At 71.2% G+C, this 115,343-nt stretch carries 100 protein-coding genes and 1 tRNA gene (1 of these 101 running past the window's edge); 63 read left to right on the top strand and 38 right to left on the bottom strand.

Translation table 11 applies throughout. The annotated features are described in order from the left end of the window. From AB0C03_RS14275 to AB0C03_RS14220, 12 genes are all read left to right on the top strand, one after another. A protein-coding gene (locus AB0C03_RS14275) for an NADH-quinone oxidoreductase subunit D (protein ID WP_030334127.1) crosses the window boundary here: on the top strand, positions 1–1,114 show its 3' portion. The gene continues 212 nt to the left of window position 1, outside the view; the window shows 1,114 of its 1,326 coding nt (coding positions 213–1,326); its start codon lies beyond the left edge, outside the window; it ends in the stop codon at positions 1,112–1,114. 52 nt (positions 1,115–1,166) lie between these two features. After that, positions 1,167–2,318 carry an NADH-quinone oxidoreductase subunit NuoE gene (gene nuoE / locus AB0C03_RS14270; protein ID WP_210864997.1) on the top strand — a complete coding sequence of 384 codons (1,152 nt, stop codon included), beginning with the start codon at positions 1,167–1,169 and terminating at the stop codon, positions 2,316–2,318. Then, positions 2,315–3,631: an NADH-quinone oxidoreductase subunit NuoF gene (gene nuoF, locus AB0C03_RS14265; protein WP_210858518.1), complete on the top strand. Its 1,317-nt coding sequence runs from the start codon at positions 2,315–2,317 to the stop codon at positions 3,629–3,631. Before nuoE ends, nuoF begins: the two co-directional genes overlap by 4 nt. Before the next feature lie 55 nt (positions 3,632–3,686). Next, the gene (locus AB0C03_RS14260; protein ID WP_030334135.1) at positions 3,687–6,200 is read left to right on the top strand and encodes an NADH-quinone oxidoreductase subunit G; all 2,514 of its coding nucleotides are present in this window, start codon (positions 3,687–3,689) and stop codon (positions 6,198–6,200) included. Continuing rightward, positions 6,197–7,549 carry an NADH-quinone oxidoreductase subunit NuoH gene (gene nuoH / locus AB0C03_RS14255; RefSeq protein WP_030334136.1) on the top strand — a complete coding sequence of 451 codons (1,353 nt, stop codon included), beginning with the start codon at positions 6,197–6,199 and terminating at the stop codon, positions 7,547–7,549. Before AB0C03_RS14260 ends, nuoH begins: the two co-directional genes overlap by 4 nt. A 1-nt stretch (position 7,550) precedes the next feature. Then, positions 7,551–8,192, top strand: a complete 642-nt coding sequence (gene nuoI / locus AB0C03_RS14250; RefSeq protein WP_030334137.1) for an NADH-quinone oxidoreductase subunit NuoI — start codon at positions 7,551–7,553, stop codon at positions 8,190–8,192. Next, positions 8,189–8,959 (top strand): NADH-quinone oxidoreductase subunit J, encoded by a 771-nt coding sequence (locus tag AB0C03_RS14245; protein WP_357636968.1) that lies wholly within the window; start codon positions 8,189–8,191, stop codon positions 8,957–8,959. Before nuoI ends, AB0C03_RS14245 begins: the two co-directional genes overlap by 4 nt. After that, positions 8,956–9,255 carry an NADH-quinone oxidoreductase subunit NuoK gene (nuoK, locus tag AB0C03_RS14240; protein ID WP_030334139.1) on the top strand — a complete coding sequence of 100 codons (300 nt, stop codon included), beginning with the start codon at positions 8,956–8,958 and terminating at the stop codon, positions 9,253–9,255. The genes AB0C03_RS14245 and nuoK overlap by 4 nt, the downstream gene beginning before the upstream one ends. A gap of 12 nt (positions 9,256–9,267) precedes the next feature. After that, positions 9,268–11,193, top strand: coding sequence for an NADH-quinone oxidoreductase subunit L (gene nuoL, locus AB0C03_RS14235; RefSeq protein WP_030334141.1), 1,926 nt, complete (start codon positions 9,268–9,270; stop codon positions 11,191–11,193). 64 nt (positions 11,194–11,257) lie between these two features. Further along, positions 11,258–12,793: an NADH-quinone oxidoreductase subunit M gene (locus tag AB0C03_RS14230; RefSeq protein ID WP_030334143.1), complete on the top strand. Its 1,536-nt coding sequence runs from the start codon at positions 11,258–11,260 to the stop codon at positions 12,791–12,793. Between the two features lie 109 nt (positions 12,794–12,902). After that, on the top strand, positions 12,903–14,456 hold the full coding sequence (nuoN, locus tag AB0C03_RS14225; RefSeq protein ID WP_030334145.1) for an NADH-quinone oxidoreductase subunit NuoN: 1,554 nt from the start codon (positions 12,903–12,905) through the stop codon (positions 14,454–14,456). 90 nt (positions 14,457–14,546) lie between these two features. Beyond that, positions 14,547–15,632 (top strand): polyprenyl synthetase family protein, encoded by a 1,086-nt coding sequence (locus tag AB0C03_RS14220; RefSeq protein ID WP_030334147.1) that lies wholly within the window; start codon positions 14,547–14,549, stop codon positions 15,630–15,632. Here AB0C03_RS14220 and AB0C03_RS14215 read toward each other — a convergent pair. Then, entirely contained in the window at positions 15,608–16,837 is a 1,230-nt protein-coding gene (locus tag AB0C03_RS14215; RefSeq protein ID WP_210864996.1) for an MFS transporter, read from the bottom strand. The genes AB0C03_RS14220 and AB0C03_RS14215 overlap by 25 nt on opposite strands. A 154-nt stretch (positions 16,838–16,991) precedes the next feature. On the opposite strand from AB0C03_RS14215, the gene AB0C03_RS14210 reads away from it, so the two are divergent. After that, positions 16,992–17,774: an IclR family transcriptional regulator gene (locus AB0C03_RS14210; RefSeq protein WP_030334152.1), complete on the top strand. Its 783-nt coding sequence runs from the start codon at positions 16,992–16,994 to the stop codon at positions 17,772–17,774. A 103-nt stretch (positions 17,775–17,877) separates the two neighbouring features. Here the strand turns inward: AB0C03_RS14210 and AB0C03_RS14205 are convergent, their stop codons facing one another. Beyond that, on the bottom strand, positions 17,878–20,007 hold the full coding sequence (locus AB0C03_RS14205; RefSeq protein ID WP_357636961.1) for a PhoX family protein: 2,130 nt from the start codon (positions 20,005–20,007) through the stop codon (positions 17,878–17,880). A gap of 249 nt (positions 20,008–20,256) precedes the next feature. Here AB0C03_RS14205 and AB0C03_RS14200 point away from each other — a divergent pair, with 249 nt between their 5' ends. Both AB0C03_RS14200 and AB0C03_RS14195 read left to right on the top strand, forming a co-directional pair. Then, positions 20,257–20,751 carry a sigma-70 family RNA polymerase sigma factor gene (locus tag AB0C03_RS14200; protein ID WP_030334158.1) on the top strand — a complete coding sequence of 165 codons (495 nt, stop codon included), beginning with the start codon at positions 20,257–20,259 and terminating at the stop codon, positions 20,749–20,751. Next, on the top strand, positions 20,748–21,455 hold the full coding sequence (locus AB0C03_RS14195) for an anti-sigma factor family protein (protein WP_030334160.1): 708 nt from the start codon (positions 20,748–20,750) through the stop codon (positions 21,453–21,455). Before AB0C03_RS14200 ends, AB0C03_RS14195 begins: the two co-directional genes overlap by 4 nt. A 106-nt stretch (positions 21,456–21,561) precedes the next feature. On the opposite strand, the gene rarD is transcribed toward AB0C03_RS14195, so the two are convergent. The 4 genes from rarD to eccE form a co-directional block, all read right to left on the bottom strand. Further along, on the bottom strand, positions 21,562–22,479 hold the full coding sequence (gene rarD, locus AB0C03_RS14190; protein WP_030334162.1) for an EamA family transporter RarD: 918 nt from the start codon (positions 22,477–22,479) through the stop codon (positions 21,562–21,564). After that, the gene (locus AB0C03_RS14185; protein WP_357636957.1) at positions 22,476–22,973 is read right to left on the bottom strand and encodes a GNAT family N-acetyltransferase; all 498 of its coding nucleotides are present in this window, start codon (positions 22,971–22,973) and stop codon (positions 22,476–22,478) included. The genes rarD and AB0C03_RS14185 overlap by 4 nt, the downstream gene beginning before the upstream one ends. 127 nt (positions 22,974–23,100) lie before the next feature. Then, positions 23,101–23,487 carry a phage holin family protein gene (locus AB0C03_RS14180; protein WP_030334166.1) on the bottom strand — a complete coding sequence of 129 codons (387 nt, stop codon included), beginning with the start codon at positions 23,485–23,487 and terminating at the stop codon, positions 23,101–23,103. A gap of 87 nt (positions 23,488–23,574) precedes the next feature. After that, the gene (eccE, locus tag AB0C03_RS14175) at positions 23,575–25,515 is read right to left on the bottom strand and encodes a type VII secretion protein EccE (protein WP_435823371.1); all 1,941 of its coding nucleotides are present in this window, start codon (positions 25,513–25,515) and stop codon (positions 23,575–23,577) included. Between the two features lie 288 nt (positions 25,516–25,803). Here eccE and AB0C03_RS14170 point away from each other — a divergent pair, with 288 nt between their 5' ends. Then, positions 25,804–26,124: a WXG100 family type VII secretion target gene (locus tag AB0C03_RS14170; RefSeq protein WP_030334170.1), complete on the top strand. Its 321-nt coding sequence runs from the start codon at positions 25,804–25,806 to the stop codon at positions 26,122–26,124. A gap of 21 nt (positions 26,125–26,145) precedes the next feature. Further along, positions 26,146–26,439 (top strand): WXG100 family type VII secretion target, encoded by a 294-nt coding sequence (locus AB0C03_RS14165; protein ID WP_030334171.1) that lies wholly within the window; start codon positions 26,146–26,148, stop codon positions 26,437–26,439. An 85-nt stretch (positions 26,440–26,524) separates the two neighbouring features. Here AB0C03_RS14165 and mycP read toward each other — a convergent pair whose 3' ends face one another. Beyond that, a complete protein-coding gene (gene mycP, locus AB0C03_RS14160; RefSeq protein ID WP_357636953.1) occupies positions 26,525–27,748 on the bottom strand; it encodes a type VII secretion-associated serine protease mycosin in 1,224 nt (407 codons plus the stop codon). 152 nt (positions 27,749–27,900) lie between these two features. Between mycP and AB0C03_RS14155 the strand changes: the two genes are divergently transcribed. Together AB0C03_RS14155 and AB0C03_RS14150 are read left to right on the top strand one after the other, a co-directional pair. After that, on the top strand, positions 27,901–30,774 hold the full coding sequence (locus AB0C03_RS14155; protein WP_357636951.1) for an SseB family protein: 2,874 nt from the start codon (positions 27,901–27,903) through the stop codon (positions 30,772–30,774). Beyond that, positions 30,771–31,136 carry a UCP033725 family protein gene (locus AB0C03_RS14150; protein WP_030334177.1) on the top strand — a complete coding sequence of 122 codons (366 nt, stop codon included), beginning with the start codon at positions 30,771–30,773 and terminating at the stop codon, positions 31,134–31,136. The genes AB0C03_RS14155 and AB0C03_RS14150 overlap by 4 nt, the downstream gene beginning before the upstream one ends. Before the next feature lie 4 nt (positions 31,137–31,140). Here AB0C03_RS14150 and AB0C03_RS14145 read toward each other — a convergent pair whose 3' ends face one another. The 4 genes from AB0C03_RS14145 to acs all read right to left on the bottom strand — a co-directional run bounded on the left by AB0C03_RS14145 (position 31,141) and on the right by acs (position 40,049). After that, on the bottom strand, positions 31,141–32,073 hold the full coding sequence (locus tag AB0C03_RS14145) for an alpha/beta fold hydrolase (protein WP_030334178.1): 933 nt from the start codon (positions 32,071–32,073) through the stop codon (positions 31,141–31,143). Between the two features lie 211 nt (positions 32,074–32,284). Beyond that, the gene (locus tag AB0C03_RS14140; RefSeq protein ID WP_357637402.1) at positions 32,285–34,720 is read right to left on the bottom strand and encodes an immune inhibitor A domain-containing protein; all 2,436 of its coding nucleotides are present in this window, start codon (positions 34,718–34,720) and stop codon (positions 32,285–32,287) included. 335 nt (positions 34,721–35,055) lie between these two features. After that, the gene (locus AB0C03_RS14135; protein WP_357636946.1) at positions 35,056–37,851 is read right to left on the bottom strand and encodes an immune inhibitor A domain-containing protein; all 2,796 of its coding nucleotides are present in this window, start codon (positions 37,849–37,851) and stop codon (positions 35,056–35,058) included. A gap of 233 nt (positions 37,852–38,084) precedes the next feature. Then, a complete protein-coding gene (gene acs / locus AB0C03_RS14130) occupies positions 38,085–40,049 on the bottom strand; it encodes an acetate--CoA ligase (protein WP_030334184.1) in 1,965 nt (654 codons plus the stop codon). Between the two features lie 365 nt (positions 40,050–40,414). On the opposite strand from acs, the gene AB0C03_RS14125 reads away from it, so the two are divergent. Next, a complete protein-coding gene (locus AB0C03_RS14125) occupies positions 40,415–41,161 on the top strand; it encodes a Fic family protein (protein WP_210858057.1) in 747 nt (248 codons plus the stop codon). 67 nt (positions 41,162–41,228) lie between these two features. Here AB0C03_RS14125 and AB0C03_RS14120 read toward each other — a convergent pair whose 3' ends face one another. Further along, on the bottom strand, positions 41,229–42,032 hold the full coding sequence (locus AB0C03_RS14120) for an HAD family hydrolase (RefSeq protein ID WP_030334188.1): 804 nt from the start codon (positions 42,030–42,032) through the stop codon (positions 41,229–41,231). Between the two features lie 387 nt (positions 42,033–42,419). Between AB0C03_RS14120 and AB0C03_RS14115 the strand changes: the two genes are divergently transcribed. From AB0C03_RS14115 to AB0C03_RS14065, 11 genes are all read left to right on the top strand, one after another. Further along, complete coding sequence (locus AB0C03_RS14115) at positions 42,420–42,890, top strand: hypothetical protein (protein WP_247675164.1); 471 nt, start codon at positions 42,420–42,422, stop codon at positions 42,888–42,890. Between the two features lie 159 nt (positions 42,891–43,049). Next, entirely contained in the window at positions 43,050–44,240 is a 1,191-nt protein-coding gene (locus AB0C03_RS14110; RefSeq protein ID WP_357636940.1) for a serine hydrolase domain-containing protein, read from the top strand. 108 nt (positions 44,241–44,348) lie between these two features. Then, positions 44,349–44,903 (top strand): RNA polymerase sigma factor, encoded by a 555-nt coding sequence (locus AB0C03_RS14105; protein ID WP_245233678.1) that lies wholly within the window; start codon positions 44,349–44,351, stop codon positions 44,901–44,903. Beyond that, positions 44,903–45,910, top strand: a complete 1,008-nt coding sequence (locus AB0C03_RS14100) for a CU044_5270 family protein (RefSeq protein WP_030334205.1) — start codon at positions 44,903–44,905, stop codon at positions 45,908–45,910. Before AB0C03_RS14105 ends, AB0C03_RS14100 begins: the two co-directional genes overlap by 1 nt. A 220-nt stretch (positions 45,911–46,130) precedes the next feature. Continuing rightward, on the top strand, positions 46,131–47,234 hold the full coding sequence (gene ssd / locus AB0C03_RS14095; protein ID WP_030334207.1) for a septum site-determining protein Ssd: 1,104 nt from the start codon (positions 46,131–46,133) through the stop codon (positions 47,232–47,234). Next, complete coding sequence (locus tag AB0C03_RS14090; RefSeq protein ID WP_030334209.1) at positions 47,231–48,442, top strand: TadA family conjugal transfer-associated ATPase; 1,212 nt, start codon at positions 47,231–47,233, stop codon at positions 48,440–48,442. The genes ssd and AB0C03_RS14090 overlap by 4 nt, the downstream gene beginning before the upstream one ends. Further along, positions 48,439–49,734: a hypothetical protein gene (locus tag AB0C03_RS14085; RefSeq protein WP_357636935.1), complete on the top strand. Its 1,296-nt coding sequence runs from the start codon at positions 48,439–48,441 to the stop codon at positions 49,732–49,734. The genes AB0C03_RS14090 and AB0C03_RS14085 overlap by 4 nt, the downstream gene beginning before the upstream one ends. A 212-nt stretch (positions 49,735–49,946) precedes the next feature. Then, a complete protein-coding gene (locus tag AB0C03_RS14080; protein WP_051708656.1) occupies positions 49,947–50,528 on the top strand; it encodes a type II secretion system F family protein in 582 nt (193 codons plus the stop codon). A 23-nt stretch (positions 50,529–50,551) separates the two neighbouring features. Further along, positions 50,552–50,719, top strand: coding sequence for a DUF4244 domain-containing protein (locus AB0C03_RS14075; RefSeq protein ID WP_081883916.1), 168 nt, complete (start codon positions 50,552–50,554; stop codon positions 50,717–50,719). A gap of 47 nt (positions 50,720–50,766) precedes the next feature. Continuing rightward, positions 50,767–51,162, top strand: a complete 396-nt coding sequence (locus AB0C03_RS14070; protein WP_357637398.1) for a TadE family type IV pilus minor pilin — start codon at positions 50,767–50,769, stop codon at positions 51,160–51,162. Further along, positions 51,162–51,581 carry an Rv3654c family TadE-like protein gene (locus AB0C03_RS14065; RefSeq protein ID WP_357636932.1) on the top strand — a complete coding sequence of 140 codons (420 nt, stop codon included), beginning with the start codon at positions 51,162–51,164 and terminating at the stop codon, positions 51,579–51,581. The genes AB0C03_RS14070 and AB0C03_RS14065 overlap by 1 nt, the downstream gene beginning before the upstream one ends. A 559-nt stretch (positions 51,582–52,140) precedes the next feature. On the opposite strand, the gene AB0C03_RS14060 is transcribed toward AB0C03_RS14065, so the two are convergent. From AB0C03_RS14060 to AB0C03_RS14050, 3 genes are all read right to left on the bottom strand, one after another. After that, positions 52,141–52,719: an LURP-one-related family protein gene (locus tag AB0C03_RS14060; protein WP_357636929.1), complete on the bottom strand. Its 579-nt coding sequence runs from the start codon at positions 52,717–52,719 to the stop codon at positions 52,141–52,143. 164 nt (positions 52,720–52,883) lie between these two features. Further along, complete coding sequence (locus AB0C03_RS14055) at positions 52,884–53,093, bottom strand: hypothetical protein (protein WP_030334221.1); 210 nt, start codon at positions 53,091–53,093, stop codon at positions 52,884–52,886. 99 nt (positions 53,094–53,192) lie between these two features. After that, on the bottom strand, positions 53,193–55,628 hold the full coding sequence (locus AB0C03_RS14050; RefSeq protein WP_400448221.1) for a DEAD/DEAH box helicase: 2,436 nt from the start codon (positions 55,626–55,628) through the stop codon (positions 53,193–53,195). A gap of 188 nt (positions 55,629–55,816) precedes the next feature. On the opposite strand from AB0C03_RS14050, the gene AB0C03_RS14045 reads away from it, so the two are divergent. From AB0C03_RS14045 to topA, 6 genes are all read left to right on the top strand, one after another. Next, complete coding sequence (locus AB0C03_RS14045) at positions 55,817–56,173, top strand: STAS domain-containing protein (RefSeq protein WP_030334225.1); 357 nt, start codon at positions 55,817–55,819, stop codon at positions 56,171–56,173. Continuing rightward, positions 56,170–56,607 (top strand): ATP-binding protein, encoded by a 438-nt coding sequence (locus AB0C03_RS14040; RefSeq protein ID WP_030334228.1) that lies wholly within the window; start codon positions 56,170–56,172, stop codon positions 56,605–56,607. The genes AB0C03_RS14045 and AB0C03_RS14040 overlap by 4 nt, the downstream gene beginning before the upstream one ends. Before the next feature lie 316 nt (positions 56,608–56,923). Continuing rightward, on the top strand, positions 56,924–59,284 hold the full coding sequence (locus AB0C03_RS14035; protein WP_030334230.1) for a sodium-translocating pyrophosphatase: 2,361 nt from the start codon (positions 56,924–56,926) through the stop codon (positions 59,282–59,284). Positions 59,285–59,387: 103 nt separating this feature from the next. After that, positions 59,388–59,927 (top strand): nucleoside/nucleotide kinase family protein, encoded by a 540-nt coding sequence (locus AB0C03_RS14030; RefSeq protein WP_030334232.1) that lies wholly within the window; start codon positions 59,388–59,390, stop codon positions 59,925–59,927. Next, positions 59,918–60,670: a hypothetical protein gene (locus AB0C03_RS14025; RefSeq protein ID WP_030334233.1), complete on the top strand. Its 753-nt coding sequence runs from the start codon at positions 59,918–59,920 to the stop codon at positions 60,668–60,670. Before AB0C03_RS14030 ends, AB0C03_RS14025 begins: the two co-directional genes overlap by 10 nt. Before the next feature lie 349 nt (positions 60,671–61,019). After that, positions 61,020–63,857 carry a type I DNA topoisomerase gene (gene topA / locus AB0C03_RS14020; RefSeq protein WP_030334236.1) on the top strand — a complete coding sequence of 946 codons (2,838 nt, stop codon included), beginning with the start codon at positions 61,020–61,022 and terminating at the stop codon, positions 63,855–63,857. Positions 63,858–63,976: 119 nt separating this feature from the next. On the opposite strand, the gene AB0C03_RS14015 is transcribed toward topA, so the two are convergent. After that, complete coding sequence (locus tag AB0C03_RS14015; RefSeq protein WP_030334238.1) at positions 63,977–65,293, bottom strand: D-arabinono-1,4-lactone oxidase; 1,317 nt, start codon at positions 65,291–65,293, stop codon at positions 63,977–63,979. 226 nt (positions 65,294–65,519) lie between these two features. Here AB0C03_RS14015 and AB0C03_RS14010 point away from each other — a divergent pair, with 226 nt between their 5' ends. Further along, the gene (locus tag AB0C03_RS14010) at positions 65,520–66,125 is read left to right on the top strand and encodes a TetR/AcrR family transcriptional regulator (RefSeq protein WP_051708646.1); all 606 of its coding nucleotides are present in this window, start codon (positions 65,520–65,522) and stop codon (positions 66,123–66,125) included. Between the two features lie 49 nt (positions 66,126–66,174). Here AB0C03_RS14010 and AB0C03_RS14005 read toward each other — a convergent pair whose 3' ends face one another. Beyond that, positions 66,175–67,383 carry an amino acid deaminase/aldolase gene (locus tag AB0C03_RS14005; protein ID WP_030334243.1) on the bottom strand — a complete coding sequence of 403 codons (1,209 nt, stop codon included), beginning with the start codon at positions 67,381–67,383 and terminating at the stop codon, positions 66,175–66,177. 308 nt (positions 67,384–67,691) lie between these two features. Here AB0C03_RS14005 and tmk point away from each other — a divergent pair, with 308 nt between their 5' ends. From tmk to AB0C03_RS13975, 6 genes are all read left to right on the top strand, one after another. Beyond that, positions 67,692–69,791 (top strand): dTMP kinase, encoded by a 2,100-nt coding sequence (gene tmk, locus AB0C03_RS14000; RefSeq protein WP_081883918.1) that lies wholly within the window; start codon positions 67,692–67,694, stop codon positions 69,789–69,791. Next, on the top strand, positions 69,791–71,071 hold the full coding sequence (locus AB0C03_RS13995) for a DNA polymerase III subunit delta' (RefSeq protein ID WP_030334247.1): 1,281 nt from the start codon (positions 69,791–69,793) through the stop codon (positions 71,069–71,071). Before tmk ends, AB0C03_RS13995 begins: the two co-directional genes overlap by 1 nt. Before the next feature lie 121 nt (positions 71,072–71,192). Next, a complete protein-coding gene (locus AB0C03_RS13990) occupies positions 71,193–71,522 on the top strand; it encodes a YbaB/EbfC family nucleoid-associated protein (protein ID WP_007454690.1) in 330 nt (109 codons plus the stop codon). A 1-nt stretch (position 71,523) separates the two neighbouring features. After that, positions 71,524–71,829 carry a hypothetical protein gene (locus AB0C03_RS13985; protein WP_030334249.1) on the top strand — a complete coding sequence of 102 codons (306 nt, stop codon included), beginning with the start codon at positions 71,524–71,526 and terminating at the stop codon, positions 71,827–71,829. Beyond that, the gene (locus AB0C03_RS13980) at positions 71,829–72,509 is read left to right on the top strand and encodes a hypothetical protein (protein WP_357636916.1); all 681 of its coding nucleotides are present in this window, start codon (positions 71,829–71,831) and stop codon (positions 72,507–72,509) included. The genes AB0C03_RS13985 and AB0C03_RS13980 overlap by 1 nt, the downstream gene beginning before the upstream one ends. Positions 72,510–72,806: 297 nt before the next feature. Then, entirely contained in the window at positions 72,807–73,646 is an 840-nt protein-coding gene (locus AB0C03_RS13975; protein WP_030334252.1) for a PSP1 domain-containing protein, read from the top strand. A gap of 136 nt (positions 73,647–73,782) precedes the next feature. On the opposite strand, the gene AB0C03_RS13970 is transcribed toward AB0C03_RS13975, so the two are convergent. Next, entirely contained in the window at positions 73,783–75,555 is a 1,773-nt protein-coding gene (locus AB0C03_RS13970; RefSeq protein ID WP_210864982.1) for a metallophosphoesterase family protein, read from the bottom strand. Between the two features lie 113 nt (positions 75,556–75,668). Here AB0C03_RS13970 and AB0C03_RS13965 point away from each other — a divergent pair. Both AB0C03_RS13965 and AB0C03_RS13960 read left to right on the top strand, forming a co-directional pair. Continuing rightward, positions 75,669–75,742 (top strand) — tRNA-Thr (locus AB0C03_RS13965). Positions 75,743–76,806: 1,064 nt separating this feature from the next. Then, complete coding sequence (locus tag AB0C03_RS13960; protein ID WP_357636911.1) at positions 76,807–77,241, top strand: DUF6228 family protein; 435 nt, start codon at positions 76,807–76,809, stop codon at positions 77,239–77,241. Positions 77,242–77,393: 152 nt separating this feature from the next. Here AB0C03_RS13960 and AB0C03_RS13955 read toward each other — a convergent pair whose 3' ends face one another. From AB0C03_RS13955 to AB0C03_RS13935, 5 genes are all read right to left on the bottom strand, one after another. Next, the gene (locus AB0C03_RS13955; RefSeq protein ID WP_030334255.1) at positions 77,394–78,659 is read right to left on the bottom strand and encodes a glycosyltransferase; all 1,266 of its coding nucleotides are present in this window, start codon (positions 78,657–78,659) and stop codon (positions 77,394–77,396) included. An 8-nt stretch (positions 78,660–78,667) separates the two neighbouring features. Then, a complete protein-coding gene (locus AB0C03_RS13950; RefSeq protein ID WP_051708648.1) occupies positions 78,668–79,279 on the bottom strand; it encodes a tetratricopeptide repeat protein in 612 nt (203 codons plus the stop codon). 2 nt (positions 79,280–79,281) lie between these two features. After that, complete coding sequence (locus tag AB0C03_RS13945) at positions 79,282–80,940, bottom strand: hypothetical protein (protein ID WP_357636906.1); 1,659 nt, start codon at positions 80,938–80,940, stop codon at positions 79,282–79,284. Positions 80,941–81,657: 717 nt separating this feature from the next. Then, entirely contained in the window at positions 81,658–82,533 is an 876-nt protein-coding gene (locus tag AB0C03_RS13940; protein ID WP_030334257.1) for a patatin-like phospholipase family protein, read from the bottom strand. Positions 82,534–82,620: 87 nt separating this feature from the next. After that, complete coding sequence (locus AB0C03_RS13935; protein ID WP_036411936.1) at positions 82,621–83,265, bottom strand: class I SAM-dependent DNA methyltransferase; 645 nt, start codon at positions 83,263–83,265, stop codon at positions 82,621–82,623. Between the two features lie 67 nt (positions 83,266–83,332). On the opposite strand from AB0C03_RS13935, the gene AB0C03_RS13930 reads away from it, so the two are divergent. The 3 genes from AB0C03_RS13930 to AB0C03_RS13920 all read left to right on the top strand — a co-directional run bounded on the left by AB0C03_RS13930 (position 83,333) and on the right by AB0C03_RS13920 (position 85,029). Continuing rightward, a complete protein-coding gene (locus AB0C03_RS13930) occupies positions 83,333–83,740 on the top strand; it encodes a VOC family protein (protein WP_030334260.1) in 408 nt (135 codons plus the stop codon). Between the two features lie 31 nt (positions 83,741–83,771). Beyond that, positions 83,772–84,320, top strand: a complete 549-nt coding sequence (locus AB0C03_RS13925) for a DUF4240 domain-containing protein (protein ID WP_357636902.1) — start codon at positions 83,772–83,774, stop codon at positions 84,318–84,320. Positions 84,321–84,417: 97 nt separating this feature from the next. After that, a complete protein-coding gene (locus AB0C03_RS13920; protein WP_357636900.1) occupies positions 84,418–85,029 on the top strand; it encodes a hypothetical protein in 612 nt (203 codons plus the stop codon). Positions 85,030–85,042: 13 nt separating this feature from the next. Here AB0C03_RS13920 and AB0C03_RS13915 read toward each other — a convergent pair whose 3' ends face one another. Further along, positions 85,043–85,660 carry a pyridoxamine 5'-phosphate oxidase family protein gene (locus AB0C03_RS13915; protein ID WP_357636899.1) on the bottom strand — a complete coding sequence of 206 codons (618 nt, stop codon included), beginning with the start codon at positions 85,658–85,660 and terminating at the stop codon, positions 85,043–85,045. A 154-nt stretch (positions 85,661–85,814) separates the two neighbouring features. Between AB0C03_RS13915 and AB0C03_RS13910 the strand changes: the two genes are divergently transcribed. The 3 genes from AB0C03_RS13910 to AB0C03_RS13900 are packed head-to-tail and all read left to right on the top strand — an operon-like array spanning position 85,815 to position 87,984. After that, positions 85,815–86,318, top strand: coding sequence for a DUF2231 domain-containing protein (locus AB0C03_RS13910; protein WP_030334266.1), 504 nt, complete (start codon positions 85,815–85,817; stop codon positions 86,316–86,318). Beyond that, positions 86,318–86,869: an Hsp20/alpha crystallin family protein gene (locus AB0C03_RS13905; protein ID WP_030334267.1), complete on the top strand. Its 552-nt coding sequence runs from the start codon at positions 86,318–86,320 to the stop codon at positions 86,867–86,869. The genes AB0C03_RS13910 and AB0C03_RS13905 overlap by 1 nt, the downstream gene beginning before the upstream one ends. Before the next feature lie 8 nt (positions 86,870–86,877). Continuing rightward, the gene (locus AB0C03_RS13900) at positions 86,878–87,984 is read left to right on the top strand and encodes a glycosyltransferase family 9 protein (RefSeq protein WP_210864978.1); all 1,107 of its coding nucleotides are present in this window, start codon (positions 86,878–86,880) and stop codon (positions 87,982–87,984) included. A gap of 1 nt (position 87,985) precedes the next feature. Here AB0C03_RS13900 and AB0C03_RS13895 read toward each other — a convergent pair whose 3' ends face one another. Next, on the bottom strand, positions 87,986–88,864 hold the full coding sequence (locus tag AB0C03_RS13895) for a glycosyltransferase family A protein (protein WP_030334271.1): 879 nt from the start codon (positions 88,862–88,864) through the stop codon (positions 87,986–87,988). Further along, positions 88,861–90,696, bottom strand: a complete 1,836-nt coding sequence (rfaE2, locus tag AB0C03_RS13890) for a D-glycero-beta-D-manno-heptose 1-phosphate adenylyltransferase (protein ID WP_030334273.1) — start codon at positions 90,694–90,696, stop codon at positions 88,861–88,863. The genes AB0C03_RS13895 and rfaE2 overlap by 4 nt, the downstream gene beginning before the upstream one ends. 179 nt (positions 90,697–90,875) lie before the next feature. Between rfaE2 and AB0C03_RS13885 the strand changes: the two genes are divergently transcribed. Together AB0C03_RS13885 and AB0C03_RS13880 are read left to right on the top strand one after the other, a co-directional pair. Beyond that, positions 90,876–91,418, top strand: a complete 543-nt coding sequence (locus tag AB0C03_RS13885; protein ID WP_210860566.1) for a type 1 glutamine amidotransferase domain-containing protein — start codon at positions 90,876–90,878, stop codon at positions 91,416–91,418. Between the two features lie 129 nt (positions 91,419–91,547). Then, positions 91,548–93,224, top strand: coding sequence for an MDR family MFS transporter (locus AB0C03_RS13880; RefSeq protein WP_357636892.1), 1,677 nt, complete (start codon positions 91,548–91,550; stop codon positions 93,222–93,224). Between the two features lie 55 nt (positions 93,225–93,279). Here the strand turns inward: AB0C03_RS13880 and AB0C03_RS13875 are convergent, their stop codons facing one another. Continuing rightward, positions 93,280–93,912, bottom strand: coding sequence for a TetR/AcrR family transcriptional regulator (locus AB0C03_RS13875; protein WP_357636889.1), 633 nt, complete (start codon positions 93,910–93,912; stop codon positions 93,280–93,282). Between the two features lie 125 nt (positions 93,913–94,037). Here AB0C03_RS13875 and AB0C03_RS13870 point away from each other — a divergent pair, with 125 nt between their 5' ends. Continuing rightward, positions 94,038–95,072, top strand: a complete 1,035-nt coding sequence (locus AB0C03_RS13870) for an aldo/keto reductase (RefSeq protein ID WP_030334280.1) — start codon at positions 94,038–94,040, stop codon at positions 95,070–95,072. A gap of 36 nt (positions 95,073–95,108) precedes the next feature. Here the strand turns inward: AB0C03_RS13870 and AB0C03_RS13865 are convergent, their stop codons facing one another. Then, entirely contained in the window at positions 95,109–95,600 is a 492-nt protein-coding gene (locus AB0C03_RS13865) for an NUDIX domain-containing protein (protein WP_030334282.1), read from the bottom strand. Between the two features lie 71 nt (positions 95,601–95,671). Here AB0C03_RS13865 and AB0C03_RS13860 point away from each other — a divergent pair, with 71 nt between their 5' ends. Continuing rightward, positions 95,672–97,306, top strand: a complete 1,635-nt coding sequence (locus AB0C03_RS13860; protein WP_209444583.1) for a fatty acid--CoA ligase — start codon at positions 95,672–95,674, stop codon at positions 97,304–97,306. Positions 97,307–97,493: 187 nt separating this feature from the next. On the opposite strand, the gene AB0C03_RS13855 is transcribed toward AB0C03_RS13860, so the two are convergent. The 6 genes from AB0C03_RS13855 to ku form a co-directional block, all read right to left on the bottom strand. Further along, positions 97,494–98,504 carry an NADPH:quinone reductase gene (locus AB0C03_RS13855; RefSeq protein WP_030334287.1) on the bottom strand — a complete coding sequence of 337 codons (1,011 nt, stop codon included), beginning with the start codon at positions 98,502–98,504 and terminating at the stop codon, positions 97,494–97,496. Positions 98,505–98,532: 28 nt separating this feature from the next. Continuing rightward, a complete protein-coding gene (locus AB0C03_RS13850) occupies positions 98,533–99,186 on the bottom strand; it encodes an HAD family hydrolase (RefSeq protein WP_030334289.1) in 654 nt (217 codons plus the stop codon). 31 nt (positions 99,187–99,217) lie between these two features. Next, positions 99,218–100,045, bottom strand: a complete 828-nt coding sequence (locus tag AB0C03_RS13845; RefSeq protein ID WP_030334291.1) for an SCO6745 family protein — start codon at positions 100,043–100,045, stop codon at positions 99,218–99,220. A gap of 189 nt (positions 100,046–100,234) precedes the next feature. After that, a complete protein-coding gene (locus tag AB0C03_RS13840; protein ID WP_030334292.1) occupies positions 100,235–100,915 on the bottom strand; it encodes an FKBP-type peptidyl-prolyl cis-trans isomerase in 681 nt (226 codons plus the stop codon). A 148-nt stretch (positions 100,916–101,063) separates the two neighbouring features. Then, positions 101,064–101,702: a DUF4241 domain-containing protein gene (locus AB0C03_RS13835; RefSeq protein WP_030334294.1), complete on the bottom strand. Its 639-nt coding sequence runs from the start codon at positions 101,700–101,702 to the stop codon at positions 101,064–101,066. A gap of 73 nt (positions 101,703–101,775) precedes the next feature. After that, positions 101,776–102,804 (bottom strand): non-homologous end joining protein Ku, encoded by a 1,029-nt coding sequence (ku, locus tag AB0C03_RS13830; RefSeq protein WP_030334296.1) that lies wholly within the window; start codon positions 102,802–102,804, stop codon positions 101,776–101,778. Between the two features lie 85 nt (positions 102,805–102,889). On the opposite strand from ku, the gene ligD (AB0C03_RS13825) reads away from it, so the two are divergent. Both ligD (AB0C03_RS13825) and ligD (AB0C03_RS13820) read left to right on the top strand, forming a co-directional pair. Then, the gene (gene ligD, locus AB0C03_RS13825) at positions 102,890–103,831 is read left to right on the top strand and encodes a non-homologous end-joining DNA ligase (protein ID WP_210862853.1); all 942 of its coding nucleotides are present in this window, start codon (positions 102,890–102,892) and stop codon (positions 103,829–103,831) included. After that, the gene (gene ligD / locus AB0C03_RS13820; protein WP_030334300.1) at positions 103,821–104,738 is read left to right on the top strand and encodes a non-homologous end-joining DNA ligase; all 918 of its coding nucleotides are present in this window, start codon (positions 103,821–103,823) and stop codon (positions 104,736–104,738) included. Before ligD (AB0C03_RS13825) ends, ligD (AB0C03_RS13820) begins: the two co-directional genes overlap by 11 nt. A gap of 156 nt (positions 104,739–104,894) precedes the next feature. On the opposite strand, the gene AB0C03_RS13815 is transcribed toward ligD (AB0C03_RS13820), so the two are convergent. Continuing rightward, the gene (locus AB0C03_RS13815; RefSeq protein WP_357636880.1) at positions 104,895–107,201 is read right to left on the bottom strand and encodes an esterase-like activity of phytase family protein; all 2,307 of its coding nucleotides are present in this window, start codon (positions 107,199–107,201) and stop codon (positions 104,895–104,897) included. Positions 107,202–107,255: 54 nt separating this feature from the next. Continuing rightward, complete coding sequence (locus AB0C03_RS13810; protein WP_357636877.1) at positions 107,256–108,374, bottom strand: hypothetical protein; 1,119 nt, start codon at positions 108,372–108,374, stop codon at positions 107,256–107,258. A 144-nt stretch (positions 108,375–108,518) separates the two neighbouring features. Here AB0C03_RS13810 and AB0C03_RS13805 point away from each other — a divergent pair, with 144 nt between their 5' ends. Then, positions 108,519–109,271 carry a TIGR03089 family protein gene (locus AB0C03_RS13805; RefSeq protein WP_357636875.1) on the top strand — a complete coding sequence of 251 codons (753 nt, stop codon included), beginning with the start codon at positions 108,519–108,521 and terminating at the stop codon, positions 109,269–109,271. A 158-nt stretch (positions 109,272–109,429) separates the two neighbouring features. Then, on the top strand, positions 109,430–110,392 hold the full coding sequence (locus AB0C03_RS13800) for a zinc metalloprotease (protein ID WP_210864974.1): 963 nt from the start codon (positions 109,430–109,432) through the stop codon (positions 110,390–110,392). 125 nt (positions 110,393–110,517) lie between these two features. Here the strand turns inward: AB0C03_RS13800 and AB0C03_RS13795 are convergent, their stop codons facing one another. Both AB0C03_RS13795 and AB0C03_RS13790 read right to left on the bottom strand, forming a co-directional pair. After that, positions 110,518–110,799, bottom strand: coding sequence for a hypothetical protein (locus AB0C03_RS13795; RefSeq protein ID WP_357636871.1), 282 nt, complete (start codon positions 110,797–110,799; stop codon positions 110,518–110,520). Between the two features lie 122 nt (positions 110,800–110,921). Next, the gene (locus AB0C03_RS13790; protein ID WP_357636868.1) at positions 110,922–112,070 is read right to left on the bottom strand and encodes a hypothetical protein; all 1,149 of its coding nucleotides are present in this window, start codon (positions 112,068–112,070) and stop codon (positions 110,922–110,924) included. 258 nt (positions 112,071–112,328) lie between these two features. Between AB0C03_RS13790 and AB0C03_RS13785 the strand changes: the two genes are divergently transcribed. The 3 genes from AB0C03_RS13785 to AB0C03_RS13775 all read left to right on the top strand — a co-directional run bounded on the left by AB0C03_RS13785 (position 112,329) and on the right by AB0C03_RS13775 (position 115,152). Further along, entirely contained in the window at positions 112,329–112,913 is a 585-nt protein-coding gene (locus AB0C03_RS13785) for a tetratricopeptide repeat protein (protein WP_081883922.1), read from the top strand. A gap of 7 nt (positions 112,914–112,920) precedes the next feature. Then, entirely contained in the window at positions 112,921–114,183 is a 1,263-nt protein-coding gene (locus AB0C03_RS13780) for a glycosyltransferase (protein WP_357636864.1), read from the top strand. Positions 114,184–114,438: 255 nt separating this feature from the next. Beyond that, positions 114,439–115,152 (top strand): hypothetical protein, encoded by a 714-nt coding sequence (locus AB0C03_RS13775; protein WP_357636861.1) that lies wholly within the window; start codon positions 114,439–114,441, stop codon positions 115,150–115,152. Positions 115,153–115,343 lie beyond the last annotated feature (191 nt).

Below are 115,343 nucleotides of genomic sequence, written 5' to 3'. Positions count from 1 at the left end.
GGTCGTCGGCTACCTGCACACCGGCATCGAGAAGAACCTCGAATACCGCAACTGGGTCCAGGGCTCGACCTTCGTGACCCGGATGGACTACCTCGCCCCGATCTTCAACGAGACCGCGTACGCCCTCGCCGTCGAGAAGCTGCTCGGCATCACCGACGACATCACCGAGCGGGCCACCACCATCCGCGTGCTGATGATGGAGCTCAACCGGATCTCGTCGCACCTGGTCTGGCTGGCCACCACCGGCATGGAGCTGGGCGCGATCTCGATCATGCTGTACGGCTTCCGGGAGCGGGAGTACATCCTCGACATCTTCGAGACCATCACCGGTCTGCGGATGAACCACGCGTACGTGCGGCCCGGCGGTGTGGCGCAGGACGTGCCGGACGACGCGGTCGTCAAGATCCGCGAGTTCCTCAAGATGATGCCGAAGAAGCTCAAGGAGTACGAGGACCTTCTCTCCGGCCAGCCGATCTGGACCGAGCGGACGAAGAACGTCGCGGTGCTGGACGTCACCGGCTGCGTGGCGCTCGGCATCACCGGCCCGGTGCTGCGCTCCGCCGGCCTCGCCTGGGACCTGCGCAAGACCATGCCGTACTGCGGCTACGAGACGTACGAGTTCGACGTGCCGACCCACCCCGACGGTGACGTCTGGGGTCGCTACCAGGTCCGGCTCGCCGAGATCCGGGAGTCGCTGAAGCTTGTCGAGCAGGCGCTGGACCGGCTCCGCCCGGGCCCGGTGATGGTCGCCGACCGCAAGATCGCCTGGCCGGCGCAGCTGGCCATCGGCGTCGACGGCATGGGCAACTCGCTGGAGCACGTCGCGAAGATCATGGGTCAGTCGATGGAGTCGCTGATCCACCACTTCAAGCTGGTGACCGAGGGCTTCCGGGTCCCGCCCGGCCAGGTGTACGTCGCCATCGAGGCGCCCCGCGGCGAGCTGGGCGTCCACGCGGTCTCCGACGGTGGCACCCGGCCCTACCGGGTGCACTACCGGGAGCCGAGCTTCGTCAACCTGCAGGCCCTCCCGGCGATGGCCGAGGGCGGTCTGATCGCCGACGTGATCGCCGGCGGAGCCTCGTTGGACCCGGTCATGGGGGGTTGTGACCGGTGAGTGCGAGGAGTGAGCTTGCGAGCCCCGCAGTCGCGAACGGAAGGCGGCGCTGATGACGACTTTCACTGACGAGACCCGGGAGCGGGCGCGCGAGATCATCGCCCGTTACCCGGCGGACCGGTCCCGCTCGGCGCTGCTGCCGCTGCTGCACCTGGTGCAGGCCGAGGAGGGCTACGTCTCCCCGGCCGGTGTCGCGTTCTGCGCCGAGGTGCTGGGGCTGAACAAGGCCCAGGTCGGCGCGGTGGCCACCTTCTACACGATGTACAAGCGCAAGCCGACCGGTGACTTCCTGGTCAGCGTCTGCACCAACACCATGTGCAACGTGCTCGGTGGCCAGGAGGTCTACGACACCCTCTCCGAGCACCTGGGCGTCGGGCACGACGAGACCACCGCCGACGGCACGATCACGCTGGAGCACGCCGAGTGCCTGGCGGCGTGCGACTACGGCCCGGTGATGACAGTCAACTACGACTTCTTCGACGGCGTGGACCCCTCCACCGCTGTCGGTGTGGTCGACGAGCTGCGGGCCGGCGGCCGGCCGATGCCGACCCGGGGCGCCCGGCTCTGCACCCTCAAGGAGATGGCGGTGCAGCTCGCCGGTTTCGCCGACGACCGCGACGGTGCCGTCGCCGACGGCGGGCCGGGCGAGCCGACCCTGCGCGGGCTGCGGCTGGCCCAGCAGCACGGCGTCTCGGTGCCGAACTTCGACCCCAACACCCCGATCCGCAGCAAGGCCGAGGCCGACAAGGCCGCCGCCGAGGCGAAGGCGAAGGCGGAGGCCGCCAAGCCGGCGCCCGTCGAGGCCAGCGCCGCGCCGGTCAAGGGTGGCGACGGGGCGTCCGCCCCGACCGGGGTCGCCGAGCCGGCGGCCGCCGCCGGCAGCACCGCCCGGGACGTGAAGGCACCGGACGACAAGTCGCCGCAGGTGCGTACCGCCGAGACCCGGCAGCCGGACGCGGGCACCGCTGTGCCGGACGCGCCCGGCACGAAGGCCCCGGCGGACAGCAGCGGCACCGCGCCACAGGCCGGCGACGCGCGCTCGGCCGAGGCGGCCGGCGTGGCGGCCAACGCGCCGGCCGGCGACGGCAAGCCCGCCGGCGACGAGGCCGGGGCGCAGGAGCGCAACCTCACCGAAGCGAAGGCCGACACGGACGCCGACGGCGCCGGATCGGCTGACGCGAGCGAAACGGGGGCCCAGAAGTGACCACTCCCCGCCCGGAGACGCTGGCCAAGCTGACGCCGGTGCTGACCAAGCGCTGGCTGTCGCCGGACGCCTGGCGCATCGGCACGTACGAGCAGCTCGACGGCTACGCCGCGCTGCGCAAGGCGCTCAAGGCCCACCCGGACGACCTGATCCAGCTGATCAAGGACTCCGGGCTGCGCGGCCGGGGTGGCGCCGGCTTCCCGACCGGCCTCAAGTGGGGCTTCATCCCGCAGGGCGACGGTAAGCCGCACTACCTGGTGGTCAACGCCGACGAGGGTGAGCCGGGCACCTGCAAGGACCTGCCGCTGATGACCCACGACCCGCACGCGCTGGTCGAGGGCGTGATCATCGCGTCGTACGCGATCCGGGCCGCCCGCGCCTACATCTACATCCGGGGCGAGGCGGTGCACGCCGCGCGTCGGCTGCGCAACGCGGTCCAGGAGGCGTACGACAAGGGTTACCTCGGCCGGAACATCCTGCGCAGCGGCTACGACCTGGAGTTGGTGGTGCACTCCGGCGCCGGCGCGTACATCTGCGGCGAGGAGACGGCGCTGCTGGACTCGCTGGAGGGGTTCCGGGGCCAGCCCCGGCTGCGCCCGCCGTTCCCGGCCACCCACGGCCTGTACGCGAGCCCGACGGTGGTGAACAACGTCGGCACCATCGCCAGCGTGCCGCCGATCGTGCTCGGTGGGGCCGACTGGTGGAAGAGCATGGGCACCGAGAAGTCCTCCGGGCCGATGATCTACTCGCTCTCCGGGCGGGTCGCCAACCCGGGCCAGTACGAGTGCTCGATGGGTATCACGCTGCGCGAGCTGCTGGAGCTGGCCGGTGGCATGCAGCCCGGGCACAACCTGCGCTTCTGGACCCCGGGCGGCTCGTCCACCCCGCTGCTGGCCGCCGAGCACCTGGACGTGCCACTCGACTTCGAGGGGGTGGCGGCGGCCGGCTCGATCCTCGGCACCACTGCCACGCAGATCTTCTCGGACCAGGACTGCCCGGTCTACGCGACGTACCGGTGGTTGGAGTTCTACCACCACGAGTCGTGCGGCAAGTGCACCCCGTGCCGTGAGGGCAACTACTGGATGGTCCGGGTCTACCGGCGGATCCTCGCCGGTCAGGGCACCCACGAAGACCTGGACACCCTGCTGGACACCTGTGACAACATCCTCGGCCGGTCGTTCTGCGGCCTGGGTGACGGCGCGACCAGCCCGGTGACCTCCTCGCTGAAGTACTTCAAGCAGGACTACCTCGACTACATCGAGGGTCGTAAAGCTCCCAAGCTGTCGGAGAAGACCTTGGTGGGTGCGCACTGATGAGCGCGAGGAACGAGCTTGCGAGTCCCGCAGTCGCGAATGAAGGGCGACTCTGATGACCGACGTAGCCAAGCAGACCGAGACCGTCACCCTCACCATCGACGGCGTCCAGGTCACCGCCCCCAAGGGGGCACTGCTGATCCGGGTCGCCGAGCAGATGGGCACCGAGATCCCCCGGTTCTGCGACCACCCGCTGCTGGCCCCGGCCGGCGCGTGCCGGCAGTGCCTGGTCGAGGTGGAGGGGCAGCGCAAGCCGGTCGCCTCCTGCACCCAGACCGTCGCCGACGGCATGGTGGTCCGCACCCAGATCACCTCCCCGGTGGCCAAGAAGGCGCAGGAGGGGGTGATGGAGCTGCTGCTGCTCAACCACCCGCTGGACTGCCCGATGTGCGACAAGGGTGGTGAGTGCCCGCTGCAGAACCAGGCCATGTCCACCGGCCGCACCGACTCGCGTTTCCACGAGCACAAGCGGGAGTACGAGAAGCCGATGGCGATCAGCAGCCAGGTGCTGCTGGACCGCGAGCGGTGCGTGCTCTGCCAGCGCTGCACCCGGTTCTCCGAGGAGATCGCCGGCGACAAGTTCATCGACCTGATGGGCCGGTCGTCCGCTGAGGAGATCAACATCTACCGGGACGACGCGTACGGCGTGGAGTCCGGGGAGGACAGCGGGGACGTCCCGTTCAACTCCTACTTCTCCGGCAACACCGTGCAGATCTGCCCAGTGGGCGCGTTGACCGGTGCCCAGTACCGGTTCCGCGCCCGCCCGTTCGACCTGGTCTCCAGCCCGAGCGTCTGCGAGCACTGCTCGGCCGGCTGCGGGCAGCGCACCGACTGGCGGCGCGGCAAGGTGCTGCGCCGGCTGGCCGGCGACGAGCCGGAGGTCAACGAGGAGTGGAACTGCGACAAGGGCCGGTGGGGCTTCCAGTACACCCGGGCCGCCGACCGGCTGACCACGCCGCTGGTCCGCGACGAGCAGACCGGTGAGCTGCGCGAGGCGTCCTGGAGCGAGGCGCTCACGGTCGCTGCCGAGGGGCTGCACACGGCTCGGGAGAGCGGGCAGGGCACCGCGGTGCTCACCGGCGGTCGGCTGACCGTCGAGGACGCGTACGCGTACGCCAAGTTCGCCCGGGTCGCGTTGAACACCAACGACATCGACTTCCGGGCCCGACCGGTCTCCCGCGAGGAGGCCGACTTCCTGGCCAGCTCGGTCGCCGGGGTCACCGACGTCACCTACACCGACGTGGAGAACGCGCCGGCGGTGGTGCTGGTCGGCCTGGAGCCCGAGGAGGAGTGCCCGATCCTCTTCCTGCGGCTGCGCAAGGCGTACCTGAAGAAGACCCTGACGGTGTACGCGCTGGCGCCCTTCGCCACGCGCGGCCTGGAGAAGCTCGGTGCCAAGCTGGCCCGGGTGGTGCCGGGCGAGGAGGCCAGCGTGCTCGCCGAGCACGCCACGGTCAGCGAGGCGCTGAGCGCCCCGGGCGCGATCCTGATCGTCGGCGAGCGGTTGGCCACCGTGCCGGGTGGGCTCTCCGCCGCGGCCGACGTGGCCCGGCGTACCGGCGCGAAGCTGGCCTGGGTGCCGCGGCGCGCTGGTGACCGCGGCGCGGTCGACGCGGGCTGCCTGCCCAACCTGCTGCCCGGTGGACGCCTGGTGACCGAACCGGCCGCTCGGGCCGAACTGGGTGAGGCGTGGGACATCCCGGCCGGGGTGATCCCCAGTCAGGCCGGCCGGGACACCGACGGCATCCTGAGCGCGGCGGCCAACGGGCAGCTCGGCGCGCTGGTCGTCGGCGGTGTCGACCCGGCCGACCTGGCCGACCCGCGACTGGCCGAGTCCGCCCTGGACGCGGTGCCGTTCCTGGTCAGCCTTGAGCTGCGCGCCAGCGCGGTGACCCGGCGGGCGAACGTGGTGCTGCCGGTCGCCCCGGTGGCCGAGAAGGCCGGCAGCTTCCTGGACTGGGAGGGTCGGCTGCGCCCGTTCGAGGCGGTCCTGAACACCACCGCGATGACCGACGGCCGGGTGCTCGACGCGCTGGCCGCGCTGCTCGACGTGCGCCTCGGCACCGCCGACGTGCTGAGCGTGCGCCGCGAGCTGGGCACGCTGCCGGCGACGCGGATGTCGCGGCCGGCCGCGCCGTCGGTCGCGCCGGGCCGGGTGCCGGAGCCGAAGGCCGGGGAAGCCGTGCTGGCCACCTGGCACCAGCTGGTGGACCTCGGCACCCTGACCGAGGGCGACGAGAACCTCGCCGGCACCGCCCGTCCGCCGGTGGTCCGGCTGGGTAAGGGCACCGCCGAGGCGCTCGGTGTGGTCGACGGTGACGCCGTCACTGTCGGCACCGACCGGGGGGCGCTGACCCTGCCCGCGGAACTCACCGAGATGCCGGACGGCGTGGTCTGGCTGCCGACCAACTCACCCGGCTCGACAGTGCGGCGCAGCCTCGGGGCGACGTCCGGCGCGGTCGTCCGGATCTCCGTCCCCGCACCGAGTACGGCCATTCCGGCCGGGCGCGTGGCGGCCGACGAGACCGGTCTCCCGGGTCCGCTCCTTAACTCCGGGGGTAACCAGTGACTCCGTCAATCCTCGCCCAGGACCCCACGCTGGCCGACTTCGGCCGGGATCCGTGGTGGCTGGTTCTCGGCAAGATTGTCTTCGCGTTCGCCTTCGGGCTGCTGGCCACCCTGCTCGGTGTCTGGTTCGAGCGGCGCGTCGTGGGTTACATGCAGGTGCGGCCCGGCCCCAACCAGGTCGGCCCGTTCGGCCTGCTGCAGACCCTCGCCGACGGTCTGAAGATGGCCTTCAAGGAGGACATCCTGCCGAAGGCGGCCGACAAGGTCGTGTACTTCTTCGCCCCGACCATCTCGGTGATCTGCGCGGTCACCGCGCTGTCGGTGGTGCCGTTCGGCCCGATGGTGAGCATCTTCGGTCACCACACCCCGTTGCAGGTCACCGATGTGCCGGTGGCGGTGCTGCTGCTGCTCGCCTGCTCCTCGATGGGCGTCTACGGCGTCGTCCTGGGTGGTTGGGCGTCCGGTTCGACGTACCCGCTGCTCGGTGGTCTCCGGTCGAGCGCCCAGATGATCTCCTACGAGGTCGCGATGGGGCTGAGCATCGTGGCGGTCTTCATGACCGCCGGCACGATGAGCACCAGCGGGATCGTCGCCGCTCAGGGGGACGGCACCGAGCTGACCATCTTCGGCCAGACGGTTCCGGCCCCGGGCTGGTACGCGATCCTGCTGCTGCCGAGCTTCATCATCTTCTTCATCGCCACAGTGGGTGAGACCAACCGGGCACCGTTCGACCTTCCCGAGGCCGAGTCCGAGCTGGTCGCCGGCTTCATGACCGAGTACAGCTCGCTGAAGTTCGCGCTCTTCATGCTCAGCGAGTACGTCGCGATGGTGACCATGTCCGCTGTCACCACGACGCTGTTCCTGGGCGGGTGGCGGGCACCCTGGCCGATCACCATCTGGGAGGGCGCCAACTCCGGTTGGTGGCCGATGCTCTGGTTCTTCGGCAAGGTGATCGCGCTGGTCTTCGTCTTCGTGTGGCTGCGGGGCACGCTGCCCCGGCTGCGGTACGACCAGTTCATGCGGCTCGGCTGGAAGGTGCTGCTGCCGATCAACCTGGTCTGGATCCTGGTCCTGTCGGGCCTGCGCTCCATCGAGGACTGGGACACCCGCGGCAAGATGATCGCCGTCGGTATTCCGGCCGGCATCCTGCTGATCGCCACGATCTTCTGGCCCAGCCGGCGTCCGAAGCCGAAGCCGACGACGCAGGAACAGGTCGACAACCGGCCGCACGGGAGCTTCCCGCTGCCGCCGATGGATCTTCAGGTACCACCGAGCCCGCGTATCACGCGCGTGGTCGCCGAGCGGGAGCCGGCCAACATCGTTGCCGGCTCGGACTCCAGGGAGGTGTGACGTGGGCGCGATCACCGGAACGTTCAAGGGATTCGGTGTCACCTTCTCGCACATGTTCAGGAAGGTCGTCACCACCGACTACCCGTTCAAGCCGCCGGTGTCGGCGCCGCGTTACCACGGGCGGCACATCCTCAACCGGCACCCGGACGGCCTGGAGAAGTGCATCGGCTGTGAGCTGTGCGCCTGGGCCTGCCCGGCGGACGCGATCTACGTCGAGGGTGGCGACAACACCGACGAGCAGCGCTTCTCGCCGGGTGAGCGGTACGCCAGCATCTACCAGATCAACTACGCCCGGTGCATCTTCTGCGGGTTGTGCATCGAGGCCTGCCCGACCCGGTCGCTGACCATGAGCAACGAGTACGAGCTGGCCCGGGACAACCGGCAGGACCTGATCTTCACCAAGGAGCAGTTGCTCGCGCCGTTGCTGGAGGGCATGGAGCAGCCGCCGCACCCGATGCGGCTGGGTGACAGCGAGAAGGACTACTACGTCGGCGCGCTGGACAACCCGGGCACCTCCGCCGGTGCGGAGACGTCACCGATGGGCCCCGGCCGCTACCAGGTCGAGGAGCACCCCGGCGTGACGTTCCCGGGCGCCGAGCAGGCCGCCCAGCGGGTCGCGGCCGGCAAGGGAGAGAACGCATGACCACGTCTACGGTGCTGGCCGCGGCGGGTGGGGTGTCCGGCGGCGAGGAGGTCACCTTCTGGATCCTCGGGCCGCTCGCACTGATCGGCGCGATCGGGATGGTGGCGGCCCGCAACGCGGTGCACTCCGCGCTCTGGCTGGTGCTCACCATGCTCTGCCTGGGCGTCTTCTACGTGCTCCAGGCCGGGCCGTTCATCGGCATGGTGCAGATCATCGTCTACACCGGCGCGATCATGATGCTCTTCCTCTTCGTGCTGATGCTTGTCGGCCGGGATTCCACCGACTCGCTGATCGAGACGTTGCGCGGCCAGCGGGTCGCCGCGATCGTGCTGGGGCTGGGCTTCGCCGGTCTGGTCGGCGGCGCGCTCTACCGGGCGCTGGAGGGCACCACGGCGGTCGGCCTGGAGCAGGCCAACGCGGAGGGCAACGTGCAGGGCATCGCCCGACTGCTCTTCACCAAGTACGTCTTCGCGTTCGAGCTGACCTCGGCGCTGCTGATCACCGCGGCGGTCGGCGCCATGGTGCTCGCGCACATCGAGCGCCGCAAGCAGGACAAGGTCGACCAGGTGTCGACGATGCGGGCGCGGTTCGCGCCGGGCAACTACCCCGGCCCGAAGCCCGGCCCCGGCGTCTTCGCGACCTCGTCCTCGGTGGCCACCCCGGCCCGACTGCCGGACGGCCGCCTCTCGGAGCGGAGCACGCCGGAGATCCTGCCGGTGCGGGAGCTGACCGCGCAGGAGACCACGCTGAAGGGGACAGACTCATGACGCCTGACTACTACCTGGTCCTCGCGGCGGTGCTGTTCACCATCGGTGCCGCCGGGGTGCTCGTCCGGCGCAACGCGCTCGTGCTGTTCATGTGCGTGGAGCTGATGCTCAACGCGGCCAACCTGACGCTGGTCACCTTCAGCCGGATCAACGGTGACCTCAACGGTCAGATCATGGCGTTCTTCGTGATGGTGGTGGCGGCGGCCGAGGTCGTGGTCGGGCTCGCGATCATCATGTCCATCTTCCGGACGCGACGCTCCGCGAGCGTCGACGACGCCAACCTGCTGAAGTACTAGAGGGGTCCACCGGTGGAAGAGACTGTGGAATACGCCCAGGCCACGGGGCTGCTCGGGGGCGTCTGGCTGCTGGTGGCGATCCCGCTGGTCAGCGCGGCCATCCTGCTGCTGCTCGGCCGCCGGGCCGACCGCTGGGGGCACTGGTTGGGCGTCGCTGCCATCGGCGCCGCGTTCGTGCTCGGCCTGAGCTTCTTCTTTCAGCTGCGTGGCCTGGAGAACAAGTCGGTCGAGCTGAGCCTCTGGGACTTCATCGCGGTCGGTGATCTGCGCGTCGACTTCGGCCTGCTGTTCGACCCGCTGGCCGCGGTCTTCGTACTGCTGATCACCGGGGTGGGTTTCCTGATCCACCTGTACGCGGTGGAGTACATGTCGCACGACGCGGGCCGTCGTCGGTTCTTCGCGTACTTCAACCTGTTCGTCGCGGCGATGCTGCTGCTGGTGCTCGGCAACAACTACGTGATGCTGTACTTCGGCTGGGAGGGCGTCGGTCTGGCGTCGTACCTGCTGATCTCCTTCTGGACCGAGCGGCCGAGCGCGGCCACCGCCGGCAAGAAGGCGTTCCTGATGAACCGGGTCGGCGACGCCGGCCTGGCCATCGGCATCTTCATCATGTTCGCCACCCTGGGCACCACCCAGTACGACGAGGTGTTCAACGGTGTCGGCGCGCTGACCGGCACCACAGTGCTGGTCCTCGGCCTGTTGCTGCTGCTCGGCGCGGCCGGTAAGTCCGGTCAGTTCCCGCTCCAGGCGTGGTTGCCGGACGCGATGGAGGGCCCGACCCCGGTGTCGGCGCTCATCCACGCCGCCACCATGGTCACCGCCGGTGTCTATCTGATCGCCCGGTCCAACCCGATCTTCTCCGCCAACTCGACGCTGCAACTCGTGGTGGTCAGCGTCGGCGCGCTCACCCTGCTGATCGGCTGCATCATCGGCGCGGCGAAGGACGACATCAAGCGGGTGCTCGCCTGGTCGACGGTGAGCCAGATCGGCTACATGTTCCTCGGTGTCGGTCTCGGCGGCGCGGCGTACGCGTTGGCCATCGTGCACCTGCTGGCGCACGGTTTCTTCAAGGCCAACATGTTCCTGGGCGCCGGCTCGGTCATGCACGGGATGAAGGACCAGGTCGACATCCGCCGCTTCGGTGGCCTGTCGAAGCACATGAAGATCACCTGGCTGACCTTCATGATGGGCTGGCTGGCCATCATCGGCATGTTCCCGTTCTCCGGCTTCTTCTCCAAGGAGCCGATCATCGTGGCCGCCTTCGAGCGGGACGACTGGACCGCCTGGCTCTTCGGAGGGGCGGCGCTGCTCGGCGCCGGGCTGACCGCGTTCTACATGACCCGGCTGTTCGTGCTCACCTTCCACGGCCCGCAGCGGTGGACCGAGGACATCGAGCACCCGCACGAGTCGCCGAAGCTGATGACCATCCCGCTGATCCTGCTGGCGGTCGGCTCGGTCGGTGCCGGCTTCCTGCTCTCCACGTCCGTTCCGGACTGGCTGACCCAGACCGCCGGGCTGGGCGGCGAACACGCCGAGCACGAGGCGGTCCTCTCGCACGCCGTGATCACCACGCTGTCGCTGCTGGTCACCGTGCTCGGCGCCGGGCTCGCCTGGTTCCTCTTCCGGGCCGGTACGGCCACCGCGCCGCAGCCGGCCGGGGTGCTGGTCACCGCCGCCCGGCGCAACCTCTACACCGACGCCGTCAACGAGGCGGTCTTCGAGAAGCCGGGCATCTTCCTCACCCGGGCGCTGGTGTACCTCGACAACCGGGGCGTCGACGGGCTCGTCAACGGGCTCGCCGCCGCGGTCGGCGGTGGCTCGGGTCGCCTCCGCCGGATGCAGACCGGCTTTGTCCGCTCGTACGCCACCTCGATCCTGGCCGGTGCGCTGCTGGTGATGGCGGCGTTCCTGGCGGTGCAGGCGGGGTGGTTGGCGTGATCGACCTCAATACGCCCGTCCCCGCCGGCGGACCACGCAGTGACGACGGAGGTAAGGCCGCATAATGTCCAACTTCCCGTTCCTCTCGGTGCTCACCGTGGCGCCGCTGGTGGGCGCCCTGGTGGTGGCCTTCCTGCCGCGCCACCGCCCGGAGCTGGCCAAGCAGGTGGCGTTCGCCTGGTCGCTGCTCGTGCTGGTGCTCTCGGTGGTGATGTGGGTCAGCTTCAACGCCGGCGGTGACCGGTTCCAGTTCCGCGAGTCGTACTCGTGGATTCCGAACTGGGGGGTCAGCTTCACCTTCGCCGCCGACGGCATCGCGTTGGTGATGCTGATGCTGATCGCGGTGCTGGTGCCGCTGGTGATCCTGGCGTCCTGGCACGACGCCGAGTCGTCGAAGCGGTCGGTGCCCGTCTACTTCGCGCTGCTGCTGGTCCTCGAGTGCACGATGATCGGCGTCTTCGCGGCCGCCGACGTCTTCCTGTTCTACGTGTTCTTCGAGGTCATGCTGGTGCCGATGTACTTCCTCATCGGCAGCTACGGCGGCCACCAGCGGCAGTACGCGGCGGTGAAGTTCTTCCTCTACTCGCTGGTCGGCGGTCTGTTCATGCTGGCCGCGGTGATCGGCCTGTGGGTGGTCGGCGGGAAGACCTTCGACTGGCAGGCGCTCTCGCAGGTCGACATCAGCACCGGCACCGAGCGGTGGCTGTTCCTCGGCTTCTTCCTCGCGTTCGCCATCAAGGCGCCGTTCTTCCCGTTCCACACCTGGCTGCCCGACGCCGGTGGGGCCGCCCCGGCGGGCGCGGCGGCGCTGCTCGTCGGGGTGCTGGACAAGGTCGGCACCTTCGGCATCCTGCGGTACTGCCTGCCGTTGTTCCCGGAGGCGTCGAAGTGGTTCGCCCCGTGGGCGCTGGCCCTGGGCGTGATCGGCATCGTCTACGCCGCGCTGCTGGCGGTCGGCCAGAACGACCTCAAGCGGCTGGTGTCGTACACCTCGATCGCGCACTTCGGCTTCATCGGGGTGGGCATCTTCGCCTTCACCACGCAGGCCGGCACCGGCGCGGTGCTCTACATGCTCAACCACGGCCTGGCCACCGGCCTGCTCTTCCTGGTGGTGGGCATGCTGATCGCCCGGCGCGGCTCGTCGTTGATCAGTGACTTCGGTGGCGCGGGCAAGCTGGTCCCGGTGCTCGCCGGGGTGCTGTTCTTCGCCGGTCTCGCCTCGCTGGCGTTGCCCGGCACCGCGCCGTTCATCTCCGAGTTCCTGGTGCTGATCGGCACGTTCACTGTGAACAAGCCGGTAGCGGTCATCGCGACGCTCGGCATCATCCTGGCCGCCGCGTACGTGCTGTGGATGGTGCAGCGCACCACCCAGGGCACGTTGAACCCGGCGCTGACCGAGGTCGACGGCATGCGCCGGGACCTCAACCTGCGCGAGAAGGTCGTGGTTGCCCCCCTGATCGCGCTGATCGTGCTGCTCGGCTTCTTCCCCAAGCCGGTCACTGACGTGATCAACCCGGCCGTCCAGGCGACCATGGACGACATCGGCAGAACCGACCCGGCGCCGTCCGTGGGCGGCACCGTCCAGGAGGCGGCTCGGTGAGCGCGAGGAGTGAGCTTGCGAGCCCCATCCGCCCGCGCGAGGAGAGAGCGAAGCGAGCCCCGCAGTCGCGGGCAGAGGCTTGCGCAGTCGCGAACGAAAGGTCGGCACTGTGACCGAGTTGAAACTGCCGTCGATCGAGTACGCGGCAATCGCTCCGATCCTGATCATGCTGGGCGCCGCGCTGTTCGGTGTGCTGGTCGAGGCCCTGGTGCCGCGGCGCTGGCGGCATCTGGTGCAGTTGACGTTGGCGCTGCTCGCGGTGCTCGCGGCACTGACCATGGTGGTCCTCAGCGCCGACGAGCGGATCATCACCGTCGGGCAGGCCCTCGCCATCGACGGGCCGACGCTCTTCCTCCAGGGCGCGATCCTGGTGCTGGCCGCCATGGCGCTGCTGCTGATCGGTGACCGCTCGGTCGAGCGGGGCGGGGCGTTCGTCGCCCAGGCCGCGGTGACCGCCGAGTCGGCCGACGACCGGCGGCAGGCCGAGGGGCGCAACGGTCTCACCGAGGTCTACCCGCTCACCACGTTCGCGATCGGCGGCATGCTGATCTTCGTGGCGGCGAACGACCTGCTGACCATGTTCATCGCGCTGGAGGTCTTCTCTCTGCCGCTCTACCTGCTCTGCGCGCTGGCCCGTCGCCGGCGTCTGCTGAGCCAGGAGGCGGCGATGAAGTACTTCCTGCTCGGCGCGTACGCCTCCGCGTTCTTCCTGTTCGGCGTGGCCCTGATCTACGGCTTCACCGCCGGCATCCCGGGCCGCTCGGCCGGCGTCGACTTCGCGACCATCCACGCGGCGGTGAGCGAGTCGCCGGCCAGCCCGGTGCTGCTCTTCGCCGGCATGGCGCTGCTCGCCATCGGTCTGCTCTTCAAGGCGGCGGCGGCCCCGTTCCACGTCTGGACCCCGGACGTCTACCAGGGTGCTCCGACCCCGGTCACCGGGTTCATGGCGGCCTGCACCAAGGTCGCCGCGTTCGGTGCGCTGCTGCGCGTCTTCCAGGTCGCGTTCGCCGACGCCAACTGGGACTTCACCCCGGTCCTCGGCGCGGTGGCGGTGCTGACCATGCTGGTCGGTGCGGTGCTCGCGGTCACCCAGACCGACATCAAGCGGCTGCTCGCGTACTCCTCGATCGCCAACGCCGGCTACCTGCTGGTCGGTGTGTTGGCGCCGAGCCGTGACGGGCTCGCCGGCACGATGTTCTACCTGGTCGCGTACGGCTTCTCGGTGTTGGCGGCGTTCGCCGTGGTGACGCTGGTCCGCGACGACGACGGCGAGGCCACCCACCTGTCCCGCTGGGCCGGGCTGGGCCGGCGGTCGCCGTTCTTCGCCGCGCTGTTCACGTTCATCCTGCTGGCCTTCGCCGGTATTCCGCTGACCAGCGGTTTCACCAGCAAGTTCGCCATCTTCGGGCCGGCGCTGGAGGGTGGCCAGGCCTGGCTGGTGATCGCCGGTGTGCTGACCAGCATGATCCTCGCGTTCCCGTACCTGCGGGTCGTGGTGATGATGTGGCTCTCCGAGCCGGGCGAGTCCACCCCGACCGTCACAGTGCCCGGTGGGCTCACCGCCGCCGCGTTGATGATCGGTGTGCTGGCGACCCTGGTGTTGGGTGTCGCCCCGGCGCCGCTGCTCGATCTGGCGACCGGAGCTGCCGAATTCGTTCGATAGCCGAAGGATCGATCACCGGGGGTCGGCGCGTGTTCACGTGCCGGCCCCCGGTGCGTATCCCCGGCCCGGAGCAGGTCGTACGGGTGTGGCATGGTTGATGGCGTGGTGAATCCGGCGGGCGAGCGTTCAGGTGCCTCCGGCTCCGGCGGTCGGCGGGGTCGGGCGAGCACGAGTCAGTTCGGCGCGCTTGGTCTCAATCTCGCCGATCCCCGTGTCGAGGCGTCCGTGGTGGGCCTGCTCGACACGGTCGAAGTCGAGTTGCGGGCCAGCGTGTCCAGCGCCGACCCGTTCGTCACGGAGGCTGCCCGGCACCTCGTGGAGGCCGGTGGGAAGCGTTTCCGGCCGTTGCTGGTGGCGCTCGGCGCGCAGTTCGGTGACCCGACCGGTGCGCAGGTGGTCCCGGCCGCCGTGGTGATGGAGCTCACTCACCTCGCCACCCTCTACCACGACGACGTGATGGACGAGGCCGCCGTGCGTCGGGGCGCGCCGAGTGCGAACTCCCGGTGGACCAACTCGGTCGCCATCCTGGTCGGTGACTACCTCTTCGCCCGTGCGGCGGACATCGCCGCCGATCTGGGCCCCGAGGCGGTCCGGTTGCAGGCGCGCACCTTCGCCCGGCTGGTGCACGGTCAGATCGCGGAGACCGTGGGGCCACGCCCCGACGACGACCCGGTGAGCCACTACCTGCACGTGATCGCGGAGAAGACCGGTTCGCTGATCGCCACGTCGGCCCGGTTCGGCGGCATGTTCGGTGGCGCCGCCCCCGAGCACGTGGAGGCCCTCGCCGGGTACGGCGAGACGATCGGCGTCGCCTTCCAGCTCTCCGACGACCTGCTGGACATCGCCTCCGAGTCGGTGCAGTCGGGCAAGACCCCCGGCACGGACCTGCGCGAGGGCGTCCCGACGTTGCCGGTGCTCTACGCCCGTGAAGCGGACGACTCCGACGCGTCGTCGGTGCGGCTGCGGGAGATCCTGGCGACCGGCCCGTTGACTGACGACGCGTTGCACGCCGAGGCGTTGGGGCTGCTGCGGGAGAGCCCGGCGCTCAAGCGGGCCCGGGAGACGGTGCGCAGCTACGCCGAGGAGGCCCGCGCGCAGCTCGCCCCGCTGCCGCACGGCCCCTCCCGCAGCGCGCTCGAGTCGCTCTGCGACTACATCGCCGACCGCACCAGCTGATCCCCGCCCCGCCCCGCTGCGGCGGCGACGCGGGTCAACAGTCGGCTGCCGGCGAGCATGAGAGCGGCGGCGAGGAGCATCGCCACGGCCGCGGTGGTCCACATCGCCGGGTAGCCGAGGTGCGCGGCGAGGGGGCCGAGGCTCAACGGGCCGAGGCAGCCGCCCGCGTACACCCCGGTCTGGGTGATCGAGGTGGCGGCGGCCGGTGACTGCGGGTGCAGCCGGACCACCGCGAAGTTCATCAGGCCGGGCCAGGCCCAGCCCAGGCCGAAGCCGAGCACCACACCGACGACCAGCGGCACCGAGCCGGTCACCGCGAGCAGGCCCAGCCCGACCGCGCCGACCAGCAGCATCGCGGCGATGAGGGCGACGTGGCCGGTGTCGCGACGGTCGGCCAACCAGCCGGCGCCCACCCGGGCCGCCACGCAGACCGCGCTGCCCAGGGTCAGAGTGAGGCCGGCGAGACCCGGCGACAGGCCCCGGGCGGCGGCGGAGTCGACCAGGAAGGTGCCCAGCGCGTTGGCCGCGCCCGACGCCAACGTCGCCGCCGCGCCGATCACCACCAGCGCCACCGTCGCCCGAGCAGCGCGCGTCGCGCCGGCTCGCCGGGCCGGGCCGGGCAGCTGCCGGGGTACGGCGGCAAGCGTGGTCAGCGCGGCCACGGCGGCGGCCACGAACGCCCAGCGCCAGCCGGCGGTGAGCGCGATGGTGGGTACCGCCGCCCCGGCCAGCAGGGTGGAGACCGGGATGGCGGCCTGCTTGACCCCGAACGACAGCCCCTGCCGTCGCGCCGGCACGTGCTGGGCGAGCGCGGTGTTGCTGGCCAGTTGGCCCAGCGCGTTTGCGGCGGCGCTGAGCGCCAGCAGGCCGACCAGCACCGGGTACGACCGGGCGAAGGCGGCCACGGCCAGCATCGACCCGGCGGCCAGCAGGATGCCGCTGCGGGCCACCACTGCCGGTCCGTACCGCTCGACGAGGCGGCCGGAGGGCACCGAGGCCAGCGCGCTGACCCCGAAGTAGACGGAGACGGCCAGGCCCAGGCCGGCCGGCGAGAAGCCGAGGTCGGTGCCCATCTGCACGGCGAGACCGCCGAGCAGGAAGACGGGGAGTACGCAGGCCACGGTGGTGGCGACTGCGCCGGCGCTGGCCCGGACCGGATGGGGTCGGGCGAGCGCCGGATCGGGGGTGTTGGCGGTGTTGGTCATCGTTGGGCAAACCTACGTGAGCCCCGCTCAGCGCACTCCTGGTGACCGGCGGGGCACTAGCTGTGGATGGTGATCTGGCATCCTCGACCCGAACAGGCATTTCGCACCGGGCCTGTTTTTCATATGGTGTAAGTCCCCGGCGGCGGAGGTGGTTGTGCGCGACCCCTTGGCAGAACCTTCGGACCTGATTCGCAGCGTGTCCCGAGCGCTACGGGTGCTGGAGTCGGTCGGTCGCGCCCCGAAGGGCCTGACCGTCAAGCAGATCGCCCGGCGCTGTGAGCTGACCGTGGCCACCACGTACCACCTGGTCCGCACCCTCGCCTACGAGGGCTACGTGATCCGTCGCGAGGACGGCACGTACATCGTGGGGTTGGAGGTGGCCGACCGGTACCGGGAGCTTGTCACCGCGTTCCGGGGCCCACCGGCGGTCGGTGAGACGCTGCGGCGGGCCGCCCTGGACACCGGCTACAGCCACTACCTCGGTCGGTTCGTCGGCGGCCAGGTGGCCCTCACCGCGGTCGCCGAGGGGCACCGCTCGCCCTACCTGGAGGACCTGGTCCCCGGCTTCGACGAGGGGGCGCACGCCACAGCCCTCGGCAAGTCGTTGCTCGCCACCCTCACGAGCGACCAGCGCTACCGCTATCTGCGTGAGTACGGCATGCGCCCGTTCACCACCGCCACGCTGACCACCCCCGAGAGTTTCGAGGCCGACCTGGCCGCCGGTGACCGGCGCGGCATGCAGCTGGAGATGGGGCAGTTCCGGCAGGGGGTGGCCTGCGCCGCGGTGCTCGTCGCGCCGGACAAGGACATGGAACGCCGCGTCGTGCTGGCCTGCGCGTTGCCAGCCAGCGAGATGATGACCTCCGCCCGGGTGGTACGCGCCAAGCTGCTCACCGTGGCCCGCAGCGTGGCCGACGGCATCGCCTCCGACAACTGACCGCCGAGAGGCCCTCTCCCCGGTTGGGAGAGGGCCTCTCGGGGCGGTCCAGCGCCGGACCGCCGGGAACAACGTCATCGGCCTCTCGGCCGCGGTTACGACCTCAGCTGCCCACCGGGCCGCCGTCGAGGCGCCAGGTGACCACCACGCCCGGCTTGGCGTAGTCACCGTCCGGCCAGTTCGAGGCCGGGTTCTCCACCGAAGCCCCGCTGATCTCGCCCGGGTGCTGCACCGCGACGAAGAGCGAACGGTTGTCGCCGGTGATGAACGGGCCGCAGGTCTCCGCGCCGAGCGGCACGGTCAGGAACTGCTTGAGGTGACCCCGCTGCGGACCCTCCACAGCGGTGGCGAACAGGCCGTCGTTGCTGCCCAGCGCGTTGCCGTCGGTGGAGATCCAGAGGTTGCCGGTGGCGTCGAAGGCGACGTTGTCCGGGCAGGAGATCGCTGACACCTGGGCCTTGTCGTACCCGGCGAAGAAGGTCGACGGGTCGGTCGGGTCGCCGCAGACGATCGGCAGCGACCAGGCGAAGGTCTCCGCGGCGTTGTCGTTGCGGTCCTCGACCAGCTCCAGGATCTGCCCGTGCTTGTTGGCGGTGCGCGGGTTGGCCTCGTCCGCCTTCGGGTTGCTGCCGACGCCGCGGTTGGTGTTGTTGGTCAGCGCCACGTACACCTTGCCGGTGAGCAGGCTCGGCTCGACGTCCTCGGGGCGGTCCATCTTGGTCGCGCCGACCTTGTCACCGGCGAGCCGGGTGAAGGTGAGCACGTCCGCGGCGGTCATCCCGTCGACGAACGAGCGGTTGCCGCTGACCAGCTTGATCCAGCGACCCCGGCCGTTGAAGGCGCCGTCGGTGGGGAGCCTGCCCGAGCCGTCGATCTCGGCGGCGCTGCTCTGGTCGAGCTTCGCCACGTAGAGCGTGCCGGACTCCAGCAGGGTCAGGTTGTGCTTGCGGGCAGCCCAGGAGTTGCCCTTCATGAACTTCTTGTCCGAGACGAACTTGTAGAGGTAGTCGAACCGCTCGTCGTCGCCCATGTACGCGACCACGTGGCCGTCCTTCGCGACGATCACGTTGGCGCCCTCGTGCTTGAACCGGCCCAGCGCGGTGTGCTTGCGCGGGCGGCTCTCCGGGTCGAACGGGTCGATCTCGACGACCCAGCCGAAGCGGTGTGCCTCGTTGGGGTGCTTCGCCAGGTCGAAGCGCTCGTCCGCGCGCTCCCACCTGCGGCTGCCGCTGGGGTAGCGGCTGGCGGTGCCGATGCCGTAGCGGTCCAGCTTCGGCTTCAGCTCGGCCGGGGCCGCGTCGGCGCCCACGAAGTACTGGTTGAAGTTCTCCTCGCCGGAGAGCACGGTGCCCCAGGGGGTCACCCCACCGGCGCAGTTGTTCAACGTGCCGACGACGGTACGACCCTTCGGGTCGGCGGCGGTCTTCAACCAGGCCGAGCCGGCGGCCGGGCCGGTGAGGTCGAACTTGGTGCTCAGCGCGGTGACCCGCCGGTTGTAGGGCCGGGGGCCCTTGCTGACCGGCTGCCACTGCCCGGTGCCCGCGACCCGTTCGAGCTCCACCACTGACATGCCGTGCGCGGCCATGGCGGTGCGCAGCTGCTCCACGGAGAGGCCGTCCAGGCCGGGGAAGCCCGGGAACATCAGGTCCTCGTTGGTGTACTCGTGGTTGACCACGAGCAGCGCCCGCCGGCCCTGCTTGTCCAGCGGCAGCACACCCACGAAGTCGTTGTTGTAACCGAACTGCTTGGACTGTGCGGCGGCGCTCTGGTGGTGCAGGTTGAACTCCGGTGCGCCCGGCAGCACCGGGTCACCCCACTTGATCACCACGGCGTGGTCGTAGCCGTTCGGCACGACGAGGGTGTCCAACTTGTTCGGTGGGATCGGCTTGAAGGTCAGCGCTCCGCTGCCGACCCCGGTGCTCGGACGGCCGAAACCGAAGGCCTCCGGGACGTCCGGGGTGGTGGCCGGTGCGGCCACGGCCGGGGCCGCACCGGCGAGCGCACCGGCCGCCGCGCCGCCGAAACCGAGCACCAGCGCGCCCACCGCGCCGGCCCGGACCACGCCACGCCGGGACATCTCGGCGTTCACCACGTCGCCGAAGTACGCGTTGTCGGAGGTGTTCGGCACCGGGTGGTCGCAGGCGTTTCCGCACCGGTAGAGACAGGTCATGGCGTCACGGGTGCCATGGCGGGCGCCGGTCAACAGGGGGAGCAGCCGGGGGCGGTCGCTCATGGGGGAGGCCTCCAGAGGAGTCGGTGGCACGACAGGCGGCGTACCAGCCGGACGCTAGGAGGACGTGGTGAGCGCACGTCGGCCACGGTGTGAACCGGGCATGAACACCTTCGTGGGCGGCAACCACCCCGCAACCGGCCTGACCTCGGGCTGAACCGATCGGCGTGACCGCACGTATTCCCAGGCGGACGCCACCGCCGCACGCGCGCCGGAAGCGAGGAGACCGCCATCAGCGACCACGACGCCCAACTGCTGCGCGCGCTGCACGACGAGCACGCGGAGGCGCTGTACGCCCACGCCCTGCGGCTGGTCAACGGGGACCGGCAGCGGGCCGAGGACCTGGTCCAGGAGACGCTGCTGCGGGCCTGGCGACATCCGGAGTCACTCGACCCGAGACGCGGATCGGTGCGGTCCTGGCTGTTCACCACCGCCCGCAACCTGGCCATCGACGCCTGGCGGCGGCGGTCCACCCGGGTCGGCGAGGTGTTCACCGACGACCTGCCCGAACCGCCCGAGGTGATCGACGAGGCCGAACGGGCGGTGGAGGCGTGGACCGTCGCCGAGGCGCTGAACCGGCTCAGCCCGACCCACCGGGAAGTGCTGGTCGAGTGCTTCTACCAGGGGCGGTCGGTAGCCGAGGCGGCATCCCGCCTGGGCGTGCCGCCGGGGACCGTGAAATCCCGCACCCACTACGCGCTGCGGTCTCTACGGTTGGTCCTTGCCGAGATGGGGGTGACGGGATGACCCGGTGCGAGTTCGCGTACGACGACGGCGCGTACGTGCTGGGTGCCCTGGCCCCTGCCGAGCGGGCGGCCTACGAGCGGCACCTCGGCGGCTGCGCCTCGTGTCGGGAGGCGGTCGCCGAGATCGCCGTGCTGCCCGGGTTGCTCGGACGCCTCGACCCGGCGGGGCTGGAGCAGATCCTGCCGCCGCCGGCACCGCCCAGGGTGCCCGCGCTGCTCGCCGAGGCCCGCCAGCGCCGACGTCGGGAACGCTCCGCGGACCGGCGACGGTACGCGCTGACCACACTGGCCGCCGCCGGGCTGGCGCTGCTGGTCGGCGTGGGCACCGCAATGGCGCTGCCTCGACCGGCCGGGCCGCCCGGGGCGCAGGGCACCCCGGCCCCGCAGGTGTCGATGGTGGCCATGCGACCGGTGGCCGCCGCCGGGCCGGTGCACGCCGACCTCGGGCTCACCGGCACCAAGTGGGGTACCGAGGTGACCATGCGCTGCGGGTACGACGCGCGGACGAGCTACGGCAAGGCGTACCCGTTCCGGCTCGTGGCGCGCGGACCGAACGGCGCCACCGAGCAGATCGGCTCCTGGCTGGCGGCCCCCGGTGACGATCTCAGCTTCACCGGTGCCACCAGGTTCACCGACGCCGAGCTGGTCAGCGTGGAACTGCAGAGAGCCGACGGCACGCCGATCCTCACCTACGCCGTCCCCTGACCCTGCGCGCGGTCCTCCGCGATCTTGCACTTTCTGCACTCTCATAAGGGGCATGGAAGGCATATCGACGACCGAAACTGCAAGATCGCGGGGGTCGGGGGTGGGATTACGGGGTGGGGACGGGTTCCAGGATCCGGGCCTGGGCCCGGGTGCGGCGGGAGTTGCGGACCGCGTCGGCGGTGAAGACGATCAGGGCCAGCCAGACCAGCGCGAAGCCGGCCAGACGGGCCGGCGGCATCGGCTCGTGGAAGATCAGCACACCGCAGCCGAGCTGAAGGATCGGCGCCAGGTACTGGATCATGCCGAGGCCGCTCAGGGGTAGCCGGTTGGCCGCCCCGGCGAACATGAGCAGCGGAATCGCCGTGGCCGCGCCGGCCAGCACCAGCAGCGCGGTGTGCCCGGCGGAGACGTGCCCGAAGGTGAGGTCGGCCTTCGCCGTCAGCCACCCCAGGTAGCCCAGCGCCGGCAACGCCAGCACCGCCGACTCGACGAAGAGCCCCTCGGCCGCCGGCAGCCCCAGCCGCTTCTTGACCAGGCCGTAGCCGGCGAAGCTGAACGCCAGGGTCAGTGCCAGCCAGGGCAGCCGACCGTAGTCAACGGTGAGCACCGCGACCGCCGACGCGCCGATCCCGAGCGCCACCCACTGCGTCGGGCGTAGCCGCTCCCGCAGCACCGTCACCCCGAGCAGCACCACGACCAGCGGGTTGATGAAGTAACCGAGCGCGGTCTCCACCACCCGGTCGGAGTTCACCCCGTAGATGTAGGTGCCCCAGTTGACAGCGATCAGCGCGGCGGCGGCCACGATCCCCGCCATCGCCCAGGGGCGGCGCAGCAGCGCCCGCAGGAAGCCGACGTTGCGCAGCGCCGCCAGCAGCAGGGCCACGAAGACCACCGACCAGACGATCCGGTGGGCCAGGATCTCCAGCGGGCCGGCGGGTCGCAGCAGCTTCAGGTAGAGCGGAAAGAAACCCCAGAGCAGGTACGCGCCGAGGCCGTAGAGGTATCCCAGGCGGAGTGGTGTCACGCTTCCACCGTAAGGGGCGTAGTGCTGCTTTGTTCCTTTCCGGTGATCGGGGTCACCGGCGGTCGCCGGTCGAGCTGCATCCACCGCTGCGGGTTGTCCAGCGGCGTGAAGCCAACCCCCGCGTACACCTGGTGCGCGTCGTTGGTGCAGAGCAGGATCCGGCGTACGCCCAGCTCGGCCAGGTGGTCGCGGACCGCACCGGCCAGCCACCCGCCCAACCCCCGACCTCGGGCGGCCCGGTCGACGTACACGTCGCAGAGCCAGGCGAAGGTGGCACCGTCCGTGACGACCCGGGCCACCGCCACCTGGCGGCCGTCCTCCGGACGGTAGATGCCGAACGGCAGTGAGCCGGCGAACGACCGTTCAATGGTCTCCCGGTCCCGCCCGAGCGCCCAGTACGCGTCGGTGGACAACCAGTGGTGCACCAGGTCCAGATCGATCCGCGCCGGATCGGTGCTGAGCAGGTGTCCGTCGGCGTAGGTCAGTGAGAACATGCCGCGACGCTAACCGCCGGGATGGGCACCCGGGCCGGCCAATTCCCGAACTCTGGTCAGCGGCCCGCCGGGGCCCCGGACCAGGTCGGGGCCCCGGCAAGCCGGGTCGGTGCTGGCTGGTCGCCGGTCAGTCCCGGTCGAGGACGGCGCCGAGGATCCAGGTCACGATGCTCACGAAGAGGGCGCCGAGCACCGCCGCCGGCCAGAAACCGTCCACTTCGAACGGCAGCCCGGCCTGGTCGGCGATCCAGCTGGTGAGCAGGAACAGCAGGCCGTTCACCACCAGGGCGATGAGACCCAGGGTCAGCAGGTAGAAGCCGCAGCCGACGGTCTTGATGATCGGCTGGAGAACAGCGTTGACCACACCGAAGATCACCGCCACCAGAAGCAGCGTGGTCACCGTCTCGGTGGCCGAGTTCGAATCCAGGGAGATGCCCGGAATGAGGAGCGTGGCGAGCCAGAAAGCCAGAGCTGTGCTGGCCAGCCGAATCAGCAGACCTTTCAGAAAACCCATGGCGGGGATCGTGCCACGGACCACGCACCGGCGTAACCCGACAGCCGGCCATCCTGGTGATCAGCCGCGCCTCGGCGGCCCGACTGGTCAGCCGCGCCTCGGCGGCCCGATCAGCTGCCCCTCGATCGGTGTGGGGGACAGCAGCGCCCAGCGCAGCGCCCGGCGGTTGACCACCGCCACCATGTCCTCCCGGATCCGGGTCAGCCACTCGGCCGAGCCGCCCAGCCCCAGCGCGGCTCCGGCCAGGGCGGCCTCGGCGGAGGTCAACGGCTGGAGCAACGCCAGGTCGGCCCGGCTCAGCGTGTCCACATCCGCCGGTGTCAGCTCGTCGCGTACCACCAGTGTGGCCCGCCACGGCGGGCCCGGCGCGGCCTCGGCCGCCACCGGCCCGGCGTCGACGATCACCAGCAACGGACGCAGCGCCGTACCCACCCCGTCGGCGACCGCCCGACCCGGCGGCAGCAACGGGATCGTGCCGCCCGGTGCGCCAACCCCCCGGACGAACGGCTCCCAGGCGCGTGGCCGGACCGTCTGCACCACCACCAGGGCGCCGAGTGCCAGCGCGCGCAGGCCCACCAGTTGGGCGGCGCGCACCCCGCCGACCAGCAGCACCCGGGTGCTCTCCGGCCGGAACAGTCGTACGGTGACGGCCCGGCCGTGCCGGTTGGTGCCGACCATCAGCCCCGCGTCGCCCACCGAGAGCTCCCAGTCGGTCACCGCCGCGCCGGGCGGCGACCCGGGTGCCGATGGGCGGGGCTGCGCTCCGGACGCCGGCAACGCCAGCGGCAGCGTGGCGGCCAGCCCGCTCAGGTGGGCACCGTCGAGCCGCCGCAACTTTCCGCCCAGGTCGGTCACCAGTCGGATCAGCGCCTCGGTGGCCGCCGCCAACTCGGCCGCCGTCCCGGCCGCCAGACGCACCGTCAGCTCGGTCGGCACTGTTGTGGTCGCCGGTGAATGCGACGACGGCGTCATCGTCGGCGCCGGACCCGAGCACATGGACACCGTCGTGGCCGTCGCCGGCAGCGAGAGCAGGCGGGGCACCAGCCGGCGTCCGCCCGTACCGCCCGGGTCGGGCCACCAGGTCAGCAGGAAGGTGGCCTGGACCAGGGTGCCCGACCGGATCACCGGCCAGGACTCCCGGACCGGTTCGTCGTCCTGGTGGGCCAACTCGCCCAGGACGCGCAGCGCCGCCGGCACCCCGAGCGGTCGCGCGGCCAACGGCCCGAGACGCCTGACGATCCGGCGGACCGTGCCGGCGAGCACCCGGCGCAGATCCTCCTCGGACCAACCGTCGACCCGCAGCACCCGGACGGCAACCACCGCCCGTTCCCGCCCGGCGAGCCGCCCGTCGGTGAGCTGCCGGTACGAGGTGCCGACCGTGCCACCGGCGCTCGTTACCGGTGCCGGTGCGCCCGCGAGCAGCAGTTGGACCAGCTGCGGGGGCAGGTCCGGCCCGGCCGGCGGGAGCAACGCGGCCGGGGCGGGGATCGCCTGGGACGCGTCACCCAGCAGGTCGCCCGGGTCCCCCAACTCCAGCAGCGCGACCATTCCCGTGGTGTCCTCCAGGACGGCCGCCGGCCCACCGGTCAGCTCGGTCGAGCGGACGACGGTGCCCGGGGCGACCAGGTCGAGCAGTTCGGCTGCTCCGGCCGGCCCGGTCAGCGCCCGGCGGCGGGTGAGGTGCCCGACGGCGGTGCCCAGCCACTCGAAGAGCCAGCGCCCCCGAAGCGGCACCCAGGCGGCCGCCACCAGCAGCACGGCCATCAGGGCGGCTACCGCGACGACTGGTGCGGGCCGGCCCAGGGCGACGAGGACGAGCGCCGCCGCTACCTGCGCGCTGACCAGTTGGCCGGCTCGCGTGCGGGCACCCGCGCGACGGCCGACCGCCGCCCAGCGGCCCACCGTCGACCGGCGGCGGGGCGCGCGCTGATCGGCCGACGCCAGGCCACTGTCGGTGGGTCGGCCCGGCCCGGTCGCCGGTGCGCGGGCCCCTGCCCCGGAGTCGACAGGGGTCGGTGGGTGCGGCACCGTGCCTCCTCGACCAGTGGGAACCGGGTCGGGCGGTCGGCCGCCGCTGACGGCCCGTCACACGCCGCGACGTGGCTGCGGCACATCGTAAGCGACCGATGGCCGCCTCGGTTGTCCACAGGGGAAGCCCGTGGGGTAGCAGAACTGCTACGAGGTCGCTACCGTCAGCCACGAAGTCCTTCGCTGACCCGTGTCTCAGTGCTCGACGACCGGGCCAAGCGACGACGCGTCGCCCACCGTGGACGCGTCGACGGCCAGGTGCGATCCGAGAGACGAGGTGACGTCCGGGTGTCCCAAACCAAGGCAGAAGCCGCAGTCATGCAGCAGACCGCCGCGAAGTTCGAGCAGGTGGACCAGTCGTTGCAGTCCATGCTGACCGGCCTGTTGGCCGAGCTGGAGGTGTTGCAGCAGGCCTGGCGTGGCGCTGGCGGCCGGTCGTTCGAGCAGGTCAAGCAGCAGTGGTCACAGGACCAGGCCGCGCTGCACCGCGCCCTGCGGGAGACCGCCGGTGCGATCCGCACCGCCGGCCGGCAGTACGACGTGTCCGACGACGAGGTGGCCAGCCGGGTGGCCGGCACCAACCGCGGCGGCATCCAGTTGCCGCTCTGATCCCGCTGGGGAGGGAATCCGATGGACCATGGTGTGCTGGTCGTCAACTTCGCCGCGCTGCAGCAGGCCGGCGCTGACATCCAGAAAGCGTTGAACACCCTCGACGCGCAACTCGGGCAACTCGAACGGGACGCCGCCCCGCTGGTGGCGAGCTGGACGGGCGAGGCGCGGCAGGCCTACGAGCAGCGGCAGGCGCGGTGGCGCTCGGCCTCACAGGACCTCCAGGCGATGCTGCGTGACATCAGGCTGGCGGTGAACGACTCCGCCACCGACTACCTGGACACCGAAAAGAAGAACACCGGGCTGTTCCAGTGAGCGATGTGGGCCGGGAGCGCTGACCGTGTCCGGGTCAGCGCCCCGCCCGCGGCCGGTCGCAGGTTCGGGCCGCGGGTGGGTGGGCTCAGGCCGGGCCGGCCGGGCGCCAGCGCCGACGGGCGCCCCGGGGCACCACCACTGCCAGCAGAGCCACGGTGAGCGCCGTCATGCCGACCACCGCGCCGACCAACAGGGCCCGGTCCCGAGCGGCGGCCCGGCGGGTCTGGCGGGCGAGTCGCGCCGGGTCGGCCCGATGGTCGGCGAGCGCGGCCACCGGCAGCGCTCCCGCCGGCCGGCCGCCGCTGGTCTCGGTGACCGCCCGGTAGGGGTTCAACACCCCGGCACCGTACCCGCCGCCGTGGCCCGCGCCCGGAGCCGGATCGGCGGTGGCGATGATCCGCTCCGCGACCTGGGCGGCGGTCAGCTCCGGCCGGTACTCCCGCAGCAGAGCTGCCGTGGCGGCCACGAAGGGCGCCGCGTAACTGGTGCCCTCGGCCCGGTGGTGGCCCGCGCCGGGGGCGGCGGTCAGCACCTCGCTGCCGGGTGCCACCAGGTCGACGTACGGGCCGGTCTGCGAGAAGGTCGCCCGCCCGCCGTCCGCCCCGATCGCACCCACGCCGAGCACCCCGTCGTAGCCGGCGGGGAACGGTCGGGGGTTCCCGCTGTCGTGCAGGTTCCCGGCGGCGGCCACCAGCACCACGTTCCGGTCGACCGCGTACCGGACGGCAGCACGGACCTCCGGGTCGTCCGCGTACAGCACCACGGACAGGTTCACCACGTCGGCGTCATGGTCGACGGCCCACCGGATGGCCCGGGCGAACTCGTCGGCGCTGACCGTACGCCCCGACTCCCGCCCCTGCACCACCTGTTGCTCACTCACCCGCACCGGCAGGATCCGGGCGCCCGGCGCCAGCCCACGGAAGGCGACGCCGGGGCGGGGCGCCGCCGCGATGATGCTCGCCACACCGGTGCCGTGCCCGGCGCAGTCCCGACGGCCGTCCCCGCCGGGGTCGAGCAGGTCGGCGCCGGCCAGCACCCGCCCGGCCAGTTGCGGGTGCGCCCGGTCCACCCCGGAGTCGACTACCGCGACGGTCACCCCGACGCCGGTGGCCAGCGGCGCGAGCCGCGCGGGGTCGTACCGTTGCTGCGGCCAGGGCGTGGCGGTGACCGGCCGGACGGGGGCGAGTGCTGTCGCGCAGGCCGGCGCCGCCCGGAACCCGGCGGCGACGGCGACGGTCGGAAGGGCCGGTACGGTCAACAGGCTGGCGGCCAGACCTGCGAGGACCGGGCGCGTGATCGACCGGGACATCGACGCCCTCCGTATCGTGTCGGCTCCGGAACGGGATGTTATCGCCTCCTCGACACCCTGACCGGCCGCCGCCGGCCTGCCATTGTGATCTTGGTGCCACCTTGTAGGTTGTACGCGATACCTGTGGCCTGTTCTCGGAAGGGGAGGTGGCCGTGACCGCATGGGAGCCGGCCACGGAGGCCGAGGTGGCGATGCGCGACGCGCTGCGCGCCAACGACCAGGAGCTCTACTTCCGGCTCCTGTCCCGCACCGATGTGCTGCTGCCGATCTCCGCGCCGACGCGGCCCGGCCAGCCACCCGCCGGATGGGGCACCTGGACCACCGGCGGCCGGACCCACGTCCTGGCCTTCACCTCCGCCGCCGCACTGCGGGCCTGCCTGGGCGACAACGCCGGCAGCAACCGCCGCATCCCCTTCGCCGATCTCGCGGCCGGTTGGCCCAACCATGAGTGGTGGCTCGCCGTCAATCCAGGGCTGCCGGTCGAGGGTTACCTGCCGGCCTGGTTCGTGTCGCAGCTGTCCCGGGGCGACGTGCGACTGCCCGGCCGGGCCATGGGTGCCCGCGCTCGGCTGGAGCGAGCCGAGACGTTGGCCCGCACCCGGCCCGGCATCCCACCTCGCGACGCCGCGTCAGCCGCCGGATCGGCCCCGGCGACCGGGGCTGCCTCGCCCGCGCCCGAGAGTGTTCCGATCGCGCCCCGAAGGCCCAGCCGGGGCGGACTGCCCCGGGTCGGTACGCCGTCGGTGCCGGGCCCGGCACCCCGGCCACCGGTTCCCGCCGAGCCGCCGCGCCGCGCCGGCCAGGAGGACCTGCCCGCCGCCGGCCAGCGGCACCCGAGCGAGCCGCCCCGGCCCGCACCCGGCGCCGGAGCCCTGCCCCGCACCGGCCGGCCGTCCCGGTTCACCCCGTTGGCGTCCGCCGCCCCCACCACCGAGCAGCAGGGGCCGAGCGGGGGCTGGCCGGCGCCGACCCGGCCGGTCGACGACGGCCCCGCCGTGGGCAACGGCAACAGCGGTCCCCAAGCGGCACCCCGGCGCTCCTTCTTCGACCCGAGCCCCGCCCGTGATCCGGCCCCGAGCGGGGGTCGTCAGGGTGACCGGGCGGCCCCGCCGACCCGGTTCGGGCGAGGCAGTCAGCCCTTTCCGCGCCGTCGCCCAGCCGATGCGCCAGCCGACGAGCCGGCGACGAGGGCCTTCCAGGTGGCAGCGGACCCGGCAGCCACCCAGCCGATCCGTCGGCCGGAGGGCGGCCTCGGCACGTCCCGGGGCGTGGACGCACCGGCATCCGGCGAGGAGATCACCCAGCCGCTGCCGCCGCGTCGGCACAACCCGCTTGCCGAGGAGCCCACCCGCGCGTTCCGGGTGACCGCTGAGCCTCCCCTGACAGGTGCGCCTGGGCGGCCCGACCCTTCGGCGGAGGCGACGCAGGCGATCCCGCAGGACCGGCCGGGCCGGTTCGGGCCGGCGGAGGACCTGCCGGAGTCCGTCGCGGAACCGGTCTCCGGGCCACCCGCGCCGCGCCGCGGCTTCACGCCCATCGTCATCGAGGGCACCATCATCGAGTCCCGCGACCTCACCGACCCGGTCGAGAGCGGCGCGCCGGCCGAGACGGCCCACCGGCCCGGCCCCGCCGAGGCCGCCCCGCCACCGTTCGGCTCGCCGTCCCCCGGTCCGGGCCTGTTCGTTCCCTCGCCTCCCGGCCCCAGCCCCGCCGAGGCCACCCCGCCGCCGTTCGGCTCGTCGCCCCCCGGCCCCGGCCTGTTCGATCCGTCGCCCCCCGGCCCCTCCGCTCCCGCGTCGTTCAACCTCGGCCAACCGGTTGCGAGCCCGCCCGTCCCGCACCCCTCGATTCCGACGGAGGCCGGCGGTGGCCTCGATGATCCGGGTTTCGGCGGCCGTGTCGACACCCCGCTCGGTGCCGACCGCGCCGACAGCGGTGCCCCGTCGGCCGGCCTGACCGGTTCGGAGCAGACCGGCGCTGAAAGCATGTTCGGCGGCGAGAGCGTGTTCGGCGGCGACGGTCCGCACCCGCCGGCCGACGAGCCGGCGCCGGTCGAGTTCGAGCCGGCCAACACGGTCGAGGAGGACCTGCTCAGCGCCGCCAGCTCCGGCAGCACCGACACCTTCCTGTCCACCCTGCTGCTGGCCCGGGTGCTGCTTCCGGCGGCACCGGACTCGGCGGCGGGAAGCCGCCCGGGAGATCCCGGCTTCGTCTGGCGTACCGGGCAACTCGACGGCGAGACGTACGTGGTGGTCTACACGTCGCCGGAGCGCCTCGCCGACCACGTCGACGGGGACGTCGACACGGTCCGGGTGAAGTTCGCCCAACTGATCCGGCGCTGGCCCGACGAGGACTGGTCGTTCGCCGTCAACCCGGGCACGCCGGTCGGTGCCAAGTTGCCCGGCGAGCAGATCGTCGCGTTGGCCAACTGGGCCGCCGAGGTGGGGCTCGGCGACGACCTGGAAGTCGACCAGGTGGAGGCACCAGCCGCGGCCGAACCGGCCGCCCGCCCCCGGTACGCCCCGACGGCTGTCGACCCGACCCGCCCGACGGTCATGCAGAAGGCGATCGCACCGAGCCAGCTCGCGTACTACCTGGACCGTGGGTACGACCGGGTGTCCGGGTTCGTGCACCGGGCCGGCGAACTGTCCCACCTGACCACACCGGCTCAGCTGCACGAGGCGCTCGGCCTCAGCTACCCCGGCTCGCCGTTCGCCCCGGACGCCGACGAGATCTACGTGCTGCGCTGGCCGGCGCACCGGCCGAGCCTCTACCGCATCCCCTACGGCGGTCAGAACGAGTCGGCGATGCGGGCCATGGAGGGCTGGGTCATCGAACGCCCGCCTTTCCGGGGCAACGGCTTCGCTCCGGGTGAGAGCAGCGACGTGGTGGCCGAGTTCAAAGTGGACAGCGCGCGCCTGCCGCACGGAGCCCAACTCTGGCGGATCGGCGCGGACGGCACCGAGCGGGTGGTCGCGGAGTTGGACACCGACTCGGTCACCTGGCGACGGGTCGGGGAGGCGTGATGCGCGACGGTTACGTGGCCCGGTGGCAGGGCCGGGAATACCAGGCCAGCCCGGACGGCGACGACATCCGCCTCTACCAGCCCGAGCCCGGTGAGGGCTTCGAGGAGGTCCGGGCGGGCCGTTACGTCCGGGTGCTGCCGGCGAGCGAGATCGAGGATCTGGCGTACGTGCGGACCACCTGCACCTGGAAGGGGCAGCCGTTCATCGTGCTCGGCGAGCACGACGCGTGGCTGCGGGTGGAGTACACCGGTGGTCGCTGGCCGGTGGCCGAGGCGATGCGGCTGGAGGTCTTCGACTTCGGCGTCTACCAGGGTTGGGCACCGGCCGCCGAGGTCACCGACCTGCGCGAACAGCGGGTCTGACGCGTCAGGTCTTCGCCCACCGCAGGATCTCACCGAGCACCAGCTCCGGTGCCTCCAGGTGCGGGAAGTGCCCCACCCCGTCGAGCAGTCGCCACTCGTACGGGGCGACGACGTACCGGCCGGAGCCCAGTGCGGTCCGGGGCAGGGAGGCGGCGTCCAGGGCGCCGTGCAGTTGCAGGGTCGGGGTGGACAGCGGCTTCTGCATCAGGCGGACGAACCGGTAGCCGTGCAGCCGCAGCAGGGAGCGGAACGCCCAGCGGTAACCCTCCAGCGCGCAGAACGCGGCCTGCGGGATGCACATCGCCTCCCGGCACCGCTCGGCGTACGCCTCGAAGTCCGGCCCGGCCACCCACTGTGGGCCGCCCCAGCGGCGCATGATCTCGCCGACCGCCGCGGCGCCGTCGCGGGTCAGCACGTGCTCGTAACGGGGTAGCTGGAACTTCAACGCCGGCGTGGAGGCGGTGAACTGCCCGCGTGGGTCGGCGAAGATGGCGGCGCGCAGCCGCAACGGGTGCGGTGCCGCCAGCACCACGAGCCGGCGGACCAGGGACGGGTGGAACGAGGCCACCGTCCAGGCCACCATGCCGCCGAGTCCGCTGCCGACGATGGTCGCGGATCGTTCACCGAGCGCGCGGATCAGCCCGGCGATGTCGGCGGCGAGGGTGTAGCCGTCGTACCCCCGTGGTGGTTTGTCGCTGGCGCCGTAGCCGCGTAGGTCGACGGCGACCGCCCGGAAGCCGGCGTCGGCGATCGCCGGCAGCATCTGGTGCCAGGCCCACCAGTGCTCGGGGAAGCCGTGCAGGAAGAGCACCATAGGCCCGGTGCCGGCCTCGACCACGTGGAACCGGCTGCCGTTGGCACCGACGAAACGGTGCGTCCACGGCCCCTCGGTGAGGACACAGGACTCGTCGACGGCTCCGTCGCGCTGGTCGGTCATGGCAGACAGCCTAGGACCCGGTTGCCGCAGGCGGCCCCGGTGGTCGCGTTGAACAGGGGAAAGCCCCGGGTTGTCCCGGACCGGGGGCCAGGGGAGCCGCCTCGACCGTCCCTCGGAGAAGCCGGTCCGCGTCGTCAGCGGGTGTCGTACAACGGGCGACGCCCGGGCAGTTGACCTGCCCGGGCGTCGCTGGTTGGTGCGGGATCAGTGGTCAGCTGATCCGGATCTTCATCGAGGTGCCGTCCTGCTCCAGAACCTTGATCTTGACACCGGTCGCGGGGAGCTTGACGCCGTGGTTCGGCAGTTCCTCGTAGAAGTACTTCTTGGTGTCGTCGAACAGCGGCTCAGCGGCCTGGCCACGGATGTACTGCGGCTGGCTGTTGAGGTGCAGGGTGAACGAGTCGGCCTTGTTCAGGCTGAACGGTGCGTCGTACATCTGGACGCGGGCCCGCCACGGTGCCCCGGTCAGGTTGTAGATCGGGCGCGGGTGCGCGTCGATGTACAGGTTGCGACCCTCACCGGGGTGACCACCCGGGTTGGTCGGGGAGGCCGGGGCGGTGTTGTTGTCGGAGAACCGGGTGTTCCAGTACGAGATGAGCAGGCCCTCCTGGTACGCGTAGTGGTCCACCCAGTCCGGGCGGGTGTTCGCGTAGCCGAAGAAGTACGGGCCGGTCTTCAGGTACTTGTCGTACGAGACGTACGACCGGTTGCCGGCGATGTAGAAGTTGTCGAACAGTCGGGTGTAGGTCGCCCCGACCACCTCGAACTTCTCCAGGTTCCAGCCGGCGTCGGTCTCGGCGCCGTCGCTGAACACGGTCTGGCCGTCGGCGGTCACGGTGATCGCGTCACCGAAGAAGCCGCCCTCGGAGACGCCACCGTCGGTGACGTAGTGCAGGCGGACCTGCGCCGACTTGCCGGCGACCGAGGTCAGCGGGATGTTGATGTCCGCCCAGGCGCCGTTGCTGCTGCCGGCGAGGGCCGGGCGACCGGCACCGTCCACGCCGATCGGCTTGCCGTTGACAGTGCCGTCCAGGTCGGTCCAGGACTGACCGCCGTCTGTCGACGCCTCGAAGTAGAGGTAGTCGTAACCCGCTTCGATGCTGTACTTGCCCTTGAGCGACAGCGCCGCGGCGGACTTGCCGGTGAGGTCGAACGTCCTCGTCATCTTGCTGTCGAGGTTGTCCTCGTTACCGGAGAAGTACTGCTTGGCGCCCTCGAACGGCGGACCGTAGTTGAAGGTGTATTCCCTCTTGGGCAGCACGACCACGACGGCCTGTGCTTCCTTCGAGTTGTATTCCTGTGGGCCGAGCTTCAGCGTCTGCTTCTGCCCTGCCACGACCACCTCGTAGTCGAGCCAGCCGAGCTGGAACTTGTTCCACGCGCCGAGGTCGCCGCCACGGTCGCCGATGCCGGCGTCGTTCTTCGCGCCGAGCCGGCTCTGGGCCATCAGGGTCCAGTGCTCGTTGCTGTTGTCGGCCGGGCCGTAGTCGTCCGGCAGGCCCAGGTCGTGGCCGTACTCGTGGTAGAAGACGCTGCGGCCGCCGTTCTCCGGCTGGATCGTGTAGTCGCGGATCCAGACGCCGGTGTTGCCGATCTGGGTGCCGCCGATCGGGAAGTTCGGCGGGCCCACGGGCGAGCTGTTGAACGCCGACCAACGGTGGCTCCAGATCGCGTCCTCACCCTGCTGCGGGTCACCGTCGGCCTGGTCGCCGCCGGAGTGGACGATCTGGAAGTGGTCGATGTAGCCGTCCGACTCGTTGAAGTCGCCGTCACCGTCGTAGTCGAAACGGTCCCACTGGTCGAAGGACTTCATCTCGGCGGCGATCTGCTCGTCCGTCCGGCCCTTGGCCTTCTGGTCGGCGACCCACTGGTTGGCGGCGTCGCGGATCAGGTTCCAGGTGTTCGAGCAGACGTTGTCGCCGCAGACGGCGGGGTCGCCGGTCGGGTCGTCGTCGGCCTTCGGGTCGTCGGAGCGACCGTAACGGGCCTCGTTGTACCGGACCTTGACCCAGTCGGTCACCTCACCCTCGACGGTGTAGCGACCGGAGGACTGCGCCTCGTAGTACTGCTTGAGCGACTCGTCGCCCGGGTTGGTGCCGAAGTAGAGCTGGCGGAAGTGCTCCGGGCTGAAGTCCGGCTGCCAGATGGTGGAGTTGTCCACGGCCCGGTTGGGCTCGGGGATCTTGTTGTGCAACGGACCGTCGAACGTCGCCGGGCCGGCGATGTCCGGGTTCATGTCCTTGTCCGGGTAGGACGGGTGGCGCTCGTCGCCGAACTCGGCCAGGATCACGAAGATCTTGTCGGTCCGCTCACGCTTGAGCTCGACGTACTGATCCCTGGTCTCCTGGCCGCCGCCGGCGGCGGAGCGCGCCTTGGCGTTGGTGCCCGTCTTGCCGACCTGGCCGACCTTGACGACAGTGCTGCCGTTGCGCTCGATCGGCTTGCTGCGCCCGCTCAGCACGTCGGCGAGGCCCTGCTCACGCAGCTCGCGGCGCTTGTCCTCGAGCTTGTCGGGGAGCTCATCCTTCAGTGCCTGTGGTTCGGCAGCGGCCGGTGCCGCGGCCGGCAGTTTGGGCTGAGGCGCCGCCGAGGCGGACGGGCCGAAAGCCAGGCCTGTCGCCGTCAGTGAGAGCCCGAGCAGACCCACTGCGACTTTGCGCACGTGGTACCTCCGGTGTGAGGGAACCGGCCCAACGGGGGTACGGGCCGGTGGGAGATCGATCCCACTAGTGGGACCAATGGTGAACTTAGACACTGGCGGGACGGGTGGGAAGACGAACGCGTCGATTTGTTGCAAGATTTTGTTGGGAATGCTTTTCACCGTCACACCCCACCGGTTCATCAGCCGCGCTGAGCAGCGCAGACCCAGACGCGAACGTATACAACGACATCCCTCGATCAGTTTGATCGCACTTACGACAGTGGGGCCGGCAGCGTCTCCGCCACCGGCCCCACCGTTACAGTTGTCGATCTACGAAACCGTTACTTCTTGGCCGGCGTCACGTAGATCGTGGCGGACGAGTTGTCCGCGGCCGCCTTCTTGATGGTGAGCGAGACGCCGTAGTTCACACCCTGGTCACCGGGGTTGCCGGTGCCGAGCACGATCGCGCCACCGCCCAGGGTCACGCCGTAGAACTCCGGCGCCGGGCTGCCGTCCGGGTTGGTGACCCGGGTGGTGTACGGCGCGTTGTCACGCGACGGCAGGACCACCGACGCGTCGTTGTCCCGGGCGTACGCCGCGCCATCGCGCATCTCGATGCCCGGGTACCAGCCCTTGGCGTCGGTGAACGCCTTGACCGGCGCCTGGCCCTTGAACTTCGTGCAGTACGAGCTGTACGGCTCGTCCGCCGCCTCCAGGCACTCGGTGAACGGGTAGGTCCGCTGCAACGAGAAGGCCGCGTTCGACGACTGCGGACGGCTGGGCAGGTTGTCCGTCACCGACGGGTCCTTCTCCGCCGCCTCACCCGTACGCCGGTACGGGTCGAAGTGCGAGTCGACGATGAGCAGGCCGCCCTTCGCGCCGTAGCTGGGCAGCGCGGTCATCTGCCCGGTGACGTGGTTGACGTCGCCGAGCGCGGTGTCCCGGTACCAGACCAGCATGCCCGGCGCGTTGTACTTGATCCGGTCGACCTTCCACGCCTCGTGGGAGTAGATGGTGTCGTAGGTGTACTGCAGGCCCTTGTCGAAGCCGTCGAAGTTGCGCCACTCCGCCAGGTAGTACTGGGCGTGGACCTCGGTGCCGCTGGAGACCTTCCAGCCCGCGCCGGTGGTGTCGACGAAGGTGCCGCCGGTGGCGGTCCAGCCGTTGTCGCCGCCCTCGACGTCGTCACTCCAGGTGGTGGCGCCGCCGCCGGTGACCGAGAAGTCGTCGACGAACCAGTTGCGCTCCTCGAAGGCCTCGTCGGTGGCGAGGCGCAGCCGCAGCTGCACTGTCGTGCCCGCGTACGCCGACAGGTCGACGTAGTCGTGCCGCCAGCCGTCGGTGCTGCCGGTCAGGCCGTACTTCTTGCCGCCGAAGTCGTTCATCCGGCCGTTCGGGTCCGGGTAACCGTCCGGCGTGGTGACAACAGTGCCACCCTCGTCGTACACCTTCTGCTCGGTCCAGGTCGTGCCGCCGTCGGTGGAGAGCTCGACGAAGCCGTAGTCCCAGTCCTCCTCGATGATGTAGTTGTTCCACATCCAGAACTTCGAGTCGGCGGCCGCCGGCACGTCGACCGAGCGGCTGAGCTTGACGTCGGCCCACTCCTGGTCGTTGTTGCTATGCCACATCTTGGTGCCGCTGTGCGGGGTCGCCAGCGTCGTCACCTTGTCCGGCAGGTCGACCTTGATGCCGTCCTCGGAGTCGATCGGGGTGCGTGAGGTCTGGCCGAGCTTCACCTCGCGCGGGTTCGACCCGGGGCGGATGGTCAGCGGGTCGGCCCAACCGAGCACCCACTTGTCCCAGATGCCCATGTGCGTCGGCAGCGCCTGGAAGATCTCACCCGAGTGCGAGCCCGAGGCCATCAGGTCCCAGAAGTCCACGTCGGAGTCGGCGTTGCCGGACGTGTCGTAGAGGTCCGGCAGGCCCAGGTCGTGGCCGAACTCGTGAGCGAAGACGCCGACACCGGCGTCCTCCGGCTGCACGATGTAGTTCGACGCCTTGATGTTGGTGCCCGGGATGGTGTAGCCACCGGCGACCGTGGAGGAGTGCGCCCACACGGCGTACACGCCCTCGGCGCCGCCACCACGGGACTTGCCCTGACCGGCGTGCACCAGCACGAGGTGGTCGATCACGCCGTCCGGCTCGAAGACGTTGCCGTCACCGTCGCGGTCGGCCTGGTCCTCGATGTCGTAGTCGGCCCAGGGGAAGTTCGGGTCCTTCGCGACGAGCGCGTCGATCGCGTCGGTCGCCAGGCGGCCCGCGCCGGCCGGGTTGTCCGGGTGGCCGTTCATCGACTGCTCACGGCCGGGAACCCAGGCGCCGGTCTCGTCCTGGAAGCAGCGGTTGGCCGCGTACCAGCCCTCCGAGTGCGGCACGGTGATCCACGGGCTGGCCTGCCCGTCCACCGTGTACGCGTTCTTGGACATCTCCAGGTACATGTTGTGCATGGTGCGACCGGACAGGTCGATGCCCTTCTTGCCGTCCGGGCCCTTCAGGTCGGTGCGGACCCGCTCGGTGATGCCCTTCTTGCTGTACAGCATCTTGTTGTAGTGCTGCGGCGAGAAGTCCGGCACCCACATCGAGTTGTTGTCCTCGTGGGGCAGGCGCGCCGGGTCCGGGATCCTGTTGTGCTTCGGGCCGTTCTGGACCGTGCCGGGCACGCAGGTGCGGTCCTCGAACACCGTCTTGGGGACCATCACGTCGGTGAAGTCGTCGTTGGCCTTGTCGTTGAACTCGACAAGCAGCGTCAGCAACTTCGCCGTCTGGGTGGTCGGCGCCTTCTTGAACTTGCGCGGGTTCTGGCCCGTCTTCAGCGACTTGGCCTCGTCCTTGGCCAGCTGCCGCGCCGTCACCGGGTTGCCCCGGGCGTGCTTCTGGTCGAACTCGCGCGCGGACTCCACGGCAGGGGTGTAGACGCCACCCTTGCCCTTCACCTCACGGCCGGCGGTGTCCGGCTGCACCTCGGGCTCGGCGTAGTTGATGTAGTACTCGTCCGCCCCGATCACCGCCCGCGGGGTGTCGGACGAAGGCTTGGCGGCCGCGCTGCCACTCACGGTCAGTGACGTGGCCGCGAGGGCGATGACGGGTAGCGCGACGAGTAGTCGTCGGCGCGACCCCGGACGGGAGTTTCTGTTCATGCCACTCCGTTTCTCGGGCAGAGGACGTCGGCCGGATCCGGTGGCGTGGGCTCATCGGGGCCGCCCGACGAGCGTGAAACTAAATGACAAACAACCCGTACGGCGGGATCGTGATCGATGCGTTATCTGTTTAACTCCCGTATCACATATGTGCGACGGACGTGCCTCCACAAAAGACGACGGTGGGTGACGGCCCGTCCGGGCCGCCACCCACCGTTGGGGTACGCCTACCGTCAGTCCTCGTCGGACTTCGCGCCGCCCATCCCCGAAGAGATCAGGTCCATCACCGAGGAGTCCTGCAACGTGGTCACGTCGCCGAGCGACCGGTTCTCCGCCACGTCCCGCAGCAACCGACGCATGATCTTGCCGGAGCGGGTCTTCGGCAGCTCCGGCACCAGCATGATCTGGCGCGGCTTGGCGATCGGGCCGAGCGTCTTCGACACGTGGTTGCGCAGGTCGGCGATGAGCTGCTCGCCCGCGTCACCACTGATGTCAGTGCTGCCCCGCGGAATGGCGAACGCGACGATCGCCTGACCGGTGGTCGGGTCGGTGGCGCCCACGACCGCGGCCTCGGCCACCGACGGGTGCGACACCAACGCCGACTCCACCTCGGTCGTCGAGATGTTGTGCCCGGACACCAACATCACGTCGTCCACCCGGCCGAGCAGCCAGATGTGCCCGTCGTCGTCCTTCTTCGCGCCGTCGCCGGCGAAGTACATCCCCTGGAAACGCGACCAGTACGTGTCGATGAACCGGTCGTCGTCACCCCAGATGGTGCGCAGCATCGACGGCCACGGCTCACGCAGCACCAGGTAGCCGCCACCACCGTTCGGCACCGACTGGCCCTGGTCGTCCACCACGTCGGCCACGATGCCCGGCAGCGGCGTCATCGCCGAACCCGGCTTGGCCGCGGTGACCCCCGGCAACGGCGAGATCATGATGGAGCCCGTCTCGGTCTGCCACCAGGTGTCCACGACCGGCAGCTCGCCCCGGCCGACGTGCTGGCGGTACCACATCCACGCCTCCGGGTTGATCGGCTCGCCGACGCTGCCCAGCAGGCGCAGCGAGGACAGGTCGAAGCCGGCCGGGATGTCGTCGCCCCACTTCATCATCGTCCGGATCAGGGTGGGCGCGGTGTACAGGATGCTCACCCCGTACTTGTCGACGATCTCCCAGAACCGGCCCTTGTGCGGCGTGTCCGGGGTGCCCTCGTACATCACCTGGGTGGCGCCGTTGGAGAGCGGGCCGTACACGATGTAGGAGTGCCCGGTGACCCAGCCGATGTCGGCGGTGCACCAGTAGACGTCGGTCTCCGGCTTCAGGTCGAACACCGCGTGCGTCGTGTACGACGCCTGGGTGAGGTAGCCGCCGGTGGTGTGCAGGATGCCCTTCGGGCGGGCCGTGGTGCCGCTGGTGTACAGGATGAACAGCGGGTGCTCGGCGTCGAACGGCTGCGCGGTGTGCTCGGCCGAGGCGGTCTCCACCGTCTCGTGCCACCAGTGGTCCTTCTCCGACCACGCCACGTCCTCGCCGGTGCGGCGAACCACGAGCACGTGCTCCACCGACGGGGAGTTCGCCACCGCCTCGTCCACGGTGGGCTTCAACGCCGACGGCTTGCCCCGCCGGTAACCACCATCGGCGGTGATCACCACCTTGGCGCTGGCGTCCTGGATCCGGTTGCTCAACGAGTCGGCGGAGAAACCACCGAAGACCACGCTGTGCGCGGCGCCGATCCGGGCGCAGGCCAGCATGGCCACCGCGGCCTCCGGGATCATCGGCAGGTAGATCGCCACCCGGTCGCCGGCGGTCACCCCCAGGTCGGTGAGCGCGTTCGCCGCCCGGCAGGTCAGCGCGTGCAGGTCCGCGTACGTGATGGTGCGGGTGTCGCCCGGCTCGCCCTCCCAGTGGATCGCCACCTTGTCGCCCAGGCCCGCCTCGACGTGCCGGTCCAGGCAGTTGTACGCGACGTTGAGCTGCCCACCCACGAACCACTTCGCGAACGGCGGATTCGACCAGTCGAGCACCTCATCCCACTTCTTCGACCAGGCCAGCCGGTCGGCCTGCTTCGCCCAGAAGGCCAGCCGGTCGGCCTCGGCCTCGGCATACGCGTCGACGGTGACGTTGGCGTGCGCGGCGAGTTCGGCCGGCGGGGGGAACTGGCGCGTCTCGTTCAGCAGATTGGCCAATGCCTCGCTCATGCCGTGACTCCTCATCCTCGGGGTGACCTGGGTCTCGATGGCACGAGGGTAGTCGCGGGGCCCTCGGCCGGCCACGGCTGCCCACTCCGTCGCGCCGAGTGGCCCCCGCCGCGCGCCCGACGGCCCGTGCTGGCCGGTCCCCGCCCGGGTCGTCTGCGCGGGGCGCCTTGATCGACACGGGTTCCTTGAAGTTGCGGTGTTCTGCTGAGGTGGACGCCCCGACTTCAAGAAACCCGTGTTGACCTTGCGGCGTGCCGTGCCCGCGGCGTGCCGGATCGGGTCGGGGCGGGGCGGCTCGGGTGGTCCGGGTCGCGTTGCGGGCGGGTGCGGCCCGCCGGGTCGGGTCGGGTCGTTAGCGTGGCGGGGTGACCACCGACCCGCTCGCCCCGTTGCTCGCGCTCGCCGACATCGCCGCCGCCGTCGAGCAGGCCCGCGAACGGTTCGACCAGGCGCTCGGTCACCGGGCGCTGCGCCGGCACGGCGGACAGGTCGCCGCCGAGGTCAGCCTGCGCTGCGCGGTGGCCAGCGCCGCCCTGGAGGGGGCCGGACACGAGCGCGAAGCCGTCCGGGCCGGCACCGTCACCGACCCGGTGCTGCAAGGGGCGCTGCGCGTCGCCGGGGCGTTGCCGGGCCTGAGCGAGCTGTGGCCGAAGGCGCCCCGCCAGGCACTCGCGAAGCTGCACGTGCTCGCCGCCCGGGACCTGGTGCCGGAAGCCGAACTGGGCCGCCCGGTGGCCGACCCCGTCGTCGCCACCCGGCTGGACGGGCTCGCCGGCCTCATCGCCGGTGGCACGAAGGTCTCCCCGTTGGTGCTCGCCGCCGTCGTCCACGGGGAGCTGCTGAACCTGCGCCCGTTCGCCGGGCCGTCCGGCGTCGTGGCGCGCGGAGCCGCCCGGCTGGTGCTGCTCGCCACCGGCCTCGACCCGCGTGGCCTGCTCGCCGTCGACGTCGGGCACCGCGAGCGGGAACCGGAGTACGTCGGCGCGGCCGGTGCCTTCGCCACCGGCACCCCCGACGGGCTGCGCTCCTGGCTACGCCACTACATGGCGGCCGTCGAGGTCGGCGCCGACCAGCTCACCACCATCGGAGACGAGATCCTCGCCGCCGCCTGATCAGTCCCGGCGCCCCCGAACGGCCCGTCCCGCGACCTGAAGGCCTGGGCAGGTGGGCGAGGAACGGTCAGGCGGTGGTGGCGGCCCGGGTGCGACGGTGCCGCCCGTACCAGGCGATGCCGATGGCCACACCCACCCCGACCCCCAGGGCCGCCGCGGCCACCGGAACCGCAGGCCGTTCCCGCCAGCGCCGGCCCAGCGGGATCGGGTGCCGGAACTCCAGCACCGGCCACGCGTTCTCCGACGCCAGCTTGCGCAGCTGCCGGTCCGGGTTGACCACGCTCGGGTGGCCCACGCACTCCAGGAGCGGACGATCGCTGTACGAGTCGGAATAGGCGTACGAATCAGCCAGGTCGTAACCCCGGACGGCGGCCAACTCGCTGACCGCCTCCACCTTGCTCGGGCCCGCCGCGTAGAACTCGACCTCGCCGCTGTACCGGCCGTCGCGCACCGTCATCCGGGTGGCGATCACGTCGGTCACCCCGAGCAGCTCGCCGATCGGCCGGACCATCTCCTCGCCGGAGGCCGACACCAGCACCACGTCCCGCCCAGCCGCCTGGTGCTCCTCGATCAGAGCGGCGGCTTCGGCGTACACATAAGGGTTGATCAGCTCGTGCAGCGTCTCCGCGACGATCTGGCGGACCTGCTCCACCTGCCAGCCCTTGCAGAGCGCAGCCAGGTAGTCCCGTGTTCGGGCCATGGTCTGCTCGTCGGTGCCGCCCAGCCGGAACATCAGCTGCGCGTACGCCGACTTGACCACGTCACGCCGAGTGATCAGCCCGTCCCGGTAGAACGGCCGACCGAACGCCAGGGCGCTCGACTTGGCGATGACGGTCTTGTCCAGATCGAAGAAAGCGGCACTTCGGCCCACGGCGCGAAAGTCTAGCCGGATGGTCTATCGTCGGCGGGTGCCCGGGGTCATGCCACCCCTCAGACCTGCGGGCTGGCAGCACCATCTCCGCTCCGCGTGATCACGCTCACACTCTGCGAGGAGATTTTCGCACTGAGTGGAGTCGGCACCACTCGACGTGACGGGCCCGCTCAGGCAGACTTGTCCGTACGACGAGCTTTCACATCCTCGAAACAGGCAGACCCTCAGCGGTTGCACCCCCCGTGACCGCTGAGTGGTTCGGCTCGACCCCCCCGGAGCCGAACCTCCGACGACCCCCGTCTCCCCCCGACGGGGGTCGTCCCTTTCTCCTGGGAGCGCGCCACCGCAGCTCACGCTGATGAGCCGCACGCCGACTAGCCTGCCCCCATGGCCACGCCGTTGGACCTCTCCAGTCCGGTCGCGCGTCGGGAAGCGCTCCGGATGGTTGACGTGGACGATCCGGTTCCCCAGCACGCGATGCTCCGTGAGATCTTCGACCTCGAACGAGCGTGGCGCGAAGGTCCGGACCCGGGCGAGAACGACGAGTACGAGCAGATTTACCTGGCAGCGTTCCTGCTGTTCCTGATCGGCGATCCGGCGGACTCACCCCGCCTGTACGGGGCGAAGTTCCGCACCGGCGACATGGACCTGGGCATCGGCTTCGATGCGCAGGCGATCTTCGGAGCGGGCACCGGCGAAACGCTCCAGTGGCTCCTGGACAACGGCTACACCGACGAGCACGCGCATCTGTCTCAGTGGCTGTCGCAGGGGGCGGACCCCACGATCGAAGACTGGGCCACGCACGTACGCCGGTACTTCTACTCCGCAAACGGCGCGCTGCGCCTGGATCCGCTCTAGGCGCAGGCAGTTTCAGCCGTCCGGCCCTCGCGGCCTTGGCGATGAGGTCCTTGAACTGAGCGGGGTCGGATTCAGCCCTCCCGCCCGACCTCGTGGCGGACAGTGCGATCGCCGCGTGGCGGGTAATTTGCCGAACGGGACGAGCTGAGGAGGTAACGGGTGGCTGCTGGTGGCTTCTCGTCGAAACGGCTGGCTCGGGTTCGGGGGTTGCTTGAGCATCACGTCGAGTCCGGCTTCGTCCCGGGCGCGGTGGTCGTCCTCGCCCGGCACGGTGAGGTGCACATCGAGGCAACGGGTCGCCTCGCCTTCGAGGGGGCGGGGTCGCAGACGCCGATGGCGGCCGACACGATCTGTCGCCTGGGCTCGATGACGAAGCCCATCGTCGCCGTGTGCGCGATGACCCTCGTCGAGGACTGCACCCTCCGCCTCGACGACCCGGTCGACGATCTCCTGCCGGAGCTGGCGGACATGACAGTGCTCGCCGATCCGCACGGCCCACTGGACGACACCGTCCCGGCGGCACGGCCGATAACGCTGCGGGACGTCCTGGACGGCACCCTCGGCACGGGGATGGTCCCCGCCGAGCCGGGAACGGTACCCATCGCCGACGCGCTGGACGCTCTCGTTTATCCGTCGATGGACGAGTGGGTCCGCCAGCTCGGCGCTCTTCCCCTCGTCCACCAGCCGGGTGAGCGTTGGATGTACGACACCGCCGCCAACGTGGCCGGTGTGCTCATCGCCCGGGCCACCGGCATGTCCTTCGGGGATGCCATCCGGGAGCGGGTCTGCAAGCCACTGGGCATGACCGACACCGCCTTCCACGTGGGTAGCGAGAGCATCGGCCGGTTCGCGACCGCGTACGAGCGCGACAACGCCGCCGACGGCGCACCGGTTGTCGAAGACGCTCCCGACGGACGGTTCAGCCGACCGCGGTTGTTCGAGTCCGGGGGCGGCGGGCTCGTGTCCACCGCCCAGGACTACCTCGCCTTCGCGTCGGCTCTGCTCGCGGGCGGCACCCATCGCGGTGAGCGGGTGCTGTCCCGGCCGGCGGTGACGCTGATGACGAGCGACCACCTGACCTCGGAGCAGAAGGCCAACTCCGGGTTCTGGCCGGGGTACTTCGACGCCATCAGCTGGGGTCTCGGATTGTCGGTCCGCACCCGCCGTACGCACCTCGGGCCCTCGGTCGGCAGCTACGGCTGGCCCGGCTTCTATGGCACCGCCTGGTACAACGATCCCGCCGAGGACCTGACGGCGATGGTGTTCATGCAGCGGGCGCACGCGGGCGACCAGCGGCTGCCGATGTGGCACGACTTCTGGACCACCGTCTACCAGGCGATCGACGACTGACCGCAGCGTTCGTTTCCCGGTCGGGCACCCGCCCCTGGCCGCGCGGTAATCCCGAGGCCCTCAGCGACACAAGCCAGGGTGAGAGTCACCGAGGCAATGGGGGTTCGGGTGGGTCCACCGAAGAAGCGGGACGAGGACTGGTTCACCAGTCTCTACGCCACCGAGTACGCGCACATCGTTCGATACGGCCTGCGTCGGCTCATCGACGGGGATGCCGCGGCGGAGCTGGCGCAGGACGTCTTCGTCGTCGCCTGGCGTCGCCGCGTAGAGGTGCCTGACCGCAGTCTTCCCTGGCTGTACGGGGTGGCTCGTCGTCTCCTGGCGAACCAGTGGCGGTCGCGGCGTGCCGCCCCGGATCTTCTCCCGATCACCAATGTCGACCTTGCGCGGTTGGCCGGATCGCCGGGTGCGGACACGACCGTCGGGGTCGCGGACGTCCGGACCGCGTTGGCCACCCTCAACGAGCTTGATCAGGAAATTCTTCGGCTGGTCGGCTGGGAGGAGTTGACGGTCTCCGAGGCGGCGAAGGTGCTCGGCTGCACCGGACCAACCGCGGCCGTGCGGCTCCATCGCGCCCGGCGTCGTCTGGCCGACGCAATGGCGGACCGGCCCGCGCAGACCCGTCGTAGCCCGGTGTTGGTGACCATTCGAGAGGATCTGTGATGTTCGGAGCAGAGCGCACCCGTACTCTTCTCGGCCCGGCCGACCCGGCCCGAACCGCCGCCGTCGAACCACCGCTGGTCTCGGCGCGCGAGCTGATCGACCGCGCCGGCGCTACCGACACGGCCGCCGGGCATCGTCGCGTACGCCCGACCCGCCGGCTGGTCCTGACGGCCGGGACGCTGGCTGTCGCGGCCGGTGCCGTGGCGGTGCTCCAGCCGCTCGGCGAGGGCGCACCGGACACTCCGGGCGAACCGGCGGCAGCGGGGTTGGTGCTCGTGCCGGTCGCGTACCAGTTCGACGCGGATCCGCCGGCCGCCGGCCCGCAGCTGCGCATGCTGGCCGACAAGATCAAAGACGCGGCGTACGACCACCAGAGCGGGCGCTACATGTACCACCACACGAAGGTGTGGGGCGATCCTGTGATGACCTCAGCCGACGGCCGCCACCACGTGGCCTTCGCCAGCGAGACGAAGCTCTGGCAGGCCGTCGACGGGACCGGTAACCAAGTCAGGACCCAACTGGAGCCGCAGTACCCCGACCAGGAGTCTCGGGACTACTGGCAGCGCGAGAGCCTTGGGCGACCAGCAGCCACCGGCACCCCCGCACCGAGCGTCATGCCGCTGCCGCCGGAGGAGCTCAGGCAGCCGTCGGCCGACCCGTCCGAGCTGCGGGAGCGGCTGAAGGTCGAGTACGGCGCGGGGTCGGCGAGCAAGTGGGTCGGCACGCTCTATGGGCAGTACGTCGTGCCGCGTGCGACCCGAGCGGCGGTCCTGCGGGTTCTCGCCGACGTGCCCGGCTTCCGCTGGCGAGGGCAGGTCACGGACCGCGCCGGCCGCAATGGAGTCGCCGTCACCTTCGACGACCGCGAACACGACCAGCAATCTCTTCTGATCTTCGATCCGAGGACGGGCGAATTGCTCGCCCATGAGCTGTTGACGCTGTCGCCCATGCGGATCAGCTCGTACGAGGTGATCCTCGATGCCGCCTGGACAAATCAGCCCGGCTGACCACCGACTCGCGGGGCCGCTCCGCTCGGGAGCGGCCCCGCTGTCTTCACCGCAGCGGCGGTAGCTGCGCAGCTGCCCGCGCTCGTAGCAGATCAACTGTCTCAGCGGAGGTTTTCCACAGGCCACCAGGTTGTCCACAGGCGACGGCATCGGGGCGGCTCGTGGGGCGGATTCCGAGCAGGGTCGGCGGCATACCAGAGCCCGACCGCTGGAGGCCGCGATGCCACCCCGTACCACGGTTCCGCCGATCCGCCGGCTTCCGCTGGTCGTCACCGGCGACGACGATCTGCTCGATGATGTGCTCCGGCTCGCCGCCGTCGGCGGGACGGAGGTGGAGTTCGCCCGCGACGCGGCGGCTGCCCGTACCCGTTGGCTTCCCGCACCTCTGGTGCTGCTCGGCGCCGACCAGGCGCAGGCGTGTCTGCGGGCTCGGTTGCCGCAGCGGCCCCGGTTGGTGCTGGTCGGCCGGGCCGGTCAGCTCGACCCCGGCTGGCAGGTGGCGGAGCTGATCGGGGCCGAGCACGTCGCCGTGCTGCCGGCCGCGGAGCCGTGGCTGGTGGATCGGTTCGCCGAACATGATCCGGACCGTCCGGCCGGCGTCGGCGCTCGGGTCGTCGCGGTTCTCGGTGGTCGGGGCGGTGCGGGCGCGAGCGTGCTCGCCGGTGGCCTCGCGGTGACCGCCGCCCGGGCCCGGCTGCGCACCCTCCTCGTCGACGCCGATCCGCTCGGTGGTGGCCTCGACCTCGTGCTCGGCTGGGAGCAGTTGGAAGGCCTGCGCTGGCCGTCGCTGACCTCCGCCGACGGACGGGTGGACGCGCCGGCGTTGGTGCGGGCCCTGCCCAGTCGGGGTGATCTCGTGGTGCTCTCCTGGGATCGCGGCGAGATGCTGGCATTGCCGGCGACCGCGATGGCGGCGACTGTCGACGCCGCCCGGCGTGGGCGGGACTTCGTGGTGATCGACCTGCCCCGACAGCTCGACGACGCGGCGGTGGTGGCGTTGCAGGCCGCCGACCAGGCGTTCGTCGTCGTGCCGGCCGAGTTGCGCGCCACTGCGGCGGCCACTCGGGTGGTGGCCGCAGCCGCCCCGCACTGCGCTGCGCTCTCGGTGGTGGTGCGTGGGCCCGCCCCGGGGCGGCTGCGGGCGGCGGAGGTGGCACGCGCGTTGGGCCTTCCGCTGGCCGGCACGCTGCGCCCCGAGCCGGGGCTCTGCCGTGGGCTGGAGCGGGGTGAGGCGCCGGCCGCCGGGGGAAAGGGCCCACTGGCAGCACTCTGCCAACGGATCGTCACCGACCTGACCGGCGTGCCGGCCACTGGTGCGGCATGACCGGCCGGCCGGAGGACGGCACGCTCGCCGCCCGGGTGCGGCAGCGGATCGCCGCCGCCACCACCCCGGTCACCGCGGCGGCGATCGTCTCCGCGGTACGGGCCGAGCCAACCGCCGCGGTGCTCGGTGACACGGCCATGCTGCGCATCGCCGACCGGGTACGCGACGACCTCGTCGGCGCTGGGCCGCTGGCGCCGCTGCTCGCCGACCCGGAGGTCACCGACGTCCTCGTCAACGGCGCTCGGGTCTGGGTCGACCGGGGTTCGGGGCTGCATCAGGTCGCCGTTCCGTTGGGCTCGGTGGACGACGTCCGCCGGCTGGCGCAGCGGCTGATCGCCAGCGCCGGGCGGCGACTCGACGACGGCTCCCCGTACGCGGACGCGCGCCTTCCCGACGGCACCCGACTGCACGCCGTGCTGCCGCCGGTGGCCACCGAAGGTCCGTACCTCTCCCTCCGTACCTTCCGGCATCGGCCGTTCACCCTCGACGAGTTGGTGCGCCAGGGGACGGTGCCGCGACCGCTGGCACCACTGCTCGCCGCCGTCGTCGCGGCCCGGCTGGCGTACCTGGTGACCGGTGGCACGGGCTCGGGCAAGACGACGTTGCTCAACACGCTGCTGGGGATGGTGCCGGCCACCGAACGGATCGTGCTGGTGGAGGACGCCGCCGAGCTGCGTCCGGGGCATCCGCACGTGGTGGGGTTGCAAGCGCGTACCGCCAATGTGGAGGGCACGGGCGTGGTCAGTCTCGCGGACCTGGTGCGGCAGGCGTTGCGGATGCGCCCGGACCGGCTGGTGGTCGGGGAGTGCCGGGGCGGTGAGGTGGTCGACCTGCTGGCCGCGCTCAACACCGGTCACGACGGGGGTGCCGGCACGCTGCACGCCAACACACCGTCCGACGTGCCGGCCCGGTTGGAGGCCCTGGGCATGTTGGGTGGGTTGCCCCGCGCCGCGCTGCACGCCCAGGTGGCGGCCGCGTTGCAGGTGCTGTTCCAGGTGCGACGCGGCGATCAGGGCCGGGTCCTGGAGTCGGTCTGCCTGCTGCTGCCCGAGGGGCCCGAACGGATGGTGACAGTGGTGCCCGCCTGGGTGCGCGGCGGTGGGCTCGGGCTCGCCGCCCGTGCCCTCGGGGCGCTGCTGCGGGAGCGTGGGGTGGCGGTGCCGCCCATCCTCAGCGAGCCGTGGCCCGGATCGGCGGGTCCGGCATGACCGCCCGGACGATCCTGGTGGCGGCGCTGCTCCTGGTTGCCGCTGCCCTGGTGGCATGGCCCGTACGGAGCGTGCGGGCCCGTCGACGTCGCGTGCTGACGCCGGGGCGGAGGGCCGGCGGTCTCGATCCGGATGACGCCCTGGTGCAGTGGATCAGGGAACTGGGCAGCACTCCGGACTTGCTGGTCGACCGCACCGGCGCTGCCCCGACCTCGGGTCATCCGGTCCGGATCACCGATGAGCCGGGTACCGCTGCCGGTGTCAACGGAAGGCGGACGGCGCTCGGCTGGCCCGACCGGGACGTCATCCGCAGCCCGAGGTGGCCGGGCGCGAAAGGCGGCTTCACCCGTCCGGAGGGCCCGACGCGTCCGCCGGCCCGTCGAGATCCCCGACGTCCGATCGGCAGCGCCCGGCCGGAGGAGGCCACCACCATGCTCGACGTGGAACAACGGCCTGCGTCGGCGGCCACGGTCACGATCGGTGTCAGCGACGGGGACGGGGACGGTCCGCCCGGCGTCCCCGGCCCGGCAACCGCCGACGGGCACGGCGACCTGGATGCGGGTTGTCGGGGCGACGTGTCCGGTGCGGCGGCGGCCGGCGGATGGGCGATCGCCAATCGCCACGACGACCTGCGCGTCGGCCCGACCGGCAGAACGCCGGGTACGCCACCGTCGGTGCGCATCTCCCGATCGGCGACCCGGGTGCTGCCACTGGTCGGCCTCTTCGGCGGCGCTGTGGGCGCCGTGGTCGGTGGTCCGGTGGCGGCGGTGGCGATGGCCGGGTACGGCACGCTGGCAGTGCGCGCCGTGCTGCGTTGGCGACTGAACCGGAGCGCCGAGCGGACCCGACGGCGTGGACTGGACCAGCTCTGCGGCCTCGCGGCGGACCTGCGGGCCGGGCTGCCCGTCGCACGTGCGCTCGACGTCGCGACCGTGGAGCGTGACGGGGCCGGCCGGCTCCGCCAGCTGACGTCGGCGGCGGTGCGGTTGGCCGACCGGACCGGCGCGCCGCTGGCGGAGCTCGTCGAACGGATCGAGGCGGACGCCCGGGCGACCGATCGGGGCCTGGCCGCAGCGGCAGCCCAGGCGGCCGGTGCGCGGGCTACCGCCTGGCTACTGGCGGCGCTGCCGATCGGCGGGATCGGCCTGGGCTACGGCATCGGTGTCGACCCCATGGCGGTGCTCCTGCACAGCACAGTCGGAGGTGCCTGCGCCGTTGCCGCGGTCGCTCTTCAGGCGGTGGGTCTCCTCTGGGCGGAACGGCTGGGCGCGACCCCGGGGCGGGCCGGATGACGGCCCGGCGCCCTGCCGGCCAGGCCGGCCCAGCAAACCAACGCAGGGGCCAGCAGGTCTCAAAGGGCCAGCAGGTCTCAGCGGTCCAGCCCAGTGCAGCGGGCCGGCCCAGCACAACGGGTCAGCCTGATGCAGCGGGCCAGCCCAGTGGAGCGGGCCAGCCCAGTGGAGCGGGCCAGCCCAGCTCAGCCCGTCGGCGGCGGCCGGACGCGATCCGGCTCGTGGCGGTGCTGGGTGGGCTCGCCGTGGCCATCGTCGTCGGGGGCTGGTTCGGGCTGCTCGGTGCCGTCCCGGCCGCGTTCCTGCTCGATGTCCTGCTGCGGCGGATCGAGTCGCCCGCTGCGCGCAGGCGGCGGCAGCAGGAGGCCGCCGACCTGCCGCTCGCCGCCGACCTCCTGGCCGCGGCGATGCGGGCGGGCGCCCCGGTGGACCGCTCGGTGCTGGCCGTCGCCGAGGCGTTGGACGGGCCGCTCGCCGGCCGGTTGGCCCGGGTGGGCCGCACGCTGCTGCTCGGTGGTGGTCCGGCGGAGGCGTGGTCCGCCCTGGACGGAGTGCCCGGCGCGGATCGGCTGACCTCGGCGGCGTTGCGCTCAGCCAACAGTGGTGCCGCCCTGGCCGGCGCACTGACCCGGCTCGCCGACGACCTGCGCGCCGACCGGGCCACCGCCGCCGAGGCGTCGGCCCGCCGGGCGGGTGTGCTCATCGTCCTGCCGCTGGGGCTGTGCTTCCTGCCGGCGTTCATTCTCGCCGGACTCGTGCCGGTGATCGTCGCCGTTCTCGGCGACGTGCTCTGACCCATCGAGAAGGGAAAACAGTCATGCGCAAACTCATCGCTCGCCTGCGCGGCGATGCCGGAATGAACACGGCCGAGTACGCCGTGGGCACCCTCGCCGCGGTCGCCTTCGCCGGGATCCTGCTGAAGGTGCTGACCTCCGGCAACGTCCAGTCGGCGCTGACCGCTGTCATCGACCGGGCACTGAAGTGATCAGGCGCCGGCGGGCTGGCCGTCGGTCAGGATCGAGCGTTCCCGGGCTGGCGGCAGGCGGCGGGCGCAGATGTCGCCTCCTCGTCCGGGCCGCTGGTGGGGACCGGGGGTCCTTCACCGCCGAACTGGCGGCCGGCCTGCCGGCGCTGCTTCTGCTCCTGCTTGCCGGCCTGACCGCGGTCAACGCCGTCAGCGCGCAGGCGGGCTGCCTGCACGCGGCCCGGGAGGCGGCGCTCGCCGCCGCCCGGGGCGCGGACGGCGACGCGGAGGGTGGCCGTGCGGCGCCGCCGGGGGCGGCGGTGTCGGTGTCAGTCGAAGGCGACCGGGCGCACGCGACGGTACGGGCACCCGTCCGGACGCTGGGCGGGCGGCTACCCCGCATCACCGTGGTCGCCACCGCCGTCGCCGCCGTCGAACCGGGTGCAGACGAGGGGAGTTGGTAGTGCCGCGAACTGAGGATCCGTCACGGCACGCCAGTGACCCACCGGCTGCCGGAGGCCCTGTTGCTCGCCGGCGGGACCGGCAACGCGGTGGCGCGACAATCCTGCTGCTGGCGATGGGGCTCGTCTTCGTGCTGTTCGGGACGTTCGGCGCGGCCATCGTCGCCGCCGGCATGGCGAGTCAGCGGGCGGCTGTGGCAGCCGACCTCGGCGCGCTGGCCGGCGCGGCCCGGGCGCTCGACGGCGACGCGGTGGCCTGCGCGTCCGCGTCCGACCTCGCCGGTCGCAACGACGGCCGCCTGGTCAGCTGTCACCTCGACGGGCTGGACGTGCTGGTGACAGTCGAGGTGGCGTTCACGCCGCTACCCGGCCTGACCCGGGTGGCTGCGGCGAGCGCCCGTGCCGGCCCGGTGCGGGGCTGACCCTCGCGGTGGCGTCTCTACTAACCACCGCGGCCAGCGCAGGGCGCGTTCTGTGGAGGGCGGGCGCGGCCTGTGGAGGGAGGGGTTTGGCCCGCATCGCGGCGTCAAAGGGCCGCCGCCGGTGCACTACGTCGGCAAGACCGCCACGTTCCGAGCGGAAGCCCGGGCTGACGCATGGTCGAAGGAACCAAGGGTCCTCGTCGGATTGGTGGGTGCTTGGAGCTGAATCGCATACGACATCAAGGGCGATGCGTTTACGGCATCAGCTCCAAAGGGGCGACCAGACCAGTCAGGGGGTCGAGTCACCAGCGGCGGGCCGTCTGGGGCAGCGCGGTCCGATGGCCTGCCGGCCGGCGGCAGTGCGGTTCAACGCTCTGCCGGCTGGGGGCAGTGTGGTCCGATGGCCGGCCGGGGCAGTGCGGTCCAACGGACTGCCGTCCCGGGAGTGCGGGCCGGCCGGGACTGGTCGAGGTCCAGGTCCCGGCCGGCAGCCGAGGATGGGTGGCCACGACGGCGACCGCTGAGGGCCATCGCACTGCCCTCGTCCGGGCCGGGTGCGTCAGCGGGACTGGAGCGCGTCGAGGGCGACGGCCATCGCGATGACCAGGCGACGGTCGATCTGCGGGTGCTGCACCTCGACGACATACTTGTCGCGCAGGCCCCACTTCTTGATCACGGAGAAGACCGGCTGGCCGCCCACGGTGAAGTCGAAGTGGTACGGCAGCCAGGACAGCGAGTCGACGAATCGACGCAGCAGCGCCACCGGCATGCTCCGCTCCTGGCCGGTCACCTGCGGCAGACCGGCCTGCTCGACGTGCCACGTGGAGCGCAGCAGCGACTGGGCGAAGTCCTTACGGAACAGGCCGATCGGGTTGCCGGCCGCGTCGGTGACGTCGTACGTGGCCCCGAGGTCGATGCGCTGGCGGGCCTTAAAACCGAGCAGCGGCTGCTGCTTGGAGTCATCCGTGTAGATGGTCACCTGCTCCTTGAAGGCGAGCCGCTTCTGCTGCGCGAACGCCAACAGCTCACCCTCGCTGCCGTCCGGGGAGACCGCCCGGACCTCGTACTGGTTGACCATCATGCGCAGGCGCTGGCGAATGTGGAACTGGTGCTGGCCCTGCAAGTTGTCGAGCTGCATCTGAACTCCTCTGGGGTTGGTGCGCCGGAGTCTCGCACAGCCCGACAACCGTCGCTCCCCCTGCGGTCCATGATCAGTTGCTGCTGGGTAGTCGTCGAGCCCGTCGGACGACTACCCAGCCCGGAGTGATCACTGGTGCCCTTGCAGGATCACCCCGGCAGACCTCAGCGACTGTCGACGGAGGTCGCGGCCCGCAGCGCCCAGGTGTTGAGCACCTGGTGGATGCCGCGCAGCCGCTCGTTGATCTGTTCCAGCCGTTCCGCCTGGGCCAGGGCGGCCAGTGCCGACCCCAGCGCGATCTGCTGGTCGAGGGTGAGATTGTCCTGGTCGATGGTGTAGAGCAGGTCGACGGTCTCGGCGATGGTGTCGGCCACAGCTTCTCCTCGGGCACGGGGGGCGATCAGCAACAAAGGCATCGATGGAAGCGCTCCCACATCATTGTGCCCCGTGCCATGCCGGTTCATGCAAGCTGCTCAGCGCGGCAGGTTGGCCAGCACCACGTCGAGCACCCGGATCGCGTCCGGTTTGGAGAGGGGGTTGTTGCCATTGCCGCATTTCGGTGACTGCACGCAGGATGGGCATCCGGTCTCGCAGCCGCACTCCGCGATCGCGTCCCGGGTGGCCCGCAGCCACGCCGCCGCCGTCCCGTACGCCCGCTCGGCGAACCCGGCGCCACCCGGGTGCCCGTCGTAGACGAAGACGGTCGGCGCTTCGGTGTCCGGGTGCAGTGCGGTGGAGAGCCCGCCGATGTCCCAGCGGTCGCAGGTGGCCATCAGCGGCAGCAGGCCGATCGCGGCGTGTTCGGCGGCGTGCAACGCACCCGGCACCTCGGCCGGCTGGACCCCGGCGAGGGTCAACGACTGCGGCGACAGGGTGAACCAGACCGCCACGGTACGCAGCTCCCGAGTCGGCAGGTCGAGCGGCCGGGTGTCGATCACCTCGCCGGTGGCGATGCGCCGCCGCTGGTACGACACCACCTGGCTGGTCACATCCACCTCGCCGAGGAACATGCCGACCGGCCCGGCGTCCACGTAGGAACGCACCGACACCACCGACAGGTCGGTGACGTCGCGGGCGTGGGTGGACCAGTCCGGCTCCTCGGCGTGCACCAGCGCGCACCCGTCGACGAGGTCGAGCTGGTCGACCACGTACGAGACGCCCTGGTGCAGGTAGACCGCGCCGGGGTGCAGCAGGAAGTGTGAGGAGCCGCCGTCGACGGTGCCGAGCAGCCGGCCGGTCGACGACTCCACCACGGCGACCGGGGCGCCGCCCTCGCCGCGCAGGTCCACCTCGGGTCGCTCCCGGTGCCGCCAGTACCAACCGGTGGGCCGTTGCCGCAGTGCCCCCGCCGCGACCAGCTCGTCGACCGCCTCCTTCGCCCCGTCGCCGAAGAGCGCCAGGTCGGTCGGGGTGAGCGGTGCCTCCGCCGCCGCGCAGGCGAGCTGCGGGGCCAGCACGTACGGGTTGGCAGGGTCGAGCACCGTGGCCTCCACCGGTGCCCCGAAGATCGCCTCCGGGTGGTGCACCAGGTAGGTGTCCAGCGGGTCGTCCCGCGCCACCAGCACCGCCAGGGCCTCCTGCCCGGAACGCCCGGCCCGGCCCGCCTGCTGCCACAGTGACGCCCGGGTGCCCGGGTAGCCGCAGATCAGCACCGCGTCGAGCCCGACCAGGTCCACGCCCAGCTCCAGCGCGTTGGTCGAGGCCAGGCCGAGCAGGTCGCCGTGCAGCAGCGCGCGTTCCAGCTCGCGCCGCTCCTCCCGCAGGTAGCCGCCCCGGTAGGCGGCCACCCGGTCGCCGAGCCCCGGCACCGCGTCGTCCAGCGCCCGACGCGCGTTGGCGGCCACCACCTCGGCGCCCTTGCGGGACCGGACGAACGCGAGGGTGCGTACCCCTTCGGCGACGGTGTCGGCGAGCAGGTCCGCAGTCTCGCGCAGCGCCGACCGGCGGACCTGCCGGAGGTCGTCGTGGTCACCGCCGCCCTGCGGCGGCACCGACCGGGAGGGGTCGTCGCCGGTCGCCTGCGGCGGCACCGGGGACGACGAGGCTGGTGGCACCGGCGGGGACGAGCCCGCGTCGGGTGGCAGCAGCGGCGGCTCCCAGAGCGCGAAGGTCACCCCGCCCCGGGGGGAGGCGTCCTCGGTGACCGCCGTCACCGGCAGGCCGGTCAACCGCCCGGCCGCGGTGGCCGGGTCGCCGGACGTCGCCGAGGCGAGCACGAACACCGGGGTGGCCCCGAACCGGGCGCACTGCCGGCGTAGCCGACGCAGCACGTGCGCGACGTGCGAGCCGAACACGCCCCGGTAGGTGTGGCACTCGTCGATCACCACGTACGCGAGGCGGCGCAGGAAGCCGGACCACTGGGCGTGCCCGGGCAGGATGCCGTGGTGCAGCATGTCGGGGTTGGTCAGCACGAACCGGGAGTGCCGGCGGATCCACTCCCGCTCGGTGCGTGGAGTGTCGCCGTCGTAGCAGGCGGGGCGTACCCCTTCCAGTTCCAGCGCGGCGACGGCGCGCAACTGATCCGCGGCGAGCGCCTTGGTCGGCGCCAGGTAGAGCACTGTGGCCCGGGGGTCGGCCAGCAGCGTGGCCAGGGCCGGCAGCTGGTACGCCAGGGACTTGCCGGACGCGGTGCCGGTGGCGACGACCACGTGCTGGCCCTCGTACGCCAGGGTGGCCGCCTCGGCCTGGTGCTGCCAGGGCGCGACCACGCCGCGCCCGGTGAACGCCGTGCGCAGTTGCGCCGGTGCCCACGACGGCCAGGGTGCGGGCACTCCGGTGCGGGCCGGCACCCGCTCGACGTGGGTGACCGGGTCGGCGGCGCCCCGGGCGCGCAGCCGGCGCAGCAGGTCGACCGGCGCTGGCCCGGGGCCGGGACCAGCGGATACGGTGGCCGCGGACGACGACTCCAGGTCGTCGCGCGGTGCGTGGCGCGCGGAGCTGAAGTCGTTGGAGGTCACGCCCTGCACTCTCGCACTGGTGTTCGGAGATGAAAAGTCGGACGCCGGGGTAAGGGGAAGCCTCCGCTGGCGTCCGCAGGCCGCCCCGGCGGTAGTGGTTAGATGCCCACGAGAGTTTACGGCTCTGGCGAGGAGGACCGATGGAGCTGTCACTGGCGACCCGCACCGTGGGCGAGCACACGGTGCTCGAGGTCGGTGGTGAGGTGGACGTCTACACCGCACCCCGGCTCCGTGAACGGCTCCTCGAGCTGATCGACGGTGGGGCGCGTCACGTGGTGGTCGACCTCGGTCGGGTGGACTTCCTCGACTCCACCGGGCTGGGTGTGCTGGTCGGCGCGCTCAAGCGGCTCCGTTCCGCCGGCGGTTCGTTCGCGTTGGTCTGCGACAAGGAGCCCCTGCTCAAGATCTTCCGGATCACCGCACTGGACCAGGTGTTTCCGCTGCACCCGACTGTCGACGCGGCGGTCAGCGCCGACTCGGCGGGCGCCGGCGCGTGATGGCGACAGTCAAGCTCTCGTTCTCGCCCGCGCCGGTGCACGTGCGTACCGCCCGTCTGGTCGGCGTCGCCGTCGCCCGACGGGCCGGGGTCCGCGAGGACCTGCTGGACGAGGTGCGCCTGGCCATCGGTGAGGCGTGCACCCGCGCGGTCGCCCTGCACCGGCAGTACGGCCTGGCCGACCCGGTGCTAGTGGAGATGTCCGACGGTGGCTCGTACGCCGTGCGGGTGGTGGACCGGGCGCCGATCGAGGCGGGCATCGGTCTGACCGCGCTGCCGCCGGACGAGCTGGCCAACGAGTCGCTGACCGACGAGGCGCTGACCACCGGCGTGGGCTTCGCGCTGCTCGCCGGTTTCGTCGAGGACCTGCAGGTGCGCCCGGTCGACGAGGGCATCGGCACCGAGGTACGGATGGTGTGGCCGGTCGGCCGCTGAACGGTTCCGCTGCGTAGGTCGCGTCCCCAGCTGGGGATGCGGCCTTCTTTGCATGGACCGGGCCCTATATCAGATTTCGTTTCATAACACAGCGACGAAGATCATCGCGACACGGTGCCACCTGGGTGTGACCTCCAACACTGAGGAGGGCTACAGTACCCGGGTTGTCAGCAAGTGACCCATCCCGCAGCCAGCGGGTATGGGTGGTCATCGCTGGTCCGCTGGTGGGTTGGCGCGCGCTTGCGAGTCCGCATCCAGGCGTCGGTCAGTGCGTCTCCACTCACCGGCGCGATTGTTCGGTAACAGGAGGACACAGATGTCCGAGACCTTGGCCGCCGACGGCGGCGGGCTTTCCCTTACCGGAAGCAATGTCACCTACGTCGTCATCGCCGCGGTCGTCGCGCTGGTGGCGCTCGGTTTCGCTGCCGCCCTGACGAAAACGGTGCTGGCCGCTGGTAAGGGCACCGAGAAAATGCAGGAGATCTCGGGGGCGGTCCAGGAGGGCGCCTCGGCCTACCTGCTCCGTCAATTCCGCACCCTGGCGATCTTCGTCGTCATCGCCGTCGTGCTGCTCTTCCTGCTTCCGGTGCACGACACCGACGGCAGTGAGCTCGCCGTGAAGATCGGCCGCTCACTCTTCTTCGTGGTGGGCGCCCTGTTCAGCGCGTTCATCGGCGGCGCCGGCATGTGGTTGGCCACCCGTGCCAACCTGCGCGTGGCCGCCGCCGCGAGAGAGCGAGCAGGTGGCCGCGAGGCGGCCATGAAGATCGCTTTCCGCACCGGTGGTGTCGTCGGCTTCTTCACCGTCGGCCTCGGCCTCTTCGGTGCCGCGCTGGTCGTCCTGCTCTACCGGGGTGACGCGCCGACCGTGCTGGAGGGCTTCGGCTTCGGCGCCGCGCTGCTCGCGATGTTCATGCGGGTCGGCGGCGGCATCTTCACCAAGGCCGCCGACGTCGGCGCCGACCTGGTCGGCAAGGTCGAGCAGGGCATCCCCGAGGATGACCCACGCAACGCCGCCACCATCGCCGACAACGTGGGCGACAACGTCGGTGACTGCGCCGGCATGGCCGCCGACCTGTTCGAGTCGTACGCGGTGACGCTTGTCGCCGCGCTGATCCTCGGCCGTGCCGCGTTCGGCGAGGAGGGCCTGGTCTTCCCGCTGATCATCTCCACCATCGGCGTGCTGATCGCGATCGTCGGTGTCTTCATCACCCGGCTGCGCGCGACCGACCGCAACGCCCTGACCGCGATCAACCGGGCCTTCTACCTGTCGGCGGTGCTCTCCGCGGTGCTGGTGGCGATCGCCGCCTACGCGTACCTCCCGGCGACCTTCGGCGAGTTCGACAGCGGGCTCACCGACGCGCCCGGCAACCCCCGGCTGGTCGCCATCGGCGCGGTGGTCATCGGCATCGTGCTGGCCGCCGCGATCCAGGCGCTGACCGGCTACTTCACCGAGACCAACCGGCGCCCGGTGCAGGACATCGGCAAGAGCTCGCAGACCGGTGCGGCGACGGTGATCCTGGCCGGCATCAGCATCGGCCTGGAGTCGGCTGTCTACTCGGCTCTGCTGATCGGCGCCGGCGTCTTCGGGGCGTTCCTCCTCGGCGGCAGCTCCATCACGCTGTCGCTGTTCGCGGTGGCGCTGGCCGGCACCGGCCTGCTCACCACCGTCGGCGTGATCGTCGCGATGGACACCTTCGGGCCGATCTCCGACAACGCCCAGGGCATCGCCGAGATGTCCGGTGACCTCGACGAGCACGGCGCTCGCACGCTCACTGAGCTGGACGCGGTCGGCAACACCACCAAGGCGATCACCAAGGGCATCGCGATCGCCACTGCGGTGCTCGCCGCGACCGCGCTGTTCGGTTCGTACACCGACTCGCTCCGCAGCGCGTACGCGACGGCTGGCGTGGGCGACGTCGGGACGGAGATCCTCAACTCGCTGAACGTGGCGAACCCGCGCAACCTGGTCGGCCTGATCATCGGCGCGGCGGTGGTGTTCCTCTTCTCCGGGTTGGCCATCAACGCGGTGTCCCGCTCGGCCGGTGCCGTGGTGATGGAGGTCCGCCGGCAGTTCCGTGAGCTGCCCGGCATCATGGACGGCACCCAGCGCCCGGAGTACGGCAAGGTCGTCGACATCTGCACCCGGGACGCGCAGCGCGAGCTGATGACCCCCGGTCTGCTCGCCATCCTGGCGCCGATCGCTGTCGGGTTCGGCCTCGGGCCCGGTGCGCTCGCCGCGTACCTGGCCGGTGCGATCGGTGCCGGCACCCTGATGGCGGTGTTCCTGTCCAACTCCGGTGGGGCCTGGGACAACGCCAAGAAGTTGGTCGAGGACGGCGCGTACGGCGGCAAGGGCTCCGAGGCGCACGCCGCCACTGTCATCGGCGACACCGTCGGTGACCCGTTCAAGGACACCGCCGGCCCGGCGATCAACCCGCTGATCAAGGTGATGAACCTGGTCTCGCTGCTGATCGCGCCCGCCGTGGTGGCCTGGAGCGTCGGCGACGACCGCAACGTCGGCCTGCGCGTCAGCATCGCGCTGGTGGCGACGCTGATCATCGTGGCGTCGGTGGTGTTCAGCAAGCGCAAGGGCATCGCGATGTCCGACTCGGACGCCGATGGCAACACCGGCGCGGGCAGCACCGATCACCGTCCGGAGACGGTGAACGCCTGACCCAGGAACGGCCCGGGGTCCCCGGTCGACGCGCTCCGTCGACCGGGGACCCCGGCCGTCCGGCCCGGTGCCACACCTGGCCAAAGGCCGTACGCTGCAACGCATGCGTACGTGCCGGGCGTCTGCCGCCGGAAAGCTCACGGTGGTCCTGGCCACGATCGTCGTCCTGGCCGGCTGCGGCGGCGGCCCCAGCCCACGGGCCTGGGCGGCCTCGGTCTGCGGCGCGCTCACCCCGTGGCGCTTGGAGATCAACAAGCTGACCAGCAGCACTGATGAGCAGATGACCGCGCAGACCACGCCGGCGCAGGCCAAGGAGAACCTGGTGCGGCTCTTCGACGGGGCGGAGCAGGCCAGCGAGGCCGCGCGCCGCAAGGTGGAGAAGGCGGGCATCCCGGAGACCGACAACGGCGAGGCCATCTCCGTGGGTTTCCGCAGCTCGCTGGGGAAGATGCGGGACGCGTACGGCCGTGCCCGGGACACCATCGACGGCCTGGGCACCGGCGAGCCGACCGTCTTCTACGACGGCGTGCGGGCCGCGGTGGAGACGCTCAACAAGGAGTACGACGCCAGCGCGCTGGACACCAGCAAACTCAACTCCGAGGAGTTGAAACAGGCATTCGACGAGGTGCCGGAGTGTCGCTGAGCGGGCTCGGTGACACCGGGAAGGCGCAGCCGCCCCCGGCGCTGTTCCCCGCGCCCGAGTCCGACACGCCCACTCCCGGGCGACGCCGTGGCGGCGCGCCGCGGAACGGCCCGTCGCAACACGGCTCCCCAGTGAACGGCCCGGCCCCGGGTGACGACGCGGGCCGGCAACTTGTGTTCTTCGGCGCGGACGCTGCCGAACCGGCCGTCGCCGACCTCGCCGGGTTGCTCGCCGGGCCGGCTGAGGTGGTCCGGATGGGCGGCACCGCCCGGCTCTCGGTGCGGGTGGACGCCGCGTGGCGGGTGCACGTGCTCGTCGCCGAACTGGCGTCGCGCGGGCTGGCCGCCAGCTGGGAGCCGATCGAGGGCGAGCGACACGCCGTGCGTACGTCGTACACCCGGGTCTTGAAGCCGCTCGCGGCCGCCTGGCTGAACGGTTCGACGAAACGCCCGCCGGCGGCCTTCCACCTGACCGGCCGGCGGTTGCGGCTGTGGCTCGCCGCCGCCGGGACGCCGGAGCCTCCCGACTGTTACCTGTTGCGGCTGGGCCCCGACGACCAGGAGTGTTGGGAGTCGATCGGCGTCGCGCTCGCGGCGGCCGGGCTGGCCGGGACGCTGGTCGGCCCGGCGGAGGGTGGCCCGGCGTACCGGATCGCCGGACGCCGCCGGTTGGCCCGACTCGCCGAGCTGGTCGGCGGACCGCCGCCTGCGGCACCGGTCGACGCCTGGCCCGCTCGGCAGTGAACCGGTCATTTCGCCCAGGTCGGCGGCGGCGTCCGGGTGTCCGGTGCCGGACAGCCGGCGGGTCGATCCAGGCGGAAAACGGGCGGGTCGGACCTCGGTCGTGAGTCCGCCATCGTCACAGTGACCCGCTTCGAGCCCTACTCACGGTGTACGGTGGCGCCGTCCGGCAGTGCCGAGCGCGGCGGGGCGGTGTCGACCGCCGCGTCGAAGCGGTTTGCGGCCCGCGAAACCCGAATCGCGGGCAACGCGTTACGTTGGACATCCGGACCGCCGGTGCTACGGCGGGGTCGAAAGCGGTCGCTGTCCGGGCGCCGGCAGGCCACGAGCAGGAGTGAGGTCGGGGAGAGACGTGCCGAGCAACGCTGGAACCACCCGTCTGGTCATCGTCGAGTCACCGGCGAAGGCCAAGACGATCTCGGGCTACCTCGGCCCGGGGTACGTCGTGGAGGCCAGCTTCGGTCACGTCCGCGACCTGCCGCGCAACGCCGCCGACGTGCCGGCCAAATACAAGAAGGAGCCCTGGGCCCGGCTCGGGGTGGACGTCGACAACGGCTTCCACGCGCTCTACGTCGTCTCCGCCGACCGCAAGCAGCAGATCAGCAAGCTGGTGAAGCTGGCCAAGGAGGTCGACGAGATCCTCCTGGCCACGGATGAGGACCGCGAGGGCGAGGCGATCGCCTGGCACCTGGTGGAGACGCTCAAGCCCAAGGTGCCGGTCAAGCGGATGGTCTTCCACGAGATCACCAAGCCGGCGATCCAGGCGGCGGTGGCCAACCCCCGGGAGATCGACCGCGATCTGGTGGACGCCCAGGAGGCGCGCCGGATCCTCGACCGCCTGTACGGCTACGAGGTCTCCCCGGTGCTGTGGAAGAAGGTCATGCCGCGGCTCTCGGCGGGCCGGGTGCAGTCGGTGGCGACCCGCATCGTGGTCGAGCGGGAACGCCAGCGGATGGCCTTCCGCACCGCCGAATACTGGGACATCCTGGCCACCCTGGCGGTGGCCAACGCCGGCGAGGGTCCGCGCAGCTTCAATGCCACCCTGATCGCCCTGAACGGCGACCGGATCGCCACCGGTAAGGACTTCGAGCCGACCACCGGTCGCGTCCGGGCCGGCGCCGGGGTCGTGCACCTCGACGAGAGTGGTGCCCGGGGTCTCGCGGCCCGCCTCGACGGGCGGCCGTTCACCGTCACCCGGGTCGAGGAGAAGCCCTACCGTCGTCGCCCGTACGCGCCGTTCATCACCTCGACCCTCCAGCAGGAGGCGGCCCGCAAGCTGCGCCTGTCCTCGCAGCAGACGATGCGCACCGCGCAGCGCCTGTACGAGAACGGCTACATCACCTATATGCGTACCGACTCGGTCAACCTGTCGGAGACCGCCATCTCGGCGGCCCGTCGACAGATCGTCGAGCTGTACGGCGAGCGCAGCGTTCCGCCGGAGCCGCGCCGCTACACCGGCAAGGTGAAGAACGCGCAGGAGGCGCACGAGGCGATCCGTCCGGCGGGGGACAACTTCCGCACCCCGGGCGAGGTGGCCAAGGAGCTGTCCGCTGAGGAGTTCAAGCTCTACGAGCTGATCTGGCGGCGCACCATCGCCTCGCAGATGACCGACGCGGTCGGCTCCAGCGTGTCGGTGCGGATCCGGGCGGTCTCCACCGCGCAGGAGGAAGCCGACTTCGGCGCGACCGGCAAGACCATCACCGACCCGGGCTTCCTGCGTGCGTACGTCGAGTCCAGCGACGACGAGAACGCCGAGGCCGAGGACGCCGAGCGCCGGCTGCCCACCCTGGCCAAGGACCAGCCGCTGACCGCCGACGAGCTGGCCGCGCAGGGCCACCACACCCAGCCGCCGTCGCGCTACACCGAAGCGTCGCTGGTCAAGGCCCTGGAAGAGCTGGGCATCGGCCGCCCGTCCACCTACGCGTCGATCATGCAGACGATCCAGGACCGGGGATACGTCACCAAGCGCGGCCAGGCGATGATCCCGACCTTCCTGGCCTTCGCGGTGATCGGGCTGATGGAGCGGCACTACCCCCGCCTGATCGACTACGACTTCACCGCCACCATGGAGAACGAGCTGGACGAGATCGCCGGCGGAGACCACGCCGCCGTCGACTTCCTGACCGCGTTCTACTTCGGCAGCTCCAACGGTGCCGGTGACCAGGACATCGCCCGTTCCGGCGGGCTCAAGAAGCTGGTCACCGAGAACCTCAGCGACATCGACGCCCGCAGCGTCAACTCCATCCCGCTCTTCACCGACGACGACGGTCGCGAGGTGGTGGTGCGGGTCGGCCGCTACGGGCCGTACCTGCAACGGGAGCTGCCCGGCGGTGAGCAGCCGGCACCGGCAGCGGGTGAGGGCGAGGAGGGCGGCAGCCAGGGTGACCGGGCGCCGATCCCTGAGGGCCTGGCCCCGGACGAGCTGACCCCGGAGAAGGTGCACGAGCTGTTCCTCGGCGGCAGCGGCGAGCGCAAGCTCGGCGACGACCCCGCCACCGGCGAGCCGATCGTGCTCAAGTCCGGCCGGTTCGGCCCGTACGTCTCCAGTGGTGAGCGGAAGTCGTCGCTGCTGCGTACGCAGACACCGGACTCGTTGACCCTGGAGGAGGCGCTCAAGCTGCTCAGCCTTCCCCGGCTGATCGGTGTCGCGCCGGACGGCGTCGAGGTCTTCGCGAACAACGGCCGGTACGGCCCGTACGTCAAGCGGGGCGAGGAGTTCCGTTCGCTGGAGTCCGAGGACCAGATGTTCACTGTCGGCCTCGACGAGGCGCTGGCTCTGCTGGCCGCCCCGAAGGCCCGTGGACGGCGAGCCGCGGCACCGCCGCTGCGCGAGATGGGCGTGGACCCGGCGACCGAGAAGCCGCTGGTGATCAAGGACGGCCGGTTCGGCCCGTACGTGACCGACGGGGAGTTCAACGCGTCGCTGCGGCGCGGGCAGACCCCGGAGGCGCTGACCCTGGAGGAAGCCTCCGAGATGCTCGCCGAGAAGCGGGCGAAGGGTCCGGCGCCGCGGAAGAAGGCGGCGGCGAAGAAGGCGCCCGCGAAGAAGGCCACGGCCACCAAGAAGACGGCCGCGGCGAGCAAGTCCACGGCTGCGAAGAAGACGACGACGGCCAAGGCGACGACGGCGGCGAAGAAGGCCCCGGCGAAGAAGGCCGCCCCGCGCAAGGCCGCCACCAGCAGCGAGTAACCCCGGCGCGAGCCAACCGATCGGTGCCCGCGCCGGTCCGACTCCCAGACCTTGGACAGTTTCCGTTCCGACAGAGCGGAGACTGTCCAAGTCCTACGTGGCTCCGCCTGGGCGTGCCGTCAGGCGCCGAGGACGTGGTTCAGGTGGGGGCTGGCGAAGACGCGGTCCGGGTCGAGGCGGTCGCGGACGGCCTGGAAGTCCGGGAAGCGGGGGTACGCGGTGGCCAGCGAGGCGGCGTCGCGGTAGTGCAGCTTGCCCCAGTGCGGGCGACCGCCCAGCCCGGCGGCCACCTTCTCGAAGGCCCGGAAGTACGGCTCGTACGGCATGCCGACGTACTGGTGCACGGCGATGTAGGCGTTGTCCCGGCCGTAGCCGTGCGACAGCCAGATGTCGTCGGCGGCGGTGAACCGCACCTCCACCGGGAAGAGCACCTTGAACGGCAGGCCGTCCACGATGCGCTGGAGCGCGGCGAGCGCCTCCGGCAGCGCCTCGCGGGGCAGGCCGTACTCCATCTCCACGAAGCGGACCCGGCGCGGGGTGCAGAAGACCCGGTCGGAGCGGCCGGTGTACTGCCGTTCGGTGAGGGCGCGGGCGGAGACCGCGCTGATCCCGGGGGCCAGCGCGGGCACGGCCCGGCCGAGCCGGCAGGCCCCGGCGAAGACCCGGTTGGACAGGAAGTCGTCGTCCATCCAACCGCGCCAGCGCGACAGCGGCCGGTCGTTGGCGGGTACCCGGTCGTTGGCCTTGACCTGGACCCGGGACGTGTACGGGAACCAGTAGAACTCGACGTGGTCGTGCCGGCCGATCAGCTCGGGCAGTTCGCCGAGCACGTCGGCCAGTTCGGCCGGGCGTTCGTGGGCGCGCAGGACGAAGGCGTCGACGCAGCGCAGGGTCACCTCGACCAGGACACCGAGCGCGCCGAGTGACACCCGGGCGGCGGCGAGGACGTCGGGATTCTCGTCGACGGAGCAGCGCAGCACCTCGCCGGCACCGGTGACCAGTGTGATCGCCTCGACGAAGGTGGAGAGGCACCCGTAACCGGCGCCGGTGCCGTGGGTGCCGGTGGAGATCGCCCCGGCGACGGTCTGCGCGTCGATGTCGCCGAGGTTGGGCAGCGCGAGGCCGTGCCGGGCGAGCAGGCCGTTGAGCGCGTGCAGGGTCATTCCGGCCGGAACTGTGACAAGTCGGTGGGCGACGTCCACGCTGACCAGGGTGTCCAGCTCGGACAGGTCCATCCGCCGGTCGTCGGCGAGCGCGACGGCGGTGAACGAGTGGCCGCTGCCGGTCACCCGGATTCGAGCGCCGTCGGCCACTGCGGATCGGACGGCTTCTGCGACGTCGGTCGGCGAGCCGGGGCGCAGGATCGTGCTGGCGCTGCCACGCTGGTTCCCGGCCCAGTTGGACCAGCCAGCCCGGGGCGGTGCGATGCGAACCATGCGCACTCCTCATTCATGAATATGAACTGACTTCATATCAGGAACGTTGTAGCTGGTAAATACCGCAATTGCGATCCGCTCGTTGTACCGGTAGTCACGGACTCGTGACGTGGAGATATGTTCATCCGTCGAAGGGGGGTGGCGCAGAGTGTCCACACCAGCCGCCACGACCGGGCCGCTGCGCCGCGTACCGGTGCAAGGTCGAAGTGTCGCGCGGGTACAGCGCATGTTGGATGCCTGCGCCGAACTCGTCGACGAGGTGGGGTACGAGGGGCTGACCACCACCCTGCTCGCCGAGCGGGCCGAGGTGGCGATCGGGTCGGTCTACCAGTTCTTTCCGGACAAGCGGGCGATCGTGCAGGCGTTGACCCTGCGGACCATGGAGTCCTACCTCCAGCGCCTCGACGAGCGGTTCGCCTCCGACGAGATGACCCACTGGTGGGACGGCGTCGACGCGGGCATCGACGAGTACATCACGATGCACCGCACCGTCCCCGGCTTCCGTACCCTGCACTTCGGCGACGTGGTCGACCTGCACCTGCTCGACGAGCAGCGGGACAACAACGGCGTGATCGCCGACCAGTTGGCCCGGGTGCTCACCGAACGTTTCGGGCTCACCGACGTGCCCCAGCTGCGCTTCGTGCTGGAGATCGCGGTCGAGGCGGCGGACGCGCTGATCAAGCTCGCGTTCCGCCGGAAGTCCGACGGCGACGAACGGGTGCTGCTGGAGGCGAAGGCGCTGATCCGGGAGTACCTGCACCGCCAGGTCGACGGCCCGGACAATGGCCGGTCCGCCGCCGGGAAACAGGCCGAGGCGGCCCAGCCCGTCTGAGTCGGCGCGGGGCGCGGGCTCCGGCCGGCGGTGGGGCGGCCCTCCGGCGTCAGAGGAAGGCCCGCCCCTCACCCCGGTAGGTGGGGACCGTCGCCACCACCGCGTCCCCCTCGATCAGGTGCAGCTCGTTGACCCGTTCACACAGCTCACCTGCCTTGGCGTGGCGGAACCACACCCGGTCGCCGACGCGCAGGTCGGCCGCGGCCGCTCCGGACAGCGGCGTCTGCACCTCGCCGGCGCCCTCGGTGCCGACCAGCTTCAGCCCCGCCGGTAGCCACGGCCGGGGCAGCCGGCTGTCGGCGGCCGGGCCGGAGGCGATCCAGCCGCCGCCGAGCACCGTGGCCAGCTCCGGCGTCGGCCGGCGGACCACGGTGCAGGCGAAGAAGGCCGCCGGGGTGGGCCGCCAGGCGCGGTACGCGTCGAACAGCGTCGGCCCGTACAGGCCCGATCCCGCGGTGACCTCGGTGACCGCGGGATCGGCGCTGGTCGCGGCCACGCTGCCGGTGCCGCCGCCGTTGACGAACTCCAGGTCGGCGTGCTCGCGTACCGCGGCGACCGCCGCACCACGACGGGCCAGCAGCTCGCGGTACGACCCGCGCTGGGCCAGCCTGATCGCGCCGGCCAGCAGCGTCTGCCCCGGCGGCGCGTCGCCCAGGCCGGCGATCTGCGCCTCGTACGACATGAGCCCGACCAGCCGGAAGCCGGGCCGACCGGCGACGGCCGCGGCGAGCGCTCCGGCGGCCCGCGCGCTGTGCACCGGTGAGCGGCGGACGCCGACGTGCACCCGGCCGCGCAGCGGTCGCCAGGAGGCGTCCAGATCCAGGCACAGCCGTAGCTCGGCGCGCTGCCCCGGTGCCGCGACGGCGTCGATGAGGTCGAGTTGGCCGGTGCCGTCGATCATCAGGGTGATCGCGGCGGCGAGCGTCGGGTCGGCGCCCAGCTCGGCGAGGGCGGCCCGGTCCCCGCTCGGGTACGCGACCAGCACGTCGTCGCTGACGCCGGCGCGGACCAGCCAGATCGCCTCGGGCACTGTGAACGCCATGATGCCCTGCCAGCCGGGCCGCCCGAGAGCTCGGCTGATCAACTCCCGGCTGCGGACCGACTTGCTGGCGAGGCGGACCGGCTTTCCGGCGGCGCGATCGGCCAGGGCGGCCGAATTGGCGTCGAAGGCGCTGAGGTCGACCACCGCGTACGGGGGGTCGAGATGGGCAGTCGCCCGGTCCAGGCGCTCGCGAAGTTTGTCGCTTTCGATGGCCACGTGTGCACGCTAACTGTCTGACGGAGAATGCGAAATACCCTCGCGTACGTCCGGGCTGCGGCCGGTACCTCCGGCGGCCTAGGCTCAGCGAGCAGGAGAATGTCGCCCGGAGGGTGGCCCCCACCCGGGTCTAGAGTGTTGCACCGGAGGTGCCCAGCGATGGGCCGGCACGTGGAGGTACGGCCATCGAAAGCCAGAACAGCGGCGAGTCGCCCGGCGTGTCGCGATCGAGCGACCAGTCGGGCAACGCCGCCAACCCGTCCAGCGGTGGTCAGGTAGATCCGTCCGGTTATGCCGCCATCCGGTCCGTGCTGCGCATCCAGCCGTTCCGGCGGCTCTGGATCGTGCTCGGCGCGGCCTCCTTCGGCGACTGGCTCGGCCTGCTGGCCACCGCCCTCTTCGCCGCCTCGCAGGTGCAGGGCAGTACCGCCCAGGGCGCCGCGTTCGGCGGGGTCACCGCGATCCGGCTGCTGCCCGCGCTGGTGCTCGGCCCGGTGGCCGGCGTCTTCGCCGACCGGTTCGACCGGCGCTGGACGATGGTCATCTGTGACCTGCTGCGCTTCGTGCTCTTCGCCTCCATTCCGCTCTACGCCCTCAGCGGCGCCGCCGGCGGCCTGGTGGTCGGCTGGGCGCTGATCGCCACCTTCCTGATCGAGTCGCTCACCCTGCTGTGGATTCCGGCCAAGGAGGCCGCGGTCCCGAACCTGATCCCCCGGGCCCGGCTGGAGGCGGCCAACCAGCTCACCCTGATCACCACCTACGGCCTCACCCCGGTCGCCGCGGCCATCGGCCTTGCGGTGCTCGACCGTGGCGTCCGTGGCGCCGTGGGCGGCGACCTGCCCTCCTGGGCCGAGCCGGCCCAGCTCGCCCTCTGGTTCAACTCCTTCTCCCGGCTCGCCACCGCGTTGGTGGTGGCGTTCGGGATCAAGGAGATCAGCGAGGCGCAGCGCGGCGAGGCGGAGCGCGCCGAGCAGAGCATGTTCCGGCAGTTCTCCGAGGGTTGGAAGTACATCGGCCAGACCCCGCTCGTCCGGGGCTTGGTGCTGGGCATTTTCGGCGCGTTCGCGGGCGGCGGCATCGTGGTCGGCACGGCCAAGTTCTTCGCCAACTCGTTGGGCGCCGGTGACGCCGCGTTCTCACTGCTCTTCGGCGCGATCTTCGTCGGTCTGGCGCTCGGCATCGGGCTCGGCCCGATGGTCGTCAAGGAGATGTCCAGGCGTCGCTGGTTCGGCATGAGCATCGTGCTGGCCAGCGCCGCCGTGATGACCCTCGCCTTCGCCATCCACCTGTCGATGGCGATCGTCGGCGCGGTGCTGGTCGGCGCGGGCGCCGGGATGGCCTTCCTGGCCGGCACCACCCTGCTCGGCGGCGAGGTTGCCGACGAGGTGCGCGGCCGGGTCTTCGCCGTGGTGCAGATCGGCACCCGGCTGGTGCTGATCCTGGCCATCGGGCTGAGCAGCGTGTTGGTCGGCGTCGGCGGCTCGCGCAAGCTGGAGATCGCTGACCTGGGCCTGTCCATCTCGTCGACTCGGCTGCTGCTGCTCGCCGCCGGTGCCGCCGGCATCTTCGCCGGGATCAGCGCGTTCGGCCAGATGGACGACAAGAAGGGCGTCCCCGTCCTCGCCGACCTGTGGGGCTCCATCCGGGGTCGTCCGCTGATGCCGGCCGAGCCGTTCGTCTCCGCCGGGCTCTTCGTGGTCTTCGAGGGCGGCGAGGGGGCGGGGAAGTCCACCCAGCTCACCGCGCTCGCCGAGCGGCTGCGCGGTCAGGGCTGCGACGTCGTGGTCACCCGCGAGCCGGGGGCCACCGGCGTCGGCCGGCGGATCCGGTCGCTGGTGCTGGACACCTCCGGCGACGACGCGCCCTCTCCCCGGGCCGAGGCGCTGCTCTACGCCGCCGACCGGGCGCACCACGTGGCCACCGTCGTCCGGCCCGCGCTGGTCCGGGGCGGTGTGGTGATCAGTGACCGGTACGTCGACTCGTCCCTGGCGTACCAGGGTGCCGGCCGTACGCTGCCCGTCGACGAGGTTTCCTGGCTCTCCTCCTGGGCCACCGGTGGGCTCAAGCCCGACCTCGTGGTGCTGCTCGACGTCGAGCCGCACACCGGCCTGTCCCGGGTGGCCTCGCGCAACACCGGCACCGACCGGCTGGAGGCCGAGTCGATCGCCTTCCACGAGCGCGTCAGGTACGCGTTCCTCGACCTCGCCGCCGCCGACCCGAAGCGCTACCTGGTGCTCGACGCGTCCCGGCCGGTCGACGAGATCAGCAAGCTGGTGGTCCGACGGGTCGAGGAGATGCTCGGTAAGCCGGGCGGCATCGTGCACCCGCGCCCGGCGCAGGGCCCGGACACCTCGGTGCAGCCGGAGTTATCCGACGCGGAGCTGGTGACGATGGAGCACAAGACCTGATGCCGGACGTCTTCGCCGACCTGGTCGGTCAGGACGAGGCGGTGGCGGAGCTGCGCCGGGCCGCCGCCGCGGCGGCGGCCGTGCTGCGGGCTGGCGTGGCCGACCGGGCACCCGCGTTGGTCGCCGCCGACCCGGCCAGCGGCGACGAGTCCGCGCTCGCGGCCGGCGACGCCGCGCCCGGTGCCGTGGACCCGTCGACCGGGATGACCCACGCGTGGATCTTCACCGGGCCGCCCGGCTCCGGTCGCTCGGTTGCCGCGCGGGCGTTCGCCGCCGCGCTGCAGTGCCGGCACGGCACCGGCTGCGGTGAGTGCCCCGGCTGCCACACCACGATGGGCGGCACCCACGCCGACGTGCGGATGGTGGTGCCGGAAGGGCTCTCCATCGGCGTCGGCGAGATGCGCGCGCTGGTGCTCCGCGCGGCCAGTACCCCATCCGGCGGGCGCTGGCAGGTGGTGATCATCGAGGACGCCGACCGGCTCACCGAGGCCGCCGGCAACGCGCTGCTCAAGGCGATCGAGGAGCCCCCACCGCGAACTGTCTTCCTGCTCTGCGCGCCGTCCACCCACCCGGACGACATCTCGGTGACCATCCGGTCGCGCTGCCGGGTCGTACCCCTGCGGCAGCCGCCGGCCGCCGCGGTGGCCGAGGTGCTGGTTCGTCGGGACGGCATCGCACCCGACGTGGCCCAGTGGGCGGCGGCGGCCGCGCAGGGCCACGTGGGTCGAGCCCGGCGGTTGGCCCGCGACCCGGAGGCCCGCAAACGGCGTGAGGCGGTGCTCGCGGTACCCCGCCGGTTGACAGGTGTCGGCGCGGCGTTCGACGCGGCGTCCGCGCTGATCGAGGCGGCCGAGGCGGAGGCCGCGGCGTCGGTCACCGAGGCCGACACGGCCGAACGGGCGGCTCTGGAGACCGCGCTCGGCGCGGGCGGCACCGGCCGGGGCGCGGCCGGCGCGATGCGGGGCGCCGCTGGGCAACTCAAGGAGCTGGAGAAGCGGCAGAAGTCCCGGGCCACCCGGGCCCAGCGCGACGCCCTGGATCGGGCGCTCGTCGACCTGGCGGGCTTCTACCGGGACGCGCTCACCATGGCGCTGCGCGCACCCGTCGCCCCGGTGCACACCGACACGGCGGCGCTGGCCGGTGCCGGCGCCCAGAAGTGGGACGCCGAGGGGGCGCTGCGCCGGCTGGAGGCAGTGCTCGCCTGCCGCGCGGCGATCGAGGCGAACGTCAAGCCGCGGATCGCTGTCGAGGCGATGATGCTCGCCCTCTGGAAGGGCTGACCCGCACGTCCCGGCGTTGTCCACAGGCATCGACAGGTTCGATTGCTGTGCGGTACGGTCCGTGTGCCGTGGTGACGGTGGCAGCACACTGAGTGATGGATCGCCCGGGAGGAGTCGGCCGATGCCGCGGGGGGAGATCGACGAAGCCTGGATCGAGGAGGCGGTGCGACGCTACCGCCGGATCGAGTCCCTCCAGGCCGAGTTCGACCAGGCGGTGTCGACCGTCGAGGTGACCGTCCGGTCGCCGGACGGTCTGGTCGAGGTGGTGGTCACCGCCGGTGGGCGGATCACCGACGTCCGGTTCCTCGGGCCGCTGCACACCCGCAGTCCGCGCGACGTGGCCGGTTCCGTGCAGGCCGCGGTCACCGCGGCGGCCGACGCCGCCGAATGGGCCCGGGAAAAGCTGCACAACGAGACGTTCGCCGCCTACCGACCGCTCGCGGGGGCCTGAGATGGACACACTGCGCGCGCTCTCCGCCCGACTGGACGAGGCGAGCGCCACCCTCACCCTGGTCTCGCACACCGTCACCGCCAGCGATCCGGCCCAGGCCGCGTTCGGCGCCGACGCGCCGGGCCGACCGGGTGAGATCGGTCGGGCGCTGCACCGGCAGTGGACCACCGCCACCGACGACCGGGCCCGGGAGGCCCGCGCCGCCGCCGGTCGACTGGCCGCCGCCGCCGCCGCGGTGCGGGAGGCCGCCGACCGCTACGCCGAGGTCGACCGGGCGGCCCGCCGCCGACTCACCGGGGAACCGTGATGGACGCACTGGACCGGCTCGCCGAGCCCGGCCTCGACCTGCTCCGCCGGGTGGACACGCTGATCGCCGCCGGCGTGCCCGAGGGGCACCGGGTCTGGCCGCTGCTGCGCCGCATGCAGGTGCTGCCGGGCGACGCCGTCCGCAGCTTCCTCGACCTGCACCCGGTGCCGCTCGCCAGCGCCGGGCACGCGGTGCGCCGGCTCGTCCGGGGGTACGACGACGTCTGCGCCGCGCTCACCGACTCGGTGCTCTGGTCCGGCCCGGCCGCCACCGCGTACGGGCAGCAGCGGGCCGCGCTGCTGCGTCACCTCGACGAGGGGCCGGACAGCCTGGTCGGGCGACTCGACTCCACCGCCGGATACGCCGACGCCCTCGCCGACTGGGTGGAGGGCAGCCGTCTCGCGCTGGCCCGCACGTTGGCCGACGTGCTCCGCTCGGCCGAGGCGGTCGCCGTGGTCGCCGCCACCGCCACCCGCGCGCCACTGCGCCCCGGGCCGGTCGGGCCCGGCGTCGCCGACGCGGCCGAGATCGCCGCCCGGGTGCTGGCGGTGCTGTGCGTCGCGTACGACGGTGCGGAGACGCTGCTGCGACAGTGGGCGCCGAGCCTGGCCGAGACCGCGTGGCGTCCGCCGACGGACGGGCGACCCCGCTACGACCAGCCCACCCGGGTCGGCTGGTAACCCGAACCTCGGGCCCGCGCCGCCCCGGACAGGCCACGGCGTCGCTCGCGGGCACCTGACCTGAGCCGGTGCCCACGGCGACGCCGTGGTCTTCCCCCTGCACCCCCCGCAGGTCTGTCTCCACTCAACGCCGTCGCGGCACGTTTTGTCTCCTGCCCGGCCCCGGATTCAACCGTCCGGGCGAGGAGCAACGGCACGACGGGACGCCCGGCAATGGGTCGAGTCGACGGCGATGAATGGCAGCGGGGCGTAGCCGGCCGGTGCGCCCTGCGCCGCGACCCGTCGTAGGGTGGGGGGATGGGCATGCTCTGCGCGGTCAGCTTCAACCGGTACGGGCGGCTCTACTACCTCGACCCGGGTGACCTGCGTCCGCAGGTGGGCGACCGGGTGTTGGTGCCCACCGATGACGGGCCCGAGGTGGCGGAGTGCGTGTGGGCCGCGCAGTGGGTGACCGAGGACACCGACGGCTTCCCCCGCCTGGTGGGGCTCGCTGGCGACGACGACCTCCGCCGGGACGAGGTGTTGCGTCGGCGCAAGGCTGAGGCGAAGGTGGCAGCGAAACGGCTGATCCGCTCGCACGGCCTGCCGATGAAGGTGGTGGCGGTCGACCACGTGCTCGGCTCCGCCGAGAGCGGCGGCGAGCGCAGCACCGTCTACTTCACCGCCCCGCACCGGGTGGACTTCCGATCCCTGGTCCGCGACCTGGGCGCGACCCTGCACTGTCGGGTGGAGCTGCGTCAGCTCTCCGCCCGCGACTCGGCGCGGGTGCAGGGCGGCATCGGCTCCTGCGGTCGGGACCTGTGCTGCGCCACCTTCCTCACCGACTTCGAGCCGGTGACCATCCGGATGGCGAAGGACCAGGACCTGCCGCTCAACCCGCTGCGCATCTCCGGCGCGTGCGGCCGGCTGATGTGCTGCCTCAAATACGAGCACCCGCTGTACCAGCGCTTCCAGGAGACCGCCCCGGCGGTCGGCAGTCGGGTCTCCACGCCGGAGGGTGACGGCCGGGTGGTCGGCCACAGCGTCCCGAGAGACGCGGTGACAGTACGTCTGGACGCGGACGGCTCGCGCTCCATGTGCTCCCGTGCCGACGTCTGCGGCTCCCGTCAAGCCCACGACCAGCGCTACACCCCCTAACCCCACCCCCGACCCACCCACTCCCGCCGATCCTCGTTGATCAAGAAGTTTGCGTCATGTCGGGCGCGGTTTCTGACGCAAACCTCTTGATCAACACGGCTGTGTGTGGGGGTGGGTGGTGGGCAGGGGGGTGGGGTTAGGGGAGGACGGTGGGGGGTTCGGTTAGGTGGGGGGTTAGGGGGGACTTCGGGGTCAGCCAGCTTCTGGTGGGGGACTGGTCGGGGTTCACCTGCCAGTCGCGGGAGACGCGATCCACCCCGATCGGGTAGATGGTCAGCGTGCCGTCCGGGTCGATGCGCAGCCGCAGGAACGACTTGGAGTCCTCAATGCCCTGGCCGGCGAAGAGTTCGTTGACGTTCACCCCGAACGAGCTCGCCACCAGCAGGTACGCGGCCACCAGCTGGCTGGCGACCAGACCGATCACCGGGCCGTAGAGCACCGCCGCGGCGACTGCCGGAAGCGGCCACGGCCAGTCGTAGAACGGCAGCGCCAACCAGACCCAGGTGCCGGCCGCCCCCAGGGCCACCTGCGCGACGCCGTGGCCGACGCCGAGGATCCAGTGCCGCGCGTGGCGCTTGCCGCTCGCGCTCGGCGGCTTGGCGAACAGGGCCGCCGCCACCACCGTCACCAGCACCATCGCCACCAGCGGGACGGTGAACAGCCGCTGGTCGGTGCTGTCGGCCCAGTTCGCCGTCGCACCCGCCATGGCCAGCATCAGCAGGGTGTGCAGGGTGCCGAGCAGGGTGGTGAAGCCGGGATTGCGCAGCGGCAACCGGGGGAAGATGCCCCACCCGTAGCGACGGGACCGCGCGGCGTCCGGGTAGCGGGCCACCAGGTCGTACGGCTGGGCGGAGCTGGCCTTGCGGGTCGGCGTGTCCCGCGGTGGCACCTCGATGCGCTCGGGCAGCTTGTGGGTGGGATAGAGGTACGCGCCGCCCCCACCGCAGGTGATCAGCTGTCGGTCCGCCCCGGAGTAGCGGGCGTAGTGGTGCAGGTCGCCGGAGAGCAGCAGCCGCACCCGCGCCCCGGTCGGGTCGATGATCGTACGGATGAAGTAGTCGATCGAGTCGTACGCCGTGGGGTTGTCGACGGCCTTGACCCAGGTCGGCGCCGGCGCCGCGATGATCACCTTGGACTCGGGGCCGAGCCGCCGGGCCACCTCGTCGAAGTAGGCCAGCTGCGGGTCGTCGAGGTACGAGCCGGACTGGTCGTCCACGCCGAGCAACCACCAGTCGGCCGGCAACTCCACGGCGAAGTACGACCGGGACTGCCCGGTGCCCCAGCCCGCGAAGTTGCGGTCCCGGGAACGGACGAACAGCCGCAGGAAAGCGGTGAGACCGTCGTACCAGTCGTGGTTGCCCGGAACCGCGAAGAGGGTGGGCTTCTCGGCCGGCGCCACCGGCAGCGCGGCCTGGTACGGCCCCTTGCACCGGTCCTCGTACGCGGCGTAGGCCGCCGACGGGTACACCTGGTCACCGCCCATCACCAGGGTCTGCGCCCGGGGCAGGCGGTGCCCGTCGACGGTCAGCTCGGGCTGCGCCAGCAGGTACGCCACCGAGTAGGTGGCGTTGAAGCCGTCACCCAGGTCGGCCACGTAGTCGAGCCACAGCCCGCCGTCCGGCCCGACCTGGCGGAAGATGCCGTCGCCGAACGCGTTCTGCAACTCGCGCTTGTCGAGGTACGCCCCGAAGAGCACCGCCAGCAGCGTCCGGATGCCGGTGCTGATCAGCAGGAACGGTGCCAGCCACGGCACCGGCTTGCGGGGTGTGAAGCCCAACTCCAGCGGGTCGGTGCTGCGCGGCCGGTGGGCGGCGCGTTCACCGGCCGGCGGGCGGTCGGGACGCTCCGGGCGGGGGGAATCGTCGCGTTCGTCGCTCACCCGCCGCAGCGTAGTGCCGAGTCCGATCATCCGCTGTCCGGTAAACGTCCAGATGGCGGCCGATGTCCGGTTGGTGCTGGCGGATGCGCCGGGGGTATCCGATTCGGTCGCTGCCGCCGGGTGCCGTACACTTGCTGATCGTTGCCGCCTTAGCTCAGTCGGCTAGAGCGACGCACTCGTAATGCGTAGGTCGACGGTTCGATTCCGTCAGGCGGCTCGGTACGGAAGCCCAGGTCATCGGCCTGGGCTTCTGCCGTTTCTAAGGTCGACCACTCAACCTGCTCACCGGACCACAGCACCCCCTCCCTCCAGCCGGGCATCAGCTTCCCGATCAACCTCGGGGCCACCGAGAGTGACGTTGATCTGAGAGTGATCGAGGATCTCTGTGACGACGCGGACGCAGTCGGGGCCATGAACGACGGGTCGGAGGCACCCGGCCTGGCGGCGATGCCTTACGGCTGTCACCACTGCTCATCGAGGGCTGCGATCTGCCTACGGAGGTTTCGGGCATCGGTCGGCGGCAGGACCGCAACGGCGACGTCCAGGACCCAGCGCAGTTCGGGCGGGTTCGGACAGCACTCCATCACCCCGCAGCCGGCGCTCTCGTCCCACAAGCGATGCCATGGGTGGCGCACAAACCATGACCAGGTGCGTAGTGCATCAGACACGGCCTGGTTCCAGAGTCGCGTGCGTTCGAGGGAGGCGATGACCTTCAAGCCCCGGGCCGAGAGTCCAGGGATGACCGAGGTTGACCCGTCAAGAGGTCGCCGGTAGATGAAGTCGGCACGCAGTTGCGCGGGGCGCCTACGCGGCATTGCCCTTTCGTGGAGTCGACATGCCGATCATCGTTGCACACCGGCTTTCGGCACAGAGCTTGTGAGCGAGATACCGCCGTAGTCTTACGCCCGTGGGTCCAGATCGACCAGATCCCCGTCCGCTGTCACCAGAGGAGGCCGCGGTCCTGCATGCGTTGCTGTCGCAGGATTTCCCCGGCGCGAGCGAACTCCGGATGCAGTCGCGGAACGTCCTGGCTCAGCCGGGTTGTGGCTGTGGCTGCGGCACTATCTGGCTTTGGCCGCAAGGCCGACACCCACCGGCCTCCGGTGCGACGAGTCCGGTACCAGCCGAAGGCATCGTGGTCGACGATCAAGGCAAGACGGTTGGCGGCCTCTTGCTGTTCGTTCAGGAGGGCCAATTGGCGGACCTCGAGGTGCACTCGTACGACGAGCCACTGCCGATGCCCTCGGCGCACCGGGTGTCGTGGTTCCTCAGAGACCGTCTATGAGCGAACCGTTCGTCCTTGAGAGGTCTGGCGACCAGCGGTGGCTTGTTCATCGGCCGCACGATCCGTACGGCGACGGCTACGTCTACACGATCGCGACGGAGTTGCACGAACTCAACATGACAGCGTCCACAGTCGCCAAGATCGATGGACTCTACGCCTCCCCGGACACGACGCTGCCCGGGTTCGTGGAGAGGCTCGCGGCCGATTGGGAGGGTTGGAGCGGCACCCGTACCTGGACATCGATGGAACGCGAGCTGGTGATCGACGCTCGGCACGACGGTCGAGGCCACGTGTCGCTGGGTGTGACTCTTCGGGCTCCCGGCCCCGACTGGGACGACACGGCCTGGTCCGCCAGAGCGGTCTTCGTCCTCGAAGCGGGAGAGGAGCTGACCCGCTTCGCCGGCGACCTCACACACTTCCTCCGTGCATAGCAGCGGTCGCTCTTACCGCAGCATGTCCGCGTCGCCCGTCTCCTGATCGACAGCCACACGCAACGGCCATCCAAAACTCACGACATGGCAACGCCGCACGCCGGTCACAGTCGCTACCTGCTCGACCCGGCCATCCACGGACTGTCGCATGGTCATATGTTCAGCAGGCCGCCGTTGCGCTGGGCGTCATCCTTGATAGCGATGAGATTCGCGGAGACGTACGGGATGTTGTGTGTCTTGTGCCATTCGCTCGGGAAGTACGTGACCAACCGGGACGCCTGAAATCGGCATGTGATTTCAGGTACGAACCGAGAATATTTGACATCCGTGAAGTACCAGAAGGAGTTTTCGTTGTAGAAGGCCACATGCGTCGGATCCTGGTAGGCACCTCGACCGTCGGTGCTAGGGGTCAGCGACAACAGCATCCCGTTCGGTGCGAGCAATCGGTACAACTCGTTGAACAGCGCGACCTTGTCCGGGATGTGTTCCAGGAAGTCCACCGCCCGAATGACCCCGACGCTGTTGTCCGGCAGGTCGACACCCTTCGTTATGTCGCAGACGATGTCGACACCCGAAGCGGCGTGGTAATCCAGACCGAGATACCCTTCCGGCTTGTTGTGGGCGGCGCCCAGGTCGAGTGCCAGGAGTCCCTGCCGCCGCGACCAGGCCAGCACATTGTGTTGAATGTTCCGGTCGTAGATCTCCACGGTGCGCTGCTGGATGCGGGCGTTGACATCCGGAATGCGCTGCGTGTTCTTGGCGTGCATGCGCTGGAGGTACAGGCATTTCTGAATGTGATGGAACTCGCTCACCTGGTACATCCGAGCCATGAGGTCGGCGTCGTCCGCGACGTCGAGCGACTCGTCGTACCCGCCGACCTTCTCGTAGATGTCCCGGCGGAACGCCCGTACGTGGTTGGGCGCGTACCAGATGTAGCTCACGTTGTGCGGGGTCGGCGGCATCGCCCGGCAGACCAGCACCTCGCGGCCGTCCACCTTCTCGTCGTAGTGCCGCCAGCCGAACGAACTCGCGAAACGGTCCTCGGAGCGGCCGCCGTCCTCCTGGATCTGCGCGGTGTCGCTGTAGACGAACCCCACCTCCGGGTTCGCGTCGAAGGCATCGACGATCTCTTGCAGACAGTCGCTACTGAGCAGATCGTCGTCGTCCAGCTCGACCAGGATGTCGCCGGCAGCCTCGGCGCAGGCGTACCCCTTCACAGCGCCGACGCCGTTCAGGTTGTCCTGGACGATGAGCCGAATGCGATCGTCATGCCTCTCGGGCCGCCAACGCGACCCCTGATTGAGGATGACCACCCATTCCCAGTCGGTGAAAGTCTGGGCGACGAGCGATTCGAAACACTCGTCGATGAAGCGAGTGCGGTTGCTCCCCGTGAAGACCGTTACGCGAGGTGTGCGCATGGAGCCAATCACCTACCTGCCGGCGTCGAGGACCGCGTGGTAGGGGGCGTGCGGTACTTCGCAGGCACGGCTGAGCTGAGCCCCTTGTCCAGGCGGATCGCCGTCTTGAAGGCGTCCCGCGCCGCCGCGTCCTCACCGGACTGGGACAGCAGCATGCCCAGTCGTAGGTAGGCGGTCGACGACTTGTTGTCGATCGACACGATCTTGCGGTAGATGTCCATCGCCGTCGTCGGTGCCTTACCTTCCAGGGCGATGGCCTTGTTGTAGAGGGCCGGCTTGTAGTTGGCGTCGGCCGCCAGTGCCTTGTCGTAGTTGCTGATCGCCTCGTCGGCCTGATTGCGCGACTGGGCGATGTAGCCCAGGTTGAACCAGGCAAACTTGTTGTCGGCCTCGGCGTCCAGCAGCTTCTCGAAGGTGGCCTTCGCCGCGTCGAAGTCGCCGGCCTGGCCCTGCTCGAGACCGAGCTTCAGCAGATCAGCCGGCGTTTCGGTGCCACCGTTCGTCTTGTCGGTGTTGCCGGCGTTGTTCGTCTGTGGCTTCTCGGCAGGCTTGTCGCTGCATGCCGTGACACCGGTCAGCAGGACCGCACCGCAGGCGAGCGACCCGAGTATCTGACGCATGTTCATTTCTCCTCCTCGACGACAACGGGGCGGTTCGGCCTGCTGTTCGTCCGGTTGGCCTCGCTACTGTTGGACGTCGCGCGGTCCGACGTCTCGGACGGAGCCCCCAACATCAGCGGTGTGGCGAGTGAAATGCAGGAGACCCAGATGTCGGCGCCCCCGCCGGTAAAGGTGAACTGGTAGCCGCTGGTCGTGAGTGGCTGGATGAGCACGGGGTTCACTCCTGCACCCGATAGCTGATATCCGGTTCCGACAGCGATATCTCCCGGCTCACAGCCGAAATCGACGGGGGTGTCTGCGATCACGGTCAGCGGACCCTGGATGTAGGCGGCCTGGATTCCGTTGCCCGCCACGCCCTGCGCGCCTTGGGCGCCCTGCGCGCCCTGCGCACCTTGGGCGCCTTGGAAACCTTGAGCGCCGGTGGCGCCTTGGGCGCCTGTGTCACCTTGTGGGCCTTGGGCACCGGTGGCGCCTTGGAAGCCCTGGACCCCTTGGGCCCCTGCGTCGCCCTGTGGGCCTTGGGGGCCGGTGGCGCCTTGGGCGCCTGTGTCACCTTGTGGGCCTTGAGCGCCGGTGGCGCCTTGGAAGCCCTGGACCCCTTGGGCCCCTGCGTCGCCCTGTGGGCCTTGGGGGGCCGGTGGCGCCTTGGGCGCCTGTGTCACCTTGTGGGCCCTGAGCGCCGGTGGCGCCTTGTGCGCCTTGTGCGCCTGCATCGCCCTGTGGGCCTTGGGGGCCGGTGGCGCCTTGGGCGCCTGCATCGCCTTGCGCGCCTTGAGCGCCGGTGGCGCCTTGAGCGCCTGCATCGCCCTGTGGGCCTTGAGCGCCGGTGGCGCCTTGAGCGCCTGCATCGCCTTGCGCGCCTTGGAAGCCTTGTGCGCCTGCGGCTCCCTGTGGGCCTTGGGGGCCGGTGGCGCCTTGGGCGCCTGCATCGCCCTGTGGGCCTTGAGCGCCGGTGGCGCCTTGAGCGCCTGCATCGCCTTGCGCGCCTTGAGCGCCGGTGGCGCCTTGAGCGCCTGCATCGCCTTGCGCGCCTTGGAAGCCTTGTGCGCCTGCAGCTCCCTGTGGGCCTTGGGGGCCGGTGGCCCCCTGTGCGCCTGCATCGCCTTGGGCGCCTTGGGCACCTGCGTCGCCTTGTGGGCCTTGGGGACCGGTGGCGCCTTGAGCGCCCGCGTCACCTTGAGCGCCGGTGGCGCCCTGTGAACCCTGAGCGCCGGTGGCGCCCTGAGCCCCTGCATCGCCTTGGGGGCCGGTGGCGCCTTGTGCGCCTGCGTCGCCTTGTGCGCCTTGGAAGCCTTGGGCGCCGGTGGCACCTTGGGCGCCCGCATCACCCTGAGCGCCTTGAACGCCTGCGTCGCCTTGGGCACCGGTGGCGCCTTGGAAACCCTGAGTACCTTGGGCGCCCGAGTCGCCCTGTGCGCCCTGTGCGCCTGCGTCACCCTGCGGGCCTTGAGCCCCGGTGGCGCCTTGAGCGCCTGCGTCACCCTGAGCGCCTTGAGCGCCCGGCACGCCGGTGGCGCCCTGAGCGCCTTGGAAGCCTTGAGCGCCTTGGGCGCCTGTGTTGCCCTGGGCGCCTTGGGCGCCTGTGTTGCCTTGAGCGCCCTGGCTGCCCGCTTCGCCTTGGAATCCCTGTGCGCCTTGAGCGCCTGCGTCGCCCTGGGCACCCTGAGCACCGTGAGCGCCCGCGTCGCCTTGAGCGCCCTGAGGGCCTTGGGGGCCTTGCTTGCCGTGCGGGTAGTCGTCCTTGTCCTTGTCGTGACCGCCCCAGGGGCTCTGCCAGCCCTGCGGACCGTAGTCCGGTTGCCCGTCGGGGTACTGGTCCCACGAATCGTCGGGCCCGTCGCTGTCTTGGCGGACCGTTGACCAGGATGAGGGCCACGCGCCGAGTTGGCCATGCGGGCCGGGCGTACCGATGTGTACGTCCTGTGCGGACGGCTTCGCTTCCACCGGTTGCGCTGCGGCTGCGGGCCCACCCGTCATTCCGACTACCAGTAGGGCGGAACTCAGCCCTGAAGCCGCCCGGGCATGGTTCAGCCGCCGCCGCCGCAGCCGTCGGTTGTTGCTCATGACCCCTCCAGAGCCACCCCGGATACACCCAGAGCTACCTACTAGTCACTCGCCGCTATTGGCGGGCGAGTTGTAGCGTATTCGACCCATTGGTCGGTCGAGGGGGGTTTTGGTGGCACCTAGATACATTTAGAAGAATGCGGAACTTACTTACGATCAGGGCATAGGCCCTGGCCACCGCGTTGCGGGCCGCCCATTCCAAGGACTCGTCACGTCGGGGGCGGCTCACCGCCGCACCCGCAGGTCGCGGTAGGCGTCACGCTCCTGCTGGGGAAGCGCCACCGTGCGAACGACGTCGCGAGGAGGCCTCGGCGTCAGCCTCGCGTCTCTCGCCCCGGCGTTGACCCCGCGAGTGCGGCGGCCACCCGGAGCGCCTCGCGTCGGCCCTGGTCGCGGGCTGCGGCTACGAGCGCGGGCACGACGGATCGGTCCATCACGCCGGTCCCCTGCGCTCGTCTGGAGGCTTGGTCGCGAAGCAGCAACTCCACCCGGCGGCCCGTGCCCAGCGCGGCTCGCTGCTTCTCGATGCGCGCCCACGGCCCGATCGCGGCGGTGCTCGGCGCGAGGGCGATGACCGGGCCGTTTCCGGGGGCGAGGTCGAGGTTGAGGGTCGACCGCATGCCGCCATCCATGTAGCGGTGGGCGCCGATGGCAACCGGGGCGGCCGAGATCGGCATGGCGCAGCTCGCGGCGACAGCGTCCACCAGGGGTACGCCGTCGTGCCTGGTGAATGTGCGGCTGGCGCCCGTCCCGGTGTCGACGGCCACGATGCGAAGGTCGGCGTCGTCCCGCCAGGCGTGGTCGGGCAGTCGAGCCTCGGCTATCCGGCGCTGCCGGGACGGGTCGTCGATGCGTGCGGCGAGGGCGAGCCGGCCGAGGCGGCGAGCGGCCTGCTCGGGGCTGCGCGCGAACAGTTGTGCCCGGGCGAGCCGAAGCAGGTCGAGCAGGCGCAGGGCGGGTGAGGTCTCGTGGGCGACGCCGCCGCGCTGTCGCTCGAAGAGTTCCGCCAGGGGGGTGCCGCTGGCGATCTGGGCACCCACGACGGCACCGGAGCTGGTGCCGATGAGGACTGCCTCCGGGGTCACGGTCACCCCCTCGTCGGCAAGCCCGGCGAGGATGCCGACCTCCCAGGCGATGCCAGCTACTCCACCGCCACCGAGCACCCAGACAGGCCGCGCGTCGTCCGTCATCAGTCGCCTCATTCGGTGGAATACTGCTAACGCTGTACGCAGTTGAGGCTAACAGTGGTGACTGTGGATCGACAACGGGTGCGGTGCTCAGGGTTCCCGTCGGCCGACGATGGTTCCGCCGAGTCGGCTCTCCGCCGAGGTGACGGTGGTCTGCGAGTCGACGGTGAACCCGTGCTGACGTAGCCAGGCCGCTACCTGGGCTGGCTGCCGACGATGGACGTGCACGTTCATCGGGTGGCCGCCGTAGCCCTCCGTCTTGAGGGTCGTCTCGTCGCCCACGTGGAACCCGAGCAGCAGGGGGCCACCGGGGCGGATCACCCGCCGGAAATGCGCGAACACGGAGTCGATCTGGTCGTCGGGGATGTGGATGAGGGAGTACCAGGCGACCACGCCAACGACCGAGTCATCGGCCAGGTCGAGGTCGGTCATCGAGCCGACCTCGAACCTCAGCTCAGGGTGATCACGGCGGGCCACCTCGATCATCCCGGGCGAGAGATCGATCCCGAAGGCGTCGACGCCGAGCGTGTGCAGGTGGGCGGTGATGCGACCCGTCCCGCAGCCCACATCAGCGACCGGCCCGCCGCCGGCAGCCCGCACGAGATCGGCGAACGACGTCAGCGCGGCTCGTTCGTGCGGTGCCTGGGCCAGCAGGTCGCGTACCAGACGCGCGTAGCTGACCGCGACCGTGTCGTAGGAGGTGCGGGTCTCCGACAGCCAGTCGTCTGCGGTCACCACGCCAACGCTAGTTGAGCTACACACTGATGGCTGGCCGTGCCCGACCGACAGTTTGGAGGCGTCCATGACTTCCGCACCGGTGATCCTGAGTCTTCCCATCTCGGACCGCGCTACCTCCTACCGCTTCTATCGCGACGGACTCGGCCTCGACGCCGTGGGCGAGTTGGCCGACGACGGCATTCCCGAACCGTTGCAGTTCGTGGTCAACGACGGGCTGCGGCTGATGCTCATCCCGACCGGCGGCTTCGGCTGGGTGATCGGCCGGCACGAGGTCGCCCCGAGGGGTCAGAGCGAATGCCTGCTCAACCTCGGTGTCGCCTCGCCGGCCGACGTGGACGCGCTCGTCGGGCGGGCGCGCACCGCCGGTGCCGAGATCATCACCGAGACGGCAGCGCATCCCTGGGCGTACGCGGGCGTCTTCGCGGACCCGGATGGTCACTTGTGGATGGTGACCGCCGACTCGGAGTCCTGAAACCGTCGGTGGTGGTGGTTACGGTCCGACGGTGACCGTGACCACCGATGCCCCCGGGACGCTGCCCACCCCTGCCGACGAGGCCCGACTGTGGGCACTCATCGGGGCGGCCTGGGCCGAGTTGGGCGCCGAGCCCCTGGCGCTGCGGCAGGCCCTCATCCACCGCGACCCCGCCGATGACGACGACGGCGACGGGCCGGCCTACGCCATCGACGCCTGGCTGGACGCGTTCCTGGACCGTCTCGGGCACCTGACCGCCGAGCTGACCGGGCAGGAGCTGACCGATCTCGACCGGGTGGTGGAGCGCAAGCTGCACGACATCGACCGGGAGGACATCCACGAGGTGACCGACGGCTCCGACGACGGTTTCCTCTACGCGCGAGGGTTCATCGTCGCCCTGGGGCGGGCGTACTACGAGGCGGTCCGCGCCAACCCCGCGATGGCGCTGCCGGACGCCGACTGCGAAGGGATGTGCTACCTGTTCGCGCACCTGCACAACGATCGGTTCGGTTCGTGGCCGGAGACCGGCTCCGGGATCTCCCGGGAGTCGTTCGGCAACCGGGCCGGCTGGTCGGCCTGAGCGTCATCGTCGGAATAGGCCCCGGTCCGGCCACACCGGTGGGAGATCCGCCTGCACGAGACGGCAGGTGGCCCTGAGGCGCGGTTAGCATCCGTCCATGACTACGGGGGTTTCAGCAGCGACGGTCCGACCAGGGCGGCGCGTCGTCGTCGCGTCCAGCGTGCTGCTGGGGCTGAGTGGTCTCGCCCGGCTCGCGCAGGTGGCGGCCGAGGCCGTTCGGGAGAACACCTACCTGAGGGCACACGAGCAGGTGGGCACGCCGAGTGGCTTCGCTGCCCCGCCGATGGTGTTCCTCATTGGTGTCGGCCTGGTCGTGGCGTTGACCGCCCTTGTCGTGCTGGCGCTGGCGCTGGCCAATCTGGCCGGTCGGAACTGGACCCGGATCGTCACCTGGGTTGTCGGCGGCGTGACGGTGGCGGTGTCGGCCGGTTGGCTGTTCATCTTCACCGTTCCGGGCGGCGACGATATCCCGCAGAGTCCTGACGCGAGTCGGGTCGAGGAGGTCGCCGCTCAACTGATGCCCGGGTGGGCCGAGCCGCTCAGCACCGCGGCGGGGTTCGTGGCGTCGCCCGCACTCCTGATCGCCCTCGTCCTGCTGGCACTCCCACCCGCCAACGCCTTCTTCCGATGGCGTGGCGGGGTGCAGGATCCGCCGTATCCGGCCGGGACCACCCGGCCTGACGGCGGGCGTGTTCCCCAGCAGGTCTAGGTCGGCGGCGGGATCAGACGTAGATTTTCGTGGCGTACTCCGGGCCGTAGTGCCGTTCCAGGTCCTCCAGGGTCTCCGCCGGTGCCTCGACCTCCTTGATCAGGCGGGCGCGGGACGGCAACACCTCGGGCTGCCAGGTCTCCGGCCGCCACAGCTCGGACCGCAGGAACGCCTTCGCGCAGTGGTAGAAGATCTGCTCGATCTCCACCACCACGGCGAGCACCGGCCGGTGCCCCTTGACCACCATGTCGTCGAACCAGGGCGCGTCGCGGACCAGGCGGGCCCGCCCGTTGATCCGCAGCGTGTCGGTCCGGCCGGGGATCAGGAAGAGCAACCCGACGTGCGGGTTGTCGAGGATGTTGCGGTAGCCGTCGGCCCGCCGGTTGCCGGGCCGCTCCGGCAGCGCGATGGTCGTGTCGTCCAGCACCAGGGCGAACCCGGCCGGGTCGCCCTTGGGTGAGACGTCGCAGGTGCCGTCCGCGCCGGCAGTGGCCATCAGACAGAACGGCGAGGCGCCCAGCCACTCGCGGTCCCGTTGGTGCAGGCGGGGGCGGTCCTTGCTGGCGGCCCGTGGGTGCGGCACGCCGAGCAGCTCGCGCAACTCCTCATGAGTGGTGATCTCCACCGTCACGTCGATCCTCCCTCGACCGTTGAGCCGGTGGCGGGTACCACCATTCGTCAGCCTAGGCCGCCGTGACCAGCGCGAGGTTTGCGCCGGACAGCGTTGGGTACGGCCCGCCGTACGAGAGCGTCGCGCAGTGCAGCCGATCAGTGGAGGCCGGGAGATGGAGAGCCGACTCAAGGTGCTGGGCCACCCGGTCCACCCGATGCTGGTCATGTTCCCGGTCGCGCTGCTGGCCACGGCGGTGCTCTTCGATGTGGTGGACACCGTCGGTGGTCCCGACTTCCTCGGCGAGGTCGCGTACTGGAACATCACCGTCGGTCTGATCGGCGGCCTGCTCGCCGCGGCGGCCGGCTCGTTCGACCTGCTGGCGATCCCGACCGGCACCCGCGCCAAGCGGGTGGGTCTGCTGCACGCTGGCGCCAACGTCGCGGTGATCCTGCTCTTCGCGGCGATCTGGGTGGTCCGGCTCAACGCCGATTCCCGCGCCGCTGGCGGCGCGTTGCTCGTCGTCGAGGTGGTCGCGCTGGCGATCCTCGGCATCAGTGCGTGGCTCGGTGGTGAGCTGGTCGACCGGCTCGGTGTTGGCGTCGACAGCGACGCCGGCCTGGACGCGTCCAGCTCGCTGCGGCCGCCGGCGGCCACCCAGCGGATCGGAGAGGTGTGATGAGTGAACAGCAGTTCGGCGGCTTCGGTCGGGGATGGCGGGGCGGACGGCAGCAGGGCTGGGACCCGATGGGGGAGCTGCAGTCGCTGCGCGCCGAGTTGAGCCGCCTGGTCGGTGGTCGCGCCGGGGCGTCCGACGTCGAGTTGACCGAGACCTCGGACGGCTGGGAGGTCGTCGTCCGGCTGCCCGGGGTGGCGCCGGAGGAGGTGGCGGTCGAGTTGGACGACCGCGAGTTGTGCGTACGGGCCCGCTCGGAGGCGGAGGTCAACGCCGACCAGGGCATCCCGGGCGGCTTCGAGACGCGCGGCTTCGAGTACCGGGTCAACCTGCCGGCGCGGGTCGACCCGGATGCCATCGACGCGGTGATGGACCATGGTCTGCTGCGGGTCCGGCTGCCTCGGGCGACCCGGCCCGCGCCGCGCACCATCACCGTGGGTCGCACCGGGCCGCGCTCCGGCGACCTCCTGCCGGGTACGCCGATGCCGGCCGACCCCGCCGCGGACCGGGAGCTGCACCGCCCGGACACCGCTGACGAGATCGACCGGCCGTAGCGGGCCGCGTGGTCAGCCCTCCCGTGCTCGGCCCGACCGCCGAGCGCCTTCCCGACGTGCGGCGGATCGCCGTGCTGCGCGCCAACGCGCTCGGCGACTTCATCTTCGCCCTGCCGGCGCTGGACGCGTTGCGCGCCGCGTACCCCTCGGCGGAGATCGTGTTGCTCGGCGCGCCGTGGCACGCGAAGCTCTGGCGCGACCGGCCCGGCCCGGTGGACCGGGTGCTGGTGGTGCCGGCGGCGCCCGGCATCCGTACGGCGGAGCCGGGCGAGCCGGAGTCGTCGATGGACGACTTCCTGGCCGCTGCCGCCGGTGCGGAGTTCGACCTGGCGGTGCAGATCCACGGCGGGGGCGCCAACTCCAACCCGCTGATCAGTCGGCTCGGTGCCCGGTTGACCGTCGGCCTGCGCACCGAGGACGCGCCGCCGCTGGACCGGTGGCTCCGCTACGTCTACTACCAGCACGAGGTGATCCGCTACCTGGAGGTGGTGGCGCTGGCGGGAGCGCCGGCCACGACTGTCACGCCGAGGCTCGCGGTGACCGACGCCGACCGGGCCGAGGCCGCCCGGGTGCTGGGCCCGGTCGATCGTCAGCGGGTGGCGCTGCATCCGGGTGCCACCGACACCCGCCGCCGCTGGCCCGCCGAGCGCTTCGCCGAGGTGGCCCGTGCGCTGCACGCGGACGGCTACGAGGTGCTGGTCACCGGCACCCCGTCCGAGCAGGAGGTGGTGGACCGGGTCGTCGCCGCGGCGCAGGTGCCGGTGCGCCCGCAGGTGGGCACGCTCAGCCTCGGTGGGCTGGTGGGTTGCTACGCCGACTGCGCGGTGGTCGTCTCGAACGACACCGGCCCGCTGCACCTGGCCGCCGCGGTGGGCGCTCCCACGGTGGGGATCTTCTGGGTCGGCAACCTGATCAACGGGGCGAGCCCGCTGCGGGGCCGGCACCGGCCGATCAGCTCGTGGACTGTGCACTGCCCGGTCTGCGGGATCGACTGCACACCGGGCATCTACCCGCACCGGCCGGGCGACGGTGAGTGCCCGCACCGGGACTCGTTCGTGACCGACGTCCCGGTGATCGAGGTGCTGGAGGCCGCCCGGGAGGTGCTCGGCCGGTAGGTCACGCCAACTGCGGGGTGTCCTCGTCGGCGAGGACGACCTCCCACGCCTCCACGTCCCGGTCGGTGACGGTGGTGGGGGACTCCAGGTGGTACGCGCCGCTGGGCAGGATGCCCGCGCCGCCGTAGCGGGACATCACGGCGAGCTGCGCGGCCACGTCCTCGCCCTGGTGCTTCTCCTGCACCCGACGCCAGAAGTCGAAGCCGCCGGCGTCGACGAGCTTGGCCCGGTCGTAGAGCACGCACCCGCCGATCCAGGAGACCTTGTAGGCCCGCCACGCCCCCGGCGGCAGCGCCAACTGTTCGGTGATGTGCAGCAGGTTCGCGGCGGAGTGGATCCGGGCCCGGTTCCACTGCGGGGTGTCGGGTCGGATCCGCTCCGGTGTGGGCGGGCCGGCCCACTCCTCGTAGAGGCCGTGCGTCTCCGGCCGCACGTCATCGGTGTACGACAGGCCGTGCACACCGTTGCCGACGAACCCGCAGCCCAGCTCGCCGATAGCGGTGACCAGTCGGTGCAGCGCACCCGGTGCCAACCAGATGTCGTCGTCGAGGTTGAGGACGTACCGGGCGGCCGAGGCGGCGAGCAGGTACGCCCGGTGTTCGGCCAACCCCCGCCGTGGCAGCCGGCGGGTCAGCAGCACCGGGTGACCCCGGTGGCGCAGCGCCCGGACCATGGTGGCCGCGGCGGGGTGCGCGTACGCCGGGTCCCCGTCGGACTGATCGCTGACGACCACGCCGAAGCCGGGCAGCCCGTCCTGGGCGGCGAGCCCGCTCAGCGTGACGGCCAGCTCGGTGGGCCGGTTCCGGGTCGGAATCAGCACGTCGAGCAGCCGGTCCGCCCGGAAGGCCGCCGGGGTGCCGAGGTCGAGAGGGCGGTTCACGACGCCTGGGTGTGGGTGCGCAGCGATGGGTCCGGCTCCCGGTCGTCGACGTGCGGCGACAGGTCCTGGCTGTGCGACCGGATCCGCTCGATGATCGCGGAGGTGGACCGGTCCGGCACGTACCCGAGGGTGCGCACCTGGCCGCCCAGCCGGCGCACCAACGGTGCCTCCGGCACCAGCTCCGGCGGATAGTCGCCGCCCTTGACGTACACGTCCGGTCGGACCGCCTCGATCAGTGCGGCTGGTGAGTCCTCCTCGAAGACCACCACGTGGTCCACGCAGGCGAGCGCGGCGAGGAGGGCACCCCGGTCCTCGACCGGGTTGACCGGCCGGTCCGGGCCCTTCAGCCGTCGTACGCTGCCGTCGGAGTTGACCGCCACGATGAGCAGGTCACCCAACGCGCGGGCCTGCTCCAGGTAGCGCACGTGCCCGCGGTGCAGCACGTCGAAGCAGCCGTTGGTGAAGACGATCGACCGTCCCGCCTCGCGGTGTTCGGCGACGATCGTGTCCAACTCGTCCCCACCGACCAACGCGGGGTGGCCCGTGGTGTCGGTCGGCTGGTCGAGCGCGGCGAGCAGGTCGTCGCGTCGGCACACGCAGGTGCCCGTGTCCGAGACGGTGATGGTGGCCGCCAGCTGGGCGAGTTGGGCGGCGGTGGGCAGCGGCGCGTCGGCGGCCAGGGCCAACGTCATCGCCGCCAGGTACGCGTCGCCGGCACCCACGGCGTGACTGGCCGGCACCGGGGTGCTGTGGCTGCGTCGTGGCTCCCCGTCGGCGCCGCCGACCACCGCGCCCTCGGTGTCCAGGGTCACCGCGACCACGTCGGCGCCGGTGTGCGCCCGCAGTTCGGCCAGCCGCGATTCGGCCAGGACAGCCCGGTCGACGCCCTCACCGGCCCGGGTGTTCACTGTGACGCCGGTGCCGGTGACGCTGAGCCCGTCGCCGGTGAGGGCCACCCGTCCCTCGCCCGGGGTGGGTTCACCGATCGGCCCCGGGTGCCCGGCCCGCGCCGGCTCGGCCGTGGCGTCGTCGGCGCGTACCGCGCCCGGGGCAGCGCCCGCTGTCATCTCGGACGGCCCGTCGGCCAGGCCGTTGTCCGGGTGCTCCAGGTGCAGTTCGGTCCCGCCGGCCGGTCGGGTGGTACCGCCCGCACGGGCCAACAGTCGGGTCGCCTCGGCGAAGCTGGGGGTGACCACTGTCGGCGCGAGGCCCCGCCAGTCGGCCAGGTCGTGGGCGTCCAGCGCGACGGTGGCGTACCGCTCGCGGTTGTCGACCAGCCACGCGCGGACCGGCGCGGGCAGCGCGCCCAGGCCGTAGTCGCAGACCACCAGGGTCGGGGCTTCCCCACCGGCGGCGGCGCGCAACTCCTCGGTGGCACAACTCAGGGCGGTGAGCAGTCGGGCCACCCCGTCGTGGTCCAGAGCGTCCTCCGGGTCGCCGGAGTCCTCGCGCAGGAGGATCTGGTTGCCGGCCAGCATCCGCCGCTTCACCGGGGTGGGCCGCCCGGGCTGGTTGACAGTGCGGTCCCAGACGCCGGCCCGGTCCAGGCAGTCGTGCAGTTCGTCCCCGGCGACGTCGGCACCGACCGGTGCCACCAGCACCGCCCGGCCACCGAGGGCGGCGACGTTGACGGCGGTGTTCGCGGCCCCACCGGCGGCGGAGATCCGCCGCCGCAGGGTGAGGACGGGGGCGGGCGCCTCCCGGCAGAGCCGGTCGGAGTCGGCGAACCGCCATTCGTCCAACATGGCGTCACCGACGATCAGGACTGGGCGTTCGAGCCAGCTCTCCACGACGGTGGCGAGCCGGCGCTGTTCCGCTGCTGCTCCTGCCATGCCCGTCCGGGTCCCCAGCGGCCTGGCCGACAAACCTGGCTGACGGCCGGTCCCGCCGCTGGTCATGCCACCTTCGGTGGCGCCTGGCCGGTCCGCACCGGTCCCTACCTGTCCGACCTGTTTCGGGTGTTCGGCGGCGGGAAGGGAACTGGGGTACCCCCAGAGAGGAGATGTACGAGATGGCAGCGACATTGCAGGGCAAGCGGATCGCCTTCCTGGCCGCCGACGGCGTCGAGGAGGTCGAGTACGTCCAGCCACGCGAGGCGGTGGAGAACGCCGGCGCGACGGCGGAGCTGGTCTCGCTCAAGCCCGGTTCCATCCAGTCCTTCAACCACCTGGACCAGTCCAAGACCTACGACGTGGACGTGACAGTCGACAAGGCCGACGCCGCCGGGTACGACGCGCTGGTGCTGCCCGGCGGGGTGGCGAACCCGGACTTCCTGCGCGGCGACCCGGACGCGGTGCGGTTCGTGAAGGCGTTCTTCGACGCGGGCAAGCCGGTCGGGGTGATCTGTCACGGCCCGTGGACGCTGATCGAGGCGGACGTGGTGCGGGGTCGGCGGATCACGTCCTGGCCCACCCTGCGTACCGACCTGACCAACGCCGGAGCAACCTGGGTGGACGAGGAGTGCGTCACCGACGGCAACCTCACCAGCAGCCGCAAACCCGACGACCTTCCCGCCTTCTGCGCGGAGATCACCAAATCCTTCACCACCCCCTGACCCCGACCTCCCCGGTTGATCATGAAGTTGTTGCCGCCTTGCGCGGGTCTCGTGGCAATAACTTCATGATCAACCCTGCTGAGGTGGGGGTTCGGCGCATGTTCTGCGGGTGACGGGATAGAAGGGCACATGACCACGGAAGCCTCCGACGCGCCGGTGCTGAACCGTCAGCAGATCCGGCTGCTCATGCTCGGCCTGATGACCGGCATGCTGCTGGCCGCACTCGACCAGACCATCGTCGGCACGGCACTGCCGACCATCGTGGGCGAGTTGGGCGGGATCAACCACTACTCCTGGGTGGTCACCGCGTACCTGCTCGCCTCGACCGCGTCGACGCCCCTGTACGGCAAGATGGCCGACCTGTACGGGCGTCGACCGGTCTTCCTCTTCTCGATCGGCACGTTCCTGGTCGGGTCGTTGCTGGCCGGGCTGTCGCAGAACATGACCCAGCTGATCGTCACCCGAGGGATCCAGGGTCTCGGCGCGGGTGGTCTGCTGACGCTGGCCTTCACCATCATCTCGGATGTGGTGTCACCCCGTGAGCGTGGCCGCTACCAGGGTCTGTTCGGCGCGGTCTTCGGGATCTCGTCGGTCGCCGGGCCGTTGGTGGGTGGTTACTTCGCGGAGACCGACTGGCGATGGATCTTCTACATCAACGTGCCGTTGGCGATCCTGGCCATCGTCGTCTGCTACCACGTGATGCGGTTGATCCCGTTCGAACGTCGGGACCACTCGATCGACTGGCTCGGCGCCGGTCTGCTGGTGGCCGGGGTGAGTTCCCTGCTGCTGGCGCTGAGCTGGGGTGGCAACGAGTACCCCTGGGGCTCTGGCGTGATCATCAGTCTCTTCGTTGTCGGTGCGGTGCTGGGGGTGCTCTTCGTCCTCCAGGAGGCCCGGGTGGCCGAGCCGATCCTGCCGCTGCGGTTGTTCCGCAGCGCCACCTTCGCGCTGGCCAACTCAGCCCTGCTCATCATCGGTCTGGTGATGTTCGGCTCGATCATCTTCATCCCGCTGTACCTGCAGATCGTCAAGGGCGCGTCGCCGACCCAGAGCGGTCTGCTGATGCTGCCGATGATGGCCGGCATCATCATCACCTCGATCCTGACCGGTCGCGCGATGACCCGGATCGGCCGGTACAAGTGGTTCCCGGTGGCCGGTTCGGTGACCCTCCTGGCCGGCATGTTCCTGTTCACCCAGCTGGCGGTGAACACCTCGCTCTGGGTCGCGTTCGGGTACATGGTGGTGATCGGCATCGGGTTGGGTCTGTGCATGCAGTCGCTGATCCTGGCGGTGCAGAACGCGGTCTCCGTACGCGACCTGGGGGCCGGCACCTCCTCGGCGACGTTCTTCCGGTCGCTGGGCGGTTCGTTCGGGGTGGCGATCCTCGGCACGGTGCTCTCGTCCCGGCTGACCGGCGGGCTCGCCGACCGGTTGCCCGGCGCGATCGCGCAGCTCCCGCCGCAGGAGCAGGCCGCCGTGGCGGCGAGTGGTGGCACCAACATCTCGATCAACGATCCGGCCACCATCCTGGCCCTGCCGGGGCCGGTCCGCGCGGCCATCCAGGGCGCCTTCGTCGACGCGCTGGACATGGTCTTCCTGACCGCCGGCGTGATCGCGATCGTGGCGGTGGTGGTCACCCTGACGCTGCCCAACACCCAGCTGCGGGGTGCCGGTCCGAAGGGTGCCACCGGTGGTGCCGACCCGCTCGGCGGCGAGGCCCCGGCCCCGGGTGGCAAGCCGCTGACCCGCGAGTCAAAGGAGGAGGCGGCCGCCGACATGGAGGCCAAGTCCCAGACGATGATCTGAGTGTCTCGCCGACGTCGACCGCCCGGACCACTCCGGGGCGGTCGGCGTCAGCGGGTCAGGCGGGACGGCGGTAGGCGCCGTACCACCAGGTCGCGGCCAACTCCCGGGCCGCTGCCGCGTCGGTCTCGGGGTCGGCCGAGGTGGTGCTGACGTGGTCGGCCAGGAAGCGGTCGCCGCCGATCACGATCAGTCGGCCCGCGGTCTCCGCGTCGACGCCGGCGGGGGTACGTCCGGCCTCCTGCTCGACGCGGAGCGCCTGCACGGTACGGGCCACGAACCGCTCCAGCCCCGCCGCCCAGTACTCGCGGACCACCTCGTCGTACGCGGCCACCTCGCTGACCGCTGCCAGGACCGGGGCGTACGTCCGGTAGATCCGGATCACGTCGGCGAAGACGTCGGTCAGGGTCGTGAGCGGGTCGCCCGGCCCGGCCGGACTCCACTCGCCGGTGCGGCCGAAGGAGGTTTCCCGCATGGTGCCGGCGAGACGCATGAGCAGTTCGGTCTTGTCGCGGAAGTGGGTGTAGAAGGTCGACCGCGCCACCCCCGCCTCGGCGGCGATCCGCTGTACCCCGAGATCGGTGAAGCGGATGCCCTCCCGCAGCAGGCGCTCGGTGGCCGCCAGCACCCGCGCCTCGACGGCGGCTCGTCCGTCGGGGTTGCGCGGGCGGCGGCGGGTGATCGAGGGCATAGCCGGAATCCTAGGTGGCCGGGGGCCGGATCGGCGACGTACGCTCGTTGCCGGACACAGTGTCCGACATAGTGACCAGGGAGGGCCTGACCTCGGCCTCCCACCCACCACGAGGAGCAACACACGTGAAGTACCGACTGCTGGGCGCCACCGGGGTGTACGTCTCGGAGATCTCGCTCGGCGCGATGACCTTCGGCGGCAGCGGGCACCCGCTCTGGGGCACCCTCGGTGGGCTGGCGCTGCCCGAGGTGCAGCGGCTGGTGGACACCGCGCTGGACGCCGGCGTCAACTTCGTCGACACCGCCGACGGCTACAGCGACGGCGAGAGCGAGGAACTGCTCGGCAAGGCGCTCGGCAAGCGGCGTCGCGACGTCGTGCTGGCGACGAAGGTGCACTCCCGCACCGGGCCCGGCCCGAACGACGTCGGCACCTCCCGGCTGCACATCATGCAGAACCTGGAGGACAGCCTGCGCCGGCTGGGCACCGATCACATCGACCTGTACCAGATCCACAACTTCGACCACATCACTCCGATGGAGGAGATGCTGCGCGCGCTCGACGACGCGGTCCGGCAGGGCAAGGTCCGCTACATCGGGGCCGCCAACTTCGCCGCCTGGCAGATCTCCAAGGCGCTGGGCATCTCCGCCCGGGAGAAGCTGGCCGGGTTCGTCTCGGTGCAGGAGTACTACTCGCTGCTGGGCCGGGACGTGGAGCGCGACGTGGTGCCGATGGCGCTCAACGAGGGAGTCGGGCTGACCGTCTGGAGCCCGCTCGCCGGTGGTTTCCTCTCCGGCAAGGTCAGCCGGGACGGGGCCGTCGCCGACAGCGGCGCGCGCAGCGCCCAGCCCGGTTACGCCAGCTTCACGCCGTTCGACCCGGAGCACGCCTTCGGGGTGGTCGACGTGCTCAAGGGCGTCGCCGAGCGGCACGAGGTCAGCCCGGCCCGGGTGGCGGTCGCCTGGCTGCTGTCCCGGCCCGCGGTGACGAGCGTGATCGTCGGAGCCCGCAAGCACGATCAGTTGGTGGACAACATCGCCGCCTCGGACCTCACCCTGACCGAGCAGGACCTCACCGAGCTGGACGAGGCCACCAAGCTGCCGGTCGCGTACCCGAACTGGATCCAGGAGGGGTACTTCGCCGGGGTTCGGCTGCCCCAGTGAGGCACGGCCCCGGAGTCGGCAGACTCCGGGGCCGACCTACTTGAGGATCAGTCGGTTCGTCTGCTCGAAGACGTCCAGGTCGGCCAGGGTCTCGATGACCGATGTGGAGAGCGGGGCGGGGAACCGGTCCCGGGCGAAGAAGCCCGCGTCGGTGGTCTCGTCGGTGACCCGGGCCAGTTGCCCGTCCCACTCCTCCACCTTGAACGCCGTCGTGAACACCTGGTACGTGTGGCCGTACATGTTGGTGCTCGTCCGGTCGGGGCCGGTGTAGAGGGCGAACGCGCAGACCCGCAGGGCCCGCAGTCCGGTCTCCTCACGGACCTCGCGGACCGCGCAGTCGGCTATCGACTCGCCCAGCTCCATCGCGCCGGCCGGCATGGCCCACTGGCCGTTGTCCGAGCGTTTGATCAGCAGAATGCGTCCGGCGTCGTCGTTCACCACGGCACGGGCGCCGACGAACATCAGCGTCCGGTCCCCGGCGAGTGCGCGCAACTGCCCCACGTATGAGTCGGCCCAGGAGATGCTCACCTGCGACAACTTACGGGGGTTCCCAACGTGTGACCCGCGACACTAGCTTGTTACCCATGCGTAGCACGATGATGGACGCCCCTCTGCAGGTCTCCCGGATCCTCGAGCACGGCGCAGGAGTGCACGGCACGGCCGAGGTGGTGACCTGGACCGGCGCCGAGCCCCGCCGGATGACGTACGCCGAGGTGGGGCGCACCGCCGCCCGGTTGGCGCACGCGCTGCGCGACGAGTGTGGGGTGACCGGTGACGAGCGGGTCGCCACCTTCATGTGGAACAACAACGAGCACCTGGTCGCCTACTTCGCGGTGCCGAGCATGGGCGCGGTGCTGCACACGCTCAACATCAGGCTCTTCCCCGACCAGGTCGTCTACATCGCCAATCACGCCGAGGACCGGGTGGTGCTCGTCGACAGCACGCTGCTCCCGCTGCTGGCCCGGGTGATCGGCGAGCTGACCACGGTGCGGCACGTCGTGGTGGTCGGCGGCGGTGACCCCGCGCCGCTGGTGGCGGCTGCCGGTGGCCGGATCACCGTGCACCACTGGGACGCGCTGCTCGCCGACCGGCCAGAGGTGTACGACTGGCCCGAGGTGGACGAGCGCGACGCCGCCGCGCTCTGCTACACCTCGGGTACCACCGGGAACCCGAAGGGTGTGGCCTACTCGCACCGGTCGATCTACCTGCACTCGTTGCAGGTGTGCATGCCGGAGGGTTTCGGTCTCGGGCCGACCGACCGCGAGTTGGCCATCGTGCCGATGTTCCACGCCATGTCCTGGGGTCTGCCGTACGCGGCCTTCCTCTCCGGCGCGTCGCTGATCATGCCGGACCGGTTCCTCCAGGCCGCGCCGATCGCCGAGATGATCGCCGCCGAGCGGCCCACCCTGGCCGGCGCGGTGCCGACCATCTGGACCGACCTGCTGGCCTACCTGGACACCCACGACGTGGACACCTCGTCGCTCGGTGAGGTGATCGTCGGCGGGTCGGCGTGCCCGCCGGCGTTGATGCACGCGTTCGGCGAGCGGCACGGGATCGAGGTCATCCACGCCTGGGGGATGACCGAGATGTCTCCGCTGGGGTCGGTCTCGCGTCCGCCCGCCGGTGTGACAGGTGAGCAGGCGTGGCGTTACCGCTACACCCAGGGGCGGGTGCCGGCGGGCGTGCAGGCGCGGATCGTCGGCCCGTCGGGTGAGCCGATGCCCGCCGACGGCACGGCGGTGGGCGAGTTGGAGGTCCGTGGGCCGTGGGTGACCGCCCGGTACGTCGGTGACGACGCCCCGGAGGAGGAGAAGTTCCGCGACGGTTGGCTGCGAACCGGCGACGTCGGCACCCTCTCGCCGGACGGGTACATCACGCTGACCGACCGCGCCAAGGACGTGATCAAGTCCGGTGGTGAGTGGATTTCGTCGGTGGAGCTGGAGAACGCGCTGATGGCCCACCCGGCGGTGTTGGAGGCGTGCGTCGTGGGTGTCCCGGACGAGCGATGGGACGAGCGGCCACTGGCCACCGTGGTGGTCCGGGAGGGCGCGTCGGTGACCGCGGAGGAGCTGCGGGACTTCCTGGCCACGTCGGTGGCGCGCTGGCAGTTGCCCGAGCGCTGGGCGTTCATCGACACCGTGCCGAAGACGAGCGTGGGCAAGTTCGACAAGAAGGTCGTCCGTTCGCGGTACGCCGGGGGTGAGCTGACTGTCCGGGAGCTGACAGCCCCGTAACGTTTTGCCAGGCACTGTCGCCTGTTGGGGCGGGAGTACTCCTGCAACAACCCTCCCCAGGGGCGGCCCCGGCGTTCGCACCGCGCCGGGGCCGCCCGCTCCACGCGGGGTGACCCGCACCATCATTGTTGCGAAAGTTATTCGCTTCTGTCCTGCTGACGGGGAAATCGGGCGATCGGCGACCCGATCAGGCGTCGCTGGTGGTGATGAGCACCTTGCCCACCGTCGAGTCCTCCACCGCCTGGTGCGCCGCTGCCGCCTCGGCCAGGGGGTAGTAGTGCAACGGCAGCCCGGCGTCCGCACCCACCCGGATGCCGCCCTGGCTGGCCGCCGCCGCCACGTCCTTCACGCCCAGCGCCTTGGCCGCCTTCGGCTCCGTGTAGACAAGCACGAACTGCCAACGGGCGTTCGGCGCCATCATCGCCCGGATCGGGATGCTGACCTCGCCCCCACCGTCGTCGGCGTACATGCAGACCGCGCCGCCGTGCCGCAGCACCTGCGCGTCGATCGGGGCGTTACGGGCGGGAGAGACCTCCACGATCGTGTGGACCCCGTCGGGGGCGATCTTGTGGACCTCCTCGACCACGTCCTGCTCCCGATAATTGATCACAAAGGAGGCACCGGCCGACGCGGCGAGCTGCGCCTTCTCCGCGCTGCTCACAGTGGCGATCACCGTGGCGTCGGACCACCGGGCGAGCTGGATCGCGGCGTTGCCGACCGCTCCCGCGCCGCCCTGCACCAGCACCGTGTGATCCGCCAACGCGCCGGCCCGCAACGTGTCCGGCATGAACTCCCCAGCGGTCAGACAGCGGTGCGCGGTGAGGAACGGAATGCCCAGGGCGGCGCCCAGCTCGAACGGGGCGTCGCCGAGGCGTACCGCCTGCCGGACCGGCACCAGCGTGTACTCCGCCGCCGTACCCCACTGTCGCTGCCAGGCCGCTTCCCAGATCCACACCCGCTCACCGATCAGGTCGGGATCGACCCCCGCGCCGACCGCCTCGACCACCCCGGCGCCGTCCTGCCCGGGAATCTGCCACCCGTCCGGCGGTGAACTGCGGCGGGACTTCCAGTCGGTCGGGTTCACCCCGGAGACCGCCACCCGCACCAGGACCTCGCCCGCACCCGGTTCCGGCACCGGCCGGTCGACCAGAGAAAGCACCGACGGGTCGCCGGTGCGCTCGTACACGATGGCCTTCATCCGTGGTCTCTACCCCGCTCGGCCCCGGTCAACCCAGCTCGTCCACCAGCTCCGGGGTCAGCGCACCGATCGCGTCGAGCGTCACCACCGCCAGCCCCGCGGCGTCCGGATCGAGCGGGTACGAGCCGTGCGGCACCGCCACCACCCGCATCCCCGCCGCCGCTGCCGAACGCACCCCGTTGGACGAGTCCTCCACCGCCACGCAGCGGGTCGGGTCGACGCCCAGGCGCTGCGCCACGCTCAGGTACACGTCCGGCGCGGGCTTGCCCCGCTCGGTCTGCTCGGTGGAGAGGGTCGCGCCGAACGCGTCGGTCAGGCCGGTCGCCGCCAGCGCCGCCTCGATCAACCGGGTCGGCGACGAACTCGCCAGCCCGAGCGGCCACCGCGCGGCCAGCCGGCGGACGACCTGGTCGGCACCGTCGATGAGGGGTACGTGCTCGCGGTAGCGGCGGGTCATCTCCTCGACCACCTCGACGGCGACCTGCTCGGCGGTACGCCCGACGCCCAGCTCCCCGCTGAGGTAGTGGGCCCACTCGCCGGTGCTCATCCCCATCAGTCGGCGTTGGGTGTCCGGCTGCCACGTTCCGCCGTGCGCCGCCACGTACGCCCGGCGGACCTCCTCCCACACCGGCTCGGAATCCACGATCACGCCGTCCAGGTCGAAGACCACCGCATCCGTCACGGGCCCATCCTGCCCGACCGGCGGGTGCCCGTCAGCCGGGCAGCGCCGGCAGCCCGACCGGGCTGCCCTCCGGGACCAGGGTGTGGCAGGAGCGGGCGATCGGCTCCAGCAACTCCCGGAGCCGGTTCGTGTCGTCCGGGGCGAACGCCCGCCACGGGTGCGCGGCGGCCCGGTCGGTGGCGTCCTCGACGGCCTGGAGCCCGGCCCGGGCATCGTCGGTGGCAGCGCCGTCACCGGTCAGCCAGCCCTGCTCGGTGAGCCGCTCACGGGCGGCCTGCCACTGCTCCTCGGACCAGCCCCGGCCCAGCAGGTACTGCGGCGGTGAGCCGTCCAGCGCCACCCGCGCGGTCAGGGTCTCCACCGGGTCCAGCCCGGCGGCGACCAGCGCCGCCACGTGCCCGTCACCACGGTGCTCGCGCAGGGTCGTGGCGGCCTGCCACAGCCGGGCCAGCGGGTACTCGCCGGCCGGGAGCGCCGCGTTGGCCGCGCCGAGCACCCGGCCTGCGGTCTGCGCCGCCGACGCCGCCCGCTCCAACAGGTCGGCCGCCTCCACCAGATGCGACTCCGGCAGCTCGTAGGTCAGCTCGGCGAGCGCCTGCACCGCGCCGGTCAGGCGGGCCCGCAACGCCTCCTGCGGGGTGGCCAACCGCCACACCGCGGGCAGCGCGCGGGCCACCATCGGCGGTGCGAAGGTGAAGAAGGCGGCAGTCACCGGGGCCGCCTCGGTGGCGCCCAGTGGCGCGGCCCGGCCGGCGAAGTAACCGCGCCAGTAACCGCGCAGCCCCACCGCCTCGTACGCGGCACGGGCCCGGGGGTGGAGGTAGGTGACAGCGTGCACCGGCTCGAAGTACGCCCACATCGACCGGGCGGTCCGCCCAGGCTCGTCCAGCGCCGTCACATGCACCTCCGCGTCCGGTTCCAGCTGGGGCACCCCGGACGGCGAACCGCCCGGGGTGACGCCGAACCTACTGCCGCTGGGTGACGGGCCGGAAGCCCCATGTGAACAACCCCATCGCGTCCCGGCGACAACCGGGACGATCCGGGCAGGTCACTGGGCGGCGAGCACATCCACCACGAAGCGCAGCGGACCGGTCGGACGTCCACCGGCGGCGGCCTCGTCGTTGCCGTACGCCAGCTCGCCCGGAATGTCGAGCTGCACCCGGCTGCCCACCGTCACCCCGACCAGGCCCTGGTCCCAGCCCGGGATCACCTGGCCGACGCCGATCGGGAAGGTGGCCGGCTGGCCGGCCTTCCAGGAGGAGTCGAACTCCTTGCCGTCCTTGTAGAACACCCCCACGTAGTTGGTGGTGATGTTCTGGCCCTTCTGCACTGCCGGCCCGGTGCCCTTGATCAGCGGCGTGACGACGAGCTTCTTGAGCTCACCGGTGCCCGGCGTCACCGTCGGCTTGCTGCCCAGCGCGGGATCGGCGCCCTCGGGCAGCTGCGGCGCGGGAGGTGCGCCGGCCTCGTCGGCGGCCGGGGCGGAGGCGGACGGGGTGGAGTCGGCCGAGTTCTTGGGCTTGTCGTCGCCACCGCCGATCGTCACGAAGACGCCGATCAGCACCCCGACCACGGCGACGGCGGCGAGGCCGCTGGCCCACGCGTTGCGCTTCCGCCTCGCGTCGGCGGCCTTCTTCGCCGCCAACTGGGCGGCCAGGCGGCGCCCCGACTTGGTGGCCGGGCTCTGGTCCTGGCCCGCCGACCGGTTCTGCTGCGTCCGCTCGCTCACGTCGTCGACTCCCTGCTGCGAAGTGTGGCCGGCACACCCGGTGCCGGGGGGAAAGCCGACGCACACGGTACCCGCACCGCGGCCTACCGTGCCCGCCGCGGACGCCCCGGATCGCCCAGCGCGACAGTTCCGGGGCGTTCTCGGGCGGCTATTCCGGGACGACCATGAAGTCGGTCACGAACGAGGTGACCCGGCCATCGGCGGCCCGACCGATCCAGGTGCCGTAGCAGCCGTCACCCCAACCGCTCGCCACGGTGACCACGTTCGCACCGCTGACCTCGTCCACCACGGCACTGATCAGCCCCGGGACCGGGGACGAGGGCAGCTCGGCGGGGATGAAGACCTCCTCGACCCGATCGGAGTCCCAACCCTCCAGGACGGCGAGCGCGCTCGGGTCGGCGAAGGTGCCGACGCCGGCGTCCACCCCGTACCCGAAGTAGTCGTCGGCACCGAGCGTGGCGACGTCCTGGTCACCCGCGACGGCCGGCTCCCAGCGGACCGTCGGCTCGGCGGAGACGACCAGCTCCAGCGCGGCAACCCGTCGGTCCACCTCGGCGTCCTCCCGGAGCACCACCGCCACCCAGGCGCGGGCGGGATACCGCCCCGGGGGCACGGTCACCGTGAACGGCTCCGCCTCCGGGCAGACCAGCGGGTCACACCCGACCACGCGGCCGGTCGGCAACACGATGTCGCCCACCGGCTGGACCTCGATCAGGTATCCGCCGTGCTCGTCGGTGAAGCGGGCGCCGGGCGTCAACAACCGGTCCAGATCAGGGGTGTACGGCATGGGGGCTCCTCCGGTCGCCAGCGGCCGGCGGAGCGTACCCGGCCCGACGGACACCGCCGTCGGGGCCGTACGGTCAGGCGCTCTTGCGGGGTGCGGTCTTGCGCGCGGCGGTCTTCTTCGCCGGCTCCGCCTTCTTCGCGGCGGTCTTCTTCGCGGCCGTCTTCTTCGCCGGCTCGGCCGCCTTCTTCTCGGCCGTCTTCTTCGCCGCGGTCTTCTTCGCGGGCGCCTTGGCCGCCTTCTTCTCCGCTGCCTTCTGCGCGGACCGGGCCGACGAGATGGGCGTCGGCTCGCCAGCACCGCCACCCGCGCGGGCGGGCTGCTCGCCGCGAGCCGCCTTGGCGCGCTCCACCGACGCCTTCAACGCGGCCATCAGGTCCACCGCCGCGGCCGGGGCCTCCTCGACCTCCTCCGGCTGAACGACCTCGCGACCCTCCACCTTGGCGTCGATGACCTCCTGCAACGCGGCCCGGTAGTCGTCGGTGAAGACGTCCGGCTCGAACTCGCCGGTCATCGAGTCGATCAGGGAGCTGGCCATGGCCAGCTCCGGCGGGCGCACCTTCAGGTCCTCGTCGAGGAAACCGAAGTCCGGGGTACGGATCTCGTCGGGCCAGAGCATGGTGTTGAGCAGCAGCACACCCTCGCGGACCCGCAGCGTGGCCAGCTGTTCCCGCTGGCGCAGCGCCACCTTGACGATGGCCACCCGCTCCGAGTCGATCAGCGCGTCGCGCAGCAGCACGTACGGCTTGGTGGCCGCGCCCTCCGGCTCCAGGAAGTACGCCTTGTTGTAGAGGATCGGGTCGACCTGTTCGGCCGGGACGAACTCCAGCACGTCGATGGCGCGGGAGCTGGTCAGCGGCAGGTCGGCGAAGTCCTCGTCGGTGAGGATCACCATCTCGCCGCCGCCGATGTCGTAGCCCTTGGCGATGTCGTCGTAGGTGACCTCCTCGCCGCAGACCGAGCAGGTGCGCTTGTAGCGGATGCGACCGCCGTCCTCGCGGTGCACCTGGTGGAACCGAATGTCCTTCTCCTCGGTGGCGGAGTAGAGCTTCACCCCGATCGAGACGAGCCCGAACGACACGGCTCCCTTCCAGATGGCACGCATCCTGCGCTCCCTTCCCCGGTATCGACCATGCTCGCATCCGAAAGAACCGGACGCGAGGTGTTCGGCCTGCTACTACAGTCGGGTCGTGCCCGGCGCGCCGCTCAAGCCGATGCTCGCGATGACCGGGCCGCTCCCGGCGGGTGACGGCTGGGCGTACGAGTTCAAGTGGGACGGCGTCCGCGCGCTCGCCGACATCTCCGGCGGCGACCAGCACCTGTATGCCCGCTCCGGCGTGGAGATCACCGCCGCGTACCCGGAGCTGGCCACCCTGCCCGAGCAGGTCGACGACGCCCTGCTCGACGGCGAGGTGGTGCTGCTCGGGCAGGGTGGGCAGCCGTCGTTCACCGCGCTGGCCGAGCGGATGCACGTCCGGGACCGGAACAAGGCGGCCCGGTTGGCAGCGGTCATGCCGGTGACCTACATGATCTTCGACCTGCTGCGGCTGAACGGCGACGACCTGACCGGTTGGCCGTACGAGCGCCGCCGGGAGGCGCTGGACGCGCTCGCCCTCGGCGGCCCCCGGTGGGCGGTGCCGCCGATGTTCGCCGACGGGCCGGCCACCTACGAGGCGGCCGGTGAGCACGGCCTGGAGGGGGTGATGGCCAAGCGCGTCGGTGCCGTCTACCGCCCGGGGGTGCGCTCGCCGGACTGGGTGAAGGTCAAGCTGGAGGTGACCGGCGACTTCGTCATCGGCGGTTGGCGACCGGGCGCCCGTCGGATCGGTGGGCTGCTGGTGGGGGTGCCCGGCCCGGACGGCCGGCTGATCTACCGGGGCCGTGTCGGTGGTGGGATCGGCGCCGCCATCGAGCGGCAGCTCCTCGCCGAGCTGGAGCCGCTGCGCTCCGGCGTGTCACCGTTCGCCGCGGGTGTGCCGCGCGAGGATGCCCGGGGCGCCATCTGGGTAGAACCCCGGGTGGTGGTGGAGGTGAAGTACGGCCAGCGCACCCCCGACGGCCGGCTGCGCTTCCCCCGGGTGCTGCGGTTGCGCCCGGACAAGCCTCCGGAGGAGGTCGACGATGCCGGCTGAGCGGCTACGGGTGGACGTCGAGGGCCGCTCGCTGGAGCTGTCCAATCTGGACAAGGTGCTCTACCCGGCGGCCGGGTTCACCAAGGGTGAGGTGATCGACTACTACACCCGGATCTCCCCGGTGCTGCTGCCGCACCTGCGGGACCGACCGGTCACCCGGATCCGCTTCCCCAACGGGGTGGACGACAAGTCGTTCTTCGAGAAGAACACACCGGCCGCGACCCCGGACTGGGTGCGGGTGGAAAACCTGCCCGCCCCCGGGTCGACGAAGGGCCGGGAAACCATCGACTACGTGGTCGCCGACGACCTGCCCACCCTGGTCTGGCTGGCGAACCTGGCCGCGTTGGAGCTGCACACGCCGCAGTGGAAGGTCGGCGAGCACCCGGACATGATGGTCGTGGACCTGGACCCGGGGCCGCCGGCCGGGCTCGCCGAGTGTTGCCCGGTGGCGGTCCTGATGCGCGACCGGCTCGCCGACGACGGGATCGAGTCGTACCCGAAGACCTCCGGCAAGAAGGGCATGCAGCTCTGCTGCCCGATCGCCGGCACGCAGTCGTCGGACCTCGTCTCCGACTACGCCCGCCGGATCGCCCAGGAGTTGGAGAAGGCCCACCCGAAGCTGATCGTGTCGAAGATGGCGAAGAACCTCCGGCCGGGCAAGGTCTTCATCGACTGGAGCCAGAACAACGCGGCGAAGACCACTGTGGCGCCGTACTCGCTGCGGGCCCAGTCGGTGCCGTCGGTGTCGACGCCGCTGACCTGGGACGAGGTGGAGGCCGGCGCCCGCGGTCGGAAGCCGGCCGTCCGCCAGTTCACCGCCGCCGAGGTCCTGGACCGGGTCGAGGAGTACGACGACCTGCTCGCTCCACTGCTCGACGGCGGCCCGGAACTCCCGGTAAAGGGCTGAACCTGGCTGGGCCGGTCGGCGGTCACCGCCGGTCACCTCCGTCGGGTCGGATGTGGCAGTGAGCGGTATGCCTCAGAAACATCAATATGACTCTGAGGCATACCGCTCAACAGCACATCGACCTGGCGGGCCGGGTCGCGCACGGCCCGTGCCGGATCAGCGGTGTCCGAAGACCTTCCGGCTGGAGCCGAGGCGCAGCAGCACGGTCTCGCCGGTGGCGTCCTGGACGGCGTCGTTGTCGGTGATCGCGTACACCTCGCCGTTGCCGGCGACCGTCAGACCCTCCAGCTTCTCCTGGGTCCAGCCGTTGGTGGCGCGCAGCGCGGGCAGCACGTCGACGGCGAGGGTCTTCGGCAGCACTGTCAGCGGGCCGGTGGCAGCCGCACCGGGCAGCGGCACCGTGTAGACCCGCTTGACGGTCGCGGCCGGGCCGTTCAGCTTGTCCCGCTCGATGACCGCGAGCCGGTCACCGACCACGGTGATCTCGGAGAGGCCCATCCAGTCGCCGGGCACGCTGGTGGCCCCCACCTGGTAGCCGAACCAACTCCAGGTGCCCGCCGCGACGTCGTACCGCCCAAGTCGGACGACGCCGGCCGGATCGGTGCTCAGCTCCCGCTGCACGGCCACCCAGACGATCTCCCGACCCTGCCGGTCGGTGGTCGCGGTGACCCCCTCCAGGCCCTGCTTGCCGAGGCCGGTGGCGACCTCGGCGGGCAGCGCGACGGTCTGCCGGGTGACCCCGGCGGCGTCGAGCCGGACCAGCTTGTTCTCCGCGCCGGTGGCACCCTCCACGGCGAGCCAGAAGCCACCCTGCGGGCGGGCGAAGACGCCCTCCGCGTCGTAGCCGACCGGCGCGCCGGCAGCGTCCCGCACCGGCAGCGCACCGGTGATCACGGCCGGCGTCCGCTTCGCGTCGATGGTGAGGATGCGGGTCTGGCTGTACGCGGCGTCGGTGACGCTGTAGAGCTGGTCCCGCTTGCCCGGGACCGCGCTCAGCGCGCCGAGCGCGCCCCAACCGATCGGGGCGCCCGCCCGGTCGGTGCCGGAGACGATGCTCGGGAAGGCCGGGGTGCCAGTGCCGAGCCGGAACAGCGACACCGAGGCCCGGACGTTGACCGAGGCGTCGTCCTCCTCGCTGGAGACCGCGAGCAGCCCGCGCGACGGGATGGGCAGCAGCCCCTCCGGCCCGTTGGTGGTCGGCAGCACCTGCCGGAACACCGGCCGGGTGGGGTCGCTCAGGTCGTAGACGGCGACGAAGTTGCTCCGCTCCGAGCCGACGAACGCGTACCGCACGCCGTCGTACTCGGCGACCGCCACGCCCTCCGGCTCGGTGCCCTTCTTGCCGGCCCGGTCCTCGTTGTGCAGGCCGTAGGTGACGGCGAGCCGCTCGAAGGAGTTTCCGGCGTCCCAGGCGACCCGTCCGCTGCGGCTGTCGAAGACCGACCAGCCCCGGGTGCCGCCGCGCCAGTCACCCTCGTTGGCCGTGGCGAGATAGCGGTCGTCGATCCAGGCCACCGCGTCCGGCTCGCGCGGCACGTCGGTGATGCTGCCGGTCAGGTCGATGACACCGTCCTTCCTGGTGTCGATGCCGCTGATCGTGGCGGTGCCGGCGCTGAACACTCTGGTGATCCGCCCGGTGGGCAGATCGACCACCGCGACGCCGTTGTTCTCCTGCAGCGTCACTGCCAACTGGTTACGGCTGTTGATCGAGACGTACTCCGGCTCGGGGTCGGTCGGCGCGGCGAGACCGGCCCGCACCAGCGCGGGCAGCGCACTGCCGTCGGCCCCGGTCAGCGCTACCGGCCGCAGCCGCCAACCGGCCGGGGACTTCCCGGTCAGGTCGACGATCTGCACGAAACCGGCGGGTGCCTGGGGCAGGTCGCCCTCCTCTCCGCCGGGCGGGGTGGCCTCCTCGTCGCGCTCGTTCTCGATGGCGATCGCGGCGTACCGCTTGTCAGCGCTGATTGCGATCGAGTCGGGCTGACCGCCGAGGTCGAAGCTGGCCACCCGCTGCCGGCTGGCCAGCTCGATCACGTCGAGCCGGCCGGACGGCGCGGTGTAGCTGGCGCTGGTGTTCACCACCACCAGCACGTACCTGCCGACCACGGCGACCGAGGTCGGCTCGTCCTCGGCGTCGCCGAGCTGGGCCAGGGAGAGCGTGCCGAGGCCGCGCGGCCGGTCGGTGCGGGAGATGTCCAGGAAGCCGATGCGCCGGGCCAGCGCGTCGGTGTGGATCAGAGTGCGACCGTCCTCGCTGACCGCCGAGATCTCGGCGACCGTCGCTGTCGTCGGATCCTCACCGGCCGGGCGGTTCTGGAAGACCGGGTACGTGGCGACCCGGTCGAAGGCGAGCGACCTGGCTGGGTGGTGGTGCCCGCCGGCCGACGCGGGGGTGGCCCCGGCCAGGCTGGCGGCGGCGACACCGGCTGCGGTGAGCGCGGTGAATGCTCTTCTGAGAGTCAAGGACTTCCTCCGTTAGGTCGTACCCGCACGGAGGCTGACAGCTGTTGGGGAGCATCAGCTTGCGCCGACGTGAACAGTCGGCGAAGCACGGCGCAGTCGCCACCAGGCGCCGCCGATTAGGGCCACGGTGATGACGGAGACCGCGATGTCGCCGGCCAGGGCCGCCGTCGGGTTCCCCGGGGAGTACGGCGGCACCAGGTAGGCGAACGCGGCGGCGCTGACCACGCTGGCCGTGCCGGCCGCGAGCACGTGCCGCTGCCTCCAGTGCACGCCCGACGACCAGTAGGCGATGGCGGCCCCCATGATGGCGGCGAGCCCCAGCGCGATGGTCACCCCCGCCCAGCCCGGCGCGAGGTCGGCGCCGAGCCGGACGAGGACGACCAGCAGGCCCAGCCACAGCGGGTGCGGCAGCCGGCGGGTCCGGCGCGGAGCGGGGCGACGCCAGCGGGGCAGCACTGCCGTCGCGACCAGGGCGAGCACGACCACTGCGGCGAGGGTCAGTTGGAGGGGGCTGGCCAGGAAGTTCTTCCGGCCCCCGTCGGACGCGAAGATCAGCAGACTGCCGAGCAGGTACAGCACGGCGACCACGGCCAGCCCGGGTCGGCCGAGCCACGGCCGGAGCCGGCGGCCCGGTCCGAGGAACGACTCGACGAGCACGATCGGCGCGCAGATGGTCAGCACGATGTGGTTGCCCACATAGTCGAAGGCCTGCCGGAGGCTGAATTCGAGTCCCGGCACCAGCGACGCCTCGGCCGCGGCACGGGTGTCGGCGTACTGGGTGTCGTCGAGGTAGTGCGGGTTGAACAGTGACTGGTCGACCAGGCCGGCCTGGAGTACGCCGAACGCGGCGGCGAGCAGCACGATCGTCGGCCAACCCGCGCCGAGGTGCCGGGCGGTCTCCCGGATCAGGATCGCCGCCCCGCCGTACATCGGGCCGAGGAATATCAGCACCGGCAGGAAGTCGTCGATGGCGAAGCCACCCCACGAACACTCGGCCGCCCACGGCGCGAGCAGCAGCAACGCGATCACCGGTAGGAGCCGTCGGCGCAGCGGAAGACGTGCGGCGGCGACGGCACGGGCGTTGGTGGGGCGGTCTGCGGTGGCTGGGCGGTCTGCGGTGGCTGGGAGGTTGGCGGTGGCTGGGCGGTCGGTGGGCTGGGGTTCGGGCGGCACGGGCGCTCCTCGGGCAGCGCTTTCGGGTTCACCTCGTACGGTGCCCGGGCCTCCCGGCCGGCCGCTACGGCCATCGGCCGACGACAGCCGCGACCAAAGTCGTTGAGTAGGGTGACTTCGTCGTCGTCACCGGGGAGCGTGGACATGCAGCCAACCGTCACGGCCGATCTGTCGCTGCGGCCCGCCGATGTCGAACGTCCCCTGCTCAGCTACCGCGACGAGGCGACCGGCGAGCGGGTCGACCTGACCGCACAGCAGGTCGGCTCGTGGGCGGCGCGCAGCGCCAGCCTGCTGCGGGACGGCTGTGGACTTGGCCCCGGCAGCCGCGTAGCGGTCCTGCTGCCGCCGCACTGGCGTACCGCCGCGGTGTTGTTGGGCGCGTGGGCCTCGGGCCTGGCGGTGTCGTTCCGGCCGCGCGCCACGGCGGGCCTGCCGGTGCTCGAACCGGGCGGTGACCGGCCGTTCGACGCGGTCTTCGTGACCCCGCAGCGGCAGGACGACTGGCTGGAGGACGTGCCGGACGCCCCGCACCGCTACCTCGTCGGCACCGGGGCGGGTCGGCTGACCGACGTGCCGTTGGGCTGGCTGGACTGGTCCGCCGAGGTGCTCCGCCACTCGGACGTCACACCCGACCACACCGCCATCCGCCCGTCGGACCCGGCCAGCGCGGACGGCACCACCTACGGCCAGTGGGGGGCGCTCGCCCGGGAGGTCGCCGCGATGATGGACCTGCGGGCCGGCGACCGGCTGCTGGTCGACGCGGTCGAGACCGAGCAGCCGCTGAAGTGGTTGCTCGCGCCGCTGTCGGCCGGCGCGTCCGTGGTGATCAGCGCCAATCTCGACCCGGCGCGGCGGGACGCGGTCGTCGCCGCCGAGCAGGTGACCCGGGTCCTCTGAACCCCGCCGGAGCGCCCCAAACAGCGCTGACCGGTCCGGTTCCGTTACATCGTCATCTGCCCTGCTCAGAGGGGCTTTTGTCGATGTCGTCGGCGTGTTCTCATACCGAACAGCGACGCCATCGACCCGGCACCGCCTCCCTCACGAAAGGTGCACCGATGCGCAGAAGATCGACCTTCCGACTCGCGGTCCTCACCGCCACCGCCGCGACGGTCCTGGCTTCCGGCGGCGCCTCCGGGGCGCTCGCCACGGCCGCGCCCGCGACCGCCTCCCCGGGCGTCGCCGCCTGCGAGCCGGGTGCCGACGCGCACGGCGCGGCCCGGGTCGCCAAGGGCGCCACCGTCCAGGAGCCGGCGCTGTACGCCAAGAACGAGGCCAACGCCTACGGCGTGATCAAGGACGCGCCGCGCCTGCCCAACGGCAGCGTGACCATCCCGACGGTCTTCCACATGATCTCCGACCATCCGCTCACCGCAGCCGAGACGACCAGGTGGAACACCCTGATCGCCGCGCAGATGACGGTCCTCAACGACTCGTTCGCGGGCCGCACGGCCGGCGACGCCGCCAACACCCCGTTCCGGTTCTCGCTCGTCGACACCACGTGGACGGTGAACAGTGCCTGGTACACGGTCGTGCCCGGCAAGAACGAGCGGGACATGAAGAAGGCGCTGTACACCGGCGACTCCGAGACCCTGAACGTGTACGCGGCCAACATCGGCGGCGGGCTGCTCGGCTGGGCGTACTTCCCGAAGGGCTACAACAACGGGCGCGACTACATCGACGGCGTGGTGATGCTCGACGAGTCGATGCCGGGTGGCACGGCCGGCAAGTACGCCCTGGGTGACACGCTGACGCACGAGGTCGGGCACTGGCTGATGCTGGAGCACACCTTCGCGCACGGCTGCTCCGCGTCCGGCGACTTCGTCGCGGACACCCCACGCGAGGCGGCGCCGCAGTTCGACTGCCCGGTGGGTGCGGACTCCTGCACCGCCCCCGGGCTTGACCCGATCCACAACTTCATGGACTACACCGAGGACTCCTGCATGAACATGTTCACGCCGGGTCAGGCCGACCGGATGAGCGACGCCTGGGTGGCGTTCCGGGCCGGCGGCGCCGGATAGCCCACTGGAGGTCCGGGCCGGTGGGTCGCTCTGCGGCGACCCGCCGGCCCGTCTGCTTCACCCGTCCGGCGGAGCCCTGCCAATCCCTCGATCCGCACGTTGCCGACCCCCGACGTCGTGACCGGTCAGCCCGGACGGGTCGGCCCGACGATCCGGGCGCGGGTCAGTTGGCGAACAGCGCCTCTGCGTCCTGGCCCGTACGCCTCGATCCCGGGCTTGCAATTGAGCCCGAGCTCCTTCTCGACGCCGACCTCGATCCAGAACCTCTGGCAGCCGTAAGTGTTCTGCGAGCGCTGGTGGTAGCCCGCGCAGCTCCCCTCGTACCGCTGGAAGACATCCTTGAGTGCCCGGCCGGGGATGTGCACGTCCAGATGGCCCCCACCGGCGAGGAACGGGTCCGGGTTCATGCCATGGATCTGCACCGGCACGCCAGCCGACAGGGGTCTGGCACACCACCACGGGAGGCGATGCCCAGCGATCGACCTATTTCGGGTGGTTGCGAGGTATTTGGGGCTAAAACTACGTTTGCCTACATCGGGTAGGCCCGCCGATATTGTGACTCCTGCGCGTCCTGGGAAGGGCTCGAGATGTGCCGACCCGTTCCGGTGGAGGGGACATGAGGGAAAACACGGAACGTAAGCCGCTGGTGAGTCCCCGGCACATCAAGGCCGCATCGGGTTTGAGCTCCGTGCTGATCGTGGCCGGCATGACCACAGGCGTCACCCCCGCTCAGGCGGCCGAGGTGGTCCACAAGGCCCGCGCCGAGCGCAGCTACCAGGGCACGCCCGGGCCGCTCGGACAGGCGCAGGCGTGGCAGCCCGGCGCAACCCTCGTGCGGGACGGCGGCCCCGACGGATGGTCCGGTCCGCAGGGTTGGCAGTGGCAGGACCAGGAGCCGGGTCGACGCCACCATGACGGCGGCAAGGTGGGTCCGCAGGGGCCGCAAGGTCCGCAGGGCGAACGCGGGGGACGTGGTCCACGAGGCCCACGTGGCTTCCAGGGTGCTACCGGCGCGCAGGGTTTCCAAGGTGAGCAGGGTGAGCAGGGTGAGCGGGGTGAGCGGGGTCCGCAGGGTTCGCCGGGTCCCCAAGGGCCGCAGGGTTTCCAGGGCCCCCAGGGTCCGCAGGGTGTGACCGGTTCGCCGGGTCCGCAGGGCTCGCAAGGTTCCCAGGGTGCGCAGGGCGAGGCCGGTCCGCAGGGCGAGGCCGGGCCGCAGGGTTCGCAGGGTGAGGCTGGCCCGCAGGGCGCGCAGGGCCCGCAGGGTTTCCAGGGCGAGGCCGGGCCGCAGGGTGCGCAGGGCGACGCCGGCCCGCAGGGCGCGCAGGGCGAGGTTGGCCCGCAGGGCGCGCAGGGTGCGCAGGGTGCGCAGGGTTTCCAGGGTTCGCAGGGCGACGCCGGGCCGCAGGGTTCGCAGGGCGAGGCTGGTCCGCAGGGTTCGCAGGGCGAGGCTGGCCCGCAGGGTGCGCAGGGTTTCCAGGGCCCGCAGGGCGAGGTCGGGCCGCAGGGTGCGCAGGGTTCGCAGGGCGAGGTCGGTGCGCAGGGTGCGCAGGGTTTCCAGGGCGAGGTCGGTCCGCAAGGTGCGCAGGGCCCGCAGGGTTTCCAGGGTGCGCAGGGCGAGACCGGGCCGCAGGGCGCTCAGGGCGCTCAGGGCGCTCAGGGTGTCCTGGCAGGCGTTCATGTCGAATCTTCTGATGTGCCTGGGACCGGCTTTCAAACCGTCAGCTGCCCCACCGGTGAAGTGGCGACGGGCGGCGGCTACACCACCAACGGGACCGTGAACGTGGACAGCCCGCTCGTAGTAGGAGGTACGCCGGTCGGATGGCAGGCCAACTTCCTCGGAACGGAACCCGGCCTCGTCTATGTCATCTGCGCGCCCGCCACATCGTGATCAGCGAAGCACCCACAATGATCGGCAGGAACGAGGAAGACAGTGAGAATGCGACAGGTGTTCGGCACACTTGCCTGCGGCTCTGTGCTGCTGGGCGGGGCGGGTGCGTGCAGTGACGACAAGACACCCGTGGCGAAGGAATCCGGCGGGACCGTCGCACCAGGGGCCGGGCAGGAGGACCCGGGGGTCCTGCTCCAGCAGGGTATCGAGCAGGGTCAGGCCGGCAAGTCCGACGAGGCGAAGGCAACCTTCGAGAAGGTGGTCGCGCTTCAGGGAGACAACAAGTTCGCCTGGTTCAACCTCGGCTACCTCGCCCAGTCGCGTAACGCGACCGGCGAAGCGATGGCGGACTACGACAAGGCACTGCAGATCGACGACTCCTACCGGCCGGCCCTTTACAACAAGGCAATGCTGTTGGAGGAGGCGAAGCCGGACGAGGCGGTCGCGCTGTATCGCAAGATCGTCGGTGCCGATGAGGGCGCTTCCACGGCGTACCTGCGATTGGGGTTGATGCTCGTCAAGCAGCACGACCGGACGGGCGCCCAGGAGGCGTTCGCGTCGGCGATCGGTGCGGATCCGAAGCTTGCGTCGGCCGTCCCCGAGGACTTCCGCCCGCAGAAGACAAGGAGGTGATCGTGTGGTGAAGGCACCACACGTCACGGTTTTCACAGGTAGCAACCGAACCCGCTTCCTGGACGATTGTCTGCAGTCCCTGCTGGCGCAGACGTACGCGGACTGGGAGTGGGTGGTCATTCTCAACCAGGGCACCCGGTGGCGCCCCGAGGCGAACGATCCACGGATCCGCCTCCTGGTGCGGGACGGGCTGTCCGGTGTCGGTGCGGTGAAGCGACAGGCCTGCGCCGAGGCGTACGGGGACATCCTCGTCGAACTCGACGACGACGACCTGCTCAGCAGCGACTGCCTGGGGGAGATCGTGGCCGCCTTCGACGCGAACCCCGGGGCGGGCTTCGTCTACAGCGACACGGCTCAGATCAGCGAGGACGGCGGCCGGGACGACTCGCGGTTCGCCGCCGCGCACGGGTGGCGCTACCGCGACGAGCGGGTCGACGGGCGTGCGGTGTTGGCCTGCCACTCGCTGGAGCCGACGCCGCACAACGTCAGCTACATCTGGTACGCCCCGAACCACGTCCGGGCGTTCCGACGGGATCTGTACGAGAAGGTGGGCGGCTACAACGAGGAACTCGACGTGGCCGATGACCTCGACCTGATGTGCCGGCTGTACCAGGCGGCCGAGTTTCACCAGATCCCCAAGTGCCTTTACCTGCAACGGATGCACGCCAGGAACACCCAGCGCGACCCTGAGGTCAACGCGCGCATCCAGCGGCGGTCCGTGGAGATCTACGACCGTAACATCCAGTTCAACACGTTGGCCTGGGCGAAACGGCGGGACCTGCTGGCCCTGGATATGGGAGCGGCACACAACAAGCCGGAGGGGTTCCTCGGGCTGGATCGCCGTGCCGGGGACGGCGTGGACATCGTCTGCGACGTCACGAAGGGGATCGACCTGCCGGACAACAGCGTCGGGGTGATCCGGGCGGTCGACTTCCTGGAGCACATCCCGGACAAGATGGGGATGTTCAACGAGTTGTACCGGGTCCTCGCCCCGAACGGGTTGCTGCTGTCCCTGACGCCCAGTTCGGACGGACGGGGCGCGTACCAGGATCCGACGCACGTCGCGTTCTACAACGAGAACTCGTTCTGGTATTTCACCAACGACCAGTACGCACGTTTCGTGCCGGAGATCCGCTGCCGATTCCAGGTGTCTCGCCTGGGCACGTACTTCCCGAGCGATTTCCACCAGGCGCACAACATCCCGTACGTCGTCGCGAACCTGATCGCGGTGAAGGACGAGACCCGCAACGGAGGTCCGTTGACGATCTGAGCCGACGGCCGTAACGCGGGTCTGCGCCCGCCGGCTAGGTGTACTGCCCAGGGAGAGGCTGAGTACGACCGCGAGCCCGTAGGCGAGGGGTGCCAGCATGGTCTGCTCCGATTACGCGTCGCCTCACCCGTCCGGTGGAGCCGAGCCGTTCCGCCATCTCTCACGTTTTGCCTGCTCGTACGCTGCGCCGAAGGCAGTTGGCACTCTCACAGCCGGCGGAGGGCAGTGGTGGCGTCGAGGCGTACACATCGGACAGTGCTGTCGGCGATCGCCGGTGGGCTGTTCGCGCTGGGCGTCGTCGCGCCCGGCCCGGCTGCGGCACCCGGCCCGGCGGCGGCGCCACTGCCCCGCGCGGCCCAGGCTGACGGCCCTTCCGTCCCCGACCCGCGCGAGCCGCGCCCACCGCTGCTTCCCGCGGACTTCCAGGGCACCGGCCGGTACATCGTGCGGGACCTCGGCATCGACGTGCCGTTCTCGTGGCAGGGCCGCGACGGCAACAGCCAGATGATCGCCGGCGGGCCGGACCACCCGATCTGGTTCACGAACCTGATCTACGAGAACACCCTCTACACGCTCACCTACAAGTGGCCGAACATCCCACTGTTCCCGCCGCGCGAATGCAGCAAGGTCCCGGGGTTCTTCAACCGGCAGATCTTCAACGACAAGCTGAAGAGCGCCCGCTACGTGGGGCCGGAGATTTTGCAGGGTGCCAAGGACCGGCACGTCGACCACTGGCGGGTCGGCGTCGTCGGCGGGTCCACAGTGCCGGGGGAGTTCTTCCGGTTCCCGCTCGCGCTCGGCGACATCTACGTCGACCAGCGCGACCCGAGCCGCTGGTGGCAGGTGTTGCAGTTCGGCCTGCAGAACCTCTTCGACCCGGAACTGGACGAGTGGTTCACCATGGACACCTTCGACCACCGCCCCGGCCAGGTGACCCTCCCCGACCGCTGCCCACCCCCCACGCACTGACCCCCCCCGGCCCAGACCCCGACCGACCGCGGTGAACCCGACCGACCGCGGTGAACCCGGCCGACCGCGGTGAACCCGGCCGACCGCGGTGATCAAGAAGTTTTGGGGGCCGGAGGGGTGGCCCGGGGGGGACACCTATAGTATGGTATATGAACACGCTGTACTACACGTACAGTGGGGGTTTTGGGGGT

Source organism: Micromonospora parva (genome assembly GCF_040649675.1).
Taxonomy (GTDB): domain Bacteria; phylum Actinomycetota; class Actinomycetes; order Mycobacteriales; family Micromonosporaceae; genus Micromonospora; species Micromonospora parva.
This window is presented reverse-complemented; position numbering and strand designations above follow the sequence as displayed.

Bases quoted from the DNA above. Each gene is read 5' to 3' on its own strand.
- AB0C03_RS14090 (WP_030334209.1), top strand. From the start codon at position 47,231: ATGACCGGCCGGCCGGAGGACGGCACGCTCGCCGCCCGGGTGCGGCAG.
- AB0C03_RS13960 (WP_357636911.1), top strand. From the start codon at position 76,807: ATGAGCGAACCGTTCGTCCTTGAGAGGTCTGGCGACCAGCGGTGGCTT.
- ligD (WP_030334300.1), top strand. From the start codon at position 103,821: ATGCCGGCTGAGCGGCTACGGGTGGACGTCGAGGGCCGCTCGCTGGAG.
- AB0C03_RS14205 (WP_357636961.1), bottom strand. From the start codon at position 20,007: ATGAGCGACCGCCCCCGGCTGCTCCCCCTGTTGACCGGCGCCCGCCAT.
- rfaE2 (WP_030334273.1), bottom strand. From the start codon at position 90,696: ATGGCAGGAGCAGCAGCGGAACAGCGCCGGCTCGCCACCGTCGTGGAG.
- AB0C03_RS13880 (WP_357636892.1), top strand. From the start codon at position 91,548: ATGACCACGGAAGCCTCCGACGCGCCGGTGCTGAACCGTCAGCAGATC.
- AB0C03_RS13975 (WP_030334252.1), top strand. From the start codon at position 72,807: ATGGGCATGCTCTGCGCGGTCAGCTTCAACCGGTACGGGCGGCTCTAC.
- AB0C03_RS13950 (WP_051708648.1), bottom strand. From the start codon at position 79,279: ATGCGTCAGATACTCGGGTCGCTCGCCTGCGGTGCGGTCCTGCTGACC.
- AB0C03_RS13845 (WP_030334291.1), bottom strand. From the start codon at position 100,045: ATGTGGGCGTACTTCGAGCCGGTGCACGCTGTCACCTACCTCCACCCC.
- AB0C03_RS14245 (WP_357636968.1), top strand. From the start codon at position 8,189: ATGACCACGTCTACGGTGCTGGCCGCGGCGGGTGGGGTGTCCGGCGGC.
- AB0C03_RS14035 (WP_030334230.1), top strand. From the start codon at position 56,924: ATGTCCGAGACCTTGGCCGCCGACGGCGGCGGGCTTTCCCTTACCGGA.
- AB0C03_RS13940 (WP_030334257.1), bottom strand. From the start codon at position 82,533: ATGACGGACGACGCGCGGCCTGTCTGGGTGCTCGGTGGCGGTGGAGTA.
- AB0C03_RS13860 (WP_209444583.1), top strand. From the start codon at position 95,672: ATGGACGCCCCTCTGCAGGTCTCCCGGATCCTCGAGCACGGCGCAGGA.
- AB0C03_RS14030 (WP_030334232.1), top strand. From the start codon at position 59,388: ATGCGTACGTGCCGGGCGTCTGCCGCCGGAAAGCTCACGGTGGTCCTG.
- AB0C03_RS14145 (WP_030334178.1), bottom strand. From the start codon at position 32,073: ATGACCGACCAGCGCGACGGAGCCGTCGACGAGTCCTGTGTCCTCACC.
- AB0C03_RS13835 (WP_030334294.1), bottom strand. From the start codon at position 101,702: ATGCCGTACACCCCTGATCTGGACCGGTTGTTGACGCCCGGCGCCCGC.
- AB0C03_RS14260 (WP_030334135.1), top strand. From the start codon at position 3,687: ATGACCGACGTAGCCAAGCAGACCGAGACCGTCACCCTCACCATCGAC.
- AB0C03_RS13990 (WP_007454690.1), top strand. From the start codon at position 71,193: ATGCCGCGGGGGGAGATCGACGAAGCCTGGATCGAGGAGGCGGTGCGA.
- AB0C03_RS14045 (WP_030334225.1), top strand. From the start codon at position 55,817: ATGGAGCTGTCACTGGCGACCCGCACCGTGGGCGAGCACACGGTGCTC.
- AB0C03_RS14220 (WP_030334147.1), top strand. From the start codon at position 14,547: ATGGTTGATGGCGTGGTGAATCCGGCGGGCGAGCGTTCAGGTGCCTCC.
- AB0C03_RS14215 (WP_210864996.1), bottom strand. From the start codon at position 16,837: ATGACCAACACCGCCAACACCCCCGATCCGGCGCTCGCCCGACCCCAT.
- ku (WP_030334296.1), bottom strand. From the start codon at position 102,804: ATGCGTGCCATCTGGAAGGGAGCCGTGTCGTTCGGGCTCGTCTCGATC.
- AB0C03_RS13855 (WP_030334287.1), bottom strand. From the start codon at position 98,504: ATGAAGGCCATCGTGTACGAGCGCACCGGCGACCCGTCGGTGCTTTCT.
- AB0C03_RS14195 (WP_030334160.1), top strand. From the start codon at position 20,748: ATGACCCGGTGCGAGTTCGCGTACGACGACGGCGCGTACGTGCTGGGT.
- AB0C03_RS14185 (WP_357636957.1), bottom strand. From the start codon at position 22,973: ATGTTCTCACTGACCTACGCCGACGGACACCTGCTCAGCACCGATCCG.
- AB0C03_RS14060 (WP_357636929.1), bottom strand. From the start codon at position 52,719: ATGCAGCTCGACAACTTGCAGGGCCAGCACCAGTTCCACATTCGCCAG.
- nuoE (WP_210864997.1), top strand. From the start codon at position 1,167: ATGACGACTTTCACTGACGAGACCCGGGAGCGGGCGCGCGAGATCATC.
- AB0C03_RS13980 (WP_357636916.1), top strand. From the start codon at position 71,829: ATGGACGCACTGGACCGGCTCGCCGAGCCCGGCCTCGACCTGCTCCGC.
- mycP (WP_357636953.1), bottom strand. From the start codon at position 27,748: ATGTCCCGGTCGATCACGCGCCCGGTCCTCGCAGGTCTGGCCGCCAGC.
- AB0C03_RS14010 (WP_051708646.1), top strand. From the start codon at position 65,520: ATGTTGGATGCCTGCGCCGAACTCGTCGACGAGGTGGGGTACGAGGGG.
- AB0C03_RS13985 (WP_030334249.1), top strand. From the start codon at position 71,524: ATGGACACACTGCGCGCGCTCTCCGCCCGACTGGACGAGGCGAGCGCC.
- AB0C03_RS14230 (WP_030334143.1), top strand. From the start codon at position 11,258: ATGTCCAACTTCCCGTTCCTCTCGGTGCTCACCGTGGCGCCGCTGGTG.
- AB0C03_RS13920 (WP_357636900.1), top strand. From the start codon at position 84,418: ATGACTACGGGGGTTTCAGCAGCGACGGTCCGACCAGGGCGGCGCGTC.
- AB0C03_RS13970 (WP_210864982.1), bottom strand. From the start codon at position 75,555: ATGATCGGACTCGGCACTACGCTGCGGCGGGTGAGCGACGAACGCGAC.
- AB0C03_RS13795 (WP_357636871.1), bottom strand. From the start codon at position 110,799: ATGAACCCGGACCCGTTCCTCGCCGGTGGGGGCCATCTGGACGTGCAC.
- ssd (WP_030334207.1), top strand. From the start codon at position 46,131: ATGCCACCCCGTACCACGGTTCCGCCGATCCGCCGGCTTCCGCTGGTC.
- AB0C03_RS13905 (WP_030334267.1), top strand. From the start codon at position 86,318: ATGAGTGAACAGCAGTTCGGCGGCTTCGGTCGGGGATGGCGGGGCGGA.
- AB0C03_RS14135 (WP_357636946.1), bottom strand. From the start codon at position 37,851: ATGAACAGAAACTCCCGTCCGGGGTCGCGCCGACGACTACTCGTCGCG.
- AB0C03_RS14075 (WP_081883916.1), top strand. From the start codon at position 50,552: ATGCGCAAACTCATCGCTCGCCTGCGCGGCGATGCCGGAATGAACACG.
- nuoK (WP_030334139.1), top strand. From the start codon at position 8,956: ATGACGCCTGACTACTACCTGGTCCTCGCGGCGGTGCTGTTCACCATC.
- AB0C03_RS14165 (WP_030334171.1), top strand. From the start codon at position 26,146: ATGGACCATGGTGTGCTGGTCGTCAACTTCGCCGCGCTGCAGCAGGCC.
- AB0C03_RS13800 (WP_210864974.1), top strand. From the start codon at position 109,430: ATGCGCAGAAGATCGACCTTCCGACTCGCGGTCCTCACCGCCACCGCC.
- AB0C03_RS14015 (WP_030334238.1), bottom strand. From the start codon at position 65,293: ATGGTTCGCATCGCACCGCCCCGGGCTGGCTGGTCCAACTGGGCCGGG.
- AB0C03_RS13875 (WP_357636889.1), bottom strand. From the start codon at position 93,912: ATGCCCTCGATCACCCGCCGCCGCCCGCGCAACCCCGACGGACGAGCC.
- AB0C03_RS13785 (WP_081883922.1), top strand. From the start codon at position 112,329: ATGCGACAGGTGTTCGGCACACTTGCCTGCGGCTCTGTGCTGCTGGGC.
- acs (WP_030334184.1), bottom strand. From the start codon at position 40,049: ATGAGCGAGGCATTGGCCAATCTGCTGAACGAGACGCGCCAGTTCCCC.
- AB0C03_RS13885 (WP_210860566.1), top strand. From the start codon at position 90,876: ATGGCAGCGACATTGCAGGGCAAGCGGATCGCCTTCCTGGCCGCCGAC.
- AB0C03_RS14100 (WP_030334205.1), top strand. From the start codon at position 44,903: ATGTTCGGAGCAGAGCGCACCCGTACTCTTCTCGGCCCGGCCGACCCG.
- AB0C03_RS13805 (WP_357636875.1), top strand. From the start codon at position 108,519: ATGCAGCCAACCGTCACGGCCGATCTGTCGCTGCGGCCCGCCGATGTC.
- AB0C03_RS13995 (WP_030334247.1), top strand. From the start codon at position 69,791: ATGCCGGACGTCTTCGCCGACCTGGTCGGTCAGGACGAGGCGGTGGCG.
- AB0C03_RS14085 (WP_357636935.1), top strand. From the start codon at position 48,439: ATGACCGCCCGGACGATCCTGGTGGCGGCGCTGCTCCTGGTTGCCGCT.
- AB0C03_RS13790 (WP_357636868.1), bottom strand. From the start codon at position 112,070: ATGAACGCCTGCCAGGACACCCTGAGCGCCCTGAGCGCCCTGAGCGCC.
- AB0C03_RS13955 (WP_030334255.1), bottom strand. From the start codon at position 78,659: ATGCGCACACCTCGCGTAACGGTCTTCACGGGGAGCAACCGCACTCGC.
- AB0C03_RS13930 (WP_030334260.1), top strand. From the start codon at position 83,333: ATGACTTCCGCACCGGTGATCCTGAGTCTTCCCATCTCGGACCGCGCT.
- AB0C03_RS14180 (WP_030334166.1), bottom strand. From the start codon at position 23,487: ATGGGTTTTCTGAAAGGTCTGCTGATTCGGCTGGCCAGCACAGCTCTG.
- AB0C03_RS14115 (WP_247675164.1), top strand. From the start codon at position 42,420: ATGGCCACGCCGTTGGACCTCTCCAGTCCGGTCGCGCGTCGGGAAGCG.
- AB0C03_RS13910 (WP_030334266.1), top strand. From the start codon at position 85,815: ATGGAGAGCCGACTCAAGGTGCTGGGCCACCCGGTCCACCCGATGCTG.